General features: G+C 69.4%; 95 protein-coding genes, 3 rRNA genes, 10 pseudogenes and 1 riboswitch (2 of these 109 only partly in view). Of the genes and pseudogenes, 44 read left to right on the forward strand and 64 right to left on the reverse strand.

The genetic code is table 11. The annotated features are described in order from the left end of the window. A pseudogene (locus H4687_RS07950) lies at positions 1-591 on the reverse strand (helix-turn-helix domain-containing protein) (its annotated part extends 285 nt beyond the left edge of the window); the annotation flags it as partial. A gap of 455 nt (positions 592-1046) precedes the next feature. Between H4687_RS07950 and H4687_RS07955 the strand changes: the two are divergent. Then, complete coding sequence (locus H4687_RS07955) at positions 1047-2237, forward strand: IS110 family RNA-guided transposase (RefSeq protein WP_006378715.1); 1191 nt, start codon at positions 1047-1049, stop codon at positions 2235-2237. A gap of 48 nt (positions 2238-2285) precedes the next feature. Here H4687_RS07955 and H4687_RS07960 read toward each other — a convergent pair whose 3' ends face one another. Then, positions 2286-2723 (reverse strand): VOC family protein, encoded by a 438-nt coding sequence (locus H4687_RS07960; protein ID WP_010361140.1) that lies wholly within the window; start codon positions 2721-2723, stop codon positions 2286-2288. A 384-nt stretch (positions 2724-3107) separates the two neighbouring features. Beyond that, complete coding sequence (locus H4687_RS46290) at positions 3108-3422, reverse strand: hypothetical protein (protein ID WP_223786220.1); 315 nt, start codon at positions 3420-3422, stop codon at positions 3108-3110. Positions 3423-4032: 610 nt separating this feature from the next. Here H4687_RS46290 and H4687_RS07970 point away from each other — a divergent pair. Continuing rightward, positions 4033-5270: pseudogene (locus H4687_RS07970) on the forward strand (IS256 family transposase). 224 nt (positions 5271-5494) lie between these two features. Here H4687_RS07970 and H4687_RS07975 read toward each other — a convergent pair. Then, positions 5495-6265 (reverse strand): recombinase family protein, encoded by a 771-nt coding sequence (locus H4687_RS07975; protein ID WP_006379225.1) that lies wholly within the window; start codon positions 6263-6265, stop codon positions 5495-5497. A 134-nt stretch (positions 6266-6399) separates the two neighbouring features. Further along, positions 6400-6738, reverse strand: a pseudogene (locus tag H4687_RS48680) (zinc finger domain-containing protein); the annotation flags it as partial. Positions 6739-6808: 70 nt separating this feature from the next. Between H4687_RS48680 and H4687_RS07980 the strand changes: the two are divergent. From H4687_RS07980 to H4687_RS08000, 5 genes are all read left to right on the forward strand, one after another. After that, positions 6809-7624: an oxidoreductase gene (locus H4687_RS07980; protein WP_010358267.1), complete on the forward strand. Its 816-nt coding sequence runs from the start codon at positions 6809-6811 to the stop codon at positions 7622-7624. Positions 7625-7700: 76 nt separating this feature from the next. Continuing rightward, on the forward strand, positions 7701-8612 hold the full coding sequence (locus tag H4687_RS07985) for an alpha/beta hydrolase fold domain-containing protein (protein WP_006378832.1): 912 nt from the start codon (positions 7701-7703) through the stop codon (positions 8610-8612). A gap of 74 nt (positions 8613-8686) precedes the next feature. After that, a complete protein-coding gene (locus H4687_RS07990) occupies positions 8687-9700 on the forward strand; it encodes an NADP-dependent oxidoreductase (RefSeq protein WP_006378619.1) in 1014 nt (337 codons plus the stop codon). Between the two features lie 137 nt (positions 9701-9837). After that, on the forward strand, positions 9838-10428 hold the full coding sequence (locus H4687_RS07995) for a TetR/AcrR family transcriptional regulator (RefSeq protein ID WP_006378871.1): 591 nt from the start codon (positions 9838-9840) through the stop codon (positions 10426-10428). Positions 10429-10610: 182 nt separating this feature from the next. Continuing rightward, the gene (locus tag H4687_RS08000) at positions 10611-10760 is read left to right on the forward strand and encodes a hypothetical protein (protein ID WP_162138053.1); all 150 of its coding nucleotides are present in this window, start codon (positions 10611-10613) and stop codon (positions 10758-10760) included. A gap of 8 nt (positions 10761-10768) precedes the next feature. On the opposite strand, the gene H4687_RS08005 is transcribed toward H4687_RS08000, so the two are convergent. The 6 genes from H4687_RS08005 to H4687_RS08035 form a co-directional block, all read right to left on the reverse strand. After that, positions 10769-11464 carry a Tn3 family transposase gene (locus H4687_RS08005; protein WP_006378841.1) on the reverse strand — a complete coding sequence of 232 codons (696 nt, stop codon included), beginning with the start codon at positions 11462-11464 and terminating at the stop codon, positions 10769-10771. A 373-nt stretch (positions 11465-11837) separates the two neighbouring features. Then, a complete protein-coding gene (locus tag H4687_RS08015) occupies positions 11838-14348 on the reverse strand; it encodes an ABC transporter permease (protein ID WP_006378563.1) in 2511 nt (836 codons plus the stop codon). A gap of 80 nt (positions 14349-14428) precedes the next feature. After that, positions 14429-15208, reverse strand: coding sequence for an ABC transporter ATP-binding protein (locus tag H4687_RS08020; protein WP_006378852.1), 780 nt, complete (start codon positions 15206-15208; stop codon positions 14429-14431). Positions 15209-16507: 1299 nt separating this feature from the next. Continuing rightward, positions 16508-18799, reverse strand: coding sequence for a DUF6351 family protein (locus H4687_RS08025; protein WP_223786219.1), 2292 nt, complete (start codon positions 18797-18799; stop codon positions 16508-16510). Between the two features lie 102 nt (positions 18800-18901). After that, a complete protein-coding gene (locus tag H4687_RS08030; protein ID WP_010358260.1) occupies positions 18902-19909 on the reverse strand; it encodes a Gfo/Idh/MocA family protein in 1008 nt (335 codons plus the stop codon). 456 nt (positions 19910-20365) lie between these two features. Beyond that, a complete protein-coding gene (locus H4687_RS08035; RefSeq protein ID WP_010358259.1) occupies positions 20366-21655 on the reverse strand; it encodes a glycoside hydrolase family 1 protein in 1290 nt (429 codons plus the stop codon). A gap of 339 nt (positions 21656-21994) precedes the next feature. On the opposite strand from H4687_RS08035, the gene H4687_RS08040 reads away from it, so the two are divergent. Beyond that, positions 21995-23002, forward strand: coding sequence for a LacI family DNA-binding transcriptional regulator (locus H4687_RS08040; RefSeq protein ID WP_006379104.1), 1008 nt, complete (start codon positions 21995-21997; stop codon positions 23000-23002). 252 nt (positions 23003-23254) lie between these two features. On the opposite strand, the gene H4687_RS08045 is transcribed toward H4687_RS08040, so the two are convergent. After that, entirely contained in the window at positions 23255-23686 is a 432-nt protein-coding gene (locus H4687_RS08045; RefSeq protein WP_006379224.1) for a TetR/AcrR family transcriptional regulator, read from the reverse strand. Between the two features lie 154 nt (positions 23687-23840). On the opposite strand from H4687_RS08045, the gene H4687_RS08050 reads away from it, so the two are divergent. Then, complete coding sequence (locus H4687_RS08050) at positions 23841-24122, forward strand: metal-sensitive transcriptional regulator (RefSeq protein WP_010358257.1); 282 nt, start codon at positions 23841-23843, stop codon at positions 24120-24122. Between the two features lie 112 nt (positions 24123-24234). Here the strand turns inward: H4687_RS08050 and H4687_RS08055 are convergent, their stop codons facing one another. From H4687_RS08055 to H4687_RS08070, 4 genes are all read right to left on the reverse strand, one after another. Continuing rightward, a complete protein-coding gene (locus H4687_RS08055) occupies positions 24235-24810 on the reverse strand; it encodes a rhodanese-like domain-containing protein (RefSeq protein WP_010358256.1) in 576 nt (191 codons plus the stop codon). Positions 24811-24946: 136 nt separating this feature from the next. Continuing rightward, on the reverse strand, positions 24947-25690 hold the full coding sequence (locus H4687_RS08060) for a sulfite exporter TauE/SafE family protein (protein WP_006378575.1): 744 nt from the start codon (positions 25688-25690) through the stop codon (positions 24947-24949). Further along, on the reverse strand, positions 25687-26052 hold the full coding sequence (locus tag H4687_RS08065; RefSeq protein WP_046914347.1) for a rhodanese-like domain-containing protein: 366 nt from the start codon (positions 26050-26052) through the stop codon (positions 25687-25689). Before H4687_RS08065 ends, H4687_RS08060 begins: the two co-directional genes overlap by 4 nt. Positions 26053-26087: 35 nt before the next feature. After that, entirely contained in the window at positions 26088-27452 is a 1365-nt protein-coding gene (locus H4687_RS08070; RefSeq protein ID WP_006378722.1) for an MBL fold metallo-hydrolase, read from the reverse strand. Positions 27453-27648: 196 nt separating this feature from the next. Between H4687_RS08070 and H4687_RS08075 the strand changes: the two are divergent. Next, positions 27649-28037: pseudogene (locus tag H4687_RS08075) on the forward strand (DUF302 domain-containing protein); the annotation flags it as partial. Positions 28038-28089: 52 nt separating this feature from the next. Here the strand turns inward: H4687_RS08075 and H4687_RS08080 are convergent. The 5 genes and pseudogenes from H4687_RS08080 to H4687_RS08100 form a co-directional block, all read right to left on the reverse strand. Continuing rightward, positions 28090-28365 (reverse strand): annotated as a pseudogene (locus tag H4687_RS08080) (4-hydroxy-2-oxovalerate aldolase); the annotation flags it as partial. Then, positions 28362-28814: pseudogene (locus H4687_RS08085) on the reverse strand (acetaldehyde dehydrogenase (acetylating)); the annotation flags it as partial. The pseudogenes H4687_RS08085 and H4687_RS08080, both read right to left, overlap by 4 nt. Before the next feature lie 243 nt (positions 28815-29057). Beyond that, positions 29058-29696: pseudogene (locus H4687_RS08090) on the reverse strand (LutC/YkgG family protein). Then, positions 29693-30285 (reverse strand): annotated as a pseudogene (locus H4687_RS08095) (lactate utilisation protein LutB domain-containing protein); the annotation flags it as partial. The pseudogenes H4687_RS08095 and H4687_RS08090, both read right to left, overlap by 4 nt. Positions 30286-30465: 180 nt before the next feature. After that, the gene (locus tag H4687_RS08100) at positions 30466-32736 is read right to left on the reverse strand and encodes an MMPL family transporter (RefSeq protein ID WP_006379207.1); all 2271 of its coding nucleotides are present in this window, start codon (positions 32734-32736) and stop codon (positions 30466-30468) included. Positions 32737-32978: 242 nt separating this feature from the next. On the opposite strand from H4687_RS08100, the gene H4687_RS08105 reads away from it, so the two are divergent. From H4687_RS08105 to H4687_RS08115, 3 genes are all read left to right on the forward strand, one after another. Continuing rightward, positions 32979-33707, forward strand: a complete 729-nt coding sequence (locus tag H4687_RS08105) for a response regulator transcription factor (protein WP_006378898.1) — start codon at positions 32979-32981, stop codon at positions 33705-33707. Next, entirely contained in the window at positions 33701-34804 is a 1104-nt protein-coding gene (locus H4687_RS08110; protein ID WP_010358252.1) for a sensor histidine kinase, read from the forward strand. The genes H4687_RS08105 and H4687_RS08110 overlap by 7 nt, the downstream gene beginning before the upstream one ends. A gap of 266 nt (positions 34805-35070) precedes the next feature. Then, positions 35071-35280 carry a hypothetical protein gene (locus H4687_RS08115; protein ID WP_143673346.1) on the forward strand — a complete coding sequence of 70 codons (210 nt, stop codon included), beginning with the start codon at positions 35071-35073 and terminating at the stop codon, positions 35278-35280. A gap of 1682 nt (positions 35281-36962) precedes the next feature. Here the strand turns inward: H4687_RS08115 and H4687_RS48445 are convergent. The 4 genes and pseudogenes from H4687_RS48445 to H4687_RS08135 form a co-directional block, all read right to left on the reverse strand. Beyond that, positions 36963-37205, reverse strand: a pseudogene (locus tag H4687_RS48445) (ArsR family transcriptional regulator); the annotation flags it as partial. Between the two features lie 6 nt (positions 37206-37211). Then, on the reverse strand, positions 37212-38072 hold the full coding sequence (locus tag H4687_RS08125; RefSeq protein ID WP_006378819.1) for a restriction system modified-DNA reader domain-containing protein: 861 nt from the start codon (positions 38070-38072) through the stop codon (positions 37212-37214). A 109-nt stretch (positions 38073-38181) separates the two neighbouring features. Further along, positions 38182-39765, reverse strand: a complete 1584-nt coding sequence (locus H4687_RS08130) for an ATP-binding protein (RefSeq protein WP_225966632.1) — start codon at positions 39763-39765, stop codon at positions 38182-38184. A 234-nt stretch (positions 39766-39999) separates the two neighbouring features. Then, a complete protein-coding gene (locus tag H4687_RS08135) occupies positions 40000-40425 on the reverse strand; it encodes a hypothetical protein (RefSeq protein WP_143673463.1) in 426 nt (141 codons plus the stop codon). A gap of 63 nt (positions 40426-40488) precedes the next feature. Here H4687_RS08135 and H4687_RS08140 point away from each other — a divergent pair. The 3 genes and pseudogenes from H4687_RS08140 to H4687_RS08150 form a co-directional block, all read left to right on the forward strand. Next, positions 40489-40629, forward strand: a pseudogene (locus H4687_RS08140) (undecaprenyl-diphosphatase); the annotation flags it as partial. Between the two features lie 135 nt (positions 40630-40764). Continuing rightward, positions 40765-40944: a hypothetical protein gene (locus H4687_RS08145; RefSeq protein WP_005475560.1), complete on the forward strand. Its 180-nt coding sequence runs from the start codon at positions 40765-40767 to the stop codon at positions 40942-40944. A 64-nt stretch (positions 40945-41008) separates the two neighbouring features. Next, positions 41009-41554, forward strand: coding sequence for a chloramphenicol phosphotransferase CPT family protein (locus H4687_RS08150; protein WP_046914348.1), 546 nt, complete (start codon positions 41009-41011; stop codon positions 41552-41554). 251 nt (positions 41555-41805) lie between these two features. Here H4687_RS08150 and H4687_RS08155 read toward each other — a convergent pair whose 3' ends face one another. Then, positions 41806-42546: an SDR family NAD(P)-dependent oxidoreductase gene (locus tag H4687_RS08155; RefSeq protein WP_046919543.1), complete on the reverse strand. Its 741-nt coding sequence runs from the start codon at positions 42544-42546 to the stop codon at positions 41806-41808. 248 nt (positions 42547-42794) lie between these two features. On the opposite strand from H4687_RS08155, the gene H4687_RS08160 reads away from it, so the two are divergent. The 3 genes from H4687_RS08160 to H4687_RS08170 all read left to right on the forward strand — a co-directional run bounded on the left by H4687_RS08160 (position 42795) and on the right by H4687_RS08170 (position 46118). Further along, the gene (locus H4687_RS08160; RefSeq protein ID WP_050398797.1) at positions 42795-43763 is read left to right on the forward strand and encodes an expansin EXLX1 family cellulose-binding protein; all 969 of its coding nucleotides are present in this window, start codon (positions 42795-42797) and stop codon (positions 43761-43763) included. 132 nt (positions 43764-43895) lie between these two features. Then, complete coding sequence (locus H4687_RS08165) at positions 43896-45155, forward strand: serine hydrolase domain-containing protein (RefSeq protein ID WP_046915668.1); 1260 nt, start codon at positions 43896-43898, stop codon at positions 45153-45155. Between the two features lie 129 nt (positions 45156-45284). After that, complete coding sequence (locus H4687_RS08170) at positions 45285-46118, forward strand: DUF6585 family protein (RefSeq protein WP_046915669.1); 834 nt, start codon at positions 45285-45287, stop codon at positions 46116-46118. A 60-nt stretch (positions 46119-46178) separates the two neighbouring features. Here the strand turns inward: H4687_RS08170 and H4687_RS08175 are convergent, their stop codons facing one another. Beyond that, a complete protein-coding gene (locus H4687_RS08175) occupies positions 46179-46793 on the reverse strand; it encodes a DUF4291 domain-containing protein (protein ID WP_046915670.1) in 615 nt (204 codons plus the stop codon). A 265-nt stretch (positions 46794-47058) separates the two neighbouring features. On the opposite strand from H4687_RS08175, the gene H4687_RS08180 reads away from it, so the two are divergent. Then, entirely contained in the window at positions 47059-47553 is a 495-nt protein-coding gene (locus H4687_RS08180; RefSeq protein ID WP_046915671.1) for a nuclear transport factor 2 family protein, read from the forward strand. Between the two features lie 193 nt (positions 47554-47746). Further along, on the forward strand, positions 47747-49321 hold the full coding sequence (gene lnt, locus H4687_RS08185; protein WP_046915672.1) for an apolipoprotein N-acyltransferase: 1575 nt from the start codon (positions 47747-47749) through the stop codon (positions 49319-49321). On the opposite strand, the gene H4687_RS08190 is transcribed toward lnt, so the two are convergent. Continuing rightward, positions 49267-50175, reverse strand: coding sequence for a Gfo/Idh/MocA family protein (locus tag H4687_RS08190; protein WP_046915673.1), 909 nt, complete (start codon positions 50173-50175; stop codon positions 49267-49269). The genes lnt and H4687_RS08190 overlap by 55 nt on opposite strands. Before the next feature lie 73 nt (positions 50176-50248). Between H4687_RS08190 and H4687_RS08195 the strand changes: the two genes are divergently transcribed. Together H4687_RS08195 and H4687_RS08200 are read left to right on the forward strand one after the other, a co-directional pair. Further along, positions 50249-50761: a DinB family protein gene (locus tag H4687_RS08195; protein ID WP_046915674.1), complete on the forward strand. Its 513-nt coding sequence runs from the start codon at positions 50249-50251 to the stop codon at positions 50759-50761. Positions 50762-50925: 164 nt separating this feature from the next. After that, positions 50926-51438, forward strand: coding sequence for a hypothetical protein (locus H4687_RS08200; RefSeq protein WP_050398793.1), 513 nt, complete (start codon positions 50926-50928; stop codon positions 51436-51438). Positions 51439-51468: 30 nt separating this feature from the next. Here H4687_RS08200 and H4687_RS08205 read toward each other — a convergent pair whose 3' ends face one another. The 7 genes from H4687_RS08205 to H4687_RS08235 all read right to left on the reverse strand — a co-directional run bounded on the left by H4687_RS08205 (position 51469) and on the right by H4687_RS08235 (position 57669). Beyond that, entirely contained in the window at positions 51469-52050 is a 582-nt protein-coding gene (locus tag H4687_RS08205; RefSeq protein ID WP_050398794.1) for a hypothetical protein, read from the reverse strand. Positions 52051-52209: 159 nt separating this feature from the next. After that, a complete protein-coding gene (locus H4687_RS08210) occupies positions 52210-52893 on the reverse strand; it encodes a uracil-DNA glycosylase (RefSeq protein ID WP_046918160.1) in 684 nt (227 codons plus the stop codon). A gap of 132 nt (positions 52894-53025) precedes the next feature. Beyond that, positions 53026-54606: an ABC transporter substrate-binding protein gene (locus H4687_RS08215; protein ID WP_046918170.1), complete on the reverse strand. Its 1581-nt coding sequence runs from the start codon at positions 54604-54606 to the stop codon at positions 53026-53028. Positions 54607-54793: 187 nt separating this feature from the next. After that, positions 54794-55561, reverse strand: coding sequence for an SDR family oxidoreductase (locus H4687_RS08220; protein WP_046918161.1), 768 nt, complete (start codon positions 55559-55561; stop codon positions 54794-54796). 12 nt (positions 55562-55573) lie between these two features. After that, positions 55574-56335 carry a 3-oxoacyl-ACP reductase FabG gene (gene fabG, locus H4687_RS08225; protein ID WP_046918162.1) on the reverse strand — a complete coding sequence of 254 codons (762 nt, stop codon included), beginning with the start codon at positions 56333-56335 and terminating at the stop codon, positions 55574-55576. 171 nt (positions 56336-56506) lie between these two features. Continuing rightward, positions 56507-56917, reverse strand: coding sequence for a DUF3037 domain-containing protein (locus H4687_RS08230; RefSeq protein ID WP_046918163.1), 411 nt, complete (start codon positions 56915-56917; stop codon positions 56507-56509). After that, on the reverse strand, positions 56914-57669 hold the full coding sequence (locus H4687_RS08235; protein WP_046918164.1) for a HipA family kinase: 756 nt from the start codon (positions 57667-57669) through the stop codon (positions 56914-56916). Before H4687_RS08235 ends, H4687_RS08230 begins: the two co-directional genes overlap by 4 nt. A gap of 200 nt (positions 57670-57869) precedes the next feature. Here H4687_RS08235 and H4687_RS08240 point away from each other — a divergent pair, with 200 nt between their 5' ends. Then, positions 57870-58373, forward strand: a complete 504-nt coding sequence (locus H4687_RS08240) for a Rieske (2Fe-2S) protein (RefSeq protein WP_046918165.1) — start codon at positions 57870-57872, stop codon at positions 58371-58373. On the opposite strand, the gene H4687_RS08245 is transcribed toward H4687_RS08240, so the two are convergent. Beyond that, complete coding sequence (locus tag H4687_RS08245; protein WP_046918166.1) at positions 58360-59064, reverse strand: cysteine hydrolase; 705 nt, start codon at positions 59062-59064, stop codon at positions 58360-58362. The two genes, H4687_RS08240 and H4687_RS08245, sit on opposite strands and share 14 nt — an antisense overlap. A gap of 108 nt (positions 59065-59172) precedes the next feature. Between H4687_RS08245 and H4687_RS08250 the strand changes: the two genes are divergently transcribed. Continuing rightward, complete coding sequence (locus H4687_RS08250; RefSeq protein ID WP_020114499.1) at positions 59173-59634, forward strand: pyridoxamine 5'-phosphate oxidase family protein; 462 nt, start codon at positions 59173-59175, stop codon at positions 59632-59634. Between the two features lie 58 nt (positions 59635-59692). Here the strand turns inward: H4687_RS08250 and H4687_RS08255 are convergent, their stop codons facing one another. Further along, positions 59693-60601: a LysR family transcriptional regulator gene (locus tag H4687_RS08255; protein WP_046918167.1), complete on the reverse strand. Its 909-nt coding sequence runs from the start codon at positions 60599-60601 to the stop codon at positions 59693-59695. A 74-nt stretch (positions 60602-60675) separates the two neighbouring features. Here H4687_RS08255 and H4687_RS08260 point away from each other — a divergent pair, with 74 nt between their 5' ends. Further along, entirely contained in the window at positions 60676-61605 is a 930-nt protein-coding gene (locus H4687_RS08260) for a DMT family transporter (protein WP_046918171.1), read from the forward strand. Between the two features lie 15 nt (positions 61606-61620). Here the strand turns inward: H4687_RS08260 and H4687_RS08265 are convergent, their stop codons facing one another. Continuing rightward, positions 61621-62952, reverse strand: a complete 1332-nt coding sequence (locus H4687_RS08265) for an aminotransferase class I/II-fold pyridoxal phosphate-dependent enzyme (protein WP_097250762.1) — start codon at positions 62950-62952, stop codon at positions 61621-61623. A 35-nt stretch (positions 62953-62987) separates the two neighbouring features. Between H4687_RS08265 and H4687_RS08270 the strand changes: the two genes are divergently transcribed. Beyond that, positions 62988-63674 carry a pyridoxamine 5'-phosphate oxidase family protein gene (locus tag H4687_RS08270; protein WP_046918169.1) on the forward strand — a complete coding sequence of 229 codons (687 nt, stop codon included), beginning with the start codon at positions 62988-62990 and terminating at the stop codon, positions 63672-63674. 356 nt (positions 63675-64030) lie between these two features. Here the strand turns inward: H4687_RS08270 and H4687_RS08275 are convergent, their stop codons facing one another. Together H4687_RS08275 and H4687_RS08280 are read right to left on the reverse strand one after the other, a co-directional pair. Beyond that, positions 64031-65041: an EamA family transporter gene (locus H4687_RS08275; RefSeq protein ID WP_050398795.1), complete on the reverse strand. Its 1011-nt coding sequence runs from the start codon at positions 65039-65041 to the stop codon at positions 64031-64033. Positions 65042-65148: 107 nt separating this feature from the next. Next, complete coding sequence (locus H4687_RS08280) at positions 65149-65709, reverse strand: Clp protease N-terminal domain-containing protein (RefSeq protein WP_046917879.1); 561 nt, start codon at positions 65707-65709, stop codon at positions 65149-65151. Between the two features lie 314 nt (positions 65710-66023). Between H4687_RS08280 and H4687_RS08285 the strand changes: the two genes are divergently transcribed. After that, positions 66024-66452 (forward strand): type II toxin-antitoxin system Rv0910 family toxin, encoded by a 429-nt coding sequence (locus H4687_RS08285; protein ID WP_046917878.1) that lies wholly within the window; start codon positions 66024-66026, stop codon positions 66450-66452. Between the two features lie 176 nt (positions 66453-66628). Here H4687_RS08285 and H4687_RS08290 read toward each other — a convergent pair whose 3' ends face one another. Further along, positions 66629-67264, reverse strand: coding sequence for a PadR family transcriptional regulator (locus tag H4687_RS08290; protein ID WP_078907373.1), 636 nt, complete (start codon positions 67262-67264; stop codon positions 66629-66631). Positions 67265-67374: 110 nt separating this feature from the next. Here H4687_RS08290 and H4687_RS08295 point away from each other — a divergent pair, with 110 nt between their 5' ends. The 3 genes from H4687_RS08295 to H4687_RS08305 all read left to right on the forward strand — a co-directional run bounded on the left by H4687_RS08295 (position 67375) and on the right by H4687_RS08305 (position 69780). Then, complete coding sequence (locus H4687_RS08295; RefSeq protein WP_046914412.1) at positions 67375-68025, forward strand: HAD family hydrolase; 651 nt, start codon at positions 67375-67377, stop codon at positions 68023-68025. A 29-nt stretch (positions 68026-68054) separates the two neighbouring features. Next, positions 68055-68834 carry an SDR family NAD(P)-dependent oxidoreductase gene (locus tag H4687_RS08300; RefSeq protein ID WP_046914411.1) on the forward strand — a complete coding sequence of 260 codons (780 nt, stop codon included), beginning with the start codon at positions 68055-68057 and terminating at the stop codon, positions 68832-68834. A gap of 136 nt (positions 68835-68970) precedes the next feature. Beyond that, complete coding sequence (locus tag H4687_RS08305; protein ID WP_046914410.1) at positions 68971-69780, forward strand: PhzF family phenazine biosynthesis protein; 810 nt, start codon at positions 68971-68973, stop codon at positions 69778-69780. An 82-nt stretch (positions 69781-69862) separates the two neighbouring features. Here H4687_RS08305 and H4687_RS08310 read toward each other — a convergent pair whose 3' ends face one another. Together H4687_RS08310 and H4687_RS08315 are read right to left on the reverse strand one after the other, a co-directional pair. Then, positions 69863-70699: a CPBP family intramembrane glutamic endopeptidase gene (locus H4687_RS08310; RefSeq protein ID WP_225967281.1), complete on the reverse strand. Its 837-nt coding sequence runs from the start codon at positions 70697-70699 to the stop codon at positions 69863-69865. Positions 70700-70752: 53 nt separating this feature from the next. After that, entirely contained in the window at positions 70753-72267 is a 1515-nt protein-coding gene (locus H4687_RS08315; protein WP_046915521.1) for a glutamate--cysteine ligase, read from the reverse strand. 568 nt (positions 72268-72835) lie between these two features. On the opposite strand from H4687_RS08315, the gene H4687_RS08320 reads away from it, so the two are divergent. Together H4687_RS08320 and H4687_RS08325 are read left to right on the forward strand one after the other, a co-directional pair. After that, the gene (locus tag H4687_RS08320; RefSeq protein WP_046915520.1) at positions 72836-73420 is read left to right on the forward strand and encodes a hypothetical protein; all 585 of its coding nucleotides are present in this window, start codon (positions 72836-72838) and stop codon (positions 73418-73420) included. A 400-nt stretch (positions 73421-73820) separates the two neighbouring features. Next, positions 73821-74021 (forward strand): DUF5999 family protein, encoded by a 201-nt coding sequence (locus tag H4687_RS08325; RefSeq protein WP_028796697.1) that lies wholly within the window; start codon positions 73821-73823, stop codon positions 74019-74021. Between the two features lie 115 nt (positions 74022-74136). On the opposite strand, the gene gcvP is transcribed toward H4687_RS08325, so the two are convergent. Further along, positions 74137-77022, reverse strand: coding sequence for an aminomethyl-transferring glycine dehydrogenase (gene gcvP / locus H4687_RS08330; RefSeq protein ID WP_046915519.1), 2886 nt, complete (start codon positions 77020-77022; stop codon positions 74137-74139). Between the two features lie 172 nt (positions 77023-77194). After that, positions 77195-77291: riboswitch (glycine riboswitch) on the reverse strand. Between the two features lie 124 nt (positions 77292-77415). Between gcvP and H4687_RS08335 the strand changes: the two genes are divergently transcribed. Then, the gene (locus H4687_RS08335) at positions 77416-77784 is read left to right on the forward strand and encodes a PRC-barrel domain-containing protein (protein ID WP_046915518.1); all 369 of its coding nucleotides are present in this window, start codon (positions 77416-77418) and stop codon (positions 77782-77784) included. Positions 77785-77877: 93 nt separating this feature from the next. Here H4687_RS08335 and H4687_RS08340 read toward each other — a convergent pair whose 3' ends face one another. From H4687_RS08340 to H4687_RS08400, 13 genes are all read right to left on the reverse strand, one after another. Continuing rightward, positions 77878-79230: a DNA polymerase IV gene (locus tag H4687_RS08340; protein WP_046915517.1), complete on the reverse strand. Its 1353-nt coding sequence runs from the start codon at positions 79228-79230 to the stop codon at positions 77878-77880. A gap of 57 nt (positions 79231-79287) precedes the next feature. After that, positions 79288-79971: a MerR family transcriptional regulator gene (locus H4687_RS08345; protein WP_179860180.1), complete on the reverse strand. Its 684-nt coding sequence runs from the start codon at positions 79969-79971 to the stop codon at positions 79288-79290. A 324-nt stretch (positions 79972-80295) separates the two neighbouring features. Then, positions 80296-80769, reverse strand: a complete 474-nt coding sequence (locus tag H4687_RS08350) for a bifunctional nuclease family protein (protein WP_005475662.1) — start codon at positions 80767-80769, stop codon at positions 80296-80298. Positions 80770-80853: 84 nt separating this feature from the next. Continuing rightward, positions 80854-81609 (reverse strand): transcriptional regulator FtsR, encoded by a 756-nt coding sequence (ftsR, locus tag H4687_RS08355; RefSeq protein ID WP_046915515.1) that lies wholly within the window; start codon positions 81607-81609, stop codon positions 80854-80856. 41 nt (positions 81610-81650) lie between these two features. Further along, on the reverse strand, positions 81651-82622 hold the full coding sequence (locus tag H4687_RS08360) for an FHA domain-containing protein (RefSeq protein ID WP_078907371.1): 972 nt from the start codon (positions 82620-82622) through the stop codon (positions 81651-81653). A 61-nt stretch (positions 82623-82683) separates the two neighbouring features. Next, entirely contained in the window at positions 82684-83559 is an 876-nt protein-coding gene (locus H4687_RS08365) for a DUF881 domain-containing protein (protein WP_046915514.1), read from the reverse strand. A gap of 5 nt (positions 83560-83564) precedes the next feature. Then, a complete protein-coding gene (locus H4687_RS08370; protein WP_005475671.1) occupies positions 83565-83897 on the reverse strand; it encodes a small basic family protein in 333 nt (110 codons plus the stop codon). Then, a complete protein-coding gene (locus tag H4687_RS08375; RefSeq protein ID WP_107082343.1) occupies positions 83894-84799 on the reverse strand; it encodes a DUF881 domain-containing protein in 906 nt (301 codons plus the stop codon). The genes H4687_RS08370 and H4687_RS08375 overlap by 4 nt, the downstream gene beginning before the upstream one ends. A gap of 98 nt (positions 84800-84897) precedes the next feature. Beyond that, positions 84898-87393: a mannose-1-phosphate guanyltransferase gene (locus H4687_RS08380; RefSeq protein WP_046915512.1), complete on the reverse strand. Its 2496-nt coding sequence runs from the start codon at positions 87391-87393 to the stop codon at positions 84898-84900. Between the two features lie 117 nt (positions 87394-87510). Beyond that, on the reverse strand, positions 87511-88119 hold the full coding sequence (locus H4687_RS08385) for a CDP-alcohol phosphatidyltransferase family protein (protein ID WP_046915511.1): 609 nt from the start codon (positions 88117-88119) through the stop codon (positions 87511-87513). 109 nt (positions 88120-88228) lie between these two features. Next, positions 88229-88345: ribosomal RNA gene (rrf, locus tag H4687_RS08390) — 5S ribosomal RNA — on the reverse strand. Between the two features lie 89 nt (positions 88346-88434). Next, positions 88435-91558, reverse strand: a 23S ribosomal RNA gene (locus tag H4687_RS08395). A 320-nt stretch (positions 91559-91878) separates the two neighbouring features. Then, positions 91879-93406: ribosomal RNA gene (locus H4687_RS08400) — 16S ribosomal RNA — on the reverse strand. Together the 16S, 23S and 5S rRNA genes form the textbook arrangement of a ribosomal RNA operon. A gap of 525 nt (positions 93407-93931) precedes the next feature. On the opposite strand from H4687_RS08400, the gene H4687_RS08405 reads away from it, so the two are divergent. Together H4687_RS08405 and ptsP are read left to right on the forward strand one after the other, a co-directional pair. Further along, entirely contained in the window at positions 93932-94381 is a 450-nt protein-coding gene (locus H4687_RS08405) for a PTS sugar transporter subunit IIA (protein WP_028796696.1), read from the forward strand. 77 nt (positions 94382-94458) lie between these two features. After that, positions 94459-96129, forward strand: a complete 1671-nt coding sequence (ptsP, locus tag H4687_RS08410) for a phosphoenolpyruvate--protein phosphotransferase (RefSeq protein ID WP_046912844.1) — start codon at positions 94459-94461, stop codon at positions 96127-96129. Positions 96130-96190: 61 nt separating this feature from the next. Here ptsP and H4687_RS08415 read toward each other — a convergent pair whose 3' ends face one another. Together H4687_RS08415 and H4687_RS08420 are read right to left on the reverse strand one after the other, a co-directional pair. Further along, positions 96191-97099, reverse strand: coding sequence for a hypothetical protein (locus H4687_RS08415; RefSeq protein ID WP_046912843.1), 909 nt, complete (start codon positions 97097-97099; stop codon positions 96191-96193). 81 nt (positions 97100-97180) lie between these two features. After that, on the reverse strand, positions 97181-99148 hold the full coding sequence (locus tag H4687_RS08420; protein ID WP_046912842.1) for an acetoacetate--CoA ligase: 1968 nt from the start codon (positions 99146-99148) through the stop codon (positions 97181-97183). A gap of 214 nt (positions 99149-99362) precedes the next feature. On the opposite strand from H4687_RS08420, the gene H4687_RS08425 reads away from it, so the two are divergent. Beyond that, positions 99363-101729, forward strand: coding sequence for a glycoside hydrolase family 31 protein (locus H4687_RS08425; RefSeq protein WP_046912841.1), 2367 nt, complete (start codon positions 99363-99365; stop codon positions 101727-101729). 28 nt (positions 101730-101757) lie between these two features. Here the strand turns inward: H4687_RS08425 and H4687_RS08430 are convergent, their stop codons facing one another. Next, positions 101758-102294 (reverse strand): NUDIX domain-containing protein, encoded by a 537-nt coding sequence (locus tag H4687_RS08430; RefSeq protein ID WP_046912840.1) that lies wholly within the window; start codon positions 102292-102294, stop codon positions 101758-101760. 269 nt (positions 102295-102563) lie between these two features. Here H4687_RS08430 and H4687_RS08435 point away from each other — a divergent pair, with 269 nt between their 5' ends. The 4 genes from H4687_RS08435 (at position 102564) to glpK (ending at position 107073) form a co-directional block, all read left to right on the forward strand. After that, positions 102564-102989, forward strand: coding sequence for a Zn-ribbon domain-containing OB-fold protein (locus H4687_RS08435; protein WP_046912839.1), 426 nt, complete (start codon positions 102564-102566; stop codon positions 102987-102989). Beyond that, entirely contained in the window at positions 102986-104176 is a 1191-nt protein-coding gene (locus H4687_RS08440) for a lipid-transfer protein (RefSeq protein ID WP_046912838.1), read from the forward strand. Before H4687_RS08435 ends, H4687_RS08440 begins: the two co-directional genes overlap by 4 nt. A gap of 391 nt (positions 104177-104567) precedes the next feature. Beyond that, entirely contained in the window at positions 104568-105353 is a 786-nt protein-coding gene (locus tag H4687_RS08445; RefSeq protein ID WP_046912837.1) for an MIP/aquaporin family protein, read from the forward strand. Positions 105354-105552: 199 nt separating this feature from the next. Then, positions 105553-107073 (forward strand): glycerol kinase GlpK, encoded by a 1521-nt coding sequence (gene glpK / locus H4687_RS08450; RefSeq protein ID WP_046912836.1) that lies wholly within the window; start codon positions 105553-105555, stop codon positions 107071-107073. 132 nt (positions 107074-107205) lie between these two features. Here glpK and H4687_RS08455 read toward each other — a convergent pair whose 3' ends face one another. Genes H4687_RS08455 through H4687_RS08470 form a run of 4 tightly spaced genes read right to left on the reverse strand, consistent with a single transcriptional unit; the run spans position 107206 to position 111585 of the window. Continuing rightward, the gene (locus H4687_RS08455; protein ID WP_046912835.1) at positions 107206-107811 is read right to left on the reverse strand and encodes a GTP-binding protein; all 606 of its coding nucleotides are present in this window, start codon (positions 107809-107811) and stop codon (positions 107206-107208) included. Positions 107812-107869: 58 nt separating this feature from the next. Then, positions 107870-108265 (reverse strand): DUF742 domain-containing protein, encoded by a 396-nt coding sequence (locus tag H4687_RS08460; protein WP_005485618.1) that lies wholly within the window; start codon positions 108263-108265, stop codon positions 107870-107872. Between the two features lie 9 nt (positions 108266-108274). Next, entirely contained in the window at positions 108275-108712 is a 438-nt protein-coding gene (locus H4687_RS08465) for a roadblock/LC7 domain-containing protein (protein WP_046912834.1), read from the reverse strand. Continuing rightward, positions 108709-111585 (reverse strand): nitrate- and nitrite sensing domain-containing protein, encoded by a 2877-nt coding sequence (locus H4687_RS08470; protein WP_046912833.1) that lies wholly within the window; start codon positions 111583-111585, stop codon positions 108709-108711. Before H4687_RS08470 ends, H4687_RS08465 begins: the two co-directional genes overlap by 4 nt. Before the next feature lie 418 nt (positions 111586-112003). On the opposite strand from H4687_RS08470, the gene H4687_RS46300 reads away from it, so the two are divergent. The 3 genes from H4687_RS46300 to H4687_RS08485 form a co-directional block, all read left to right on the forward strand. Then, complete coding sequence (locus H4687_RS46300; RefSeq protein WP_078907281.1) at positions 112004-112555, forward strand: hypothetical protein; 552 nt, start codon at positions 112004-112006, stop codon at positions 112553-112555. A 301-nt stretch (positions 112556-112856) separates the two neighbouring features. Further along, positions 112857-114323 (forward strand): aldehyde dehydrogenase family protein, encoded by a 1467-nt coding sequence (locus H4687_RS08480; protein ID WP_050398540.1) that lies wholly within the window; start codon positions 112857-112859, stop codon positions 114321-114323. Between the two features lie 182 nt (positions 114324-114505). Further along, positions 114506-115343 carry the 5' portion of an APC family permease gene (locus H4687_RS08485; protein ID WP_046919910.1) on the forward strand. It continues 755 nt past the right edge of the window, so 838 of the gene's 1593 nt are visible here — the first part of the coding sequence; its start codon is at positions 114506-114508; its stop codon lies beyond the right edge, outside the window.

Genomic DNA, 115343 nt, shown 5'->3' on the forward strand with positions numbered 1-115343 from the left:
GTCGCCCGACAGCCGCGCAGACCAAGCAGCTCGTTCGCATGCCATGGCCACCAGCTCCGGGTGTCCAAGCGCGTGCGCGGCAGTGTGGGCGAACTTGCAGCACACCGCGTAGATGGCATACGCCTCTTCCTGCTCATGGCCCGTGGCGACTTCGGCCAGGGCGCGCGCCTCACGGAACAGGTCGGGGAGCACCTGCACGATCGCCACGTTCGCGGCAGCGTCGCGGAGGCGATGCAGGCGGGTGGTTTCCTGCCACAGCTGACCGGCTGTACGGGGCGTTCCGTCGAAGACGGGAGCGAGGTCGTAGCGGCGCAGCTCGCGCATGATCGCGGCGGCAGACACCTGCCACTGGTTCTCGGCCGGTGCGGTGTTGTTGTACGGACGCCCGATCAGGTCGTTCGGGTGTACATGCAGTTCCGAGGCGAGCAGGTTGAGCAGGCCGACGCGGTCGAGTTCGATGTGGCCGCGTTCCATCTTGGACACCCAACCCTGTGTTTTGCCCAGGGCGGCAGCGAGGTCGGCTTGCGTCATGCCAAGGCGGAGCCGTGCGCGACGTGCGCGACGGCCGATCTCTTCGGCTTCTTCCAGCATCAGCGCGCCCCCCTGGGGGTGAGGCGCCAGCGTTCGAGAGGGCGGCGAGGCATCGTGCTCCATCCATCAGGGCTTGTCCCCTTGACGGTACCGAGGTCGCTGGGCCGAGTGTGGAGTGCCCAGGGCAGGAGGTGACTACTTGTGGTGCCTGGGTCAGTCCAGCCCCGACGAACCGGCGGCTGGCTGCCATGGCTCCAGCCCAGCCTGCCGGGCTGCACTCAACAGTTCCCTACGTTGTCTGCGGGACAGGGCGAGCCCTTCGTATGGTTCTTCCACCCAGGGGCGTCGGGCGTGGCTTTCAAAGTTCTGCCGCTTGGGGCAACCAGCGATTGGCCACCCGACGCCCCACGACGACTCGGCTGCCAATTAGGAATTGCGAATGATCGCTCCGTAGGGAATCGACAGCGAGGTCGTCCGTCGGGAGGCACCGAGCACACCCACCGCACGGAGGCACCATGGCCGCGATCTGGGCCGGCATCGACGCAGGCAAAACCCACCACCACTGCGTCGCGATCAACGAGAGCGGCCACCGGCTGCTGTCCCGGCGCGTCGCCAATGACGAGCCCGAACTCCTAGAACTCCTCACCGACGTCCTAGCCCTTGGCGACGAGGTGACCTGGGGCATCGACCTGGCCGACGGCGGAGCCGCCCTGGCCATCACAGTCCTCTTCAACCACGACCAGCAGGTCCACTACATCTCCGGCCGCGCCATCCACCGCGCCTCCGAGAGCTACCGCGGCGAAGGCAAGACCGACGCCAAGGACGCCGCCGTCATCGCCGACCAGGTCCGCATCCGCCGCGACCTGAACCCCTTACGCACCGGCGACGAGACCGTCACCGACCTCAAGATCCTCACAGGTCGCCGTATAGACCTGGTCGCCGACCGCACCCGCATCGTCAACCGGCTCCGGGCCCAGCTGCCCGGCATCTTCCCCGGCCTGGAACGGGTCCTGGACCTCACCAACAAGGGCCCGCTGACCCTGCTGACCGGCTACCAGACCCCCGCGGCCATCCGCAGACTTGGCGCCAAGCGCCTGGAGACCTGGCTGCGGAACCGCAAGGTCCTCCGAGCCGACCAGCTCGCCGAGGCCGCGGTCGAAGCCGCCGAACGCCAGCACACCAGCCTGCCCGGCGAGAAGCTGACCGCCCAGATGGTGCACACCCTGGCGAAGGAGGTGATGGCCCTCAACGAGCAGGTCGCCGAGCTCGGAAAGCTCATCGAGGCCCGATTTCGCGATCACCGACACTTCGAGGTGATCACCAGCATGCCCGGCCTCGGCATCATCCTCGGTGCCGAGTTCCTGGCCGCCACCGGCGGTGACATGGCCGTCTTCGGAACCCCCGACCGCCTCGCCGCCTTCGGCGGCGTCGCCCCGGTCCCGCGCGACTCCGGCAAGATCAGCGGCAACCTGCGGCGCCCGCAACGCTACAACCGCCGGCTCCAGCGCGTGCTCTACACCTCCGCGCTGATCAGCATTCGGCGGTCCGAGGCATCCCGGCGGTTCTACGACCGCAAACGCGCCGAGGGCAAGCGCCATACCCAGGCCGTCCTTGCCCTCGCACGCCGCCGCGTCAACGTCCTCTGGGCCCTCCTCCGCGACGGACGGCGCTACGAGCCCGCTCCGCCGACAAGGGCTGCCGCATAGGAAGGGACGCGACACGCTGCGCGCGGCCAATTGGCCTGACCGACCCCGTCAGACCAGGCAAAACTCGTTACCTTCCGGGTCTGCCATCACCACGTGATCCGGCCTGCCCTGCAACTCGTCCTCGCGGACCACGGTCGCGCCCGCAGTGGTCAACCGCTGCACCGCCTCGACCACGCGCGGCCAGCGCACCTCCCACGGGGTTTCACGGCCGCCACCAACTTGCACGTCGATATGCAGCCGGTTCTTCGCCACCTTCGGCTCCGGCACCTTCAGGAAGGACAAGGTGGGGCCCACGCCATCCGGATCTGACAGGTACGCCCCGTCATCCCACTCGTCCTCCGGAACCTCATGATGCGAGAACCACTCCTCCCAGCTCCCGAACCCTGCGGGCGCGGGCTTCTCCGCGTAGCCCAACGCCAGCGCCCAGAACGCGGCCAGTTTCCCCGGGTACGCACAGTCGATCGTCAAGCTCCACTTGGTCGCCATGAGCCCTCCCCAGTCGGATGAACGGACTGTACCCCGCACCTCCGACACCTCCTGCCCGCTACCTCAGGCGTGCGCCACGGCTTGACGAACGGCATTAGGAATCGCCGACCGCAGCCCCCGTTTTTTGGGGCCCCGGCCACGTGCTGAGATCCAGGGCTTGCCGTCGGCCCTCACTCGTGTCGTGGTTCTGAGCGCGCCAATCCGGCATGACTCGGTTCGGTGGCAAAAAGACTAAGTTCAATTTCGAAACAATGAAATCCGGAGCTCACCCGAGACACCAGCCGGACTATAGATTTGCCCACCAAGAGCCACGGAAAGCGAAACGACCTGCCAACGGAGTCGGCAGGTCGTCACGAAGGATCGAGCTTCTTTAAGGCCAGTCAGCTACTTTCTCGTTATCCATATAGCAACCGACGACACCTGGTCATTCCACGGCAAATTGGGTATGCCTTGATCGAAATTGAAGCGCTGGGCATTGTTGGAGCTGCTCGCCCTGAACCGTGTTTCGTACTCTCCGAGCGGCACCTGCCCGCCATTGTCTCGATAAAATTGCTGATGAATCGTGACTGTTTCATTCGGGTGATTGGCGCGCGACATCACACTCCCGAGAATGCGAAAGGAGGACATGGTGTCGCTCTGGTCGCGGTACAGTTCATGGAGGTCAATTGTCGATACCGTCGGCCCGTCATCGAAATTCACTGACCATCTGCTACTCGAGCCACTACCTCCCGCACACTGGTAATTCGTGTCGCAATACCCCACAGCAGTGAAGGTGGAATTGGCGAACGCAGCGGAAGGATTTGCGACCACAACGCCCGACGCGGCGAGAATAGTCGCAAGGCTCGTAAGAACGCGACGCTTTGGCGAACTTGATTGAGTCTTTGGCGTCACTCCAGAGGTTCGCATGAGATCTCCAAGAGTGCGAATTTTCAGATTCACTACACGTCCTCTCTGCAGGCGAGGTGTTTTAAAAGGCGCTTTCAGGAAGAAGCATACCGGCCCAAGCACTGGTTGGCCCCCGTTACGTCCGGGGCTTCCGTTCGCGCTCATCTTCGCGCTGTCTCGGCGTGGGCACCTCGACCGAAAGGCCAGAAACCTGCAGACCTTGACCCGCAGTCTGGCCGAATGGCTGAGGCGATTGGCGATCTGAAGTGCTAGCAGTTCGCTCCCGCCGTGGTTGCGTCCATGGAGATGGTGTACGGGTTCGACCTGATCCGGGGGTTTGCTCCGGCGTCGGGATGAGGCCCGCATAGATGAACGGCCACCGGCTGATCTTCGAGGTGTCGAAGCCTCGAAGGAGATCAGCACGATGACCGCATCCGACAGTCTGCCCCTGCACGCCCTCGCCGAAGACAACCTCGCCGCGGCGAGTCCCGATCTGCTGCGCGCGATGGTCAAGACGTTCGCTGACGCGCTCATGTCCGCGGAGGCGGATGCCCTCTGCAATGCTGAATACGGGCAGGTCAGCGAAGAGAGAGTCAACCACCGGAACGGATATCGCCCGCGCGAGTGGGACACGAGGGCCGGCACCGTCGAACTCGCCATCCCCAAGCTCAGGAGCGGGAGTTACTTCCCGCACTGGCTGCTGGAGCGACGTCGCCGGGCCGAGCAGGCCCTCATCTCGGTGGTCGCCACCGCCTACCTGCTGGGCGTGTCCACCCGCCGTGTCGAGAAGCTCGCCGAGTCCCTCGGCGTCACCCAGCTGTCGAAGTCCCAGGTCAGCGCGATGGCGAAGCACCTGGACGAGCAGGTCGCCGCTTCCGCAACCGGCCCCTGGATCAGGGCCCTTACGCGTTCGTCTGGGTGGACGCGCTGACCCAGAAGGTCCGCGAGGGCGGCCGGATCATCAACGTCCACGCCTTGATCGCGGTCGGCGTCAACGCCGACGGGCACCGCGAGATCCTCGGCATCGATGTCGCCACCGCCGAGGACGGCGCCGGCTGGCTGGCCTTCCTGCGCTCGCTGATCGCCCGCGGCCTGTCCGGCGTCCAGCTGGTCATCTCCGACGCGCACGCCGGCCTGATCGACGCCATCGGCGCGGTCCTGCCCGGCGCGAGCTGGCAGCGATGCCGCACTCATTACGCCCGCAACCTGCTCAGCCAGGTCCCGAAATCGGCCCAGCCCTGGGTGGCCACGCTGCTGCGGACCGTCTTCGAACAACCCGACACCGACGCCGTGAAGGCCCAGATGCAGCACGTCCTGGACGCGCTGGAGGCCAAGTTTCCCAAGGCCGCAGCCCACTTGGACACCGCCCAGCACGACCTGCTGGCCTTCACCGCCTTCCCACGCGAGATCTGGCGGCAGATCTGGTCGAACAACCCGCAGGAACGGCTGAACAAGGAGATCCGCCGCCGCACCGACGTGGTCGGCATCTTCCCCGACCGCACCGCCGTCATCCGGCTCGTCGGCGCCGTGCTGGCCGAACAGAACGACGAGTGGACCGAGGCCCGCCGCTACATGGGACTCGACCTGCTGGCCAAAGCCTGCCTCCACCCGATCGAGTCAGAAACCCACGAGACCGACCTGCCCACCGAACTCACCGCATAGCCTCAAAAGGAGATCACCGAGTGGCCGTCAATACACCACTCCAGCGGACGTGACCCCCGCCGTGGTCGCCAGTCAGGGGCATTGCGTGAACGAGATCTGTCTGGGCGCGGCGATGTAGGTCTGGCGTCCGGCTGTCCTGGCGGAAGACGCTGATGGCGAGGTTGCGCAGGGAGGCCATGGCGCGGGGCAGCTTGCCGATTTCTCACACACACCGAGGGACCCTGCTATCCAGGCAGGGCCCCTCGAAGCAGCTCAGTCACCCAATTCGATACCCAAACTGTCCGCGAGTTCGCGGAGGTCTTCAACCGAGATCTGGGGGGCTTTCGCCGCTTGCCGAGATGCCCAACGCTCCAAAATTTCGTCCATGGCGGCTCTGACCTGCACTTTCTCCAAGTGTCTTGACTCAAGTATCTGACGGAAGGCTTGTGTCCCTTGCGCTTGCCGGTGGGGATGAACAGGTCGGGCTGGATCTGCCCGACGGACTCGCCGCCGGCCCGGCGCCGGAGCACGGTGTGCAGCATGTCGTCGGTCATCGCCGGGGGCCGGCCGCCGTGCTTGCCCTTGCGGGCCGCGGTGTCCAGGCCCTCCAACGTGGACTCGCGGATGTTCTCTCGCTCGGTCTCCGCCATCGCCGCGAAGTACGCGAACAGCAGCTTGCCCGGGCCAGTGGGGTCGTAGATGCCGGGCAGGGGTCCGGCGAGCATCTCCAGGACCAGGCCGTGGGCGGTGAGGTGGTCGGTGAGCGCGGTGAGTTCGGCGGCGTCGCGGCCGAGGCGCTTCATCTCGTACACGGTGAAGATGACCCGGCAGTGCGGGGCGTGCGCCTTGACCTCCCGCGCGGTTCGCAGCGCCTTCTCGAACCGGGGCCGGACCCGCACCCGGGTGCTGATCTTCTCGCTGAAGATCTTGCCCCTCGGGATGCCGTGCTTGCTGAGCGCGTCGAGCTGGGAGTTGAGCGTCGAGCATCGCGCGTTAGCCGATGTGGATGTCCGCACTCGGCAGGTCCGGGTCGATCGGCGCCGGTGGCGGGGTGCCGGGCCGCCACGGCCGACCCCGGCCCACGGTCGGCCGGGGTCGGCACCCGCAGCGCCTTCTTCAGCCGGGGCACCTTCGTGAAGCGGCGGGTGTGGTAGGCGGAGGCGACCGCGCCGCCGCGCGAGCGGCACGGGGAACCGGGCTGGGCGACGCACTTCGGACAGGCGTGCTGTTCGGCGTCGTCGGCGTCCGACCGGTCGGTTGAGGAAGGAAGCCGAGGGTCCGTCACGGGCCCGGATCTTCGCACAATGCAAGTCTCAGAAGGAGGCCCGTCCTGCTTCTTAGTGAGAACGGGTTCTGCGAACGAACCCGGGATCGGCGGGGGTCCGGCGGCCCGCGATTGATCTTGCTCGCGCAAAGGACTGTTCATGAGAGAGCTCTGGATGAGACGGGCAGGCCGGAGATGCCGGCGCCTTCGGAGCGGCCTTGCCATCCACTCCGCCCCGCAATAACATTACGACAGTAAGCCATACGATCGAAATTCAATGTGTAAGGAGTCCGTCATGGCGACACAACGGCCGGTAGCACTCGTGACGGGGGCGTCATCGGGGATCGGTAACGCAACCGCTCGGGCCTTCGTCACAGCCGGGTTCGAGGTGATCGGAACCGGACGGAACACCTCGGGGCTCACCCCGCCCGCCGGTGTGGCCTTCCTCGACCTCGACGTGACCAGCGACGAATCCGTCACCGCCGCGGTCCGGGAAGTGATCGAACGGTTCGGACGGATCGACGTCCTGGTCAACAACGCCGGTCTGGGCTCGGCCGGCGCCGCCGAGGAGAGCTCCGTCGCCCAGGCCCAGCGCCTCTTCAACCTCAACTTCTTCGGTCATGTCCGCATGGCGAAGGCCGTTCTGCCGCACATGCGCACCCAGGGCCGTGGACGTATCGTCAACGTCTCGTCCGTCCTCGGCGTCATCCCGCAGCCCTACATGGCCCTCTACGCCGCCGCGAAGCACGCCGTCGAGGGCTACTCCGAGTCCCTGGATCACGAGGTCCGCGAGCACGGCGTCCGCGTCCTGCTCGTCGAGCCCGGCTACACCCGGACCGCCTTCGATGCCAATGCCGCGCAGCCCGACACCCCGCTGCCGCTGTACGCGGAGCGGCGGCGTGTCTTCGACGAAGTGGTCGCCGCGGCGATGAAGACCGGCGACGACCCCGCCGTCGTCGCCAAGGAGATCGTCACGGCAGCCACCGCCTCGAAGCCGAAGCTGCGCTACACCGCCGGACCGCTCGCCTCACGCATCACCACCGCGCGACGCCTCGTCCCCGCCGGGATGTTCGACAAGCAGATCCGCAGGTTCAACCGGATGCCCGGCTGAAACGTCGCACCCGGCCCATCGACCCGCAGCGCGCGCGAGAGGCGCGTTCAGCTCTGACCTGACAAGGAGCATCACCATGGGAATGAGCACGGAAGCGCAGCAGTTCGCGCAGTTCCTCGACAGCGTGCGTGCGAAGGCGTCGACGCCGGGACTCGATCTGGCCGTCGTCCGCGACATCGTCGACACACATGCTTCGGCATCGACCGAGCCGGAAGGCGTCACCTACGCCGACGTGGACGCGGACGGCGTCCCCGCCCTGTGGGTCATCCCCGAGGGCGCCGACCCCGACAAGGCGCTGCTTCACTTCCATTTCGGCGGATCGGTCGCCGCCTCGATCGCATCGGACCGCAAGGCCGCCGGCCACATCGCCAAGGCGGCCGGAATCCGCTCACTCGTCGTGGGCTTCCGCCTGGCGCCCGAGCATCCCCACCCGGCGCAGATCGACGACGCCGAGACCGCCTACCGGTGGCTGCTCGCTCAGGGCTACGCGCCGCGGAACATCGGCAGCACCGGCCACTCCATCGGAGGCACCCTCGCGATCGCGCTGCCCCTGCGCCTGCTCGCCAAGGGCGAGGCAGTCCCCGGCGCGGTCGTCAGCATCTCGCCCTGGACCGACCTCACCATCAGTAACCCGAAGGTGGACGAGAACGAGGAACTCGACAGGATGCTCAGCCGGGGCATCCTCGAGCTGTTCCGAGCGGCTTGGCTGCAGGACCCCGGCGTGGACTTCACCGACCCCGCCATCAGCATCGTGAACGCCGACCTGACCGGCCTGCCGCCCACGGCCCTCCACTACGGCGAGCACGAAACGCTTGCCGGCGATGGCGCCGATTTCGGCCGCCGACTGACCGACTTCAAGATCGTCTCTGAGGTCCGCCCGCTGCCGGAGGGCCAGCACTCGTTCATCCTGGGCGCGGGACGCGTGCCCGAGGTGGACCGGGCGATCGAGCAGATGGGCCAGTGGCTTCGACGGCACCTCGGCCGCTGAGGTGGAAGCTGCCCGGACATGCGCATCGTCCGCCGAGAAGACAACCGAGAAGATCACGCGAAGGGACGGCTGACATGAAGGCGTTCGTCGTCGAGAAGTACGGCAAGGGCGGCCTGCGCGCCGCTGATGTTCCCGAGCCCACCGTCGGGGCCGGCGACGTCCTGGTCCAGGTGAGCGCTGCCAGCATCAACCCGCTGGACAAGATGGTCCGCAACGGGGAGTTCAAACGACTCCTGAAGTACGAGCTTCCGTTCGTGCTCGGCCATGACGTCGCCGGGATCGTGACGCAGGTCGGGCCGACCGTGCGCGGCTTGACGGTCGGCGACGAGGTCTACGCACGTCCCCGCGACCTGCGGGTCGGAGGCTTTGCCGAGTTCATTGCGGTCGACCAGGACGACGTCGCGCCCAAGCCGGCGTCACTCACGCTCCGCGAGGCGGCCGCGGTGCCGCTGGTGGCCCTGGCCGCCTGGCAGATCCTCGTGGAGCGCGCCCACGTGGTGCCGGGCCAGAAAGTGCTCGTCCACGCCGGTGCCGGTGGCCTCGGATCGACGGCCATCCAGCTCGCCAAGCACTTCGGTGCCACGGTGGCCACGACCACGAACTCCCGCGCCGAGGAGATGGTCAGGAGCCTCGGCGCCGACACCGTCGTCGACTACACGAAGGAGGACTTCTCGCAGGTGCTGTCCGGCTACGACCTGGTGCTGGACTCCCTTGGCGGGGCGAACCTCGAGAAGTCGCTGACTGTGCTGAAGCCGGGCGGCCTGGCCATCGGTGTCGCCGGCCCGCCGGACTCCGGGTTCGCCAGGCAACTCGGCGCGCCCTCGTTCATGGGCGTGGCCATGAACGCGCTCAGCCGCAAGGTGCGCAAGCAGGCCAAGGCCCTGGGTGTGCGCTATGAGTTCTTCTTCATGCAGGCCAGCGGCGCCCAGCTCCGTGAACTCGGCGCCCTGTACGACAGCGGACGGCTCCGCCCGGTCATCGACCGGACGTTCCCCTTCGACCGGACGCTCGAGGCGATGGCGTACGTCGAGCAGGGGCGTACCACGGCCGGAAAGGTCGTGATCTCGATGACGCCCGGCGACGACTGAACCAGGCCGGCCGCGCAGAAGGCGTGGCGGTGCTCCAAGACGCCGCCCGCACACCATTAGAGTGCGTTCGTAATCCAATATGATGGCGAGGCCGGCGGAAAGCGGGCGACCCTTCCGGCGCACGAAGGAGCGAGCGCGTGACTCGTTACGGGAAAGAGCACAAGCAGGCGACCAGGCAGCGGATCATCGAGACCGCCGGCCGCCGGTTCAAGCAGGACGGTATCGATGGCTCGGGCATCTCGACGCTGATGGCGGACGCCGGACTGACCAACGGTGCCTTCTACGCCCACTTCGCGTCCAAGGACGACCTCGTGGCCGCCTCGGTCGCGGACCAGCTGCGCACGCAGTACGCCAACGTCATCGACCAGGCGGCCCCCGGCATCGCAGGACTCGAGCAGATCGTGCGGTGGTATCTGTCGCCCCAGCACCGCGACAGCCCCGACGACGGCTGCCCCTCCGCCGCACTCCTCGATGAGATCGGGCGCTGCCCGCAGGAGACCAAGCAGGCGTACACCGACGGGGTGCTCGCCGTCATCGACGGCATCGCCGCCCGCCTGGCGCCCGCCGATCCGCGCTCGGCGCACACGAAGACCCTCAGCGTCTACGCCATGATGGTCGGGACACTGCAGCTCTCCCGCGCCCTGTCTGACCCGCGACTCTCCGACGAACTCCTCGAAGAGGGCATCCGCAACGCCCTCACGCTGCTCAGCGCACAGGAGTCCCGCTGACACGCCGCAGCAGCCTCGCCGAGCCGGCCCGGCGAAGCCGACATCCGAGGCAGCGGGCGCGCGCCCGAGACCGAACGGGCGGGAGAGACTTCGCCGGCTCATCGACACCGCCTGATCGATGAGCGGCCGTCCCCGCTCCGAGCGGTTCCCGGCGTCGACCCGGCTCTCCCCACCGCCCGGCCGTGACCACGGGATTCTGGGTCGAAGCCGCAGCCGACGGCTTCGACCCGGAATCGCTGGCGCTACCGCTGCGCGGCGCTCTCCCCGGCGGGCGCCGACTGCGGTTCGTCCGCTCGCTGGCCCGGGACGACTACAGCCGACTGGAGATCTAGCCGGTTGCTCATGTCCAGCTCGAACCGGCCGTAGGGGTTGACGTGAGTCCAGAACAGCGGGGACAACGCGCGCCGATCGGCATCGCCGAGGCGCTCGACCCCCTTCGGCTCGGCCAGGACCTCTGCAGCAGCAGGGTGTTGACGTGGACAAGGGCAGCCTGCAGCAGGTGCAGGGCGAGCATCGAGATCTCCTGGCTCTCGCGGTCGGCGCCGGTCAGGTCCCCGTCCTTGCCGTAGAACAGGTCGTGGTTGGCGGAGTTCCAGTTCTCCACCACTTGCAGGCCCTCGTGGATCTCCCGCCGTAGTTCGGGGCTGGCCAGGTAGTCGCAGACGAACGCTGTCCGCACAGCGCGGCCGAGCTCCTCGATCGCCCGGTAGGTCGGGTGCTTCGGGCCGCCGCAGGTGAAGCGTCGTAGCACCTGCTCGGCCTCGGCCGTGCCCAGGCGGAGCGCGGTGGTGTATTTGACGATCTGGTCGTACTGCTGGCGGATCAGCTCCCAGTCGATCGTCTTGCTGGACAGCACCGGGGCCAGGTGCGGCCACGTCTCGTCCTCGCCGGCAACCGGCCGGTACAGCCGGGCCGAGCCCACGTTCTTCAACCGGGGCAGCAGGTTGAAGCCGAGCATGTGCGCGAAGGCGAATCCGACGAATGGACGGGCCGGGCGCTTGACGATGCGGTCCTGAGTGGTGTGGTCGACCGCCACGAGCCCGTGCTTGGGGCGGTAGCCGTCCCAGCACTTGAAAGTGGACGTAGCCGGTGACGGGCAGTCCGTCGTCGATCAGCCGGTGCACGACGCGCAGACCTGCTCGGATGTAGTCGATACGCTTACGTGCATCGCGGGATCCCGTCAGCGGGTGCGGGTGCGTCTTCCGCCAGTGAGACGACTTCCGCCTGGCGGTGCAGGGGCGGCAGGGCGAGCGACTGCGTCAGGCGGGGGCTGCGCAGGATGTGTGCAGGAGGAGTCAGTGGACCCACCGAAGACTGACCTGTTGGGCCTGGGGGCCCCGTGCTCGCCACACAACCGTACGGCCGTAGGCACATCGATGTGCCTACGGCCGTACGGCGATTCCCTCCGTCTAGTCGGTCTTGATGGCCATGAGCATGTTCAGTCGGGACGCGTTGCGGGCCGGCCACATGGCGGCCAGGAGTCCGACGAGCGCTGCCAGCAGCAGGAAGAGCGCGAACCGGCCCCACGGCAGCACCAGCGCGTACCCGGGGATGTCCGCCTTTACGATCTCGCAGACGGCCCAGCCCAGGAAGGAACCGACTCCGATGCCGATGACCGCGCCGAAGAGGGAGATGACCACGGCCTCCAGCTGGATCATCCGCGTCACGCCTCGCCGGTCGAGTCCGACGGCTCGCAGCATGCCGACCTCGCGCTGTCGTTCGAAGACTGACATCGCGAGGGTGTTCACCACTCCCAGCACCGCGATGGCCAGGGAGATCGCGAGCAGTGCGTACAAGACGTTGAGCGCAGCATCGTATGTGCCGCTGAACTCGTTGCGGATGGCCTGCTGGTCGTCGATCTTGATCCCCGGGCGCCCGGGGAGGGCGTCAGCGAGCGCCTTCCTGTCCGTGCTGCCGTCCGTCTTGACGTAGATCTTGGAGAGGGACGCCGCGAGGGTCGATTCGATCACGTCCGCGGAGACGACGACAGGGAAGACGACCTCGTTGGACTCGAAGATAGCCCCGACGGTCACCCTGCGCTTCTTGCCGGAGTCCCCGTACACCGCTGGCAGGGTGTCCCCCACCTTCCAACCGTGGGATCGCGCTTCGTCCTCGGCAACGGCGATCTGCCCCTTGGCGAGCGTGCCCTGTGAGCCGGAGACCACCGGAAGGTCGAGTGCCTTGTCGAACTCCGCCGGGGCGATGGCTGTTACATCCTCCTGGATGCCGTCGATCTGCATCCACGACTGCTGCTCTGGCGACACGGCCCTGACGCCGGGGAGCTTGCGCACGGCGGCGACCGCCGAGGTGTCCAGGTCCACAGCAGTGGTCGTGATCATATAGTCGGCCTTGACGATGTCCGTGGTCATCCTGTCCATGGACTGACCGACAGTGACGCCGAGCACGGTCAGAGCACTGACCAGTGTGAGGCCGATGGCCAGTGCGGAGGCGGTGGCGCCGGTACGGCGCGGGTTGCGTACGGCGTTCTGGCCCGCGAGCGTGCCGGAGACACCGAAGCCCCGCCGCAGCAGCGGCCGTACGAGCGCGATCACCGGCCGGGACAGCAACGGGATCAGCACGAGGACACCGATCACCGCGAGGAAGGCACCGAACCCGACGATCATCGCGCCGCGCGAGCCGCCGGTCCCGGCGCCCGCGACGACGACCGCCGCGCCGAGCAGCGTGAGGATGCCGCCGAACACGTTCCGCAGGATCAGGGACCTGATGGTGGAGGGCAGGTGTGCGCTGCTGATCGCCGCGACCGGCGGGATCTTCGCTGCGCGACGGGCCGGCAGCCAGGCGGCCACCATGGTGACCAGCACACCGACGAATGCTGAGACCAGGACAGTCGTCGACGTGACGATCAGCGGCCCGTCCGGGAGCTTCCCTCCGCCGAAATCGACCACTGACTGTGCTATGGCGGCCATGACGGCACCGAGCCCGAGCCCAGCGACCGCACCGGCCGCGCCGACCACCATCGCCTCGATCAGCACGGAACGGGTGACCTGCCTGCGGGAGGCGCCGACCGCACGCAGCAGAGCGAGTTCCCGGGTGCGCTGGGCAGCCAGCATGGTGAAGGTATTGGCGATCAAGAAGACGCTGACGAAGAGCGCGACACCGGCGAAGGCAAGCAGTATCCCACTGAGCAGCGAGGCGTCTCCCTCCGCCAATTTTGCCTCGGCGTCGGCGAGTTGTTGACCGGTCTCGGCCTTCGCGGAGTCCGGAAGTACCTTGCCGATGGCGGCGGCGAGCTTGGTGCTCGAAACGCCGGGGGCGGCGGTGACGGTGACGTTCTCGAAGAAGCCCGGCTGGAGGTAGAGCCGCTGTGCGGACGGTGTGTCGAACAGCACCAGGCTGCCGCCTCCTGCCACCAGCTGGTCCTCGGTGGTGAAGATGCCGGAGAGCTTGTACTTCTTGGCCGGACCCGTCAGAGCGACAGGCACGGTGTCGCCGACATGGTAGCCACCCTTGTCGGCGCTGTCCTTGTCGAGCGCGATCTGCATGGCCTCTGTGGGACCGCCACCCTCGGTGAACGCGTAGAGCGGGTCCTTGCCGTTCTTGCCCGGCGCGTAGTTGGCGCCCGAGTTGAACGCGCCGCCGATGAGTCCGCCGTCTCTGTCGGAGACGTAGGCGAGTCCGTCGACCCGCCCGGCGGCTTCGGCGACCCCGTCCACACGGGCGACCTCTTCGAGCGTCTTCCGACTGATGCCGGGGGAATCGGAGTAGTGGTTGGGGTCCGGGTCGACCTGGACGTCCACGTGGGCGAAACTCTTGGCTTTCTGGCTGCTGGAGGAGTTCGTGTAGGTGTCGGTGAAGATCAGAGTGCCGGAGACGAACGCGACGCCGAGCATGACGGCGAGCACGGTCATCAGCAGTCTGGCCTTGTGCGCGAGGACGTTGCGCAGCGCTGTGCGGAACATGGTGGTGTGATCCCGGTGAAGTGAGGGGAGCTGAGGACGGAGGGGGTGCGTACCGGTTGGTCGGCTCTGCTGCGGGCCGCTCAGCTCGTACGGAACGGGGTCTCGAACGACTTCATGAGGTCGAGGACCCCGTCCGCGGTGGGCTCGTACATCTCGTCGACGATCCGGCCGTCGGCGAGGAAAACGACCCGGTCCGCGTAGGAAGCGGCGACCGGATCATGGGTGACCATGACGACGGTCTGGCCCAGCTCCCGTACCGAGTCACGCAGGAAGCCGAGGACCTCGCCGCCCGAGCGTGAGTCCAGGTTGCCGGTCGGCTCATCCCCAAAGACGATGTCCGGCTTGGAGGCGAGCGCACGGGCGACGGCGACGCGCTGCTGCTGGCCGCCGGAGAGCTGGGCGGGGCGGTGGCTGAGCCGGCCCGACAGACCGACCATCCGAATGACGCTGTCCAGCCACTCCTTGTCCGGTGTCCGGCCCGCGATGTCCATCGGGAGCGTGATGTTCTCCAACGCGGTCAGGGTGGGCAGCAGGTTGAACGCCTGGAAGATGAAGCCGACCTTGTCCCGGCGGAGTTTGGTGAGTTGCCTGTCCGTCAGTGACCCGAGCTCGACATCACCGACGCGGACCGAGCCGGAGGAGAAGCTGTCCAGCCCCGCGACACAGTGCATCAGCGTGGACTTCCCGGACCCCGAAGGCCCCATGATCGCGGTGAACTGGGACTGCCCGAAGCCGACACTGACCTGATCGAGGGCCACCACATTGGTGTCGCCCTGTCCGTAGACCTTGGAGAGCTCAGTGGCGCGGGCGGCGATGGCAGGGGCGGCGGCGCGGGGGCCGGTGGACGGGCTAGTGATCATGGGTAGCACTCCGATCGGGATAGAGACAGCGAGGGGCACGTGCCACGGGCCGTGCAAACGGCCACAAGAGGCCCATGGACGCGAGAGTCCGGGTCCATCCCGCTGGGAACCTCTCTATCGTCCGGTTCCCACAGATCCTGCGGATCAGCTGAATTGCCGACCACCTGAGGCTGATGCGAGAAAGGGTTTCGTCAGCCTCAGGTATGTCGTCGCATCAGCTCCTGGGATGACGCCCAGCGAAACAGCCTGAGAAACTGGCACGCGGTAGGGATGGTGTCCCTGGATTGGCACGGCGTGCATGCCTGCACCCCGGGACGTTAGGGCGCAGGTCAGGTGCCAAACTCACCTCGAGCTCACTGATGCAAGGCAGATCCCCGCACAGGAGACGCGCCAGAGGCTGCGACCTACGCGCGCGGGGTATCAGCCTTTCGGCCGAGGACGCTTGCGACCGCTTCGTTTCCTGGCCGTTCGGCCGAGGTGGGGCGGTTGGGCGGGCAAGCGGGCTCCCTGCCATGTCTACCGCACACCCAACTGCCCTCGTCGTCAGCCTGTGCATTCCCACGGCCCACACCGCAGTGGTCGCCTCTTCGGCCCGGACTCGGTGGATTGGCCGTCATCGCCCTTGATGATGGCAGACCGACCCTTGACTCTATAGGGGATCACCGCGCCTTCTGCTTCGCGCTGGCCGAGCACCTCTATCAGGACCTGTTCGGACCCGGCCAGGCGGAGATCCTGGTCCGGTTGCGTGCCGAGCACGCCGTCTGCTGGCCGCACGGGGTACCGGGGCGGCGGCGAAGCAGGGCTCCTGTGGGCCGAGGGGCGTGGGCTTGTGGTAGCACAGTCCGGTGCCGTGCAGACAGATGACCAGCAGGCGCGGCTGGCGTCGGCCGGTGCGCGTCTCCACCACGGGTTGCAGATGGTTTCCTCGGCGAGGACGGCGGCAGTTCGACCGGGCGCTTGCCGGGGCTACGGAGCCTACTGCGATCCGGGCCGATGTTGCTTGACGGGATGGTGCTGCGCGCGGACGTCCACCGTCTGGGTGGGACGGGGCCATGGCCGGTGCTGCCGAGTCGGCTGCTGAACGGCAAGCAGACCTCCTTCATGGCCAGGCCTCTCAATCTGTTGCCGCGGCCGAGCGCGGGCTCATGGCGATCATCCAGGACACGCGTGGCCGCTTCGTCTCCGAGGGCGAGTAGTACACCGGGTGGGACATCGAGACGTACAGGGTGCTGGGCGCCCACGGTGTAGCGCTTAGCTGGGGATGCGGGACACCGTGGGCACCGGATGAGGGGAAGCCTTTCAGGGTGTAGGGGCGGACTCCGGCGGAGCGCCCAGTGGCTGTCCGCCCGGCCCGCCGGAGAAGGTCAGCCACGGCAGAGAGGGTTGCTGGGCCACGCCTGGCTCGCGGTAGTCGCACACCCCCTCGGGGAAGGCCTTCCGCAGTCGGCCCCATTGGGCGTTGGAGAAGTCGACGGTGTAGTCGTCCCGGTTGAGTTCCTTGAGTTGGCACTTGAGGATGTTGTTGGCCGTCGGGCCCCCGGCCGCAGTCCGGGGCACACCGAAGTAAGGGTAGGTGGCGCGGCAGACGGACATATCGGAGATCTTGCGGTTGCCGATCCAGCACGCGTCGACAGCGTCGGCCGGCTTGTCGCGCACCACCTTGGTCTCGATCGGGTCGTTGGACGTGTCGGCTTCGATGCGGGTCAGCCATCTGTCCATGAGCAGGAACGCCTTCTCGCGGGCATCGCCGTCGGTTTGCACCGGAGGCACACCCGTCCAGATGATCTGATTGTCATGGCCACCGTTGGCCTGGTCGAAGCGGGCACGCATGGCGTAACTGTGGAAGTCGCTGTGGATCTCCCAGTTGCCGGGAGAGCGCAGATCGATGACGGGGACCTTGGCCGCCTCGCGGGGGTAGGTCACCCGACCGGAGCGGTATGCGACTTCCAGCGCCGCAGGGTCGGCTTCACTACGCTCCGGCTGCCACTTCCAGTCGATGTCGAGCCCGCCGACGCTCTCGTTGAGGTCGACGAACTGCTCAGCGGTGATCGTGCCGGACTCGACGGCCTTCAGGCCGTACTGGACACCGGTGTTGTCGTACGGCCGGTTGGCGAAACCGCGTTGGATGCGTTGTTCGACCGGCCCCCATGAACTCGCGGGCCTTCGGCCCCAGACGGCCACGGCGTAGTCCTGAAGAGTGCACCGCTCACCGGCAGGATTTGCCTCGGCGTCGTACACCCACGAGCGATTGGGCTCCAGAGTGGTGTGGCCGGCCAGGAATCCGCCGAGGCAGCCGGCCCCGTTGTCCGGGTCCAACCAGGTCTTGGAGTACTGCCCGTTGCCTGTCGGGTTGTCCCAGAGTGTCCGGCACACCGTCTCGAACGCGTGGCCGGTCACCGCGGTTCTGTGGGTGGTCAACGCCCACAATGGAGACCTGTCGAAGTGGTGGTCGAGTACGTGACAGTCCTCGGCCTCCTGCAGCGTGGACCAGACGTCGGGGAAGCTGCAGGAGGGCAGGATGCCGTCCAACAGACCGGGGTAGTTGGAGGTGATCCAGTGCTGCTGCATGGAACCGCCGGAGCAGCCTTGCCCGATGGTGTAGCGGATCGGGCCGTAGTTCTCGACGAAGTGCTCCTTGAGCATCACCAGCGCTTCGGTGGAGACCACGTCGTTGCAGTTCTGCCCCAGCATGTTCAGGTTGGACACCGCGACGGCGAACCCGCGGGACAGAGCCGTGTCGTTGAGAACGTTCTCCATGGGTGCGTCCTGTGAATGCCGCGGCGTGCAGTCGCCGCCGAACGGCACAAGGAGTTTTCCGTTGAAGCCGCCTTGCGGTGCCCACGGTTGCCACGGCTTGGCCGGGTCGTACAACACCGCGATGTCGTAGATGCCACGGTCCATCACGCCGCGTTCCCGGCGTACGACGTACGCGACCCGCTTGCCCTGGTCCGTCGTTGTGTATGCGAGGTCTGCGGGCGGTCTTTTCGGATCATATGCGGTGAACTGGCCGGTCAGCCAGGACTTGTAGAAGAGCTTGTACTTCGCTGGAGTATTGCACGCGACATCCTGCGGCTTCCCGAGGCCGTTCTCCTCGGTCGCGCACACCCACGGCTGTACCTGTGGCCCGGCGAACAGCGGTCCGCCGATGGGATGGCCGGTGATGGTAAGGCTTGCCGCGCCCCCCTGTGTCCGGGCCGTCATCCTGTTCTCGCCGACCTGGAGGCCGGTGACCAGGCCCAGGAAGCGGCCGTCCGGCCGGACGGCGAAAGCGGATGTCACATCCCGGCCGTCCACGTCCACGCGCACATTCTCTGGTGTTCCCCCGGAAGGCAGGGCCACCTCGACGAGGGCGTCGCCCCCGGACACCAGATCCGCGCGATTCGACAGCACCCTGATCTGAGGCGATTCCCCTGAGGCGGAGTACGCGATTCCAGTCAGCATGAGATCGAAAGCCATGACGAAAACAACCAGCCATCTGGTTCTGGCCCGTGGCGTGAGCCTGCCTGGGGGCCGTTCTGCACTGTGAGCCATCGGCTTCTCCGGCTTCGGTTGAGTAGCGACGCCGCAAGCGGCTCCACGGGTGCGGGCCACATCAGGCGGCGGAGATCCGTACCGATCCCCTCGGACGCGGTTACGGCAGCGGAGTGGCCGTAACCCCGAACGCATCCGTATGGCTGGCTGGTTGCGGGAACGTCAGTGAGTGGTGTAGCTCAGGCCGATCTGGTCGCGCACGGTGTCGAGCGTGCGCATCACCGCCACGGTCTCGTCCAGAGGCATGATCTCGCTCTCCAACTCCCCTGCGCGTAGCCGCTCCTGGACGTGCCGGATCTGGCGGTGCAGGCCGCCGCCCGCCGTGTCGTCGCCGTCGCCCTCGCGGGCGGCGGGCAGACTCAGGCGTTCGGTGGTGCCCCGCGTCTGCACGGTCAGTTCGTCCGGGCAGTGCATCAGGAACGGCAGTTCGATGTGACCTTCGGTGCCGGTGATACGGGCTGTGCAACCGAGGTTCGCCCGCATGGAACTCTGGGCCAGCGCGACCGCCCCACTGTCGTACCCGGAGAGGACAGCGACATGCTCGTCGACGCCGGTCGAGCCGAGTGTGCCGTACGCCGTGACCCGGTCGGGCGTACCCAGCACCATGCTGGCCAGCGATAGGGGATACACACCCAGGTCGAGCAGGGAACCGCCACCCAGCGCGCGATCGAACAGACGGTGTTCGGGGTCCGCCGGGAATTGGAAGCCGAAGTCGGCCTCCAGGGACTGGACTTCACCGATGACGTCCTCGGCGAGCAGTTCTCTGACTTTGACATAGGCCGGCAGGAACCGGCTCCACATCGCCTCCATCAGGAACAGGCCCCGTTCCCTGGACACAGCCACCATTTCAGCGGCCTGCTCCGCGTCCAGCGAGAACGCCTTCTCGCACAACACTGGACGCCCCGCGTTCAGGAACAGCAACGTGTGCTCGTGATGGTGGGAGTGGGGCGATGCGACGTAGACAATGTCGACAGTGTCATCGGCGGCCAGATCTTCGTACGAAGCGTGCCGGTGTCGCGCGGCGATGCCGTGCTTCTCGCCGAACGCGTCGGCCCCTTTCCGACTGCGGGAGCCGACGGCGACCAAGTGGGCGTCAGGCAACCGGCCCAACGCGTCCGCAAAACTGTTTGCTATGACACCAGTGCCGGCGATGCCCCAGCGGAACGACATGAGAACTCCTTGTTGCTGTGATGGTGATCATGGGATGGCGCTGTGGGCACCGGAACCACGAGGTGGGTGCGGCCTACGGCGGCGACGAACCGCCACCTGGCGTCGTTGGCTCTGATCCAAGGCCGACCGGGCGGTTGTCCTGCGGTACGGGGATGGTGGAGCCAGGCCAGGTGCGTTCGCCACAGTCCATGACGTTCATCGAGACGCCTGCTCCGCAGCCGCATGCAAATTAGGTCGCCCGCCTGACGCGCGCAGTGACCTGGACCGTGCGTGGCGCGATCTGGTCGTTCAGCGCCGCCGATATTCGTATGCGACGCTCGCCCTGGGCCAGTTGCGTGCATGTGGTATCGAAGACCTCAAGGCCTGTCGGCGCCGCTTCGAGGGCGGACTCGGCCACGCCACCCAGCGGGCGAACGGCTCATGCCGAGGTAGCCGTACCGTGTCCCAGGCGGCGGCTCATGTTGGCATCCGGTTGATCCGGGCCACGTCGCCATACCAATGTGCCGATGGTTTGACGACCCGCTCCTGAGTGCTGCGGTCGACCGCCACGAGCCCGTACTTGGGGCCGTAGCCGTCCCACCACTCGAAGTTGTCCAGCAGTGACCAGTGGACGTAGCCGGTGATGGGCAGTCCGTCGCCGATCAGCCGGTGCACGACGCGCAGACCTGCTCGAATGTAGTCGATACGCTCGCTGTCGACGTCGGTCGCGACACCGTGCTCGGTGAGGACGATCTCCTTGCCGGGGAAGAGGCCCGCCACTCGCCGGGTCGTGGCCTCGACCGCCTCAGGAGCCCACAGATATCCCATCTGGGTGCGGCGGCCCTCGCCGACGGGTGCTCCTTCCGCAGACACGGCTGCCGCTTGGCGGCGCAGGTACGGCAGGGCGAGCGACTGCGTAAGGCGACGGCTGCGCAGAAGCGCCGCGCTGAGGGGTTTGGTGATGCGGGGGGCGTTGACGTCGAGGCGGGTGTAGGTCTGGACGCCGATGAAGTCGTCGTCGGCGGTCTCGGCGAAGAACCTGTCTTCGTGGAGTTCCCGAGCCCATTCCATCGCTGGGACTCCGCCGGGATTGGCGTGCCAGTCCTGCAGCGCATGGGCCATGCCGACCTTGACGCCGGGTGCGAGTTCACGGATGACCTCTCGGGCATTGCGGTGTGCGGCGATCACTCCTGAGGCTGCGGCGTCGAACGCGTCGAGGTTCCGGACGAAGGGCGGAGTCGGGAAGGTGCCCAGATACCCCCGCGTGATCATGTTGCCGGGCTCGTTGATCGTGCAGATGTAGGGAGCACGGTTCTGTAGATGTTCCATCACGTGCCTGGTGTAGCGCGTGAACCAGGCCGGGAGTTCGGCATTGGTCCAGGCTCCGGCGTGGGTGACCCAGGCCGGCAACGTGAAGTGCTGCAGCGTGATCATCGGTGTGACGCCGTGGGTCAGGCAGGTCTCGACCATGTCGGCGTAGTGTTGGAGCGCCTCGCGGTCGAATTCTCCCTGGCGGGGCTCGACTCGTGCCCACTCCACGGAGAAGCGGTAGGTGTTCAGTCCGAGTTCCGCGAGCAGCGCGATGTCGTCCTTGTAACGGTTGAAGTGGTCGCACGCCATGCCGGAGGGCCCTGCCATGGGCGCCTTGGGCGCTGGGTCGGTCTCCCATTCCCACCAGTCGCTGTTCGCGTTGTTGCCTTCGACCTGATGTGCGGCTGTCGCGGCCCCCCAAAGGAAGCGCTCGGGGAAGATCAACGGTTCGGGCACGATCAGCAGCTCCTGAGGTTCTGAGTTCGTAGGGATCAGGCGCGCGGTCGTCGAGCAGAACGAATCTGCATGTCTGCGGACGACCTCGAACCCCGCACGGGCTGCGTGGGTTCTGCTCCGCCGGAACACGGAGCAGAACCGATCGTGCCCCTTCAGGGGTAAGCCGTGGATTGGCACCGGCCCCTCTCAGGGCCCTTAGGGGGTGGTTGTCGGAGCGGCATGACGAGTCCCCGTGGCCACGGGGACGCCCTACCGACTATTCATTCACTAACGCGCGTTAGTGAGTGCGGGTACAGTACATCAGGCGTGGTACACCCACAAGAGCGGAAGGGGCGATGGATGGCGGGCGAGGCCGCTGCTCGGCCGGAGGGCCGGGTCACCAGTTCCGACGTCGCCCGGGAGGCCGGAGTCTCCAGGGCCACTGTCAGCTTCGTGCTCAACGGCACCAAGGGGCAGACGATCTCCGAGTCGACGCGGCAGCGCGTCCTCGAAGCGGCGGCCCGGCTGCGCTATGCCCCCTCGGCGGAGGCCCGGACGCTCAGCCGCGGCCGGAGTGACGTCGTGCTCCTCTATCAGCCCCCTCAGTTGCCGCTGACCGACCTGGGCACACTGGTCGAGTTTCTCTCGGCGGAGTTCGCGGCCGTCGGGCTCACTGCGGTGATCCATCCGTGGTCCCGCAGGCCCGATGGTGATGTGTGGACCGTCATCACGCCCGTGGCCGTCCTCGCATGGGACCTGCCCGATAATGACGTCGCCGCGATGCGGCGCAATGGCGTACGCGCCGTGGTCTCTCTCACCGCCGAGTCCGACCCCGTCGCGCAGTGGATCTGGGGAGCCCGGGAAAACAGCATCGCCCGGCTGCAGGTCGAGCGACTGCTCAGGGCGGGGCACCGTCGGCTCGGCTACGCCCGCCCGCACGACGAACGCCTGGCCGAGGCGAGCGAGATGCGCCTGAAAGCACTGCAGGGAGCCTGCGCCGAGCACGGTGTGCCGGGCCCGGTGGCTCTGGCTGTTCCCTGCGACGAGGTGGGAGCCGGAGCCGCTGTCGAGGCATGGCGTGGGATGACCCCCGCCGTCACCGGCGTGTGCGCCCACGACGATGTGGCAGCCTTGGCCGTCCTCGCGGGTCTACGCGAGCAAGGACTAGCCGCGCCGTCGGACCTGGCCGTGATCGGCGCGGTCGATTCGCCGGCCGCACGCCTCGCAGCCCCGCCGTTGACGATGGTGGCAGTAGATATGCGGGACACCGCACGACATCTCGTCGAGGCGATCATCAGTCTCCTCGACGGACGGCCCGTCCCTATCGGTCCTGAGGTCACCCGGGTGATCGAGCGTCGCTCAGTCTGATCTCGGATCACGCCCCGCCGCGCCGCAGCAGGCTGGATGCTGTCTCCTCCGACCGCGGTGAGGGCGTAGGATGGCGCTTGCGCGCGCTACTAACGCGCTTTAGTTATTGTGGATGATGAGATCGAGACGGCAATGCCTCGTCGGCGCGAGGACCCGGGCGCGACTGGTTACTGCGGATCCGGCGACACGATGCGACGGTCAGGCGAGGCGCAGTCGTTGAGCCGGTCACCTCGCTGATCGCCACAAACGCCCTCACGGAAATCGTCTCCCTAAAGGCGGCCTAGAGGCGTCCCGGCCCAGGGTGTGTAGCACTGCCCGGCACAGCCTGTCCTCGGCGAACCGAAAGTGGTAGTCGGGGTTGACGGAATAGTCGACGGCGATGGCCCGTACCATCGCCGAGCACAGCAGGGGCCGGTCCAGCAAGGACCGGGTCAGGGCCACCAGCCGATCGCCGACGGTGGCGCCCGGATCGTTCCCAGGGGATTGCCAGCAGTCCTCAACAAAGCCGTCGATATGCGTCTTCCACAGCGCTGCGAACAAGTGCACCTTGGAGGGGAAGTAACGATAGAGCGTGCCGAGTGCCAGGTCGGCGGCCTTGGCGACCTCCTGCATCTGCACTCGTTCGTAGGCCACATCGGCGCCCAGCTCGGCAGCGACTTCCAGAATGCGTTCGCGCCGTGCCACCTCCGTCGATGACGGTCAGCTCGTACGGGCGGGCGTTGGCCTGATCGGCACTGAGGGCGGTGGTGGTGGAGCGACGGGGATTTTCCTTTGCCCGGGTGAGGTTACTCCTTCGGTAAGATACCCAAGGGGGTATCTTACCGAAGGAGTGTGGGTTGTGGAACTGGCGATGGCGGCTGAGGAACTGAAGACGGTGGTCAACCGGCTGCGCCGGGCGCAGGGTCAGATCGCCGGTGTGATCAAGATGATCGAGGAGGGGCGGGACTGCGAGGACGTCGTCACCCAGCTCGCCGCGGCGTCCAGGGCTTTGGACAAGGCCGGTTTCGCGATCATCGCCACGGGGCTGCAGCACTGCCTGACCGATGCGGACATGGCTGCTTCCGGTGACCGGGAGCAGATGCGTACTCGGCTGGAGAAGCTGTTCCTTTCTCTGGCCTGAGCTGTGGTGCCGCGACGCCGGATCACCCGCCCGGTTCGGAGCTGTTGGCCACATGGCCTGGATACGAAAGGGGAGGGATCCGGAGCCAGGTCCCTCCCCTTTGTGGTGTGGTTCAGCGGTTGCGTAGTGCGGCCAGTGTGTTGTCGAGGTCGGCGGCGCGGGGGCGGTTGTGGGGGAGCTTGGCGAGCATGGCGGCCATGCCGCAGGTGTTGGTCAGGGCGGAGTAGACCAGACCGCCCGCGATGCCGGCGGAGATGAGCTGGAAGGCGGGGTGGACGACGAGCCCGAGCAGCAGGCCGAGCAGCACGGTCACTCCTGCGGTGAGCCTCACCTGTCGCTCCATTCCCCAGGTGGCGCGGGAGGCGCCCTGGGGGCGGTGGAGCTCGTGGCCGTCGGCCGCCCAGGCACCGGTGCCTCCTGACAGGGTGGCGGTGGTGACGCCGTTCTCTGCGAGGATCTTGCAGGCGTTCTCGGAGCGGGCGCCCGAGGCGCAGACGACCAGGACGTCGCCGCGGTCGGTGGCGTGACGGATGTCGGGCAGCGCGCGCCGGATCTGGTCGAGGGGGATGTTGAGCGCGCCGGGGAGATGACCGCCGGCGTATTCGCCCGGGGTGCGCACGTCGATGATGGTCAGTTCGTGCAGGCGGGTGCGCGCCTCGTCGGTGGCGAGGGCCGTGGGTGTGGTCATGGCAGATGTCATCCTTGTGTGTCGGAGTGTGCTGAGCTTGATCTGGCGGGAGCCGGACTGAGGGCGGTCCTGAGATGCGCGGTGGGGCTGGAGAAGCTCTCCTGGTCCTGGTCTGAGCCGGTCGCGGCCCTCGTGTTCAGACGATCACGTCAACGAGCATGAAGGCCGCCACTGCCAGCAGTACGCCGGCGAAAACTCTCTGAAGAGTGGTGCCGGAGATCTTCGTCGCGAGGCGTTTGCCGTCCCAGGCTCCGAGGATCGCGGCTCCGGTGAAGGGGCCGATGACCTCCCAGTGGAGCCCGCCACCGGTGCCGGTGCGAGCGGCGAGCGCGGCGAGGGAGTTCACCGTGATGACGAGCAGGCTGGTGCCCACCGCCCGCCGCATGGCCAGTCCCAGGACGCCCACCAGGGCGGGCACGGCGAGGAATCCCCCGCCGACCCCCAGAAAGCCCGTCACGGCGCCGAGTCCGGCACCGGCGCCAGCCGCCCTGCCGGGACGGATCCGGTCCGGCGGCCCGGACGCGGACGGACGCAACATACGCAGAGCCGCCAGCGCGGCGATGACCGCGAACGCCGCCGTCAGCACCGCTTCGGGCAGGCGCCCTGCAACAGCTCCGGCGAGAAAGGCGGGGACGATGCCCGCCGCAGCGAACAACGCCCCTGTCTTCCATGCCACGTTCCCGCCGCGGGCGTGGGCGTACAGGGCGGTGGCGGAGGTGGCGGTGACGATGATCAGGCTGGCGGTGGTGGCGGCGGCCGGGGTGAAGCCGAGCAGATAGATCAGTGCCGGTACGGCAAGGACGCTGCCACCGCCGCCGAGGGCCCCGAGCGCGAGACCGATGACGGCCCCGGCGATGAGGGCGAGAACGAGTACGGTCACGCTATCCGGCCGCTGTTCCCGCGTTCGTCGACGACCGGGTGCCCGGCGGCGGCCCACGCGTTCATACCGCCCTCGACGTCCACCACCTGCGCTCCGCGGTCGGTGAGGAGCTTCGCGGCCTGCTGGGAGCGGTGTCCACTGCGGCAGATCACCACCAGCGGACGGCCCTGCGCCTCGGCGGGCAGGATGGTGCCGGCGACCAGGTTCGTCAGCGGTACGTGGATGGCGCCCGGGGCGTGGCCCGAGTTCCATTCGGGCTTCTCGCGGACGTCCAGCAGGACGGCGTCAGGCCGGTCGCCGCTGGTACGGCTGTGTGCCTCGTCGACCGTGACACGGGGCCCGTTTCGGCGAAAGAGGAACATCACACGCTTCCTTCCTTGCGGGAGATCGGCCGAACTCAGGCGGAGGCCAGGGGCAGCCCGGCATCCGCCGCGGCGTCGAAGGCGTCGTCGACGGCGACCACCTTGCGGCCGGCGGCATCGAGGAGGGAGGCGGCGATCGCCGCGCGCATCCCGCCGGCGCAGTGCACCCACACCGTCCCGTCCGGCACCTCGCCGATACGGCCGTGCAGCTCGTGGATCGGGATGTGGACCGAGCCGTCGATGTAGCCGCCTACGCGCTCCGAGTCCCGGCGCACATCCAGGACGACCACCTCGTCGCCGCGCTCGCGCACCTGGGCAAGGTCGGCGAAGCGGGCACGCGGGAAAGAAGCGAGCCTCTCGCCCTCATGGACCCAGCCGGCCGGGTCGCCGGTGGCGGCGGCGGCCGGGCGGTCGATGCCTACCCGCGCGAGTTCCCGCTGCGCGGCGCTGATCTGCTCCGGGGTGTCGGCGAGCAGGGTGACGGGCTTGCCCCAGGGGATCAGCCAGGCCAGGTAGGTGGCGAGCTTGCCCTCGCCCTCGAAGTTGAACGAGCCGGCCACGTGCCCCTCGGCGAAGGCCATGCGGCTGCGCAGGTCCACCACCCACTCACCGGCGGCCAGCCGGGAGGAGATTTCGCCTGCATCCGCACGCCTCGGCGGGGTGAGGTCGACGGGGGCGGGGCCGGCGGCGTTGGCCGGGCCCATGTGCGCGTAGTAGGCGGGCACGTCCTCCAGCCCGGCGAGCATCCGCTGAACGAAGGTGTCCACGTCCAGGGTGAGCGCGTCGTTGCTGGTGCGTTCCTTGCCGATCGTGGTCGCGTCCCCCTCGGCCTGGGCGGAGGAGCAGAAGCTGCCGAACCCGTGGGTGGGCAGCACCGGCACCTCGTCGTCCAGCTCGGCGGTCAGGCGGTGGGCGGAGGCGTGCTGGGCCCGGGCCAGCTGCTCCGTCAGCCGAGGCTCCACCAGGTCAGGGCGGCCCACCGTACCGATCAGCAGCGATCCGCCGGTGAACGCCGCCACGCCGCGCCCGTCCTGCTCCAGGACGTAGGAGGTGTGGTGCGGGGTGTGCCCGGGCGTGGCGATCGCACGCAGGACCAGACCCGCGTCCACGTCCACGGTGTCGCCATCGGCGACCGGGGTGCGGGCGAAGGACACGTGCGCCGCGGCCGGCACCAGATAGGAGGCGCCGGTGACGCGGGCCAACTCCAGGCCACCGGTGACGTAGTCGTTGTGCACGTGGGTCTCCGCCACGTACGCGATGCGCACCCCGCGCCTGGCGGCGGCGGCGATCACCTGGTCGATGTCGCGCGGCGGATCGATAACCACCGCGGCAGCGGCCCCGCCGGCCAGGTAGCTGCGGTTGCCCAGACCCTCGAACTCAAGAGTGTCGACGAAGAACACGACTGCGGCTCCTCCACAAGAACGGTGTACCCCGGGGGGTATTCGGCACCTACCCTAACAGGGGTACCCCGGGGGGTATTCCTGTGGTCCTGGACGTCCCCCATATCTCCGGGTGCGGCATTGCGTCCGCTGCGCCGGGTACCCGGCGGGGTATCAAGGAACCGGGTTTTCCGCCTCACCGAAGGAGCAGCGCACCGTGTCCTACGACCGCACCGTCCGACTGGCCGTCACCGACTTCGACGCCGCCACCGCCGCCGTCCGCCAGGCCTTGGCCGACCAGGGGTTCGGCATCCTCACCGAGATCGACGTCCAGGCCACGCTGAAGGCCAAGCTCGGCCACGACATGGAGAACTACCTAATCCTGGGCGCCTGCAACCCGCCGCTCGCCCACCACGCCCTGGAGGCCTACCGCTCCATCGGCCTGCTCCTGCCCTGCAACGTCGTCGTCCGCCGCGACGGCGACCACACGCTCGTCCAGGCCCTCGACCCGGACACCATGGTCACCTCACCGGCCTGGACGCCCTCAAGCCCGTCGCCGACGAAGCCACCGCCCGACTCGACGCCGCGCTCAGCGCCCTGGCCGCCACCTGCCCTCTCCCCGGTTCGGCATCTGGCCGACCCCGGCACGCGGTGCGCGGATCGTGCCCACGCCTGGCAGCAGGAGAGTGGTGAGCCGGGCCCGTTTCAGTACGGAGGCCGCGGTCTCGATCCACTCCCAGTCGGTGTGCGAGCCGGGCCCGTAGTTGACCGAACTGCCCGCCAGACCGTCGCCGTGTGCGATCTCGATCGCGTCCACGCCGGCCTCGTCGAGCGCTGTCACGATGCGGGCGACATCGACAGGGCTGATGCGGTGGCGAACGGCGTGCATGCCGTCCCGGAGGGTGACGTCCTGGACGTAGATCTGCGTGGTCATCGGCTGTCCGCCTTCGCTGCGGCGATCCGCTCGGCGACTTGGAGTCCCGCCGCGGTCATGATGTCGAGGTTGCCTGCGTAGGCGGGCAGATAGTGTGCGGCGCCCTCGACCTCCAGGAACACCGACACCTGATGGGTGGGGCGCCGGGTGCCGGCTTCGAGCAGGGTGTCCAGTGGCTGGTCGCCGGGGATCTCGGTGATCTGCGTCTGCTGTTTGAGCCGATACCCCGGGACGTAGGCCGCCACGTCGGCCACCATCTTCTCGATGCTCTGCCGGATATCGGACCAGGCGGCCGGGTCGGGGGCGTCGACCAGGACGAAGACCGTGTCACGCATGATCAGCGGCGGCTCGGCGGGGTTCAGGACGATGATCGCCTTGCCGCGCTGTGCGCCGCCGACCTTCTCGATCGCTCCGGCGGTCGTCGTGGTCTCGGATCGCACGAAGGCGCGGCCTGCTCGCGACTTTGGGTGAGCGAGCCGTGGCGGAGGCACGGCTGATGTTCCCGCATCAGCCTCCAAGCGCACGAGTCCGGCTGGACGCCCTCGGACCGAGCCTGGCGGACGAACTGGCACGGATGCACAGAAGGGCTCCGTTCCGCGGCAGCACGGCTCTCAGATCGTCGTTCTCCACGGACCTCAGACGATCCTGCTTTCCTACCGCAGGAGGTGAGCAGAGCCCGATGCGAGCATTTCCTACTCGCCATTCCTGTTCACCGGGATCACTTCCAGGGTGCGCGAACCGTGCACCCCCTCGACCCGGTCCAGCCCGACGTCGCTGGTCGCTGAAGAACCGGAGATCCACGTCAACGGACTTACCGGTTCGAGGCGTTCGAGGCCCTGCGGCACCGCGGAGACGACCTGGTCCGGGACCCGTACGACGCAGATGCGCTGGTCGGGCATGAGCGTGATGCGGCGGCGGCCCTGGCCGGGGGAGCCGTCGAGGACGACGGTGCCGGACTCGGCGACGGCCACCGCGCACGCCGTCACCACACTGTCGATCCGGTCCAGCTCGTGCGGGGTGCTCGGCCCGGTCCGGGACCTGCTCGGCGTCGGCGTCCGCGAGCCAGGACTGCTCCAGCCCCGACGGCACCAGGACCGTCTGGAACCCCGCGCCGCCGGCATCCCGGCGAGCGTCGCGGGCAGGTCCGCTGCGGTGCAGTGGTGCACGATCGCCCGGTAGTCGGCGAGGTTCTCGGCCAGGAGGTCCGCCGTCTCCTCGACGCCGCGGTCCCCGTGCTCCCGCAGATACGTCCGCTCGATCGGAGCGTCCTCGCCCGAGACATCGGACAGCGCGCGCCGCACCCGGCCCAGGATCCGCTCCCTGCTGCTCACTTCGAGCCCCCCTTCTCCGAGCGGCCGCCGTCGGTCCGCGGCCACCAGTCGCGGAACGGCTCCACGGGTAGGGCCGGAAGATCCCGGGTACCGCTCCAGGCCTGCCCGGCCCCGGAAGCGAACGCGGATGCAGCCGCCGGGTGCGCGAGGTCGGCCGCTGTCCGGTGCGCAGGACACCGGGGCGGGCGAACGCCCAGCGGGCCGCCCGCATCGCCGCCCGCTCGGCCGCGTGCCCCTTGGCGGGCTTGAGCACCACCTTGTTGCCCTCGCGGACCACCAGCCCGCCCTGAACGACCCGTTCCCGCAGATGCACCAGCACCTCGGGGATGTCGATGGCGACCGGGCAGACCTTGTAGCAGGCCCCGCACAGCGAGGAGGCGTACGGCAGCGGGGCGTCGATCTCGCTTTCCGTGCCGCGCAGTTGGGGGCTGAGGATCGCACCGATCGGGCCCGGTTAGACCGAGCCGCAGGCGTGGCCGGAAGCGTGGCCGCAGGCCCACTCGTAGACCGGGCAGACGTTGAGACAGGCCGAGCAGCAGATGCAGTGCAGGGCCTGGCGGCCGACCTCGTCGGCGACGGAATCGGAGCGAAGCGGCCGACTTCGAAGAATCGGCACGCTCAACAGGAACCGGGTCCAACGCCCGCGCGGATCACCCCCTGCAGGAGACAGGCATACTCGAATCCCGAACGTTGATAGTTTTCTGATGTGGACCACTTCCAGATCGGCGTGCGGTCAACTCCTGGCGCCGCCCACACGCCGATGGGCTCCTCAGTACCGTCGTGCACCCGCGCCGCTCACCGGGGCTGCCGCCCGGTCGGCGTCGCGCGGCTGCCGTGCCGCCCGATCCCATCCCGCCGGCCCGGACGCCTGCGTCAGCCTGCTCGTCAGTCGCTCCCCCTCGATGTCCATGTCCGGCAGCGCTCGGTGCAGGAACCGGGGCAGCCACCATGCCTTACGGCCCAGGACCGCCATCACGGCGGGGACAAGCGTCATCCGGACAACGAACGCGTCCAGGAGCACGCCGACGCCGAGCGCAAAGCCCATGCCTTTGATGACCTGCATGTCGGCGAAGACGAACGACCCGAACACCGCGATCATGATCAGCGCGGCAGCGATCACGACCTTCGCGCCGTGCCCGAATCCGCGGACCATCGCCTCGACCGGCGGCAGCCCATGGGCGTACTCCTCCCGCATCCGGGAGACGAGAAAGACCTCGTAGTCCATAGCGAGGCCGAAGAGGATGCCCACCAGCAGCATCGGCAGGAAACTCAGGACCGGGCCGGTGGTCTTGATGCCGAGCAGGTCGGAGAGCCAGCCCCACTGGAACACCGCCACCAGCGCGCCCAGCGAAGCACCGAGGGACAGCAGGAACCCCAGGGCCGCCTTGAGCGGGACGGCGAGGGCGCGGAACACCACGACGAGGAGGAGGAGCGCCAGGCCCATCACCAGCAGGCAGTACACGGGCAGGGCGGAGGAGAGCTTGTTCGCCACGTCGATGTTGACGGCGGTGGTGCCGGTGACATTGATCTCGGTGCCGCTGTTCTTCTCCACGGCGCCTCGGGCGTTCCGTATCTCTGCCAGGACCCGCTTGGTCGTCTCGGTCTCCGGGCCACCGGTGGATGTGACGCTGAGCAGTGCCGCATGACCGGACTCGGCACGGACCGCGGGGGTCACGGAGGCCACCCCAGGCAGGTCCCGCACCACACCGGCCATGCGCTCGGCGGCCGGGACGACCTCCGTCCTTTCACCCTGTACCAGCACGACCAGCGTGCCGCTGTAGCCGGGGCCGAATCCGTCGTCCACGAGCTTCTGTGCCCTGCCCGCGGAGGTGTCGGGATCCTGCGTGCCGCCGAGCCCCAGTCGGAGATCCGCCGCAGGGACAGCGAGGACGCCCAGGCCCACCAGAGAGACGAGCAAGACGCTCCACCGGCGGCGGGCCACCATGGCCGCCCAACGCTGCCCTGCGGGCTGACGTGCCGAGACGGGGGCGCGCTCGACGGAACGACGCAGGACGGGGACCGTGCTGGTGGCGATGTTCCGTCCCATCAGGCCGAGTACGGCCGGCAGCAGTGTGACGGCGATCGACACGGAGACGACGACCGTCGCCGCAGCACCCAGTCCCATGACGGTAAGGAACGGGATGTTCACCACGGAGAGCGCGGCCAGTGCGATGACGACGGTCGCGCCGGCGAAGACGACCGCTCCACCGGCCGTCCCGGTCGCCAGGCCGGCCGACTCCTCTGGTTCCATGCCCGCCCTGACCTGGGTCTGGTGCCTGGAGACGATGAACAGGGCGTAGTCGATGCCCACGGCCAGGCCCAGCATCACGGCGAGGATCACCGAGGTGCTGTCCATCGTGACGACGCTGGTCAGACTCAGCAGGCCGAGCACACCCACGGCAACCCCGACGAGCGCGGTCGCGACGGGAATGACCGCGGCACGCAGGGAGCGGAAGACGAAGACCAGAATGCCCAGGGCGATGAGCACGCCCACGGCTTCCCCGGGGCCCATCACCTTGACCTCGACCTTGGAGAAGGCGTCTCCGCCGATCTCCCCGGTCAGCCCCTCGCGACGTGCCTCGGCCACGAGTCGCTCGACGCCGTTGGTGGTCGCCTCGGAAAGGGTGCCGGTCTTGTCGGTGGTGAAGGTCAGTGCGGCGATGCCCGTCCGGCCGTCGGCCGAGACCGTCCCCGACGACGCGGAGGGTGCGGTGACCGACCTGACGCCCAGAACATCCGCCGCCTCATCGACCGTTCGCCGTACGATGCGGGCCACGTCGCCGGTCGTGAGGGTCTCACCGCGTGGGGCCCGAAAGACGATCCTTCCGGTGAGGTGGGACTGGTCGCTGGGGAACTCTGCCTGCACGACGTCGAGCGTGCGCTGGGCCTCGGTACCCGGGATGGTCGTCGAGGTGGTGAACGGCTTCATCAGGCCGAGGGCCGCCAGGACCGCGACGAGCAGCAGTACGGACCAAGCGCCGATGACGGACCATTTCCGCCGGTAGGCGAAACGGCCCAGGCGGTACAGCAGGGTGGACACGCGAAGACTCCCGATGGCCGGGGAATGGGAAATGAGCAGTGCCCCGACCGGTGGAGGACGCCAGTCGCCGAGGCCTGCCTTATCCACCGTAGGAACGCCTCCGGGCCACACTCCGCGAAACGGCCCTTCGGGACCGCTGTTCACACACAACTCCCATGGAACGCGCCACGCGGGTCGGAGACGATCAATTGAGCACCGAAGGCGGGCAGGGTCCCGCGGCACTGAGGAAAGGGTTGACGCGCATGCCCGACGAGAACGCCGCAGCCGTGGCGGAGTCCGAGCCACCGCTCGGGCGATTGCTCGTCGTCGACGACGAGCCGGCGATCCTGGACACCGTCGGCCGTTTCCTGCGGTTCATCGGCTACGAGGTCCGGACGGCCGCCACGGTGAAGGAAGCCCTTGCCGAGGCCCGCGACCACCTTCCCGAGCTCATCCTGCTGGACATCATGCTCCCGGACGGCGACGGCATCGAGGTCATGCGGCGGTTGCGCGCCGACGGCCTCCCGCACGCGGTTGTCTTCCTCACCGCACGTGACACACGTAAGGACCTGGTCAAGGCACTCGCAGCGGGTGGTGACGACTACGTCACCAAACCGTTCGGTCTCGACGAGGTGGCCGCCCGGATCGGTGCTGTGCTGCGCCGCACCCGCAGACCCGAGCACGAGAGCTCCGTCCTGCGGGTCGCCGACCTCGAACTCGACCCGGCCACCCACTCCGTACGCCGCGGCGGCACTGCGATCGGTCTCTCCCCGACCGAGTTCCGGCTGCTGCGCTACCTGATGCTGCACAGCGGTCGGATCGTGCCCCGGGCCCAACTCCTCGAACACGTCTGGTCGTACGACTTCAACGGCGACGACACCGTGGTCGCCACGTATATCAGCTACCTGCGCCGCAAACTCGACGCGCTCGGTCCACCCTTGATCCACACCCAGCGGGGCATCGGCTACGCCATCCGGGAGCCGGGATGCTGAAGCGGTTGCGCCGGTCGCCGCTTCGCGCGCGCCTGAGCATGGTCGTCACGGTGCTGTGCGCCGGCGCCATGGCAGCCACGGCACTCAGCTGGATTCTCAGCGGCGATCCGGCCGTGATCGTGCTCGTGGAACTGGCAGGGCTGACCGGTGTGGCCCTGGTGAGCACTACTGTCGTACGGCGGGAACTGCGCCCGCTGGAGCGGGCTGCGGACACGGCCGACACCATCGCCGCCGGCGACTTCGCCCAGCGGTTGACCGTAGCCGCCTCAGCACCCACCACGGAGGTCGGACGCCTCGCGGACGCCTTGAACGGGATGCTCGACCAGATCCAGGCCGCGCTCACCGCCCGCGAGCAGTCCGAGGAGCGGATGCGTCAGTTCGTGGCGGACGCCTCGCACGAACTGCGCACGCCGCTCCAATCCCTGCGCGGCTACGCCGAGTTGTACCAGAGCGGGGCGCTGCCGGACCGGGCCGCGGTGAACGAGGCGGTGGAGCGGATGCTCTCCGAGATCCATCGCATGACACGGCTGGTCGAGTCGCTCCTCGGGCTTGCCCGGTTCGACGAGCAGGACGAGGCAAGTCTTGAGCCGGTTGACCTGAGCGGGCTCGTACGCGACTGCTGCCGCGACGCCAGGGCAGTGGAGCCGTCACGGCCGACCGGGGCGTACATCGAGCCCGACGTGACAGTCAGCGGGGACGAGGCCCAGTTGCGGAGCCTGCTCAGCAATCTGCTCGGCAACGTCCGTATGCACACGGCACCGGATGTTCCCTGTCGGGTCACTCTGAGCACGTCGGGCGACGAGGTGATGCTACGGGTGGAGGACTTCGGCCCGGGTATCCCCCATGAGTCGCTCACCCACGTCTTCGACCGGTTCTATCGCGCCGACAAGGGCCGCAGCCGTGTCGACGGAGGCAGCGGGCTGGGACTGGCTATCGTGGCGGCGATCACGGACCTGCACCACGGCAGGATCCGTCTGGACAGCGTCCCCGGCCGTGGCACGCGGGTGGACGTCCTTCTGCCCGCGTCCCGCACCGGGTCGGTATCGGTCGATCGGGACACACTGCCGCGCTCGTCGGCAGATCGCGCTGAATGCTGACTTCGGCGGCCTGTCCCGGGGGCCCGCTCGTGACGAGCGGGCAGACCCGTCTGTCGGACACGGCCGTCCAAGGCCGCGAACTTCTTCTCCAGGTCAGCGAGGAAGCTGTCGCCACCGGGCAGCATCCCGGCGATGGCCCGGACCGTAGTGCCTGTGGAGCCCCTGAGCCGCCCTCGATGAAGGCGGCGGCCTCCGGGACGTATGCGGTCATCAGTTCCTTGAAGGCACGGGCCGCCTCTTCGCGGTCCAGCAGGTCGTCCATGCTCATGTCCACCGACAGGGGCGTTCGTTCGGCGGGGTCGGCGTCGAACGGAACCGTCCAGGTGTGGCGGCCCGAGCCCACCTCGACGCCGTCGCTGTCGCCGGGCAGGACAACCTCGGCGGCGGTGTTCGACGAGACGAGGGCCGTGACCGTCAGTTCGTGGTTGCCCTTCATCGTGGCAGAGTCCCGCGCCATGGACACGAACTACTGCTGAGCCACCGGCAATTCGCCCACGAGCTGTACCAGGTCGAGCACCGGGTGCTCAGGTTACTCGACGGGTTGCGTTGGTGACCCCGCGCTGGGCCGGATCCGAGAGGGCGGCAACCGCACTGTCGGCCTGGCCTTTCGTCGTACGCGGAAAGACCGCCCGAGATGTCGTCACTGGCGCCAGTCAGGATGCCATTCACCTCGTACCGCGAGGTGAATTCCGTCGACCGGCCCTGCTCGGCCGCCTCCACAGTGCCCCAGGTGTGTCGCCCCCTGAAGCGGGCTTCCAAGACTGCCCCGTTCGCCGCGGGCGCACGGGCGTCTGTCACGCGCGGCAGTGCCGATCTGGACACAGAAGATGTGAACTCCCCCAACTACCTTGCCATGAGCCGGACGTACATGAGCGTCACTCAAGGGTCCTCGCGGATCCATGAACTCTCCGAGGTACCAAGAGCTCCAGTTCGGCATTGGTGCCCGCGAGCCGACCGAGACTGCGCTGATATCGGCGCCAAGGAATGGCAGTTGTGGGGGTGTACCGGATAGCGCGAGAGCACCGGCTGCCGCGCGAGGCGGCGGGGCCTGTGCCACATGGCCCGACCACCGCGCGGCTCCTGGACGGCCCCTGACACGCCCGGCAGGTCGGTCTCGGCCAGGAACCATCAATCCCGGGCCGGCACGCATCAGCCGTCCCGCCTGAAGACATTTCCGCAGGCCGTGATCACGAAAGGCGACCGCCACCAGCAGCGAAGAATCCGCTGGCCAGCCCCCCGCCCCTGGCAGACGACCACCGCCACTCAGTGCCCCGTCAGCGGCTCATCGGCCCTACTGCTCGCCGCGCCACCCCCAGCCGCAAGGCGAATCAGTACACGACCTCGCACCACCCTGACCAGCGGCAATACGCTCCACAACCGAAAACGGTGCGGATTCGACCCGGATTCGCCCCGAGGGCCCCAGACTCCAAAACGAACAGTAGTTGACCTGCAGTGATGCTGATTCTTGCCGCTGTACCGAGCATCCACCGACAGAGGAGTCTCACAATTGAAACTAAGTGGACATTTTTGGGCGATTAGCGCCACGTAGCGAGTAGTCGCACCCGCCGGCGCCACCTCCGGCTCCCCCGAGCGCGAACCGAACAGCAGCACCACCCGGCGCTCCACTCTGGCGACTAGGGGGCTGACAGAACAGGGCTCTGACCAGCCCCTTTACGGAAGTCCTTCCGCCTGACAGAAGACGTCTTGCCGAGCCGATGCAAGCCTCACAACCCTGTTTCCAACCACGGCACGCGGGGCGACGGAGCCCCGCCGACAGAGACGGGAACTGCCATGCCGCACATCACCGCTTTTGCTGGAAACCAGTGGTTCTTGGCGGGAGCGATCAACGAGACGCTCTCGCAGTGATCACTTCCAGGGCCTGCCGCAGGGCGCCCCACCGGTGATCGAGTTCAGCCCGAGCTGGTCGACAAGAAGACACCTCGTACATGTACTTGTGAACCTGTCCGGCGCCTGGATGTCCACTACAGACCGATGCCGGACCACCTTCATCGCCCGGAATGACCGCATCTGCCGCATGTCGGTGGGACGGGAACGACAATACGCGAACCCGAATTCGACCCGGATTCGACCCCAAGTGTTTGTTTATCAATTAAACATAGCCTCTGACCTGCGGAAATACGGGGCGGCAGACGAGTCAGGCTATACGCCGGGTACTGGCCGGGGCGTCCAGCGCCACCAGCAGCCGGGCTCGGGCCCGGCCGACCAGAGCGGTCAGCGCGTCCGGTTGAGGGACGGTCTTTTGTTCGCCCCGCAGGGCGGCGGTGCCGCGGGCAGGGTAGATCAAGGTCCTGGGCCAGGGGTCTTCCAGGTGGGCGGCGATATTCCCGACGAAGACCGAAGGGATCAGCAGGAGACCGTCGCCGGCGAGGCGGACAGTTCCGCCCTGTCACACCGGTGCGGGTGGCGGGAAGTGCGTGGCGCGGAACTCGGCGAGGGTCTGCTCCACACCGGCGATGGTCAGACGCCAGAAATCCCAGCCGTCGATCTTGTTGCTGCCGGTCGCGGCCCTGGCGGCGGTGGTCGGGGTGCGCCAGGGGCGGCCCAGGACGTTGATCTGGCCCTCGTGGTTCAGGACCGCCTGGTGGACCTTCTTCTCGTGCCGGCCCGTGAAGGTGATGCCGGCCTTCAGGTCGTCCGGGTCCAGATGTTCCAGCAGGTCTTGCAGGTCGACTCGGGAGCGTTCCGGGTCGACGGTGGGTGTGGGCGTCGTTGCGGCCGGCGTGGGCGCGGCAGCGGGCCGGTCGCAGGCGCGCTGCAGGGCCAGGGCCATGGCGGCTGCTGAGCTGTATGGCGCCTTGGGCCCCACCTTGTCGTCGATCAGCTGCTGGATGGCGGGATCGTCCCCGTAGCGGGCGAGTACGGTGACCGCCCGCATGAGGCGGCTGCGGAGCGGGACGAGGTGGGAGTCGTTGAGCGCGAGGATCCGTATGGTTTCGTCGGCGCGGCACAGGCCGCGTTTCGCTTCGGCCTGCGAGTAGGGGGTGCTGCTGCGCCGGGCGTAGCCGGCGCTGTCGAAGCCGAGCAGGTCGGGGTCGCTGTGGTGGGCTGGGAGCAGCGGCTGTTCGCGGTCCAGGTCATCGGCTGATGCGCGGGCGCGGGTACCGCCTATGACCGGGAACTGGCTGCCCTTGGCGCGGCCTTCCCGGACACCGTTGTAGCGGGCTCCGCCGCTGTTGCAGTGTCTGCAGGCGATGCCGTAGTTCGACACGTCGCAGGCCAGCCACCAGTGACCCGGGTGGCCGGGCACGTCGCGTACTGGGCACCGAAGATCTCGGCTCCCGCACCGAACCCGTGCTGCTCCGGGAACACGGCCACGGGAGGAAGATCCGGGGGCGCTCCTGGCTGACTCCCGGCCGTCAGGCGCGCAGCAGGGTGACGGTGCGCCCGGAGGGCGTGGTCTGCTGCGAGAAGGCGGTGCGCTCGTGGACCGTGGCTGCTTGCGGGCGGGTGTCGAAGACGACGAGGGTGCCCGTGGACAGCTCCATGCGGTCCAGGTAGTCGTCCAACTGTGCCAGCCCCTCGGCGAGTGGGTCGGTGCGGCCCTGGCGCCACACCTTCAGCTCCAGCGCCTCGCGCTGCACCGCCCGCGAACGGTCGGCAGCGGTGTAGGGCTGGCGGATCAGCAGGTCCACGCGCCGCCGGCCGATCCCGTACTCCCGGTCGATGAAACCCGCCCCGTTCACGATCCGGTGCAGGTAGGCCATCATCACCAGCTGTGCCGCGGCCTCCGGGTAGGTCGAGGCGGTGGCCAGGATCTCGCCGTTCTCCCGCCAGAACTCGGCAAAGGAGCACAGCAGCTTGTCCATGTCGATCCGGCCGTCCGGCAGCCGGAAGCTGCTCGGGGCGGCGACGACCTGGCCCTCCGTGTTGTTCCCCAGGACCCGGACAATGACCTCCTGGTAGATCGGATTGGCCACCCGCACCGGCGCGTCCGGAGCGACCAACCCCAGGTCGCGCACGTACGCCAGATCGTCGTCGTACGTGTCCGTCGGCAGGAGCAGCTCGCCCGCGATCACCGGCTGGATCACCCGCCGTACCCGGTCCTCGCCCAACCTGGCGGCCAGCGAGTCCAGATGCGTCGCACGCGCCAGGATCAGCCGCTCCTTCGCCTCCTCCATGTGCTCGGCCGTGATCGGCGTGTCCGACGGCACTCCCATCTCCTCGACGACCTCCCGGGCCAGCGCGTTGACCAGCCACGGCTGTCCCTGGGTAAAGCCGAAGGCACACTCCAGCGCATCCACCGTGAAATCCTGGCCCGTCTGCGTGGTGTGCTGCCCGTACAGCTCGGCGACCTCGGCCTCGGTGAAGTCGCCCAACCGCAGCGACGCCACCTTGATGTTGAACGGACTCGACGTACCAAGGCGCCCCGGATCCCCGCCCGAGGCCGCCTTGTAGTCACGCACATCCCGCAGCCCGCACAGCACTACCGCATGCGGGAAGCCGCCACGGCTGACGGTGAAGCCATCGCGCAACTGGCGCAGCACACTGCGCAGGCTCTGCCCCCGCAGCGCGTCGATCTCGTCGAAGAACAGCACCAGCGGACGCGGACAGCTCCGCACCCACTCAGCCAGCCCCCGCGTGAGCCGGGACCCGGGCACCGCGTCGGGCCAGGATGCGGGGGGCGCGAGCTCATCAGGAAGCCCAGCGGACTCCGCGGACCGCCGAATCGCCTCCAGCACCAGCAGCTCGGCCTGGCCGTAGTCCTCCCCGGCCACCTCCCCGCTCTCGCACGAGAAGTGCAGCGCCGCGTACCGGCCCGATGCCGTCAGTTCCCGGGCCATCGCCGCCAGCACCGTCGTCTTCCCGGTCTGCCGTGGCGCGTGCACCACGAAGTACTGGCCCTGCTCGATGTACCCGCGGGCCCTGGGCAGCCGCTCCTGGGCCGGCACCATGTAGTGACGCGTGGGGACGCACGGCCCGGCCGTATTGAAGTAGCGCATACCGCGCACGCTAGCCGACGGCACCGACAACCTGAGGCGACCGTGCACCCGACCACCGGCTACACCGCCCCGTACGGGCACGAGTGCCAGAGCAGCGGTGCCCCGGTGCGGGGATCACCCGGCGGGCAGACGCAGAAACGCGGCCAGCGCCCGCCGGAGTGCGGTGACCGCTGGAGCGCCTCCGGCGACCGCCAGGGCATGCAGGTCACTGCCGCACAGATCTTCGCTTGCCGATCAGCTCATCCGGGGCACGTTGTCGTCCTCATCGTCCCAGTCGGTCTCATGCATCCTGCCCTTGCCGAAAATCTCATCCGGGCTGTTGAGCGACCGGGGCACGCACTGCGGCCAGGGCCTTGTCGGACAGTTTGGCCGCGGGTCAGGGGCCAGTTCCCCGCAACCGCGTACGCCGGAAAGCGGCTGTACCTGCTTCGTCACGGCGGCAAGGAGTGGCTGGACGAAGATCGACACAGTCGCATCGCCGTGGAGAAGCGCATGGGCCGCGAGGTCGCCGGCGTGGATGGTCTCTACTCGCACGTTGCCCTGGCCATGGAGCAGGAGATTGCAGGTTCGCTGCAAACCGGAGACTGCAGGTTCGCTGCACACCAGGTGGCTGCGTTTCGTGGCCAGCGAAGGAGAGCACTGGAAGGTGCCGTCTCCCACTGCTCTCACATTCGATCTTGAAAGTGGTGGAAAACCGCAGGTCAAGTCGGGTGGAGCAAAGTCGTCATAAACTTGTGTATGAAGTTCATCTCCACCAAGAGCTTCATGCCGTTCGTCTGGTACCGCATCGCGCTCGGCATCGTGATCGTCGTCCTGGTGTCGATGGGCGTGCTGAGCCCGCACGCGGGCGAGTCGGCGGGCTGAGGCGGGCCGAGGCGGGCTGATCCGCGCCGGCATGATCGGACCGTTCCGCCCCAACTCCCTTCCGTGACCAACCACATACGACATCCGTAGCCGCCCCGTAGCGCACTGTCAGTCGGGGCGCCTACTCTTGTCGACATGTCCCCCGATCCCCTTGTCCGTGGTTCCGTGCGGTCCGCCGACGACCTGAACGACCGGATCCGAGCGCTGTGGCGGCGCGCCGGCGGGTCGCTGTCGGCCCAGGAGCGGGCGGAGTACGAGCTGTTGGTCGCGGAGTGGGCCGCGGCGATACGCGCGGACGTCGTCGAAGCCGCGTGAACCCGCACGGCGAGCCCCGGCCGACGCCGCCGGGGCCGGCGAGCCGGAGGGCGGCACCGGCGGCCTGATCATCTTCCTGAACGGCACGTCCAGTTCGGGCAAGTCGAGCATCGCGGCGGAACTGCTCCGCGTCCTCGACGAACCGTCCTTCCACATCCCGGTCGACGCGTTCCACGCCATGCGGACCGGACGGGAGATACCCCCCGAACGGCTCGCCGGCGTGCTGCACGACACCTGGCGGGGCTACCACCGCGCGATCGCCGGCATGGCCGCCGCGGGCAACCTGGTCGTCATGGACCACGTCCTGAGCGCGGAATGGCGCCTGCGGGACTGCCTCGACCTCTTCGTGCCGCAGGACGTGGTGTTCGTCGGGGTGCACTGTCCCCGCGCCGAACTGGAACGCCGCGAGCGGCAGCGGGGCGACCGGCCCCCGGGACTGGCCGCGCGGCAGCTGGCCCAGGTCCACGCGCACGGCCTCTACGACGTCGAGTGCGACACGAGCCGGGCGGATCCGCCACAATGCGCGGCCCGCATCAAGGACTTCCTGTCCGCCAGACCGACACCGACCGCGTTCCAACGCCTACGCGACGAACAGGACGCCGCCGGCTGACCGGACCCCGGACCAGGGGCGCGGGGAACTGCGCGAGCAACCACCCACAACCGGCAGTCGACCGACAACCCAACCCGCACGGCCCGCATCAGCGGCCACCCGCCGGACGGACACTTCCCGACATGCCATGCCACACCAGGGGCGCGGGGAACTGCGCGAGCAACCACCCACAACCGGCAGTCGACCGACAACCCGGGCCTACCCCCACGACCCGCTGGCCGACCGCGGCCCCACCCCACCCCCGCGCCGCGTCAGCGACCGCCCGACACCCGCAGCACCGCACCCGTGGTGTACGACGCCTCCGGGGACATGAGCCAGGCGATGGCCGAGGCGATCTCGTCGGCGCGGCCGGGGCGCCGCAGCGGTACGGACGCGGCGATACGGTCGGCGCGCTCCGGGTCCCCCATCCGCGCGTGGATCTCCGTGTCGATCACCCCGGGCGCCACCGCGTTGACCCGGATCCCGTCCGGCCCGAGTTCCTTCGCGAGCCCCGTCGTCAGCGCGTCGACCGCGGCCTTGGTCGCCGCGTAGTGGACGTACTCGCCGGGGCTGCCCAGCGTGGCCGCCGCCGAGGACACGTTCACGATGACGCCGCCCCCCGCGGCCGCCATCACCTTGGCCGCCCGCCGCGAACACAGCAGCACGCCGAGGAGGTTGACCTCGACCACCCGCCGCAGCACCTCCGTGTCGGTGTCCGCCAGCCTCCCGAACGGGCCGGTCACCCCGGCGTTGTTGACCAGCCCCGTCACCGGTCCGATCCGGTCGGCCGCCGTCTCGAACAGGCGGTCCACGTCGGCCTCCACCGAGGTGTCCGCCCTGACCGTGACACAGCGCGCCCCGTTCGCCCGCGCCCCCGTCGCGATCCACTCGGCGGCCGCCCCGTCGTGCACATAGCCCACGACCACGTCGTGCCCGTCCGCCGCGAGCCGCAGGCAGGTCGCGGCGCCGATCCCCCGGCTCCCACCCGTGACCACCGTGACCGGTCGTGACATCCCAACCCCCCTGAAGCGAACGTGGTCCACGCGGTCGCGCGGCCACCGAAGACCCGGCGATCGATCATCCTACGATCGCCGCCCGCGCGGTGGCTCACACCGAGGGCAACCATTCCGGCCCCGGCGGCAACCCAGGAGTGGAAGGCTCCTCCACACGAGCCCCACACACATCACACTTTCCCCCGAATCACACCATTCCGGACCCACTCCCTCTCCCCGAACCACGCACGGAACCGAAGGATTTGAACGTGGCAGCCCGTTCCCATCGCTCCTCCCCCCGGCCCAAGCGGCGCACCGCCCTCATATCCGTCGCCGCTGTCGCGGCCGCCGGACTCGCCGCGTCGCTCGTCATCGCCTTCGGCCCCGACCGCGGAAGCGACACCGAGGCCGCCGAGAAAGTCGGCGCAGCACCCGTCGCCACCGCCTCCGAGGCGACCGCCCCCTCTTCCGAGGCACCGAAGCGGAAGCCCTCCGCCACGCCCTCGAAGTCCCCGTCCCCGTCGCCCTCGAAGTCCGGACCCACCCGGTCGGCGACTCCGACCACCGAGCCCACCCCGCGGTCACCCGCAGCCACCCGGCAGGGCGGATCCGCCTCGGGACAGCTGGCCGGGCGGATCCGCCCCGGGGTCGAGTACCAGGGGATCGCGACCTTCTACGACTCCGACGGCAGCGGAGCCTGCTCGTACGACCCCAGTGACGACGTCATGACGGCGGCGATGAACACGACCGACTACGAGGTCTCCAAGGCCTGCGGGGCCTACGTCCGCGTCCGCGCGGCAGGCGGCGCAGCCATCACCGTCCGGATCACCAACGAGTGCCCGGCGCCCTGCAAACCAGGCCAACTCGACCTCAGCGCACAGGCCTTCGCCAAGCTGGCCACCCCCTCCCAGGGCCAGATCCCGATCACCTGGAGTCTGGTCAGCCCGGACACCTCCGAGCGGATCTCGATCCGGTACAAGACGGGTTCCAGCCAGTACTGGTGCGCCATCCAGGTGATCGGTCACCGCAACCCGGTGGCCCGGCTGGAGGTCCGCGCCGGCGGGGCCTGGACCCGACTGCCCCGCACCGAGTACAACTACTTCCTCTCCGAGCAGGGCGGCGGGTGCGGTGGCGCGCTCAGGATCACCGACATCTACGGGGAGCAGCTGACCGTCGACGGGCCGGCGGTACGGCCGAACATCGTGCAGCCCACCGGGGTGCAGTTCACCGCGCGCTGACCCCACCGTCCTTCTCCCGCGCCGCGAACGGCTCGCGGGGCCGATCGGCCGGACAGCGCAAGCTCGCGCGCGAGCGACCGTGGTCCGGCCGATCCTGAGGGTGCCCTGCCCGCCGATCCTCCCGGGACCCTCATGTCACTCACCCCTGCTTGCCGCCCGCACAGCCGTACGCGCACCCGTACCCGAACCCGTACGGGTCCTCGCTCCCGCCGCGGTCTGCGCCTGTCCCTCGTCGCTCTGCTCGGCGCGTCCTGCCTGGGTGGCCTGCTCCTGGCCCCCGCGGCGGGCGCCGCCGGCGACACCCTCCCGGGGCACGGCTCCGGCGGGAGCGAGCAGACCCTGCAACAGCAGCTCGACGAACTGGTCGGCGCTCCCGGAGGGCCGCCAGGTGTGATCGTCGTACTGCAACGGGACCGTACGTCACGCGTCCTGCGCGCCGGGGTCGCCGATCTGGAGACCGGCCGTCCGATCGAGCCCACCGACCACATGCGGATCGCCAGTACGGCGAAGGCGTTCAGCGGAGCCGTGGCACTGAGCCTGGTGCAGCGGGGCGCGCTCGGCCTCGACAGCACCATCGGCCGCACCCTGCCCCGGCTGCCGCGCGCCTGGCGGTCGGTCACGTTGCGGCAGTTGCTGAACCACACCAGTGGCCTGCCGGACTACACCGAGGACCCGGAGTTCCTGGAACTGCTCCTCGCGGACCCGCGCCGTACCTTCGACCCGCGCCGGCTGCTGGACTTCGTCGCGGACGAACCGCTGCGCTTTCGCCCCGGCTCCCGGTACCGGTACTCCAACTCCGACAACATCGCCGTCGCCCTGATGGCGGAGGCGGTGACCCGCCGGCCGTACGAGGAGCTGCTGAGCCGACTCGTGTACCGGCCGCTCGGCCTGACCGACACCAGCCTGCCGCTGGGTTACGAGATGCCGGAGCCGTACATGCACGGCTACGCCGTCGAGCCGCCCGCGCCGCCGGAGGACGTCAGTGAAGCGCTGAGCGCGTCCGGTGTCTGGGCCTCGGGCGGGATCGTCTCCACCCCGCGTGACCTGACCCGGTTCATCCGCGGCTACGCCGCCGGGGAGCTGACGTCGAGATCCGTTCTGCGCGAGCAGCGCCGCTGGATCGAGGGGGCGTCCGAACCGGCCGGCCCGGGCCGCAACAGAGCGGGACTCGCCCTCTTCCGATACGACACCCGCTGCGGGGTGGTGCTGGGTCACACCGGGAACTTCCCCGGCTACACCCAGCTGATCGCCGCGACCCCCGACGGCCGCAGATCCCTCACCTTCTCGCTCACCACCCAGGTGAACAGGACACTCGACCCCGGACTCCTGGAGCGGCTCCGCGCGGTCGAGGAGAACGCGGTCTGCGAACTGCTCGGCCGAAGAGGCGACTGACCCTCCCGACAGAGCCGAGACGTCTACCGCTTTTCAGCCAGGCGCCGTAGCATCCCGAGGATGTTCGCATCGTCAACTCGACTTGCACACAAGCCTGTTGAGGGCGAGTGACGCGTGGGGGGAGTTGCGATGGTGGCCCGGAACCTCTGGGACGAGATCCCGTCGACAGTGCCGGCTGCGGCGGCGGAGCGACAGCTCGGGGACGGACGATACGCCTTCCGCGCACGGACGAGTGCGGTGTCCTGGTGGGGGTTCTTCATGCTCCTCCTGGTCACCGCGTTCTGCGTGATGATGGTCTTCGTCATCAGCGGGGAGAGCGAGTGGACCAACGCGATCCTCTTCATCGTCCTCGGCGGATGCACCTTCCTCGGGGCGATCGCCGTTTCGCTGGCCGCACTGTTCAGACCCGTCACCTGGTGTGCCGTGTTCGCGCAGGGGGTGGTCTACCAGTACGGTTCGCGGCCACCTATCGCCTGCTCCTGGGACGAGATCACCGGATGCCAGCGCCATGCGACGCAGCACGAACGCAACGGGGTCACCGTGTCGACCACGCACTCCGTGTACGTCCAGACGCCGGCCGGCAACTTCATGGTGTCGGGCGACACACCCGAGGCGCAGCACCTGGGCACCCTCGTCTCGGACGGCTGGCTCGCGGTACAGAGCCAGGGCGCGGAGGAGGACGCGAGGGCGCGACTGGCCGAACTCGGCACGCTGTTGGAGACCGGGGGACGGGCGGCGTTCGGCCCCTTCACGGTGAGCCTGGCCGGGCTGGAGCACGCCGGCCGGGTCCTGCCCTGGGAGAAGATCAGCGAAGTCGATCTGATGGGGTCGACCATCCACGTCCTGGTCACCGGTGAGCGCAAACCGGCGGCGCGGGAACCGGTCTCCGACGTGGCGGACAGCGTCCTGTTCCTCACCGTCGCGGACGCCCTGCGGCGATCGGCGCGGCAACCGGCGCAGTGAGCGGTCCCCCGCCACGCACAACCGCCGCCCGTCAGAACCACGCTCGCTCCGCGGATCCCGTCACCGCAGATGACCCAGCGCATCCTCCGCCACCGGATACGGCCGCTCCACCGGCAACAACGCGGCCGCCCGGTCCGGTTCCCCCGCACGCACATGACCGTGCACCTCCCGGGCGAGCGGCGTCACGTCCTCGATCCCGACGATCCACTCGTCCGCGTACCTCACCGCCGCCTCGCCCGTCAGCCCCAGCTGGAGGGACCGGTGCGGCAGCGGGTTGAGGTGCAGATCCCGCTCCGGGTCCCACTGCACCCGCGCCGACGACCGCCTCAACCGGCGCTTCCACTCCGCCTGATCGCCGTGCAACTCGGGCACGTAGTGCGAGAGACAGGAGTGCCGCAGCACCCATGCGAACCCCTCACGGGTGATCTCCACGGCCAACACGGTCTCCTGCCCCTCCTTGGTGCCCCAGCCGCAGCGGTACATCATCCACAGGAAGGAGGGCTTGATCCAGGTCATCCGGTCCCGCTTCCACTCGGCCGGAAAACGACCGTGGCGTGCCGCCGGGCCGCCGATCCGCGGGCTGTACGCCTGGTAGACGGTGACCGTGTCGGCGGTGTGCCGGGCACGGATACGGAACTTGGGCTCGCTCTCCGCGAGGTGGTCACTTTCCTTCATGCGACCAGGCTCGATCACGGTCGCGTCCGGGGCCACCGAATATCGACGGCCCGGAGCCGTGCCGTACTCGGCGCCTCGCCGTACGGCAGTGAGTCCCGCCGTACGGCCGCGAGTCCCCCCGTCCGGCCATGAACCGTGCCGTACGGCCATGCACCGTGCCGTACGGCTCCTCCCGCTTCCGCCGCCCGTCCCCGATCCCTGACATATCCCCCATTCGCGCGCACGCCCCTTGGCGTGGCGCGTCTCCTGCCCCAACACTGAGCCGATGACGCAGCGCGTGGAACTCGCGACCGTGATGGACCGACTCGCCGTCGACGGCCTGATCACCGAGTACGCGGTGGCGGTGGACGACGGCGACTGGACGGCCTATCGGGAACTGTTCGCACCGGAGGGACGCGCGGACTACCGCTCGGCCGGCGGGATCGAGGGCGACGCCGCGCAGGTGGCCGGGTGGCTGGCCCGGAGCATGGAGCTCTTCCCGATGCGGCAGCATCTGATCGTCAACCGCCGGGTGCGCTTCGGGTATCTGGAGCAGGACACCGGCGACACCGCCCAGATCCAGGCGGACTACATCAACCCGATGCGTTTCGCCGGAGGCGACGGCGGCTCCACCGCGCCCGACTTCGTGTGCGGTGGCCGCTACGCGTTCACCGTGACCCGCACCCCCGACGGCTGGCGCCTGCGCGAGGTCCTCGTCCAGGAGAAATGGCGCCGCGCCCCGGAGGGCCTCACCCCCGCCCAGCGGCCTTCCCCGGCCTGAGCGCACCCCGGCCCGACCAGCGGCGGGGCGGGGCCGAAGCTCCGCCACTCGGCCCAACCGCCTTGCCCTCCCCGGCCGCCCGACCATCGCACCCGTACCGAGCGCACCACCCCGCCCCGCCCACGCCCCCTGTCGGAGATCGTCCCCGGCGCGCACACTGGAGGGACGCTCAGTGGCGGGAGGGAGGCACTGTATGAGGACGCCGGACTGGGTCGCCTCCCCGTGGCGGCGGCGGTCGGCCGTCGTCGTGGCGGGTGCTCTGCCCGTGCTCGCCTTCCCGGCGCCGGGCCTGTGGTGGGCGGCCTACGCGGCGCTGGTGCCGTGGATCCTGCTGATCCGCACGGCCCCGACCGGGCGCCGGGCGGCGTACGACGGCTGGCTCGGCGGCTTCGCGTTCATGCTCGCGATGCACCACTGGCTGCTGCCGAACCTCCACGTCTTCACCTTCCTCATCGCCGGCCTGCTCGGCGCGTTATGGGCGCCCTGGGCATGGCTGACGCGCCGGTTCCTGGCCGGTACGCCCTCGCCGGGGCGGGTCGCCGCCGCGCTGCTGGTCGTGCCGTCGGGCTGGCTGATGATCGAACTCGTCCGGTCCTGGCAGGGCCTGGGCGGGCCGTGGGGCCTGCTGGGGTCCAGTCAGTGGCAGGCGGAGCCGGCGCTGCGGCTGGCCTCGGTCGGCGGGGTCTGGCTGCTCAGCTTCCTGGTCGTGACCGTCAACGTCGCGGTGGCCGTACTGGTCGCGGTGCGCGCCTCCCGGGCGCCGGCGCTCGCCGGGCTCGTCTCCGCGGCCGTCGCGACGTCGGCGGTGTGGCTGTGGTCGCCGCGACCCGACGTGCGGGGCGATGTGCGCGTCGCCGTCGTCCAGCCCGGTGTGACCGACGGCCCCGACGCCCGGTTCGCCCGTGAGGAGGCGCTCACCCGGCGGCTCGCCGGGCAGGACGTAGACCTGATCGTGTGGGGCGAGAGCAGTGTCGGTCACGACCTGGCCGACCGCCCGGATCTGTCCGACCGGATCGCCGCGCTGGCCCGTGCCACGGACACCGACATCCTCGTGAACGTCGACGCCCGCCGCTCCGACCGCCCCGGCATCTACAAGAGTTCGGTGCTCGTCGGCCCTGACGGCCCCACCGGCGACCGGTACGACAAGATGCGTCTCGTGCCCTTCGGTGAGTACATCCCGATGCGCTCACTGCTCGGCTGGGCCACCTCGGTCGGCGAGGCGGCCGGCGAGGACCGCCGCCGCGGCACCGAGCAGGTCGTGTTCGACGCTGGGAAGGGGCTGCGGATCGGCCCCATGGTCTGCTTCGAGTCCGCGTTCCCGGACATGAGCCGCCATCTCGCCCGGGACGGCGCCCAGTTGCTGCTCGCGCAGTCGGCGACCTCGTCGTTCCAGCAGAGCTGGGCGCCCGAACAGCACGCCTCGCTGGCCGCGCTGCGGGCCGCCGAGACCGGCCGCCCCATGGTCCACGCGACGCTCACCGGCGTCTCGGCGGTGTACGGCCCGGACGGCGCGCGGGTGGGCGGGTGGCTGGGCACGGACGAGAGCCGGGCGGCGGTGTACGAGGTGCCGCTGGCCGACGGTACGACGCCGTACGTCCGCTTCGGCGACTGGCCGGTCCACGCGGCGCTGCTGGTCCTGGTCGTGTGGGGCGTCTTCGAGGGCGTACGGGCCATGCGGCTGAGGCGGGGGACGGGGCCTCGGCCGCCAGTGAATCAGGCGGCGGACCGGTCCTCGACCGCCCGTACCACCCGCTCGCACAGTTCATGAGTCGCCAGCGCGTCCCGGGCGCTGAGCACCCTGCCCGCGCTCACGGCGTCGAGGAAGGCGAGGACGGCCTGCTCGACGCCGCGCTGCCGGGCCACGGGCACCCAGTCGCCGCGCCGCCGCACGGACGGCTGCCCCTTGTGGTCGACGACCTCGGCGAGGTTCAGCACCTGCCGCTTGGTGTCCTGCCCGGAGACTTCGAGGATCTCCTCCGCCGAACCACTGAGCCGGTTCATCACGCCCAGTGCGGTGAACCCGGCCCCGGAGAGCTGCAGCACCACGTGGTGCAGCAGCCCGCCCTCGGTGCGGGCACGCACGGTCACGTCCTCGATCTCCCCCGGCACCAGGAACCGCAAGGTGTCGACGACATGGATGAAGTCGTCCAGGATCATCAGACGCGGCAGTTCGGGCAGACCGATGCGGTTCTTCTGCATGATGATCAACTCGCGCGGATGGTCGGCACATTGGGCGTACCCGGGCGCGTACCGCCGGTTGAAGCCCACGGCGAGCCCCACGTTCCGCTCCTCCGCGAGCCGCACGAGCCGTTCGGAGGCGGCGAGTTCGTACGCGAGCGGCTTGTCGACGTACGTCGGCACACCCGCCTCGATCAGCCGCTCCACGATCTCGGGGTGGACCGCGGTCGGCGCGTGCACGAAGGCCGCGTCCAGGCCCTGGGCGAGCAGCGCGTCGAGATCGGTGTGCCGCCGGCCCTCCGGGACGCGCAGGACGTCGGCGACTCGGGTGAGTGTGGCGGGCGTCCGCGTCTGCAGATGGAGTTCGAGCCCCGGTTGGGTGCCGAGCACCGGCAGATACGCCTTCTGCGCGATGTCGCCGAGCCCGATGCAGCCGACCTTCACTGGGGTCTCCCGTCCTCGGTGTGCCGTCCTCTTGCCTCGTCGGCAGCATACGGGGACTGCCAGGATGTCCGGCATGACCATCCAGCGCACCGAACCCTCCCTCACCGCCGACGAACGGACCATGCTCGAAGGCTGGCTCGACTACCACCGCGAGACTCTGGCGATCAAGTGCGCGGGCCTGGACGACGCCCGGTTGCGAACCGCCTCGGTTCCGCCCTCGGAGCTGTCCCTGCTGGGGCTCGTACGGCACATGGCCGAGGTCGAACGCATCTGGTTCCGCAAGGTGCTCGTGGACGACGACCAGGGACCCCTCTACTTCAGCGAGGAGGACCCGGACGGGGAGTTCCATCTGACGGAGGAGGACACCTGGGAGGAGGCCCACGGCACCTGGCAGGCGGAGATCGCGGTCGCCCGTCGCAACGCGGAGGGCTTCGCCCTGACCGATGTCGCCAAGGCCGTGCACCGTCGGACGGGCCAGGCACCCAGCCTGCGGTGGATCTACACCCACATGATCGAGGAGTACGCCCGCCACAACGGCCACGCCGACCTGCTCCGAGAGCGCCTCGACGGGACCACCGGATACTGAGCGAACCCTGACGCCGGGCGCCGGCCGGGGCGGGTGTGCGGGCCGGTCGCACGGATGCCGGGCGAGGCACATCACGTCGTCGTCGGTCCCCGGCGTCACCCGTGTGGGGGCATCATCCGCTTGATCCTTCCCCAAGGCGGCCCGGAAGCAGCAGAGTTGCGCGCGTGCATCGACCGACCACCACCGCAACCGCAACGCTCCTGGTCACCGTGGCCGTCTCGGCCCTCACCGGCTGTGTGACCGCGCAACACCCGCCCTCGCCGCAGGCGCCGGCCCTGCCGTCCGGGCCGTCCGAGCCCCGCCCGGACGGCACCGGCGCGACGCGGATCGTGGAGGCGCCGGCGCGGGAGGCGCTGGCGCTGATCGGCCCGCCCCGGGATTCCCCACCGAGCCCGTCCGAGGCACCGGAGCCCGCCGCGCCTGCCCCCGCCACCCCCACGCCCACGACCGACGCGCCGCCTCCCGCGCCACCACCCCGGGAGAGGCGCCAGGCTCCCCCCGAGCGGTACGGACCGCCCCCCGGGTCCCGGCCTCAGGTCGAGATCCCGCCGCTCCCCGAGAACCTCCCGACCGGGCCGCCCGGGAACTCCGACGTGTGCGCACTCGGCCACAAGTACGGCGGCTGGGGAAGGGACACGCCCCAGGCGGCCATCTGCAAGGACGTCTACGGCCGTTGAGGCGCCCTCGACGGGAGCACCCTCCTGGCGTCAGGGCCGCTGTCTCGGCGGCCCCGGCGTGTCCCCTCCACCGGGGCCCGCCTCGTCGAGCCGGGTCTCCAGCCGGCCCAGGGCGGTGCGGACGCCGTCGCCGTGACCGCCGTCCTCCAGCGCGGCCAGCGCGGCCCGGGCCAGCCGCAGATGGCTGCGGGCCGCGTCGGGGCGGCCCAGTCTGGCGTAGTCGGCGGCGAGGTTGAGGTGGAGCGAGGGGTAGAAGGCGCGCACCGCGAGTTCGTCGTGGTGCTCCCGGGGGCGGCCCGCGGAGTGGTCCGCTTGGTGGTGCGCAGGGTGGTCGGTGGCGTGCTCCGCCGAGCGGCCGTCGGACAGCTCGTCGGCCGCCGACAGCGCCCTGAGGTCCCAGGCCAGCTCGGTGTCCGGATCGTCCTGGGTGTCGGCCATGTAGTGCGCCAGCGTGCAGCGGTGGAGCGGGGTGCCGTCCTCGCCGATCTCCGCCCAGAGCTGGAGCAGACGGTGCCGGGCCTCCTCGCGGTCACCCCCGTGGTGCAGCATGACGGCCTGCCCGATCCGGGTCATCAGGGCGTCCGGTGCCACCTGCTCCTGTCGCTCCACCACCGCGTCCTCCGCACTCGTCGCCCCCTGTCCCGCCTGTCCCTCCCGACGCTAACGGCAGGCACCGGCAAACCCGGTCAGGCAGCCCCGTACGGCCGCGGGGGCGCCCCGGCGGCCGTACGGCGGACAGCCGGACAGGCGGGTGAGGGCGGGCGAGCCGCGTCAGCCGATGTCGGGGATCGTCCAGTCGATCGGCTCGTGGCCCTGCCGGGCGACGGCCTCGTTGATCTGCGTGAACGGCTGCGAGCCGAAGAACTTCTTGGCCGACAGCGGCGAGGGGTGGGCGCCCTTCACCACCACGTGGCGCTCCTCGTCGATCAGCGGCAGCTTCTTCTGCGCGTAGTTGCCCCAGAGCACGAAGACCGCCGGGTCGGGCCGGTCGGCGACGGCGCGGATCACGGCGTCGGTGAACCTCTCCCAGCCCTTGCCCTTGTGCGAGTTGGCCTCGCCGGAGCGGACCGTGAGCACCGCGTTGAGCAGCAGCACGCCCTGCTGGGCCCAGGGCAGCAGATAGCCGTTGTCCGGGATGGGGGTGCCCAGTTCGGCCTGCATCTCCTTGTAGATGTTCCGCAGGGAGGGCGGGGTCTTCACCCCGGGCCGCACGGAGAAGCACAGGCCGTGGCCCTGGCCCTCGCCGTGGTACGGGTCCTGGCCGAGGACGAGGACCTTCACGCTCTCGTACGGCGTGGCGTCGAGTGCGGCGAAGACCTCCTCACGGGGAGGGTAGACGGGACCCCTGGCGCGCTCCTCCTCGACGAACTCGGTGAGTTCCTTGAAGTAGGGCTGCTGCAGCTCGTCCCCCAGGACCCCGCGCCAGGACTCGGGCAGCATGGCGATGTCGGTCACGTCAACGTCCTCCGGTGTGCGCTCACTTCACGGCCGCGCAGCACGCGGCCATGGGCAGCCGCGCGAGGCGCGGCCGCCGTCAGAGCACAGAACCTACAGGCGCCCACTGACAACGGGACCCGGCACCCGGAATTACCAGCTGGTCTTCCAGGACAGCTGCCACATGGCCATCATCGTCGCGGGGTCGATGACGTTCTCCAGGCCGGCGATCTCCTCGTTCGCGGCCGTGTACGCCTTGCCCTGCCACAGCGGGATCAGGCGGGCGTCGTCCACGAGGATCTGCTGGGCCTCCTCGAACTCCTTGGAGACGGCCCCGCGGTCGCTCTCGGCACGCGACTCGGGGAGCAGCTTGTCCGTGATCTCGGGGGACTTGTACGGGGTGCCGAGCGCGTTCTGCTCGCCCACGAAGGGGGCGATGAAGTTGTCGGCGTCGTTGAAGTCGGGGTTCCAGCCACGCCCGAAGATGGGGTACTCGCCCTTCTGGTAGCCCTCGGAGTAGGTCTTCCAGGGCCGGCTCTTGAGCGTGACCGAGAACAGGCCTGACGCCTCCAGCTGCCGCTTCAGCTCCTCGAAGGCGGGCTTGGTCTGGGAGCCGTACCGGTCCGAGGTGTACCAGAGCGTGAGAGGAACCGTTTCGGTGATGCCCGCCTCGGTGAGGATGGACTTCGCCTTGGTCGCGCTGGGGTTGCCGTAGTCGTCGAAGAAGCCCGTCGTGTGGCCCACCAGGCCCCTGGGGATCATGGAGTACAGCGGCTCGACGGTGTCCTTGTAGATGTTGTGGGCGAGTGCCGGCCGGTCGAGGACCTGGGCGATCGCCTTGCGGACCGCGGGGTTCTTCGCCCACGGGTCCTTGGGGTTGAACACCAGGTAGCTGATCTCGGTGGTGGGGCTCTCCACGATCTGGAGGTTCTCGCTGTCGTGGTTGGCCTGGATGTCCACGATGTCCGAGGCGCCGAGACCCCGGTAGATGACCGAGATCTTCTTGTCCTTGAGTGCCTTGACCATCTGGTCCGACTGCTGGAAGTACTCGATGGTCACAGCGGAGTTCTTGCGGTCCGCGAGGCCCTTGTAGTTCTCGTTGCCGACCAGCTCGGCCTTCTTGCCGTCCTCGTAGGAGTCGAGGTCGTAGGGGCCTGAGCCGGTGATCTCGGTGCCCTCACGGAGCTTGTCCGCGGGATACTCCGCCGGGTCCACGATCGACATGGCGGGCGTGGTGAGCACGAGCGGGAAGGTCGCGTCGGGCTGGCTGAGGTGGAAGACGACCTCGCGGTCGCCCTTGACCTGCACCCGGGAGAGCGTGGTCAGCAGGCCCGCGGGACCACCGTTGACGTTGATCTTCTTGATCCGGTCGAACGAGTACTTGACGGCCTTCGCGTCCAGCGTGTGCCCGTTGGAGAACTTCAGGCCCTCGCGCAGTGTGCAGCTGTACACGGTGCTGGAGCTGTCCGTGAACTCGCAGGCCTCGGCGGCGTCCGGCTCGGGCTCGGACCCGCCGGGCGCGTAGCCGAGCAGGGGCTGGAAGACGTTGCGCATCAGCTCCCAGGAGCTGTCCCAGGCCGCGGCCGGGTCCAGGGTGCTCGGCGTGCTGGTGGTCCCCACCACGATGGGGTCCGCGTCGTCCGAGGCGTCCGAGGAGAACACACCACACCCGGTCACCATGGATATGGACGCGATCACCGCGAGTGGCGGCAAGTATCGGTTCCGGTTGAACACGCGCATGCTCCTCGAAATGCCGTACCAAGAGTGGGCGAACGATACCGCAGGCCCTGCGAGCGGCCACCGCTCGGTCGGCAAAGCCCTTGATCAGTCCGCTGTGACGGCGCTGTCGAGCCCCCGTGGGGGATGCGGACGGGCGCCGGAGACGTTCGGTGAAGCGTGCTCCGGCGCCCGCCGTACTCTGTCAGGCCATCCCGGCGTTGAGGAAGATGCCGCCGTCGACCACGAGGGTCTGGCCGGTGATCCAGTCGGACTGCTCAGAGGTGAGGAACGCGGCGGCGCCACCGATGTCGGAGGGCACGCCGAGCCGGGCCAGCGGGTAGGCCGCCGCCGCCTCGGCCTCCCGGCCCTCGTACAGGGCCTGGGCGAACTTGGTCTTCACCACGGCGGGCGCGATCGCGTTGACCCGCACCCTGGGCGCGTACTCGTGCGCCAGCTGGAGGGTCAGGTTGATCATGGCGGCCTTGCTGATGCCGTAGGCGCCGATGAACGGCGACGCGGAGACACCGGCGACGGAGGCGATGTTGACGATCGCGCCGCCGTTGTCCTTCTGCCAGGCGTGCCAGGTCCGCTGGGCGAAGCCGAGGGCCGAGACGACGTTGGTCTCGAACACCTTGCGGGCCACGTTCAGGTCGAGATCGGCGATCGGCCCGAAGACCGGGTTGGTGCCGGCGTTGTTGACCAGGAAGTCGACGCGGCCGAAGGCCTCCATCGTGCGTTCGACGGCGAGTGCCTGGTGGGCCTCGTCGTGGGCCTTGCCCGCCACACCGATGACGCGGTCGGCGCCGAGCTGCTCGACGGCCTTCTTGAGCGAGTCCTCGTCGCGGCCCGTGATGCAGACCCGGTCGCCGCGCGCGACGAGGGCCTCGGCGATGCCGTGGCCGATACCGCGGCTGGCGCCGGTGATGAGGGCGACCTTGCCCGAGGGCTCGGGGAGTTCCACCGAAGTCATGTTCCCGATCCCTTAGTTGAGCGGTCCGCCGGCCACGTACAGCACCTGGCCGGAGACGAATCCGGCGTCCTCGCCGGTGAAGTAGGCGATGGCGCCGGCGATGTCCTCGGGCCGGCCCACGCGCTGGACGGGGATCTGCGTGGCGGCCGCCGCCTGGAACTCCTCGAAGCCCATGCCCACCCGGGCGGCGGTGGCGGCGGTCATGTCGGTGACGATGAAGCCGGGCGCGACGGCGTTGGCGGTGACGCCGAACTTGCCGAGCTCGATGGCGAGGGTCTTGGTGAAGCCCTGCAGACCGGCCTTGGCGGCGGAGTAGTTGGCCTGGCCCCGGTTGCCCAGCGCGGACGACGAGGACAGGTTGACGATCCGGCCGAACTTGGCCTCGACCATGTACTTCTGCACGGCCTTGGCCATCAGGAAGGCGCCCCGCAGGTGCACGTTCATGACCGTGTCCCAGTCGGACGCGCCCATCTTGAACAGCAGGTTGTCGCGGAGCACGCCCGCGTTGTTCACCAGGATCGTCGGGGCGCCCAGCTCCTCGGCGATCCGGGTGACGGCGGCCTCGACCTGGGCCTCGTCGGAGACGTCGCAGCCGACCGCGAGCGCCTTGCCGCCGGCGGCGGTGATCTTCTCGACGGTGTCCTTGCACGCGGCCTCGTCGAGGTCGATCACCGCGACGGCACGGCCTTCGGCGGCCAGTCGTACGGCGGTCGCGGCACCGATGCCGCGCGCGCCACCGGTGACCACGGCGACACGCTGCTCAGTGGTGGACATTGCTGGTTCTCCTCGCCCTTGGGATGCGGCTCCTGCGGCGCCCCCTCTTGGTGAGCGACCGCTTAGTACCTTCAGCACACGTGACGCTAGAAGTCCTGGCACCCGGTGTCAACGTTCCCCCAGGTGTGATCCCTTACGTCGGCCCCCGCCGGGCTCCACGCGCACCGGCCGTCACCGCACCAGCAGGGCGAGCAGCCGCTCCGCCTCCGCCGCCGGATCGGCGGTGAGCCCAGTGTGCACCGGTCCCGCCCGGACCACCGTGGAACGGGGCGCGACGAGCCACCGGAACCTCCGTCCGGCGTCGTCCCGGGCGGCCTGCCCGGCCGTCTCTCCCCCGGCGCACACCTGCTCCACCGCGCGCAGCGCGGCGCGTACGCCCTCCACGTCCGCCCCCGGATCCAGGGCGAGGAGCTTGGTCTCGTCGAGATGCGTGCGGGCCGCCACGAGGGCCCGGGAGCGGCTGTACACGAGAACGCCCGCGTTGAAGCACTCCCCGCGCTCGATCCTGGGCACGACCCGCAGCAGCGCGTACTCGTAGACGTCCTGCCCGGTCGCCCCGGTGGCCAGGAAGCGGTCGCTCACTTGATCCCCTCGATGCGTTCGTGAATGTCGGCGGCGCGGGCGAGCAGCGGTTCCGCGTACGCCCGCCGGAGCGCGTCCGGCGTCTCGAAGCCGGGCTCGTCGGCCAGCCAGACGTCCGGGATCTCGGCGGTCACCTCGGCGAGCAGGTCCTCGGTGACCAGGGGCGCGAGGTCGGCGGCGGCCGCGGCGACATCGGGGGCGAAGCGCGCGAGGGCGTGGTCGGCGGCGTCGTACGGCTTGGCCGCGGAGGCACGGGCGCCCGGCCAGTGGTGGTGCCAGATCATGGTGGCGCCGTGGTCGATCAGCCACAGGTCGCCGTGGCGCGTCAGCAGGTTCGGATTGCGCCAGGAGCGGTCGACGTTGTTGATCAGCGCGTCGAACCAGACGACCCGCCCGGCCTCCTCGGGACCGACCTCGAAGGCGAGCGGGTCGAAGCCGATGGCGCGGGCCAGGAAGTCCATGCCCAGGTTGGTGCCGCCGCTGGACTTGATCAGCTCCTGCACCTGCTCGTCGGGCTCGCCGAGCCCCAGGACGGGGTCGAGGTCCAGGGTGACGAGGCCAGGCACGCGCAGACCGAGCCGCCGGGCCAGCTCACCGCAGACGACCTCCGCCACGAGCGTCTTGCGGCCCTGCCCCGCTCCGGTGAACTTCAGGACGTACGTGCCGCGGTCGTCGGCCTCGACCAGACCCGGCAGCGAACCGCCTTCCCGCAGCGGCGTGATGTACCGGGTCACGCTGACTTCCTTGAGCATCGCCCCAGGTTACCGGCGTACCGCTGACACCCGGAGTCACCCCGTCCGCCGCACCGCGGACCGACAGCTTCCGGACAGCTGTTTTTGACGCTCTCGTGATCCCGGACAGGTCAGGATGTGCACCCTGTCTGAACGTTCAAGCACGACCCCGCCGTATCCATGGGCGAAAGTGCAAAGCCATCTCGGAAGGAACCGCCTGCATGTCCAGCGAAACGATCAAACCCGCTTCGATCCCGGGCCGTCGTACCGTCATGGCGGCGGCCGGCGTGGCAGGACTCGCCGTCGCGCTGACCGCGTGCGGATCGGAGGACACCCCGTCGACCTCCACCTCCGACTCGCCCGGTGCCGGGGCGGGAGCCGGGGGCGACTCCACCGCCGACGCGAGCGGCGGCGCGGGCGGCAAAGGCGGCGCGGGCGGCACGGAGATCGCCAAGACCTCGGACATACCCGAGGGCGGTGGCAAGATCTTCGAGAGCGAGGGCGTCGTCGTCACCCAGCCGAAGGCGGGCACCTTCAAGGCGTTCTCCTCGGTGTGCACCCACTCGGGCTGTGCCGTGAAGACGATCGCCGACGGCGTGATCAACTGCCCCTGCCACAACAGCAACTTCTCGATCGAGGACGGCAGCGTCAAGAGCGGCCCGGCCCCGAAGCCGCTGCCGGCCAAGGAGGTCAGCGTCTCGGGCGATTCGATCACGCTGGCCTGACCTTCGTCAGGCACGCCGACACCTCGTCCGTGGTCGCGACCGTGGCGACCAGCGCGAGGGTGTGGCGGATCATCGCGGGGGTGTAGTCGGCAGGCACCCCCGCGATGGCGTCCCCGGGCACGACGACGCGGTAGCCGCGGTTCACCGCGTCGAACACCGCGTTCGGTACGGCCACGTTGGCCGAGACACCGGTGACGATCAGCGTGCGGCACCCCAGGTTGCGCAGCAGCGCGTCCACGTCGGTGCCCGCCAGCGGGGACAGCCCGTGCAGCCGCCGTACGACCAGATCCTCCTCGGCGACCTCGACGGGCGGCGCGACGCGTACGGCATCGGTGCCCGCCAACTGCCGTACGGGCAGCCGCTGCGCCGCGCGGAACAGGCGGGCGTTGTGGTTGGCACCCCGCCCGTCCGGCCGGCGCTCGGCGACGGCGTGCATGACCTGCACCCCGCTCAGGTGGGCCGCGTCGACCAGCCTGGCCACATTGGCCAGCGCCCCCGACGAGCGTGCCTCGTCGGCGAGTTCGGGCAGCGCGCTGTCGGGTCCGACGACACCGCGCTGGCACTCGACGGTGAGCAGGACGGTGGTCGAGGGATCGAGCAGCCCTTCCAGTTCCCGCTGCCTCTTCGACCCACTCGCGTTCGACCCACGCGCGTCACTCGTTTCACTCGCCTCACTCGCGTACGACGGCATGACGTCCCCCTTGTCGCAGGCGATCGGGCGGGCGAGCGTAACGCCCCTTGCACATGGACGGAAGACGTCCGATCCTCTTCTGACGTCACGTCAGCGGAGGGGATGTCGATGACCGCCACGCAGCGCCGGGGCCGGAAGATCATGATGGAGCCCGCCGAACTGGACGAGTTCCTCGGCGCGCAGCGCACCTGCCGGGTCGCGACGGTCTCGTCCGACGGCGCCCCGCACATCAGCCCGCTCTGGTACGTCTGGGACGGCACGTCGCTGTGGCTCTACTCGATCACCCGCAGCAGACGGTGGTCCGCGCTGCGCCGTGATCCGCGCGTCGCCGTCGTGGTCGACGCGGGCGAGGAGTACGGCGAACTGCGCGGCGCCGAGCTGTCCGGCACCGTCGAGTTCGTCGGCGAGGCACCGCGCACGGGCGAGCCGGTCCCCGAACTCGTCGAGGTGGAGCGGCGGTTCGCCCGCAAGAACTTCGGCATCGACGAGATGCCGCACGACGGCCGGCACGCCTGGCTGCGCCTGACACCGGACGCGATCGCGTCCTGGGACTTCCGCAAACTGGGGTAGCCGCTGATCTCCGCCGCGCCCGCGCCGCCCGCTCCGCGCCCGCCGGAGCGGCAATACGTCAGGTCGAGCCGCGGGCCGCCCCCGCCGCCCGCAGCGCCTCGACCGCCGCCCTGATCGACGGCCGCCGGTCGGCGTCCGCGCGCCACACCGCGTAGACGCTGCGGTGGACCCGGGGGCGCACCGGCACCGTCCGCATGCCGGCCGGCATCGGGTCGCGGCCGAGCCGGGGCGCGATACAGACACCCAACCCGGCGGCGACCAGGGCGAGTTGGGTGTGGTGCTCACCGGCCCGGTGGGCGATCTGGGGCTCGATGCCGTTGGCGCGCAGCGTGTAGAGCAGCCATTCGTGGCAGAACTCGCCCTCGGGCCAGGCGACCCACGGCTCCTCCGCCAGCTCCCGCAGGTCGATCTCGTCCCGCCCGGCGAGCGGGTGGTCCTCGGGCAGCGCCACCTCCACCGGATCGTCGAGGATCGCGGCCCGGGCGAGCCCCTCGGGCACCGGCAGCGGCTTGTTGTACCAGTCGAGGACGACGGCCAGGTCGGCGTCGCCCCGGATCACCGCACTGATGGCGAGTTCGGGTTCCGTCTCCCGCGAGCGCACTCGCAGCGCCGGATGGTCCTCCCGCAGCGCGCGGAAGACGGCCGGGAACAGCCCCCGGACGGCCGTGGGGAACGCGGCCATCCGCAGTTCGCCGACGACCTGGCCGCGCTGCGCCTCCAGGTCCGACTGCGCCAGCTCGACCTGCGACAGGATGCGCGCGGCATGCTCGGCGAGCAGCCGCCCCGCGTCGGTGAGGCGCACGCCCCGCCCGTTCTTGGCGAGGAGCCGCTGTCCGACCTCCCGCTCCAGCTTGGCCATCTGCTGGGAGACGGCCGAGGTCGTCACATGCAGCCCCTCGGCCGCCCCGCTCACCGAACCGTGCCGGGCGAGCGCGTCGAGGGTGCGCAGGCGCTCCAGATTCAACATATAAGAGATGCTACGAGATTCAGCTCATGAATTCTCGCTTGTGCTACAAGATTGTCGGCAGCATCGTTGAGGGCATGACCACCGCCGCGCCCACCCGAACGCCCGCCGCCCTCTCCGCACGCACCCACGCCGCCCTCGACTGGCGCCTGCGCTTCGCCTTCCTCTCCCTCGTCTGGGGCTTCAGCTTTCTCCTGATCAAGGTGGGCACGCAGGCGTACGCGCCGTTCCAGGTGACGTTCGGGCGGCTGCTGTTCGGCACGCTGGTGCTCGCGGCGGCGATGGCCGTGAAGCGGGAGCGGCTGCCGCGCGGCGTCCGCACCTGGGGGCATCTCACCGTGGCGGCCCTGCTCCTCAACGCGCTGCCGTTCTCCCTCTTCGCCTACGCGGAGCTGACCATCCCCTCCACCCTGGCGGGCATCTGCAACGCGACCTCGCCGCTGTGGGGCATGGCGCTCTCGCTGGTCGCGCTCTCGGAGGACCGCCCGACCCGGGTGCGGGTCGCCGGTCTCGGCCTCGGCTTCCTCGGCGTGCTCACCGTGCTCGGCGCCTGGCAGGGCTTCAGCGGCCTGGACGCCAGGGGCACCACGATGGCCCTGCTGGCCTCCCTCAGCTATCCGATCGGCTGGATCTACGTCCGCCGCACCCTGGCCGGCACCAGCACGTCGCACCTGTCCCTCACCGGCGCCCAACTCCTGCTGGCCACCGCCCAACTGGCCTTCGTCACCCCGCTGTTCACGACCCTGCCGAGCCGTTTCCCGGTCCTCCCCCTGCTGGCGGTCGTCGCGCTGGGCGCCCTCGGCACGGGCGTCGCCATGCTCCTGCAGTACGGCCTCGTCTCCGAGGTCGGCCCGACGACCGCCCAGATGGTCACCTACTTCATCCCGGTCATCGCCACGGCCGCCGGGGTGGCGATCCTCGGCGAGTCCCTGGCCTGGTCGACCCCGGTCGGCGCGGCGATCGTCCTGGCGGGAGCGGCCCTGACACAGGTGAGGCCGCGCACCTGAACCTGCGCGGCGCCCTCACACGTATCCGCCGCCGGAGCCCGGCCCGACCGCCGAGGCCACCGCCTCCGCCACCCTCCCGATCTCCTGCTCGGTGAGGGTGGAGACCGTGATCCGGATCCCCTGCGGGGCGTTCATCCGGAAGCGGGCGCCGGGCGCGACCGCCCACCCGGCGTGGAGCAGCCGGGCGACCGCGCCGGTCTCGTCCGGGACCCGGACCCAGACGTTCATCCCGCTGACCCCGTGCGCCTCGATCCCGCGCAGGGCGAGGGCGCCGATCAGCGCGTCCCGCCGCCTCCCGTACGCCGCCGCCACGGCCGTGGCGTCCACCGCGCCGCCGGACCACAGCCGTACGACGGCGCGCTGCACCAGACGGCTCACCCAGCCCGGCCCCAGCCGTTGCCGGCCCCGGACCCGGTCGACCGTGACGGCGTCACCGGTGAGCACCGCGAGCCGCAGGTCGGGGCCGTACGCCTTGGCGACCGACCGCACGAAGGCCCAGCTGCGGGTGGTCCCGGCCAGTGGATGGAGGGCCTGGTCGACGATCCGGTGACCGTGGTCGTCCTCGATGAGCAGGGTCTCGGGATGCTCCCCGAGCACGGACCGCAGGGCACGCGCGCGTGCGGCGCTCACGGCCGCGCCGGTGGGGTTCTGCGCCCGGTCGGTGACGATCAGGGCCCTCGCCCCGGCCTCCAGCGCCGCGCGGACGTCGTCGGGGAGCGGCCCCTCGTCGTCGACGCCGACCGGCACGACCCGCAGTCCGAGCGCCGGCACGAGGTCGAGCACGCTGCCCCACCCGGGGTCCTCGACGGCGACGGCGTCCCCGGGCCTGAGATGGGCGGCCAGGATGCGTTCGATGGCGTCGAGCGAACCGGAGGTGACGGTGACCGGCCCGTCCGGCACCCCGTCGGCGTCCAGTTCGGCGCGCGCGATCCGCGCCAGCTCGGGCTCCACCGACCCCGACCCGTACAGCACCGGCTCTCGGTCGCCCTGCTCGGCGGCCGCCGCGAACGCCTCGGCCAGACGCGGCAGCAAGGTGGTGTCGGGATTGCCGTCGGCGAGGTCACGCACGCCCTCCGGTACCTCCACCCGGATGTACTCGCGCCCCGTCGTCGCCGGCCGGGGCCGCACGCGGCTCCCTCGCCGCCCGGCGGTCTCGATGACCCCCCGCTCACGCAGCGTGCGGTAGGCGGCGGCGACGGTGTTCGGGTTCACCCCGAGTCGTTCCGCCAACTCACGCATGGGCGGCAGCAGTTGGCCGGGCATCAGCTCGCCCGCCCCGACCGCCCGCTCGACGCTCGCCGCGATATCCGCCGCGCGCCGCCCAGTGACCATGTATTCTCCTAGCACAAACCAAACTATGCACTAGTGCAATGGAGAGCGCAATGACGGGGACATCACAGCCGACGACATCGCCGGCCGCCGCCTACGACGTCACCGACCGCACCGTCCCCACCCGGGGCGCGCAGAAGGCGTCGTACGACAAGGACCTGGTGCACGCGATACTCGACGAGGGGTACGTCTGCCATCTCGGCTTCGTCCGCGACGGCGCCCCGGTGGTACTGCCCACGCTGTACGGCCGGGTCGGCGAGACGCTCTACGTGCACGGTTCGACGGGTTCACGCCCGCTGCGGATGACGGGCCAGGCCGACCCGGGTCTCCCGGTGTGCCTGACGGTGACGCACGTGGACGGGCTGGTCCTGGCCCGTTCCGCCTTCCACCACTCGATCAACTACCGCTCGGTCGTGGTGCACGGCACCGCCCACCAGGTCACCGACCCGCAGGAGCGGCGGATCGCCCTGGACGCGCTCGTCGACCACGTCGTACCGGGCCGCTCGCGGGACTCCCGGCCCGCCAACGCGAAGGAGTTCGCGGCCACCGCCGTGATCCGCCTCGACCTGAACGAGGTCTCGGCCAAGACCCGCACCGGCGGCGTCAACGAGGAGCCCGAGGACCTCACCCTCCCCCACTGGGCCGGCGTCGTCCCCCTCCGCAAGGGCTACGACACCCCGATCCCGGACGCCGACCTGCTGCCCGACACCGAACTCCCGGCCTACCTCAAGACCCTCTAGCCCACGCCGCAGGACCCGGGCCCCTCAACGGCGAGGAGCCCACCCGGCCTCCACCCCGGCACGCGCCCCTCCGGGGCGCGGGGAACTGCGCGACGCCCCCAGACGCAGACGCCCGACCCCGGCCAAAAGCTCGGGGTCAGCCCTGACCACCATCCCCGACAAGCGCCCTCCAGGGGCGCGGGGAACTCCGCGACCAGCCCCTCACAACCCGCACACGCAGCCCCCTCCCCCGACCGAAACGCGGGCTCACCCCTCCCCACCGGCCCGCCACGAACACCCTCAGAGGCGCGGGGAACTGCGCGAACACCCCCCACAACCCGCACCCGACAGCCGACCCGAGTCCCCGACGCGCCACATCACCGGCCACCCCCCACCGACAGCTCAGCCTCGACCCCCGCCTCACCGGAGACCTCCGACCGCCCCGGCGCCCCCTCCCCCACCGCAGACCGCTGCGCGACGAACGCCCCGGCCAGCACCACCACGCCGCCCACGATCTGCGGCGCCCACAGATGCTCACCCAGGAGCACCCACGCGAGCACGGTCGCCACCACCGCCTCCAGGCACCCCAGAACCCCGGCCACCTGCGGCGACAGCCGGCGCACGGCCACCACCCCGGTCACATAGGCGACCACCGTGGCGATCAGCACCACCCACCCGAGCAGCAGCCACGCCGGTACGGCCGTGCCGTCCATCCACGCGTCGCCCCCGAGCACCGCCCACTCCATCCCCCACGGCCGTGCCACCACCGTGAGCACGGCCGCGCCCACCAGCAGCCCGTAGGCGATCACCCCGAGCGGATCCGGCGCTTCCGCCCCCGCGTCGCCGCCCTGGTCGGACATCACGAAGTACCCGGCCTGACAGCAGGCGGCCCCGAGCGCGAGCAGCAGGCCCAGAGGGTCGAAGCTCAGCCCCGACCAGATCTCGACGACACAGGCGAGGCCGCCGACCGCGAGGACGACACCGACCGCGGCGGCCCGCGTCACGGGCCGGCGCTGCACGAGCCGCACCCACCCGAGGACGATGGCCGGCCCGAGGTACTCCACGAGGAGCGCGACGCCGACGGGGATACGGGAGATCGAGGCGAAGTAGAAGGCCTGCACACCGGCCACGGCGAACAGCCCGAAACCGACGAGCAGCGCGGGCCGCCGACGCACCAGATCCCGATGGCGCACCGCCCACGGAAGCATCACCAGCGCGGCGCCGACGACCCGCAGCCACACCACGTGCAGCGGGTCGAGCCCCGCCTCGATGAGCGGCTTGGCCGCCGTGCCCGATCCACCGAAGGCGAGCGCGGACCCCAGCGCGAGCACCAGCCCGACGCCGCGCACGCGTTGCCCCTGACTCCGCTGAGACGTATGCACCGGCACATGATGTCAGCCGGCGACAGGAGCGTCATCCCCAATGACACCTGTCTCACCGGCTGGACGACGGCCGGGCCCACCTCGACGGCGGGCCCACCCCACGGCGTCACGCCTCAACAACCCCCGTCCCCGCTCACCACCCGCCCCTCGACACGGCCTTCGCCCACTTCGGCGAGCCGCCGCGCCACCACGTCCCGGTCGACTCCGACCTTGGCGAGCACCTCCACGGCCCGCGAACCGGTCGCCGCGACGAGCACCGCGAGCAGATCGACGCTGCGGGCCGCCCCCGCGCCCCGCAGCACGGCACGGTCGTACGCCTGCGTCATCGCCCGGGCCGCCACGGGTGACCACCCGGGCCTGCCCGGCACCCCCGCGACGACGCCGGTGTCCTCTACACCGATCTGCCAGCGCAGCCCGTACCCGATGCTGCGCTGCACGAGGTAGCCGAGCAGCCGGGCGACCTGCGGACCGTCGAAGACAGCGCGGACCTCCGGGTCGGACTCCACGAGGGAGTGCAGCAGATGAGCGGTGTCGATCTGCCGGTCGTCGTCGCGAAGGGCCCGTCTGCGCGCACCGGCGACCACCGAGGCCAGCTCATCCGTGAGCCCGCCCTCGGTCTCCAGGTGGTCCGGACCATGGTCGGCGGCCGACTGCCGGGGAATACGGGGTAGCACGCCTCCCACCCCATCAGTCCCGGCGCCTCCGGGTCATCCACGAAAGGAAGCATCTTCGCCTCCGGCACAGGTTGCGTAGGGAGGAGCCGTTTCTCCTCCCTACGGATGAGATCCGCCCGCACCACCTCAGGGGCGCGCGCGGCCTCGGCCCGCGCCCGGTACGCCACCGCGTCGCACCGGCACCCGCCCCTCACCGCAGGGAGGCGGGTGCCGGCCGGTGGCACTCCGATTCCTGACGGTTCATCAGTATTGAATGTTCCGGGCCCCGAGGCTACGTTCCGCGACACCACCGTCCGAGACGAAGGGGTTGTCGCATGGCCGATGTCAGCGCGGAGGCACGCATCGAGGCGCCAGCCGAGCAGGTCTGGGCCCGGCTCGTCGACTGGTCCGCGTACGGCGAGTGGAACACCACCCACACCGGCTTCCCCAAGGGCGGCCCGCAGACCCTCGCGGTGGGCGGCACCTTCCAGGAGAACCTGAAGCTCATGGGCTTCCCGGCAGAGGTCGAGTGGACCATCGCCGAACTGGAACCCGCCCGCACCCTGGCCATCCGCGGCAAGGGCCCCATGGCCGTGGACCTCGCCACCCGCTACACCCTCACCCCCGACGGCGACGCCACCACGGTCCGCATCGACGGCGAGTTCACCGGCGCCGCCGTCTCCCTGATGGCGGGCAAGCTCAGGGACTCCGCCACGGCCGCGCTCGACGAATCCCTGCGCAAGCTGGGCGCCCTCGTGAGCTGACCCCGCGCCCGCCCCTCACCACCCCCGCCCCCACACACCCCCACCCCCCCACTGGGCCCACCCCACCCACCTCGGGCCCACGCGTCCACACATCCACCCACCCCAAGCACACGAAAGCGCCCCGCGAAGATCTCTCTCCACGGGGCGCTCCCGCACCGGTCACCCGCGCACTGCCGTCAGTCCTCGTCGGCGAGGATCAGATACAGCTTCTTGCGGGCTTCGTTGATCACCGTCAGCGCCTTGTCGCGCTGGTCCTTGTCGCCGGTCTTCCAGACCTGGCCGAACGCCTCCATCAGACCGAAGCCGGCCTGCCGGATCTCGCTCAGCGCCTCCCAGTCGACCCCGCGCGAGGCCTCTTCCCAAGGAGCCTCGGGCCCCTCGTCGGCCGCGGTGCGACCGGCCTCGGTGAGCGAGAACAGCTTCTTGCCGCCCTCGGTCGCACTGGCGATCAGCCCCTCGTCCTCCAGCAGCTGGAGGGTGGGGTACACCGAGCCGGGGCTGGGCTTCCACGCCCCGCCACTGCGCTCGGCGATCTCCTGGATCATCTCGTAGCCGTGCATGGGCCTGTCCTTGAGGAGGGCCAGGATCGACGCGCGTACGTCGCCCCGCCGTGCCCTCCCCCGGGGTCCGCCCCGGCCGCGCCCACCCCAGGGGCCCCCACCGAAGGGTCCGAACGGTCCGGGGCCACCATGGCCCGGCCCGAAGGGCCCGAAGGCGGCGCGCAGCGCCTCGGCGTCACCTCGGCCGCGGGGGTGCTCCCCGCCACGTCCATGTCCACGCTCGAATCCGAAGTCCTGTCCACGGGAACGCATCACCATCACTCCATTCCATCGTTGATCTGTCGCGATGCCTCAACGATATATCGGGACCTGTCGCCTGACAACCCCCGTTTCGAGAAGGTCTCCGTGATCTACTGCCGCGCATGCCTTTGTTGCTGCTCGACCTGGACAACACCCTGATCGACCGCGACGCGGCCTTCCGCGCCGCCGCGGCCGCCTTCCTCTCCGCCCACGGCCTGCCCGACACCGACCTGCCCTGGGTGGCGGCCGTCGACGCCGGCGGCTACACCCCTCGCCCGGAGGTGGCCTCCGCCCTCACCGACCGCTACGCGGGCGCGGTGCCGCCCGACGCCGTCAGCACCCTGCTCGACACCGGCGCCGCCGACCGCGTGGTCCTGACGCCCGCCACCCGCGAGGCGCTCGACGCAGCGCGGGCCGACGGCTGGACCTGCGTGATCGTCACCAACGGCCGGACCGCCCAGCAGGAGACGAAGATCCGCCGCACCGGCCTCGACCGTCTCGTGCGGGGCTGGGTCGTCTCCGAAGCCGTCGGCCGCAAGAAGCCCGAGCCGGAGATCTTCCACGCCGCTGCCGCCACCGCCGGGCTCCCGCTGTCCGGCGCCTGGGTCATCGGCGACGCGCCCCACGCCGACATCGCGGGCGCCGACGCCCTCGGCCTGCGCAGCGTCTGGGTGGCGCACGGCCGGGCCTGGAACGAGGGCGCCTACCGGCCCACCCACATCGCGGCCGGCATCGTCTCCGCGATCCACCACGTCATGAGCACCAGGGACTGATCCGCCGACCGGTCCTCTAGGGTGCGGAAATGATCTCCGACAGCTATCTCTCCGCACTGTTCTCGCTGGACGGCAGGGTCGCCGTGGTGACGGGCGGCAGTTCCGGCATCGGCAAGGCCATCAGTACGGCTCTCGCCCGGGCCGGCGCGAGCGTGGTGATCGTCGCGCGCAAGGAGGCCGAGCTGCGGGCCACGGCCGGCGAGCTGACGGCGGACGGCTGCCGGGCGGCCTGGGTGAGCGGCGACCTGAGCATCCGGGCCGGTGTGCGCGCGGCGGCCGAGCGGGCGGTCGAGGCGTTCGGGGAGCCCGACATCCTCGTCAACAGCGCCGGCGTCAACCTACGGCCGCCACTGAGCGAACTGGGCGAGGACGTGTGGGACACCACCATGGCCCTGAACCTGGACGCGCCCTTCCTGCTGGGCCAGCGCTTCGGCCCCGGCATGGCCGCGCGGGGCTACGGCCGCATCCTCCACATCACTTCCCAGCAGGCGCACCGGGCGTTCGTGCGCAGCGGCGCCTACGGCGTCTCCAAGGGTGCGCTGGAGTCGCTGGCCCGCTCACAGGCCGAGGAGTGGTCGCCCCACGGCGTCACCTGCAACACCCTGGTCCCCGGTTTCGTCCCGACCCCGCTCAACACCCGGCTGTCGTCCGACCCGGAGCAGGTGGCCGCCCTCGCCGCACGCACCCTGGCCGGGCGCAACGGCCTGGCCGACGACTTCGCCGGTGCCGCCGTCTTCCTGGCCGGCCGCTCCGCCGGCTACATCACCGGCCAGTCGATCTTCGTCGACGGCGGTTTCTCGGTCCACTAGCGCGAGCGCGCCACCACCCTGCGGGCCGCATCGACGTCCCTGCCCCCGGAAATGCGCCCGAACGACCCTCGAAAACGAGTCCACCACCCCTGAATTGGCCTTGGCCCGCCGCTCCACCGACCTCTAGCGTCGTCCCATGCGCATTCGTATCGTGGACGCCTTCACCGACCGCCCCTTCTCCGGCAACCCCGCAGGAGTCCTCCTCCTCGACGCCTTCCCGGACGAGATCTGGCTGCAGAACGTGGCCAGAGAGGTCAACCACGCCGAGACCGCGTTCGCCCACCGCCTCCCGGCGGGCGGCGAGGCCGACTGGGCGCTGCGCTGGTTCACGCCGGTCGCCGAGGTGGCGTTGTGCGGCCACGCCACCCTGGCCACGGCACACGTCCTGAGCAGCACGAACACCCACCAGGGTCCGGTACGGTTCGCCACTCGCAGCGGCGTTCTCACGGCCACACCCCGGCCGGACGGCTCGCTCACCCTCGACTTCCCGACCGCGCCCCTCACCCCGGTGGCCGTCCCGGACGGCGTCGCCGAGGCGCTGGGCGCCGAACCGCTGAGCGCCGTCGACACCGGCCCGAACGTGGGCGACCTCCTGGTGGAGCTGGCCGACGAGAAGACTGTCCTGGGTCTCGCCCCCGACCTCCGGTCCCTCGGCCGCTACTCCGAGCGCGGCATCATCGCCACGGCCCCTGCCGCCGACCCGGCGGCCGGCCACGACTACGTCTCGCGCTGCTTCTTCCCCAACCTCGGCATCGACGAGGACCCGGTCACCGGCAGCGCCCACACCGCGCTCGCCCCCTTCTGGTCCGCACGCCTGGGCAGCCCGGACCTCACCGGCCTGCAGGCCTCTCCCCGCTCCGGCCGGGTCCGCACCGAACTCCGCGGCGACCGCACCCTGCTCTCCGGCCGCGCGGTCACGGTCGTCGACGGCGAACTCCTCGCCTGACGAGCCCCGATCCGCCGACCGCACGGCCCGCCCCGCACGCCCCGCCCCGACGGCCCGACGGCCCGCCCCGCACGGCCACCCTTCACGCGGTCGGCAGCCAGCCCACCTTCCCCGCCAGCAGCGCGTACCCGACGAACGCCCCGATGTCGAGCAGCGAGTGGGCCACCACGAGCGGCCCCACGCGCCCCCACCGCCGGTACAGGTGGACGAAGACCACGCCCATCACCATGTTGCCGACGAACCCGCCGATGCCCTGGTAGAGGTGGTACGACCCGCGCAGCACCGAGCTGGCGGCGAGCGCGCTCCCCGGCGACCAGCCCAGCTGCTGGAGCCGGCGCAGCAGATACCCGACCACGATGACCTCTTCGAGGACGGCGTTCTGGATCGCGGAGAGGATCAGCACGGGGTACTTCCACCACACCTCGGGCAGCGCCTCCGGCACCACCGTGAGGTTGAACCCGAGGCCGCGGGCCGCCAGGTAGAAGGCGATGCCCGTGCTGCCGATCACCGCGGCGACGGCCGCGCCCCGGCCGAGGTCGGGCCACGGCTTCGTACGGTCGAACCCGAGGGTGCGCAGTCCCGCGCCCTCGCGCAGCAGGAAGTGCGCGACCAGGGCGACGGGCACCAGGGCGGTGGTGATGCCGAAGAGCTGCCACGCGAGGTCGAGCCAGGGCCGGCCCGGTGCGGCCGAGGCGTTCATGGTGGCCGCCTGGTCCTTCAGCCCGCCCGGCCTGGTGACCGATCCGATGAAGCTGATCAGCGCGGACACCCCGCTCGCGCCGAGCGAGACCCCGAGCACGAGCAGTGTCTCGTCCCGAAGAATCCGCCGGCCCGGCCGCTCCCCCGGCACCGCGCCCTCCGCCGCCTCCGCCTGCCCCTGCACCGCGCCTCCAGTTGTCCGGCCCCGCCGAGGGTCCATCATCACCCGCGGCGGTCCGGGACTTTCCGGCGGCTGCCCTCGAAGGCGGCTCCTCAGCCCAGCGGCACCGGCTCCGGCAGCCCGACCGGCCAGCTGTGGACGGGCTCCCCGGAGTGCATCAGCTCGCCGTACCGCCGCGTGGTGGCGGCCAGCGCCGCATCCCGTCCGAGCCCCTTGGCCAGCGCCCGGTGGAACGTTTCCACCTGCCAGGACGCGCCGTTGACCCGCCGTCGGCAGCGCTCCTCGATCACACCGAGATAGAAGTCCCGGTCGACCGGCTCGACCCCCCACGCGTCCAGCCCCACCTCGGCGAGCGGCAACAGCTCGTCCCGTACGAGGTTCACGGCGTCCACCGGCCCCACTCCGCCGTAGCGCCCGCGCGGCCACTGCAGCCGTGCGTCGATGCCGTGCCGGCACGCCTCGTCGAAGTTGGCGGCGGCCGCCTCGAACGGCAGCCGCGTCCACACGGGCCGTGACTCCTCGGCGAGCGCGCGGACGACCCCGTAGTAGAAGGCCGCGTTGGCGATCACGTCCGTGATGGTCGGCCCGGCGGGCAGCACGCGGTTCTCGACCCGCAGGTGCGGGACCCCGTCGGCGATGCCGTAGACGGGGCGGTTCCAGCGGTAGATCGTGCCGTTGTGCAGGGTGAGTTCGGCGAGGGAGGGAATGCCGCCCGCGTCGAGGACACCGATCGGATCCTCGTCGTCGCAGATGGGCAGCAGGGCCGGGAAGAAGCGCAGGTTCTCCTCGAAGAGTTCGTACGCCGAGGAGATCCACCGCTCACCGAACCAGGTGCGTGGCCGTACGCCCTGGGCCTGGAGTTCGGGCGGGCGGGTGTCGGTGGACTGCTGGAACAGGGGCGGCCGCGACTCCCGCCACAGCTCGTGCCCGAACAGGAACGGCGAGTTGGCCCCGATGGCGACCTGCGCGGCGGCGACCGCCTGGGCGGCGTTCCACACGTCGGCGAACCGGCCCGGGGTCACCTGCAGGTGCAGCTGCACGGAGGTGCAGGCGGCTTCCGGCGCGATGGACTTCGAGGTGCAGACGAGCCGCTCCACCCCGTCGATGTCCAGGGTGAAGTCCTCACCGCGGGCGGCGACGATCTGGTCGTTCAGCAGGGTGTAGCGGTCGCCCGCGGAGAGGTTCGAGGAAACCAGGTCGTCACGGCCCAGCGTGGGCAGAATGCCGATCATCACGATCCCCGCACCCACCTCGATCGCTTTGCGGTCGGCGTAGGCGAGGGACGTGCGCAGCTCCTCGGAAAGCTGGTCGAATACCCTGCCGTCCAGCCGATGTGGAGCTATGTTGACTTCCAGATTGAACATGGCGAGTTCTGTTTGGAAATCTCGACTCGCAATCCGTTCGAGTACTTGCGCATTCATCATTCTCGGCTGACCGTCGCCGTCGACCAGGTTCAGCTCGATCTCCACACCCATGAGGTTCCTGGGGCGGTCGAACCGCTTCTCCTCCAACAGCCGCGCCAGCCCCGTCAGACACTGCCGGAGCTTGTCGCGGTACTGCTGGCGATCGGAGAGGCCAAACGACCCCGCCACGACCTTCTCCCCCATCGAAGTGTCCCTCCTCGGATGGGCAGGCCGATGCCTCGGCCACTGGTGTCCCGGGTCCACGGTTCATGATGCCCAGGCAGAGCCAGCGGTAACGTCCCGAGCGGGACCTGCACACGCTAGGCTGAGCGCGGTCACCTCCGACCCTATTTCGTCGGCATGCTTCTGGCACATTCAGCGGGCAAGAAAGAGTACGCGCTTTCTGCGGCTCCCTTTCGTGAAAAGCGCCGACGACAACAGGCCGTCCGTTACGCGACGGTAATGCGAGGTCACCGCCACACTCCCCCCGCAAATAGGGGTGACACCCATGTTCCGGCGACCTGATACCGCCTTGCCCTTCATATCCGGAGCGGCTAGACGAAACCTTGCGTGAACACGTGTCGTATAAACTTCGCAAACGAGGCTGAGAGTCGGCACTCGCGGTCCTCGGTCCTGCCGTCAGGCCACACGCGGCGGACCCCACCCACGCACCCGGACCCGGGCATCCGTCTCCCCGATCCCCGAGAGCTGACAGCGCCGTCCGCCCCCGCCCTCGCGCCACCGTGCCTGTCGAATGGAGAGGCGACCCACCATGCCGCTGCATGTCCCCCCGGCTCCCGCGCCCGCCCTGCGCACCGTCCTCACCGCACTCGGTTCTCCCACCGCCGTCCACGAGGCGCGAACTCCCGCCCTGAAGAACGCCCAGGGGCCCGCCACGCCCGAACTCCCGCTGCCCGTCCACGTACTCGACCGGATCACCCCGCAGGGCACGGGCATCGCCCGGCTCACGGGATGGCGGTTCCTGATCCGCTGCGGCGACCGTGCCGTGGCCGCCGCCGAGACCCGGCTGACCCCGGACGGCTGGGCGTTCTCCCACTTCTTCGAAGGCCCGTACATCACCTCGACCGAGCGCGCCCTGCGCCAGGCCGACGTCATGCAGCAGCCCTACCAGCCACGCCTGCTGTCGGTGCCCGAGCTGTACATGCTCATGCTCTGGCTGCACGCCGACCCCACCGCCGACGGCGCCACCGGCGACCCGGCCCCGGCCGACCTGCTGGTCCCACTGGCGCCCGCACCGCCCGGTATCGCCGCCCACCGGCCTCACCGGGTCACCGATCTCCTCCCGGTGCTGACCACCCGGTTGACGCCCGCCCCCCTGCTGGGATCACCCGCCTGAAATCCGCATCGCCTCGCCATTCGCACCCCTCGCGCCCCGCCACCGATATTCGGTGACGGGGCGCTTGTTTGCGACTACGCGGAATTACCGCTCCTTCGGGCACCAAAACGCTCGTACGAGCTATTCCCAGCTCTCCCCCGTAGTCGGACTAGCCCCATCCGACCATGGCGTACCACCCGAAAGGACAGTGCGAGAGGGATGAACCATCAGAGCGGGCCTGGCGTCATCAACCTGTGAAGAAGTCGTGCTGCGAAAAGCCTGCGGATTGACGCCCGTGGGGCAACACTGGGACCGGACCGATTTATCACAACGGGGGGCGGCCATGAACGGGGCTTCACGCCGCGGGACAGACAAAACAGCCATCTCAGACCACACGACCGACCGAAAGATCCCAACAACCATGTGCCAGCACCAGCCACTGTGCCCGACTGCCGAATCCGCCGACCGGGAAGGCGCCCGACTCGTGGCGCACCACCCGGAGCAGGGATGGAGCCTGCTCTGCAACGGCGTTCTGCTCTTCGAGGACACCGGTGAGCTCCTGCCGGACGGCCAGATCATCGCGCCGCACCGCCCGATGGGCACCGTGATGACCGCCGCCTGAGCCGCACTCACGTGCGCGCAGGGCGAGCGCCCCGCACAGAGCGCCCGCCCGGACAGAAGAGGGGCCGGCCGGAGAAGCACTCTCCGAACCGGCCCCGACGCGTATCCGCGTCCGACTACTCTTCGTAGGCGTCCAGCGGCGGGCAGGAGCAGACCAGGTTCCGGTCACCGAACGCCTGGTCGATCCGGCGCACCGGCGGCCAGTACTTGTCCGCGCGCGAGACCCCGGCCGGGAAGACCGCCTCCTCGCGCGTGTAGGCGTGCTTCCACTCCCCGCCGAGCGCGCCCGCGGTGTGCGGCGCGTTCCGCAGCGGGTTGTCGTCCGCGGGCCACTCGCCCGAGCCGACCTTCTCGATCTCCGCGCGGATCGCGATCATGGCTTCGCAGAACCGGTCCAGCTCACCGAGGTCCTCCGACTCCGTCGGCTCGATCATCAGCGTCCCGGCCACCGGGAACGACATCGTCGGCGCGTGGAAGCCGTAGTCGATCAGCCGCTTGGCGATGTCGTCGACGCTCACCCCGGTCGACTTGGCCAGCGGCCGCAGGTCGATGATGCACTCGTGCGCCACGAGCCCGCCCGGACCGGTGTAGAGCACCGGGTAGTGCGGCTCCAGCCGCTTGGCGATGTAGTTGGCGCTGAGCACCGCCACCTGCGTGGCCCGCTTCAGCCCCTCACCGCCCATGAGCCGGACGTACGCCCACGAGATCGGCAGGATGCCCGCCGAACCCCACGGCGCCGCCGAGATCGGGCCGACGCCCGTCTCCGGGCCGGCCGCGGGCTGCAGCGGGTGGTTCGGCAGATACGGCGCCAGGTGCTCGCGCACCGCCACCGGGCCGACGCCCGGCCCACCGCCGCCGTGCGGGATGCAGAACGTCTTGTGCAGGTTCAGGTGCGAGACGTCACCGCCGAAGTGGCCCGGCTTGGCCAGACCCACCAGCGCGTTGAGGTTGGCGCCGTCGACGTACACCTGGCCGCCCGCGTCGTGCACCTGCGCGCAGATGTCGGCCACGTGCTCCTCGAACACCCCGTGCGTCGACGGGTACGTGATCATCAGCACGGACAGTTCGTCGCGGTACTGCTCGATCTTCGCCCGCAGGTCCTCGACGTCGATCTCGCCGTCGTCGGCGGTCTTCACGACGACGACCTTCATGCCGGCCATGACGGCGCTCGCCGCGTTGGTGCCGTGCGCGGAGGACGGGATGAGGCACACCGTCCGCTGCTCGTCACCGTTCGCGCGGTGGTACCCGCGCACGGCCAGCAGCCCCGCCAGCTCCCCCTGCGAGCCGGCGTTCGGCTGCAGCGACACCTTGTCGTACCCGGTGGCCTCCGCGAGCTGCTCCTCCAGTTCACGGATGAGCGTGAGATAGCCCTGCGCCTGCTCGGCGGGCGCGAACGGGTGCAGCTGCCCGAACTCGGGCCACGTCACCGGCTCCATCTCGGTGGTGGCGTTGAGCTTCATCGTGCAGGAGCCGAGCGGGATCATGCCCCGGTCCAGCGCGTAGTCCCGGTCCGCGAGCCGGCGCAGGTAGCGCAGCATCGCGGTCTCGGAGCGGTGGTCGTGGAACACCGGGTGCGTCAGGTAGTCGTCCGACCGCAGCAGCTCCTCGGGCAGCGTGTCCGCCGCGGCGGCGTCCAGGGCCTCCACGTCGCCCTCCACGCCGAACGCGGTCCAGACGGCGCCCAGCCGGGCCCGCGTGGTGGTCTCGTCGCAGGAGACCGACACCAGGTCGGCGTCCACGAGGTGCAGGTTCACGCCATGTTCCCGGGCGGCGGCCACGACCTCACCGGCCCGGCCCGGCACCCGCACGGTCAGCGTGTCGAAGTACGACCCGTGCACGACCTCGATCGCACCGGCCGTGAGCCCCGCGGCGAGCACGGTGGCGTACCGGTGGGTACGCCGGGCGATGGTCCGCAGCCCCTCAGGTCCGTGGTAGACGGCGTACATGCCGGCCATCACGGCGAGCAGCACCTGCGCCGTGCAGATGTTGCTGGTCGCCTTCTCCCGGCGGATGTGCTGCTCCCGCGTCTGCAGGGCCAGCCGGTACGCCTTGTGCCCGTCGGCGTCCACGGACACCCCGACGAGCCGTCCGGGCAGGCTGCGCGCGAACTTCTCCTGCACGGCCATGTATCCCGCGTGCGGCCCGCCGAAGGCCATCGGCACACCGAAGCGCTGCGTGGTCCCGACGGCGATGTCGGCGCCCAGCTCACCGGGCGAGGTCAGCAGGGTCAGCGCCAGCAGATCGGCGGCGACGGTGACGAGCGCGCCGAGCGCGTGGGCCTGTTCGACGACCGGCTTCAGATCCCGTACGACACCGGAGGCGCCCGGGTACTGCAGCAGCACCCCGTTGATGTCGCGTGAGGCGATGTCGGCCGGGATTCCCTCGCTCAGATCGGCGACGACGACCTCGACACCGGCCGGCTCGGCGCGGGTCCGGATCACGGCGATCGTCTGCGGCAGCGCGTCCGCGTCGACGAGGAAGAGGCCCTTCTTGTTCCTGCCCATGCGCCGCGACAACGCCATGGCTTCGGCGGCGGCGGTGCCCTCGTCGAGCAGTGAGGCCCCGGAGGTGGGCAGCCCCGTCAGCTCGGCGACCACGGTCTGGAAGTTCAGCAGGGCCTCCAGCCGCCCCTGGGAGATCTCGGGCTGGTACGGGGTGTAGGCCGTGTACCAGGCAGGGTTCTCCATGACGTTGCGGAGGATGACGGGCGGCGTGAAGGTCCCGTAGTACCCGAGCCCGATCATCGAGCCCAGCACCTGGTTGCGGTCCGCGAGGGAACGCAGCTCGGCGAGCACCTCGGCCTCGGTACGCGCCCCGGGGAGGTCCAGCGCCTCGGCGTTCTTGATCACGTCCGGGACCGCGGCCGCCGTCAGCTCGTCCAGCGAGCCGTACCCGACGTGCGCGAGCATCTTGGCCCGGGCTTCGGCGTCCGGGCCGATGTGGCGCCGCTCGAAGGGGATTCCCTGTTCGAGCTCGGAAAGCGGAATGCGATGGGCGGTCATTACGGAGGCCTCCTGGTCTGACACGACCTTCGAGGGGCACCACGGCACGGGCGCCCCGACGGCCTCCCCCTCTGTCATCTCAACCTGAGAGCTTCACCGGTCCAGGTGCGGACCGGCTTTCACCGTCGGTGAGAGCGGGAGCCGTGGCACCCGCTCTGCTTTCCAGAGTGACCTCGTCCGTGCGGTACGTGGGCCTGAGAGATTCCGGGGAGGATTTGCTCCTTCGGCGCCTCCGGATGGTGTCCGGAGGACTCTCCCGCACGGGGTCAGCAGCCGCTGCCAGCGTATCAGCGCGGGCAACGCACAGGTCTTCGAGTGGCCGCCGCTCCCGATGTGCCTTTTCGTAGGGGTGAGAGACGATTCGCGACCCCTTGGCGACCACCTGGAGGGCCCGTGCAGACCGACATCGATCCGCGCCATCTGATCGGCCGCAAGGCGTTCGACCGCAAGGGAAGCAAGATCGGCACCGTGGACGAGGTCTACCTGGACGACGCCACCGGCATCCCCGAGTGGGCCGCGATACGCATGGGCCTCTTCGGCCGCGACGCCTTCGTCCCCCTGGAGCCCAGCGAACTGTACGAGGGCACCCTCCGCATCCCCTTCGACCGCGCCCTCATCAAGGACGCCCCCGACTTCGGCGTGGGCCGCCACCTCTCCCCCGAACAGGAACTCCAGCTCTACCACCACTACGGCCTGGACATAGCCCCGCCGCCGCCCCTGGACCACGACTTCGGCGACGTGGCGAAGCGGGACGACACCTGAGCCGATCCCCGCCACCTCCGAAGCGGCAGCCACAGCCGCCACGAAAGCACCGGCCGGCCGACGCGCCCTCGCCCCCCGGCTCTTCCGTGGGCCTCAGCCCAGCACCCCACCCGGCACCAGCGGCAACGGCTCCGCCGGCTCCAGCGCGGCGTCGTCCGTCCTGAACGTCCGCACCCGCCCCGGCCCCACATCGAGCGGCGTCTCGAACCGCACGGTCACCCGTCCGAGCCCGCTCCCCTGCACCCACCCGTGCCCGTACTCGGCGTGCCGCACATCGTGCCCGGCCCTGAAGATCCGCTCCCCGCCCGTGCTCTCCTGCGCCACAGGCACCTCCACGCCGCCTCCGGCCTCCTCCTCGACGAGCTCCGGCTCTCCCGCCGCCTGCGCGAACAGGTCCTCCTGCGTGTAGTCGGCGAGCCCGCTCACCCCGACCCCCAGCAGCCGTACCCCACCCGTCGTGTCCACGGCCTCCAGCAGCCGGGCCGCGGCCTCGCGCACCACCGCGGGATCGTCCGTGGGTCCCCGCAACGTCTCGGACCGGGTCAGCGTCGAGAAGTCGTAGCGCCGCACCTTCAGTACGATCGTCCGGCCCGACAGTCCGGCCTCCCGCAGCCTGCGCACACACCGGTCCGCGAGCCGCTGCACCTCCATCCGGACCCGTACCCGGTCGTGGATGTCCACGTCGTAGGTGTCCTCCACCGACACCGACTTCGTGTCCCGCTCGGCCACCACCGCCCGGTCGTCCCGTGCCAGCGCCATCGCGTACAGCCCGTGTCCGTGAGCCTTGCCGAGGAGTCGTACGACCTCGTCCTCCCCCGCCTCCACGATCTCCTCGACCGTGGTGATCCCGGCCCGCCGCAGATGGTCCCCGGTCGCCGGGCCCACACCCGGCAGGATCCGCACGGACATCGGTCCCAGCAACGCCCGCTCGGTCCCCGGCTCGATCAGCACCAGCCCGTCCGGCTTGGCCTCCTCGGAGGCGATCTTCGCGAGCATCTTGGAAGCCGCGAGCCCGACGGAACCCGTCAGCGCGGTCATGGCCCGTATGTCCGCCCGCAACCGCTCCCCGACGAGCCGCGCCGACGCCTCGTCCGAGGCCGCGCCCCCGGCCTCCAGATCCACGAACGCCTCGTCCAGGCTCAACGGCTCCACCAGGGGCGACAGCGCACGCAACAACCCCATGACCTGATCGCTGATCGCCCGGTAGAAGGTGAAGCGCGGCGTGAGATACGCGGCGTTCGGCGCGAGGCGACGCGCCTGCGCCATCGGCATCGCCGAATGCACCCCGAAGACCCGCGCCTCGTACGAGGCGGTCGCGACCACCCCGCGCGGCCCCAGCCCGCCGACGACAACGGCTTTCCCCCGCAGACTCGGCTTCGACGCCTGCTCCGCCGAGGCGTAGAAGGCATCCATGTCGAGATGCAGGATCGTGGGCGCGGTTCTCACCTCTCCGATGCTGCCCTACGCCACTGACAACGCCCCACCCTGAGCCCGGGGCGCCCCTCAGACCGCCCGGTTGCGCCGCCGTGCCAGCTCGTCCGCCGGATTGTGGCCCACGAGCGTCTCCCCCGTGTCGACCCGCTCCCCGTGCAGCTGCGAGAGAGCGCTTTCGACGTCACGCCAGACCACCCCCACGGCGATCCCGAAGACCCCCTGGCCGCCCTGGAGCAGGGCGTGGACCTCGTCGGGCGAACTGCACTCGTAGACCGTCGCACCGTCGCTCATGAGCGTCATCCGCTCCAGATCGCTGAAGCCCCGCTCCCGCAGGTGCTGCACGGCGGTGCGGATGTTCTGCAGGGACACTCCCGTGTCGAGGAACCGTTTCACGATCTTCAGGACGACGACGTCCCGGAAGCTGTAGAGCCGCTGCGTCCCCGAACCCTGGGCGGAGCGCACACTCGGCTCCACCAGGCCCGTGCGGGCCCAGTAGTCGAGCTGGCGGTAGGTGATGCCGGCGGCCGCGCACGCGGTGGGACCGCGGTAGCCGACCTGCTCGTGCGGCTCGGGCGCCGCCTCCACGCTGTCCTGCACGGCCGTGGGCCGCTGCGGGACGTGACCGGCCGCGCTGCCCTGATGGGGGTCCCCCCAGCCCGGGCGCGGCCGAGAGCCTGGGGGAGGGTACGGGCCGCCGTCCCCCAGCCTGCGTCCGGGGGCACCCCCAGCCGTACCGTCGCCGCTGCTTCTCACGCCGACCTCCGTCCTTGACCTGCCTCATCGACGGTAGGCAGCCGCCCGGGGTGCGTCAATGACCATCGCACTCGCCACGCCGAGTGATAATCACCCTGAGAGTGGTTTCCCGTGCCCTTCCGCGGGGAAAGGCTAGCCGAATGCGCTCCGATCGGATTGTCCGACGACGCACCGCTCCCGGGCCGGTAACGCCCCGGGCGGCGTCCGCCACGCACAGGGTCCGCGCCCGCGGGGCCGTCGAAGCGGAATCCCGACCCGGGGACCCGGCGCCGCCGACGAGGGGCGGTCAAGGCCTGTCGGCCCGGTACGACCGCCTGCCCGGCCTCACTGGCTGTTCGTTCCGAAGTCCTCGGGCGAGATCTGGTCGAGGAATTCGCGGAACTTCTCCACCTCGTCCTCCTGCTCGTCCGGGATCGCGATGCCCGCGTCGTCGAGCACCCCGTCACTGCCGAAGATCGGCGTCCCGGTACGCAACGCCAGCGCTATGGCGTCGGAGGGCCGGGCACTCACCTCGACCCCACTGGCGAACACCAGCTCCGCGTAGAAGACGCCCTCACGCAGGTCGGTGATGCGCACTTCCGTGAGCTCCTGGCCGACGGCCTCCAGCACGTCCTTGAACAGGTCGTGGGTCAGCGGTCGTGCGGGGGCCATGCCCTGCTGGGCGAAAGCGATCGCCGTCGCCTCCCCCGGCCCGATCCAGATGGGGAGGTAGCGGTCGCCTCCCACTTCGCGCAGGAGCACGATCGGTTGGTTGGAGGGCATTTCCACCCGGACACCTACGACATCGAGCTCGTTCACACAGCAACCCTAGGCCGTGCTCGGGATGTTTGGGTAGTCGGGCTCGGATCGACCGACCGATCCGCCACAGGCGAACACCGCCCCTCAGCGCGGCCGCACACCCAGCGCGCTGCGCACGAGAGCGGCGTGCAGCTTCACCGTCAGCCCCGCCAGCTCCCGTGCCCGATCCTCCGCATGCACTCTGGTCTGCGGGTTACGGTGGCGCCGCAGGGGCGCGACCACCTGATCGACCAGTCCCGCCTCACGGTCCGCGGCGGCCCGCATCACCCTGAGGTGCCGAGGCTCGATACCGAATCGCCCCAGTTCGACCACAAGCGTGGCGACGGTAAGAACCTCGGCGTCGTACGACCCGTCCGACAGCGGGGCCACCAGCCCGTACGACTCCCACTCGGCCAGCTGCTCCTCGTCGATCCCGGCGCCCGCGAGGAACTCACCCCGCCCGATCCGGGCTGCCGCCGGCTCCTCGGGGTCACCGAGGAGCTCGCTCAGGCGCTCGCCGTCGCCGAGGTCACGCTGACGCCCCACGGACGGCAGACGGACGCCCTCGCCGCGCTCCAGGGCCTCCAGATACTCACGGATCACCTTGAGCGGCAGATAGTGGTCCCGCTGCATCCTGAGGACGTGTCCGAGCCGCTCGACGTCCTCGGCACCGAACTTGCGATACCCCGAGGGGGTCCGCCGCGGCTCGATGAGCCCCTCGGACTCCAGGAAACGGATCTTGGAGATGGTTACCTCGGGGAACTCCTCACGCAGCACGTTCAGCACGGTGCCGATGCTCATGAGGTCACTGTCCGCGGCGGTGGTGCCGTGATCGGCACCACCGCTCGTTGTTCGAAGCATGGACCTTCCCTGGGGTACCCCGGATCCGGTCCGGGGGAGGGTCAGTAGCCCCGCTGGCTCGCGTAGAAGACCAGCCGGTACTTGCCGATCTGCACCTCGTCGCCGTTGTGCAGGGCGACCTGGTCGATCCGCTCACGGTTGACGTACGTCCCGTTGAGGCTGCCCACGTCGGCGACCGTGAACGAGCCGTCCTGGCCTCGGCGGAACTCCACGTGGCGACGCGACACGGTCACGTCGTCGAGGAAGATGTCGCTCTGCGGGTGACGGCCCGCCGTGGTGAGATCACCGTCCAGCAGGAAGCGGCTGCCCGCGTTCGGCCCACGGCGAACGACCAGGAGCGCCGAGCCGAGCGGAAGCGCGTCGACGGCGGCCTGGGCCTCGGGAGAGAGCGCCGGCAGCTGGGTCTGGCCGGTGACCTCGGAGTCGTAGGCCTCCAGACCGGAGATGGAGATGGTCGAGGTCGTCTCGGACGGACGCTCGGCGGTCGCCCCGGCCCGCAGCGGAGCACCGCAGTTCGAGCAGAAGCGGCTGTTCTCCGCGTTGCGGTTACCGCACCTCGTACACACCAGGGCCGACATCGACGGATCCTCCTGCCGCGGCTGCCCCGCCGGGGCATGGGACGCATACGGGTCTGAGCTGAACCCTCCACCCGTACCTGAGGTTGACGGTTCCCCGAAACCTATGCGGCCCGACTGCGCAGGGTCAACAGACGGCGCGCCCTGACCTCCGGAAATGTCACTTCCCGGGCCGGCGACCTGGTCCCGGAACATGGGGCGCTCGCCACCCTGGCCCTCCGCTTCCGAAGGCTGCACGCGATGGCGTGAGGTCGCGTTGTCGCTGCCCTCTCGCGCGCTCTTGCCGAACAACTTCGCAAACAACTTCACGGGCGATTCCCCTTGACCGAAACAGACCCGCCCGTGGGGCAGGACGAACCCTGACTGAACACACCGGCCGACCCGGACAACCTCACAACGTCCGTATCCACCAGACAGTTTCCACCACGCACCACCCAATCGGTGCGCCGACCCCCCGCAACCTCATGCCCTCGCCGGACGGGCCCCATGCACCTGCGGTTCACTGGGAGGACGACCGAGCGTAGTCAGGCCGCTTCGCCGCTCGCAAGGCGTCCACAACGATCTTCTCCGCCCGCCGCACGGTCACGGTGGCCTGCTCCTTCTCCAGTGTCTGCACCACGCCTCCGGGGATGTTCAGTGCGGGCTCCAGGTCCTTCGGGTTGCCGATGACCTTGAAACGAAAGGGCTGGGTGATCTTGTTCCCGTCGACACTGACTCCCGCACCGGAATCGGTCAGAGAAGTGCTGGCCACGACCCGTACGCCGTTCACCTGGATCGCCTCGGCGCCGGCCGCGCGCAGCTCCTGGATCGCGTCGAGCAACATGTCCGCCTCGACCGTCCCCTTCGTGTCGTCGATCGTCAGTGTGATGCCGGGTCCCTGCGCCGCTACCGTGCCCGCCAGAATGCCGAGTTGCCGCTCCTTCTCGACCGTCTGCTTGCGTGCCTCCTCGGCCTGGTCCGAGCTGTTCTCCAACTCGGTGCGCTGATCCTCCAGACCCTGCTTCTCCTCCTCCAGACGCTGCGTACGGTCATCCAGTTCATCGAGGATGCGTACGAGATCTTCCTGACGGGCGCCGCGCAGCGCGCTGTCGTCGTTGTTGGAGGCCACCTGGATGGCCAGTCCGAAGCCGAGGCCGAACAGCAGGACCGCGACGATGAGTTGGGCGCGGGTGAAGCGCGGCGGCCACAGCCCCTGGGCCAGACGCTGCCGCCCCGTCTGCTTGTTCTCTTCCCCCCGAGGAGCCTCACCGGGCTCCTGAGCGGCCGTGGAGGGCACCTCCTGGGGCAGTTCCCGGCGCAGCCGGGTCGTCGGCGCGTCGTCCTCTCCCCGGCCCGGCGTCGGCTCGGACCCCGGCGTCTCGTCCCGCTCGTTCATCGGCCTCACGCCCGGAAGACGTGCCGGCGGATCGCCGCGGCGTTGGAGAAGATGCGGATACCGAGGACGACCACGACGCCCGTGGAGAGCTGGGCACCGACACCCAGCTTGTCGCCGAGGAAGACGATCAGGGCGGCCACCACCACGTTCGACAGGAACGACACCACGAAGACCTTGTCGTCGAAGATGCCGTCCAGCATCGCCCGCAGCCCACCGAAGACGGCGTCGAGCGCCGCCACCACGGCGATGGGGAGGTACGGCTCGACGACCACCGGTACCTCGGGCCGGACCAACAGTCCGGCCACGACTCCGAGGACGAGGCCCAGTACGGCGATCACGATGTGCCCTTCTCTGTGCTCGGTTGTGCTGTTCGTACGATCACGCTCGGCGCGGCCGGCACCTTGAGGTCACCCTCCACGGAGATGCTCGTCCTGATGCCGAAGTTCTCCTGGAGGGCGTGCAGATACAGCCCGTCGGGGCTGTTCTGGAACTTGGTGCTCAACCGCTGCCCGTCCCCCACCGCGAGGACCGTGTAGGGCGGTGCCAGCGGCTTGTTGTCGACCAGTATCGCGTCGCCGGCGGCCCTGATCGCCGACAGCGCGGTGAGCCGCTGTCCGTTGATCGAGACCGCCTCGGCACCCGAGGCCCACAGGCCGTTCACCACACGCTGCATGTCGCGGTCGCGCACCCGCCCGGTGTCCGAGAACCCGGACGTCTCACGCGGGTCGCCGTCACCGCCCTGCGCGGCGCCCTTGGAGTCGTTGACGACGAGCCGTACCCCGGGGCCGTGCACCTCGACGGCGCCCGACAGGATCCCCACCAGGTCGTTCCCGCCACTGCCGCCGTCGGCCTTCAGCGCCTTGCGCTGCCGCGCGCCCACGTCGTCACGGAGCGCGTCCACGGAGTCCTCCAGCTCGTCCGCGGCCGTCGTCTCCTGCTGGATGCGGTCGATCAGCTCCTCGCGCTCCTTGGCGACCACGGGAGCGCTTATCCGCGCCTGCGCCGCACCCACCGTCACCACCAGGGCGGCCAGCACCAGCCCGACCGCGAGCCCCAGCCTGGCCCGCACGGTCTTGGGCATGCCCTCGGTGCCCGCGGCCTTTCTGCGGGCGGCGGCCTCGGCGTATCCGTCGTCGAGGCTGTGATCCATGACGTTGTTGAGCAGCGACATGGAGGCGTCCGGACGCGACGGGCGCGTGGGTGTGCTCCGAACGGGGGGCTGCTGCGGCATGCCGCACATCGTCGCACGTCGCGACCACTACCTCCGAACGGCCCCACCGGCGTGCCGGACAGGCCCCGTTGGGGGCACTTGTCCGGCACGCACGCGTGCGGGGCGGTTCAGCGTCCGGCGCTGTCCACGACCGCCGACCACTCGTCGAGCAGGGCCTGCGCGGAGGCGTCGTCGGGTCCCTCGGCCCACAGATGGGTGACCGCCTCGGCCGGGTCCGGCAGCACCATCACCCACCGACCGTCCGTCTCCACGACCCGCACCCCGTCGGTCGTGTCGACAAAGCGATCACCGGCCGCCTCCACGACCCGCCGCATCACCAGGCCCTTGACGGCCCACGGCGTGGCGAGATCCCGCTTGAGGACATGCGCCTTCGGAATCCGCGCGTCGATCTGGCTGAGCGTGAGCTGGGTCCGGGCCACGAGCCCGATGAGCCGCACGAAGGCCGCCGTGCCGTCGAAGACACTGCTGAACTCCGGCACGATGAACCCACCGCGCCCGTCACCGCCGAAGATGGTCGTCTCCTCCCCGCCGACCCGCGTGAGGTCGTCCGGCGAGGTCGTCGTCCACTCGACCTGCGTGCCGTGGTACGCCGCGACCTGCTCGCCGATCCTGGTGGTGGTCACGGGCAGCGCCACCCGGCCGCTCCGCCGCTCCGCGGCCACCAGGTCGAGCATGACCAGCAGGGCCCGGTCGTCCTCGACGATCCGTCCCTTCTCGTCGACGAGCGACAACCGTTCACCGACGGGGTCGAACCGCACACCGAACGCCGCCCGCGAGGACGCCACGATTTCGCCGAGCCGCACCAGCCCGGAGCGCCGCATGTCACCGGTCTCCGTCGGCCTCGACTCGTCCAGACCGGGGTTGATCGTCAACGAGTCGACACCGAGCTTGCCGAGCAGGCTCGGCAGCACGAGACCCGCGCTGCCGTTGGACGCGTCCACGACGACCTTGAGCCCCGACTCGGCGATGCCGGTCGTGTCGACGTTCCGCAGCAGCGAGCCGGTGTACGAGTCGAACACGCTGGCCGGGAAGTGCAGGTCCCCGATCTCCCCGGGGAACGCGCGCCGGTACTCCTGCCGCGCGAACACCCGGTCCAGCTTCCGCTGACTGCCCTGCGAGAGGTCGGCGCCCCGCCCGTCGAAGAACATGATGTCGACCGAGTCCGGGACCCCCGGCGTCGTCCGGATCATGATCCCGCCGGCACTGCCCCGCGCGGTCTGCTGCCGCGCCACCGGCAGCGGTACGTTCTCCAGGTCCCGTACGTCGATGGCGCTGGCCTGCAGCGCCGAGATGACCGCCCGCTTCAGTGCACGGGCGCCCCGGGAGTGGTCCCGGGCCGTGGTGACCGTGGAGCCCTTCTTGAGCGTCGTGGCGTACGCTCCGGCGAGCCTGACGGCCAGTTCCGGGGTGATCTCCACATTCAGGATGCCGGAGACGCCACGGGCGCCGAACAGGTGCGCCTGTCCCCGGGACTCCCAGATCACCGAGGTGTTGACGAAAGCGCCGGCCTCGATCGTCTTGAACGGGTAGACCCGCACATTCCCCTGGATGATCGATTCTTCGCCGACAAGGCACTCGTCGCCGATCACCGCGCCGTCCTCGATCCGTGCGGCGCGCATGATGTCGGTGTTCTTGCCGACCACGCAGCCACGCAGATTGCTGTGCTGCCCGATGTAGACGTTGTCGTGGACCACGGCCTTGTGCAGGAAGGCGCCGCTCTTCACGACGACGTTCGAGCCCACGACGGTGTGCTCCCGGATTTCGGCACCGGCTTCGACCTTGGCGTAGTCCCCGACATACAGCGGCCCACGCAGTACGGCGTCAGGGTGCACTTCGGCGCCCTCGGCGATCCACACTCCCGGTGACAGTTCGAAGCCGTCGATCTCGACGTCGACCTTGCCTTCGAGCACGTCGGCCTGAGCCTTGACGTAGCTCTCGTGCGTACCGACGTCCTCCCAGTAGCCCTCGGCGACATAGCCGTAGACCGGCTTGCCCTCCTTCATCAGCTGCGGGAAGACATCGCCGGACCAGTCGACGGGAACATCGGCCTCGACATAGTCGAAGACTTCGGGCTCCATCACATAGATGCCCGTGTTCACCGTGTCCGAGAAGACCTGACCCCAGGTCGGCTTCTCCAGGAACCGCTCGACCTTGCCTTCCTCGTCGACGATGGTGATACCGAATTCCAGGGGATTCGGCACCCGCGTCAGGCAGACGGTGACCAGCGCACCCTTTTCCTTGTGGAAATTGATGAGCTCGGTGAGGTCGAAGTCCGTGAGGGCATCGCCGGAGATGACGAGGAACGCGTCGTCCTTCAGCGCCTCCTCGGCGTTCTTCACGCTCCCGGCGGTACCGAGTGGCTTCTCCTCATTGGCATAGGTGAGCTCCATCCCGAGCTCCTCGCCATCACCGAAGTAGTTCTTGACCAGTGACGCGAGGAACTGGACTGTAACGACGGTCTCATTGAGCCCATGCCTTTTGAGCAGCCTCAGCACGTGCTCCATGATCGGGCGGTTCACCACGGGCAGGAGCGGCTTGGGCATGCTCGAGGTCATGGGGCGAAGGCGTGTGCCTTCACCTCCGGCCATCACGACGGCCTTCATGTCGGAAGCGTCCTCCTTGAAGAGACGAGGGTCTAGCCGACTTCACCCGTCCGGAGTGTCCCGCACTTTTTCAAAGCGGGCCATCGAGCCATCTACGGCCGCCCCCGTCGGGCGGGCTCAATCGGCCATGGCGTCCGCACTGACGAGTCGGCGGACCTGAACCACGTAGAGGATCCCTGCCCACCAATAGAGCGTTGTACCCCATCCGGCGAACGCCCATCCGAAAATAGCAGCGAGTGACGAGATCCATCCACTTCCGTCACTGAGCAGGAGCAACGGGAAGGCGTACATCAAGTTGAAGGTAGCCGCCTTGCCGAGGAAGTTCACCTGCGGCGGCGGATAGCCGTGCCGTCTGAGGATGCCCACCATCACCAGCAGGACCAGCTCACGCAAGAGAAGTGCAGCGGTCAACCAGAATGGCAGAATCTCGCGCCAGGTGAGTCCCACGAGGGTTGACAGAATGTACAGCCTGTCAGCCGCGGGATCGAGGAGCCGGCCCAGGCTGCTGATCTGGTTCCAGCGCCGCGCCAGCATGCCGTCCAGATAGTCACTGACGCCGCTGAGAGCGATCACCAGGAAGGCCCAGCCGTCGACCTTGGGGCCGCCGAACTCGGGCCAGAGAATCAACCACAGGAAGACGGGCACACCAACGAGCCGCGCCATGCTGAGAATGTTCGGGATGGTGAGGACCCGGTCCGTCTGGACCCGGGTCTCCTGTACCTCCACCCGGGGGCCTCCTGTGGGAAATGAGCCAACGATGCCCCCTGACCCTACCTCAACGCAAAAAAGCTCTGGCTCCTGGGCGGTGTGCCCAAGAGCCAGAGCTATAAAAGGAGTTCGGCGGCGTCCTACTCTCCCACAGGGTCCCCCCTGCAGTACCATCGGCGCTGTAAGGCTTAGCTTCCGGGTTCGGAATGTAACCGGGCGTTTCCCTCACGCTATGACCACCGAAACACTATGAAACACTCAACCGCACCACACCGTGACCATGGCATGGGGTTGTTCGTGGTTTCAGAACCAACACAGTGGACGCGAGCAACTGAGGACAAGCCCTCGGCCTATTAGTACCAGTCAACTCCACCCGTTACCAGGCTTCCATATCTGGCCTATCAACCCAGTCGTCTACTGGGAGCCTTACCCCATCAAGTGGGTGGGAATACTCATCTCGAAGCAGGCTTCCCGCTTAGATGCTTTCAGCGGTTATCCCTCCCGAACGTAGCCAACCAGCCATGCCCTTGGCAGAACAACTGGCACACCAGAGGTTCGTCCGTCCCGGTCCTCTCGTACTAGGGACAGCCCTTCTCAATATTCCTGCGCGCGCAGCGGATAGGGACCGAACTGTCTCACGACGTTCTAAACCCAGCTCGCGTACCGCTTTAATGGGCGAACAGCCCAACCCTTGGGACCGACTCCAGCCCCAGGATGCGACGAGCCGACATCGAGGTGCCAAACCATCCCGTCGATATGGACTCTTGGGGAAGATCAGCCTGTTATCCCCGGGGTACCTTTTATCCGTTGAGCGACGGCGCTTCCACAAGCCACCGCCGGATCACTAGTCCCGACTTTCGTCCCTGCTCGACCCGTCGGTCTCACAGTCAAGCTCCCTTGTGCACTTACACTCACCACCTGATTGCCAACCAGGCTGAGGGAACCTTTGGGCGCCTCCGTTACTCTTTAGGAGGCAACCGCCCCAGTTAAACTACCCATCAGACACTGTCCCTGATCCGGATCACGGACCCAGGTTAGACATCCAGCACGACCAGACTGGTATTTCAACGACGACTCCACCCGAACTGGCGTCCGAGCTTCACAGTCTCCCAGCTATCCTACACAAGCCGAACCGAACACCAATATCAAACTGTAGTAAAGGTCCCGGGGTCTTTCCGTCCTGCTGCGCGAAACGAGCATCTTTACTCGTAGTGCAATTTCACCGGGCCTATGGTTGAGACAGTCGAGAAGTCGTTACGCCATTCGTGCAGGTCGGAACTTACCCGACAAGGAATTTCGCTACCTTAGGATGGTTATAGTTACCACCGCCGTTTACTGGCGCTTAAGTTCTCAGCTTCGCCACACCGAAATGTGACTAACCGGTCCCCTTAACGTTCCAGCACCGGGCAGGCGTCAGTCCGTATACATCGCCTTACGGCTTCGCACGGACCTGTGTTTTTAGTAAACAGTCGCTTCTCGCTGGTCTCTGCGGCCACCCCCAGCTCAAGCAGCAAGTGCTATCACCGGTGATGGCCCCCCTTCTCCCGAAGTTACGGGGGCATTTTGCCGAGTTCCTTAACCATAGTTCACCCGAACGCCTCGGTATTCTCTACCTGACCACCTGAGTCGGTTTAGGGTACGGGCCGCCATGAAACTCGCTAGAGGCTTTTCTCGACAGCATAGGATCATCCACTTCACCACAATCGGCTCGGCATCAGGTCTCAGACTATGTGCCAGGCGGATTTACCTACCTGACGTCCTACACCCTTACCCCGGGACAACCACCGCCCGGGATGGACTACCTTCCTGCGTCACCCCATCACTCACCTACTACAAGTCTGGTCCGTCGGCTCCACCACTTTCCTTTCCCCGAAGGGTCCGGAACGGCTTCACGGACTTAGCATCGCCTGGTTCAGTGTTTGACGCTTCACAGCGGGTACCGGAATATCAACCGGTTATCCATCGACTACGCCTGTCGGCCTCGCCTTAGGTCCCGACTTACCCTGGGCAGATCAGCTTGACCCAGGAACCCTTGGTCAATCGGCGCAAACGTTTCTCACGTTTGTATCGCTACTCATGCCTGCATTCTCACTCGTGAACCGTCCACAACTCGCTTCCGCGGCTGCTTCACCCGGCACACGACGCTCCCCTACCCATCCCAGCAGGCGTTGGCCCTCAATGCTGGAATGACACGACTTCGGCGGTACGCTTGAGCCCCGCTACATTGTCGGCGCGGAATCACTAGACCAGTGAGCTATTACGCACTCTTTCAAGGGTGGCTGCTTCTAAGCCAACCTCCTGGTTGTCTCTGCGACTCCACATCCTTTCCCACTTAGCGTACGCTTAGGGGCCTTAGTCGATGCTCTGGGCTGTTTCCCTCTCGACCATGGAGCTTATCCCCCACAGTCTCACTGCCGTGCTCTCACTTACCGGCATTCGGAGTTTGGCTAAGGTCAGTAACCCGGTAGGGCCCATCGCCTATCCAGTGCTCTACCTCCGGCAAGAAACACACGACGCTGCACCTAAATGCATTTCGGGGAGAACCAGCTATCACGGAGTTTGATTGGCCTTTCACCCCTAACCACAGGTCATCCCCCAGGTTTTCAACCCTGGTGGGTTCGGTCCTCCACGAAGTCTTACCTCCGCTTCAACCTGCCCATGGCTAGATCACTCCGCTTCGGGTCTTGAGCGTGCTACTGAAACGCCCTGTTCGGACTCGCTTTCGCTACGGCTACCCCACTCGGGTTAACCTCGCAACACACCGCAAACTCGCAGGCTCATTCTTCAAAAGGCACGCAGTCACGACGCACCAAGTAAACTTGATGCGCGACGCTCCCACGGCTTGTAGGCACACGGTTTCAGGTACTATTTCACTCCGCTCCCGCGGTACTTTTCACCATTCCCTCACGGTACTATCCGCTATCGGTCACCAGGGAATATTTAGGCTTAGCGGGTGGTCCCGCCAGATTCACACGGGATTTCTCGGGCCCCGTGCTACTTGGGTGTCTCTCAAACGAGCCGTCAATGTTTCAGCTACGGGGGTCTTACCCTCTACGCCGGACCTTTCGCATGTCCTTCGCCTACATCAACGGTTTCTGACTCGCCTCACAGCCGGCAGACTGTGAAAGAGAGATCCCACAACCCCGTATACGCAACCCCTGCCGGGTCTCACACGCATACGGTTTGGCCTCATCCGGTTTCGCTCGCCACTACTCCCGGAATCACGGTTGTTTTCTCTTCCTGCGGGTACTGAGATGTTTCACTTCCCCGCGTTCCCTCCACTTGCCCTATGTGTTCAGGCAAGGGTGACAGCCCATGACGACTGCCGGGTTTCCCCATTCGGAAACCCCCGGATCAAAGCCTGGTTGACGACTCCCCGGGGACTATCGTGGCCTCCCACGTCCTTCATCGGTTCCTGGTGCCAAGGCATCCACCGTGCGCCCTTAAAAACTTGGCCACAGATGCTCGCGTCCACTGTGCAGTTCTCAAACAACGACCAACCACCCATCACCCCCGGTAACCACCGGAGTTCACTGGGGCCGGCACTGAAGGCAACCGTGAGACACGGCCATACCCTCAGACACCCAACAGCGTGCCCGGCATCCCTCACCACTCCGATCAGCTTTCCACGCCCCCGAAAGGACAGTACTCACAGCCTGAGATGACTCAAGACGCCGAATAATCAACGTTCCACCCATGAGCTAACCAGCATCAGACGTTCGCTGATGATCTGGCCTCTGACCTCACCCCGAAGGGATCGGTAGAAGTGCTCCTTAGAAAGGAGGTGATCCAGCCGCACCTTCCGGTACGGCTACCTTGTTACGACTTCGTCCCAATCGCCAGTCCCACCTTCGACAGCTCCCTCCCCGTAAGGGGTTGGGCCACCGGCTTCGGGTGTTACCGACTTTCGTGACGTGACGGGCGGTGTGTACAAGGCCCGGGAACGTATTCACCGCAGCAATGCTGATCTGCGATTACTAGCAACTCCGACTTCATGGGGTCGAGTTGCAGACCCCAATCCGAACTGAGACAGGCTTTTTGAGATTCGCTCCGCCTCACGGCTTCGCAGCTCATTGTACCTGCCATTGTAGCACGTGTGCAGCCCAAGACATAAGGGGCATGATGACTTGACGTCGTCCCCACCTTCCTCCGAGTTGACCCCGGCAGTCTCCTGTGAGTCCCCATCACCCCGAAGGGCATGCTGGCAACACAGAACAAGGGTTGCGCTCGTTGCGGGACTTAACCCAACATCTCACGACACGAGCTGACGACAGCCATGCACCACCTGTCACCCGACCACAAGGGGGGCACCATCTCTGATGCTTTCCGGGCGATGTCAAGCCTTGGTAAGGTTCTTCGCGTTGCGTCGAATTAAGCCACATGCTCCGCTGCTTGTGCGGGCCCCCGTCAATTCCTTTGAGTTTTAGCCTTGCGGCCGTACTCCCCAGGCGGGGAACTTAATGCGTTAGCTGCGGCACCGACGACGTGGAATGTCGCCAACACCTAGTTCCCACCGTTTACGGCGTGGACTACCAGGGTATCTAATCCTGTTCGCTCCCCACGCTTTCGCTCCTCAGCGTCAGTAATGGCCCAGAGATCCGCCTTCGCCACCGGTGTTCCTCCTGATATCTGCGCATTTCACCGCTACACCAGGAATTCCGATCTCCCCTACCACACTCTAGTCTGCCCGTATCGAATGCAGACCCGGGGTTAAGCCCCGGGCTTTCACATCCGACGCGACAGACCGCCTACGAGCTCTTTACGCCCAATAATTCCGGACAACGCTCGCGCCCTACGTATTACCGCGGCTGCTGGCACGTAGTTAGCCGGCGCTTCTTCTGCAGGTACCGTCACTTTCGCTTCTTCCCTGCTGAAAGAGGTTTACAACCCGAAGGCCGTCATCCCTCACGCGGCGTCGCTGCATCAGGCTTTCGCCCATTGTGCAATATTCCCCACTGCTGCCTCCCGTAGGAGTCTGGGCCGTGTCTCAGTCCCAGTGTGGCCGGTCGCCCTCTCAGGCCGGCTACCCGTCGTCGCCTTGGTGAGCCGTTACCTCACCAACAAGCTGATAGGCCGCGGGCTCATCCTTCACCGCCGGAGCTTTCCACCACCCACAGATGCCTGTAGTGGTTGTATCCGGTATTAGACCCCGTTTCCAGGGCTTGTCCCAGAGTGAAGGGCAGATTGCCCACGTGTTACTCACCCGTTCGCCACTAATCCCCACCGAAGTGGTTCATCGTTCGACTTGCATGTGTTAAGCACGCCGCCAGCGTTCGTCCTGAGCCAGGATCAAACTCTCCGTGAATGTGTACCCGTAATCGGGTGCAAACCACGAGAGCGGAACAGCCAGGCGGAATAAGCCCAGCCGTTCACAGCGTCCTCGCTGTGTTTGTTTCAAAGGAACCTCGACCACCGGAACACTGCCCGGCGGACGGGGTATCAACATATCTGGCGTTGATTTTTGGCACGCTGTTGAGTTCTCAAGGAACGGACGCTTCCTTTGTACTCACCCAAGAACTTCTTCTCGGGCTTTCCTCCGGGCGCTTCCCTTCGGTGTTCCAAACTCTATCAGCGTTTTCCCGGCCTCTTGACCACCGTCCCGCAGACATGCGGAAGGTGACCCCGAGTTAGGATCTGAACGAGTTTGGTACTGCCGGGCACCGACACCATGTGTCGCTCACCCCCAGGCAGGAGTACGACTGTACATGCGGCCCCGAAGGAGGGGCAAATCTCGCGGAGGGGTGGTCTAGACCTCTTGTGCGAAGCTATCGTGCGGAACGGGTCGTTCATGCGACCTACGCTGCTGATCACTCCAGCTGGGAGGCTTCCCATGACCACCGTGACGTCCCCTCTTGTAGGACGCGCCATCGGATTGGCCGCCGTACCGGACCCCGTGTTCTCGGGCGAGATGGTCGGTCCCGGCACGGCGATCGACCCCGTGCGCGAGGCCGGGGAGGCTCTCGCCCCCGTGGAGGGAGTCATCGTCTCGCTGCACCCGCACGCGTTCGTCGTGGTCGACGGTGAGGGTCACGGAGTGCTGACCCATCTCGGTATCGACACCGTCCAGCTCAACGGTGAGGGCTTCGAGCTGCTCGTCAAGAAGGGCGACACGGTTCGGCGGGGCCAGGCCGTGGTGCGCTGGAACCCCGCCGCCGTCGAGGCCGCGGGCAAGTCCCCGATCTGCCCCGTCGTGGCGCTGGAGGCGACCGCCGACTCCCTCTCCGACCTCCGCGAGGACGGCGAAGTCAAGTCCGGCGACACGCTCTTCGGCTGGCGGTGACGTCAGGGCCGTACCGGGCCATGAGTTCCACAACCACCGCGGTGGCGGGGCCCGCCGCACTATCGGAGACAGGTGAGATGGAGACAACGCTGCGAGGCGTCGGTGTGAGCCACGGTGTGGCCATCGGCGAGGTTCGGCACATGGGAACGGCGGTGCTGGAGCCGCCCGCCAAACAGATCCGGCCCGAGGACGCGGAGCGCGAACAGGGGCGTGCCCGTAAGGCCGTGGACGCGGTGGCCGCCGATCTGACGGCGCGGGGCAACCTCGCCGGCGGCGAGGCCCAAGCCGTACTGGAGGCCCAGGCGCTGATGGCCCAGGACCCCGAGCTGATGGCGGACGTGGAACGACGTGTCGCCGTGGGGAGCACGGCGGAGCGGGCTGTCTACGACGCCTTCGCCGCGTACCGTGCGCTGCTGGCGTCGGCCGGCGAGTACCTCGCGGGTCGCGTCGCCGACCTCGACGATGTGCGGAACCGTATCGTCGCCCGACTGCTCGGGGTGCCGATGCCGGGGGTGCCGGACAGCGACGAGCCGTACGTCCTCATCGCCCGTGACCTGGCGCCCGCGGACACCGCATTGCTCGACCCGACACTCGTGCTCGGTTTCGTCACCGAGGAGGGCGGGCCGACCAGTCACAGCGCGATTCTGGCGCGGGCGCTCGGCGTACCGGCGGTGGTCGCGCTGCCGGGGGCCGGGGAGCTTGCCGAGGGCACGGTGATCGCGGTGGACGGCAGCACCGGTGAGATCTTCGTGAATCCCGGTGCGGAGAAGAAGGCGGAACTGGAGGCCGCCGCCGCTGCGCGGAAGGCCGCGCTGGCGGCGTCGAGCGGGCCGGGGGCGACCTCCGACGGGCACAGGGTTCCGCTGCTGGCCAATGTGGGCGGTCCCGCGGACGTGGCGGCGGCCGTGGAGGCCGGGGCCGAGGGCGTAGGGCTGTTCCGTACCGAGTTCCTCTTCCTGGACGACAGCAGGACGGCGCCCTCGGAGGCGAAGCAGATCGAGGCGTACCGGAAGGTGCTGGAGGCCTTCCCCGAGGGGCGCGTGGTCGTACGGGTGCTCGACGCCGGCGCGGACAAGCCGCTGGAGTTCCTGACCCCTGCCGACGAGCCGAACCCGGCGCTCGGTGTGCGCGGGCTACGGACGCTGCTCGACCACCCCGAGGTGCTGCGGACGCAGCTGACGGCGCTCGCCAGGGCCGCCGAAGGCCTGCCGGTCCACTTGGAGGTCATGGCGCCGATGGTCGCGGACCGAACCGATGCCAGGGCGTTCGCCGACGCGTGTCGTGAGGCGGGGTTGCTGGCCAAGTTCGGTGCCATGGTGGAGATTCCGTCCGCCGCGTTGCGGGCGCGGTCGATCCTGCGGGAGGTCGAGTTCCTCTCACTGGGGACCAACGACCTCGCGCAGTACACGTTCGCGGCGGACCGGCAGGTGGGCGCGGTGTCCCGGCTGCAGGACCCGTGGCAGCCGGCGCTGCTCGACCTGGTCGCGCTGTCCGCGGAGGCGGCCAGGGCCGAGGGCAAGAGCTGCGGTGTCTGTGGCGAGGCGGCTTCGGATCCGCTGCTCGCGTGTGTGCTGACCGGTCTGGGGGTCACCTCTCTGTCCATGGGCGCGGCGTCGATCCCGTATGTGCGGGGGACGCTGGCGAAGTACACGCTGGCGCAGTGCGAGCGTGCCGCGGCTGCCGCGCGGGCGGCGGACACGGCCGAGGAGGCTCGCGGCGCGGCGCGGGCGGTGCTGTCGGGCGAGTAGCCGCGGCGATCGGTCGGTGCCGAGGGGCGCTCCACCTGCGGGTGGGGCGCCCCTCGCCCGTTCAGTGGGTGTGTCCGTCCCTGGCCGGGCCTCCCCCGCCGGCGTCGTCCCCGAGGTCGGGTGGGGCGCAGTAGTCGACTCCGGACTCCGGGGAGACCAGGTCTCCGGATTCCACGTCGGTGCAGTAGGCGTCGAAGACCTCTCCCGCGGTGAGGGGCTGGAGGCCCTCGCCGCGCAGGCGCCAGCCGTAGACGCGGTCGGTCGTGCCCGGGGCGGTGGTGCGCATGACGAGTCCGCCGGGGCTTCGGGTGGCGATGCCGAGGGCCAGGACGGTGGCGAACTCCAGGGCTTCCGACTCGTCGAGCCGGGTGGGGCCTTCGTCGTTGCGGTCGGCGTGGAGGACGGCGGCCAGTGCCTGGGGCTGGGCCGAGACGCTGCACACGAGGTGGCGTTCGCCGGGGGCTGCGGTGTCGAGGATGCGCCTGAGCAGGTGCGTGGCGCGGGCGAAGGCGGCGCGTCCGATGTCCTCGCCGCAGGAGGCGCAGTCGCCGATCTGGGCGAGGAGTGTGGTGGCGTACTCCCAGGTGGCGAGGCGGACGGCTTCGTCGATGAGGTCGGGGACGAGCTCGGCGAGGGGTTGTCCCTCGTACGGGACGGCGGCGCCGGTGGCCGCGAGTTCGGCGGTGAAGCGGGTGCGGCTGTCGGGGGTGTCGGGTTCGAGGCCGGTGTCGGCGCAGAACGCGGCGTACTCCTCCGGGTCGAAGAGGGCGACGGTGGTGTGGTTGCCCTGCGCGGCGAGGGTCCGAAGCAGGGTTTCCACCTGGCGGAGGTAGGTCGGGTGGTCGTCGAAGGCGAAGCTGCGGTAGCGCCGCATCGCGGTGAAGTCGTGCTCGTCGGCGAGCAGGCCGATGGTGCCCGCGATCTCGCGGCGCAGGACTCGGCGCATGCTCGGGTGGCTGGTGTGTGTCATGGCTTCCCCCTGTGCGAGTCGTCGATCAATGCTCACTCACAGTAATCGTCGGCACTGACAACGAGGCTCGCGTGAGGGTGGTCAGGCTCGTTCGCGGGCCAGGTCCTCGTAGAAGCGCAGGAGTTCGAGGTTGTCGATGGAGCCGGCGTTGACCGCCTTCTCCAAGGGGGTGCCCTGGAGGAGCCGTTTGACGGGGACCTCGATGCGTTTGCCGGTGAGGGTGTGCGGGACTCCGGGGACTTCGATGACCTCGTCGGGGACGTGGCGGGGTGAGAGGTGTTCGCGGATGGTCCGCTTGATGCGGCCGAGGAGGGCTTCGTCGAGGGTCGCGCCGGGGGCGAGGTGGACGAAGAGGGGCATCCAGTAGCCGCCGTCGGGCTGTTCGATGCCGATGACGAGGGACTCCTTGATCTCGGGGAGTCGTTCCACCGCTTCGTAGATGTCGGCCGAGCCCATGCGGACGCCCTGGCGGTTGAGGGTGGAGTCGGAGCGGCCGTGGATGACGACGGAGCCTCGGGAGGTGAGGGTGATCCAGTCGCCGTGGCGCCAGACGCCGGGGTAGGTGTCGAAGTAGCTGTCGTGGTAGCGGGTGCCGTCGGGGTCGTTCCAGAAGTGGATCGGCATGGACGGCATGGGGTTGGTGACGACGAGTTCGCCGACCTCGTCGACGAGGGGTTTGCCGCTGGGGTCCCAGGACTGGAGGTCGGTGCCGAGGCCGGGGGCCTGGAGTTCGCCGATGTGGACCGGGAGCGTGGGGACGGCTCCGGCGAAGCAGGAGCAGACGTCGGTGCCGCCGCTGACGGAGGCGATCCAGAGGTCTTCGCGGACCTCGTCGTGGAGCCAGCGGAAGCCGTCGGGCGGGAGCGGGGAGCCGGTGGTGCCGACGCACTGGACGCGGGAGAGGTCGTAGTCGCGGCCCGGGTGGATGCCGGCCTTGCGGCAGGCCATGACGTAGGCGGCGGAGGTGCCGAAGAGGGTGGCGCCGGTGCGTTCGGCGACGCTCCACTGGGCGCCGGTGTCGGGGTGGCCGGGGCTGCCGTCGTACAGGACGACCGTGGTGCCGGTGAGGAGGCCGGAGACGAGGAAGTTCCACATCATCCAGCCGGTGGAGGTGTACCAGAAGAAACGGTCCTCGGGGCCGAGGTCGCAGTGCAGGCCGAGCTGTTTGAGGTGTTCGACCAGGATGCCGCCCTGCGACTGGACGATGGCTTTGGGGAGGCCGGTGGTGCCGGAGGAGTAGAGCACCCACAACGGGTGGTCGAACGGGACCTGTTCGAAGACCGGCGGGACGTCGGCGGAGGTCAGGGCGGACCATTCCAGGGAGCCCTCGGGGGCCTGCGTGCCGAGGACGGGGATGTGGACGACGGCGCGCAGGGTGGGCAGTTCGCGGCGGAGTTCAGCGACGATGTCGCGGCGGTCGTGTTCCTTGCCGCCGTAGCGGTAGCCGTCGACGGTGAACAGGACGACGGGTTCGACCTGCTGGAAGCGGTCGAGGACGCTGCGGGCGCCGAAGTCCGGGGCGCAGGAGGTCCACACGCCGCCGACGGCGGCCGTGGCGAGGAGGGCGACGACGGCCTCGGGGATGTTCGGGAGGTAGCCGCTGACGCGGTCTCCGGGGCGTACGCCGAGGGCGCGGAGTTCGGCGGCGAGGGAGCCGACCTGGCGGCGCAGCTCGGTCCAGGTCACGGGGCGGGGTTCATGGGTCTCGTCGACGTGGAGCAGGGCCGGTTCGTCGGCGCGGGTGTCGGCGGCGCGCAGGGCGTGTTCGGCGTAGTTGAGGGTGGCTCCGGGGAACCACGCGGCGCCGGGCATGGCGTGGTCGCCGAGCACGCGCGTGTAGGGGGTGGAGAACCGTACGTCGAACCACTCGGTGACGGCTTTCCAGAACGTCTCGAGTCCGTCGACGGACCAGCGGTGCAGGGCCGCGTATCCGCCCTCGGCGGGGGCTCCGTGGTGTTGGGCCGCCCAGGATTGGAACGCGGTGATCCGGGCCTCGGCGACGCGCTCCGCGTCGGGCTGCCAGAGCGGCGAGGGGTTCGCTGAGGTCATGGGGCGGCTCCCGGGGCTGTGCGCGTGGTGTGCGGCGGGCGCGTACGGGCAGGGGTGTGCGCGTGACGCGGCTGACACGGACGATGCCATGTGATCGACTTCCGCACCAGGGTGAGCCGCGGATCGACGGCTGCGTGAACATGTGCTGCCATCACGGGTGAACGGTAGTTGAACGGCTCACACGAATCGGCCGGGCGGTGGCAGGGTGAGCAGCATGGACGGTCGTGACCTGGTGCGTTCGGTGAAGGCGATCGGTTCGGCGGGGGTGGCTCAGGGGCTGCGGACCGTGCGGGCCGCGTGGCGCAGGAGGCGTGTCGACGCCGCCGCGTTGCCGGCGCGGGGCGCCGAGCGGGCCCGGGTGCCCGGGGCGGTGGTGGGTGTGGAGCCGGGCCCGGGCGGCGGGGTCGTCCGGTTCGGCCGGTCGGCGTTGCGGGTCACCGTCGATGTGAACGGAGCGGTGTTCTGGGGGTGGGACGGGGCCGGGCCCGAGCCGTCGTACGCGCTCGCGGGCCGGTGCCCGGAGCCCGATCCGCGGGCCGTTCTGGAGCCGGACAAGGACGGCGGCTGGCGGGTCGTGGCCGAGCGGGTGACGGTCGTGGTGTCGCGGCTCGGTGCCGTGGAGGTGCGTACGCCCGGTGGAGTGACGTTGCGGCGTGATCTGCCACCCCGGTGGTGGGAGCCGGTCGGCGGGGGCGAGGGGCGCTGGGTGCAGCGTTCCGAGGTGGCGGCGGACGCGCGGTTCTTCGGGCTGGGGGGCCGGGCGGCCGGGCCGCGGTTGCGTGGCGGAACGTATCGGCTGTGGAACACCGACCCCGGCCGCCCGTTCGCGCCCGCTGACGATCCGCTGTATCTGACGATGCCGGTGCAGATGGTGGTGGCCGACGCGGGCACGCATCTGGTGTTCCACGACACCACGTGGGACGGCACGGTGACGTTGCGGGAGGGCGCGGAGGGGGCCGGGTCCGGGCACGACCGGGCCGGGACGTCCGAGGTGCGGATGGACGGCGGTCCGCTGCGCTGCTGGGTGGTCGTGGGCACACCCGCGCGCGTGCTGCATGCCTGGGCCGCCCTGACCGGCGCTCCGGCGCTGCCGCCCGCGTGGGCGTTGGGACACCATCACGCGCGCCGGGGTTTCGGGAGCGAGCAGGAGGTGCGGCGGATCGTCGCGGGCTACCGGGAGCACGGTCTGCCGCTGGACGCGGTCCATCTGGACATCGACCACCACGACGCCAACCAGGGGTTCACGGTGGATGCGGAGAACTTTCCGAAGCTGCCGGATCTCGCCGACGAGCTGCGGCGGGACGGGATCCGGCTGGTGTCGATCGTCGACGCGGCGGTCGGGGCGCGGCCCGGCGACGCGGTGTACGACAGCGGGACGGCCGAGGACGTCTTCGTGCGGGATGCCGCCGGGCAGGTCGTGGAGGGTCTCGCGTGGCCGGGAAGATCGGTCTTCCCGGATTTCACGAGCCCGCGCACGCGCGCGTGGTGGGGCGGTCTCTACGAGGAGCGGCTGGCGCAGGGCTTCGCCGGGTTCTGGCACGACATGAACGAGCCGACGTCGTTCACGGCGTTCGGCGAGAACACGCTGCCCCGGTCCGTCCGGCACGACCTGGAGGGCAGGGGCGGCGATCATCGACAGGCGCACAACGTGTACGCGCTGTGCATGGCCCGTGCCGCGTACGAGGGGCTGCGCCGGCTGGTGCCCGAGGAGCGGCCGTTCGTCTTCTCGCGGTCCGGGTGGGCCGGCCTCCAGCGCTACGGGGGGACCTGGTCGGGGGGCGTGGCGACGGGCTGGCCCGGGCTGCGGGCGTCGCTGTCGCTGGTGCTGGGGCTCGGTCTGTGCGGGGTGCCGTACTCGGGTCCGGACGTGGGCGGGTTCGACGGGAGGCCGTCGCCGGAGTTGTATCTGCGGTGGTTCCAGCTCGGGGCGTATCTGCCGCTGTTCCGTACGCATGCGGGTCTGCGGGCGGGGCGCCGGGAGCCGTGGGAGTTCGGGGAGGGGGTCGTCGGGCACGCGCGCGTGGCGCTCGTCGAGCGACGGCGGTTGCTGCCGTACTTCATGACGCTGGCCCATCTGGCGCGTCGTACGGGGGCGCCCTATGTGCGTCCGCTGTGGTGGGGGGCGCCCGAGGACCGGGCGTTGCGTGACTGCGAGGACGCGTTCCTGCTGGGTGACGGGCTGCTGGTGGCGCCGGTGCTGGATTCGGGTGTGGAGCGGCGTGCGGTGCGGCTGCCGCGGGGGCGCTGGTACGACACGGTGACGGAACGGGCGTACGAAGGGCCGGGGCAGGTGCTGCTCGACGCGCCTGTGTCACGTATCCCGGTACTCGCGCGCGCGGGTGCCGTGCTGCCGGTCCGGGGCGCCGACGGCGGCCTGGAGCTGGAGGTGTGGGCACCCGCGCGCGGGCGGACGGGGGGCGGGCTCGTGGTGCCGGACGCGGGCGACGGCTGGGACGAGCCGGAGGTCGAGCGGTACACGGCGCGCTGGGAGGGGCCGCGTGTGGTGGTGGAGCGGGACGGGGACGAGGGCCCGGCCGAGCCCGCGTATCCCGTGCGGGTACGCGGGCTCGGCCGGGAGTGAGCCGGCTCGGCTCGACGACGGGTTCGACTCAGATGTAGCGGCCGTCGAAGAACGCCTTGACGGCCAGGGTGTGCAGGGGGAAGGCGAGTTCGGTGGGCCTGCGCAACAGGTGCCAGCCCTCCGTCTCGTCCGTCGCGACGGGCGGCGGCAGGGCTGCCGCCGGACGCTCCGGGAGGAGCCCGAACAGCAGCAGATGGCCGTCGGGTGAGCTCATGGCGTCGGCGAGGCGTACGTCGCGGTCGGCCGCGCAGATGCCCGTTTCCTCCTTGAGTTCACGGACGACGGCGTGCCGCCAGTCCTCCCGGTGGTCGATGAAGCCGCCGGGAAGGGCGATGCCCCCGCGCGCGGGGGCGATGGTCCGTGTGATCACCACGAGGGCCGTGCCCTTGGTGTCGTACACGGGCTGGAGAGCCACCGCGACGGGAAGCGGATTGCGGTAGGCCACTGTGTGGCAGGCCGCGCAGGTGCGGGGCCAGCCGGACACGCCCTCTCCGTAGGGCGCTCCGCATCTCGAACAGTGCGAGTCCGGTGCGGAGTTGGCGGGTGGGTGTTGGTTCGGGGACACGCGGCGGACTGTATCCGATCATCTGCTCGTCGTCTCGCCGGGGCGGCTCAATGCGCCACCTCGCCGCACGCGCGGGTCACCCGTGGTACGCGGGAGGGCCGGCCGGAACCACCCCCGTGGGCCCCGGCCGACCCTCCCGATACTGCGACGCCGACCGGGGCTCGTCGGTTCTCCCGCGACCTGCCCAATTCGAGATGCCCGTGGAAGAATTCTGACGGACCATCAGATCTTCTCGCCAGGGAGGGATTTTGTCGCGAATTCGCACACCTGTGGTCACCGGATGGTTCACCGGGGAGGGCGAGGGGTTCCGGCTGCTCGCCACGCGCTGTTCGGCGTGCGCCTCGGTGTTCTTCCCCCGTGAGGACATCCGCTGCCGCAACCCGCACTGTCCCGGCGGCGATCTGGGCGAGGTCCCGTTGTCGCGCCGGGGCCGTGTGTGGTCGTACACCGACGGCCGGTACCGGCCTCCGTCACCCTACGTGTCCGATCCGGAACTTCCCTGGGAACCGTACGCGTTGATCGCTGTGGAACTGGCCGACGAGCGCCTCGTGGTGCTGGGACAGGCCGTTCCCGGGGTCACCGTCGCCGATCTGGCGGTGGGCATGGAGGTGGAGGTCGTCCCCGGTGTGCTGCACGAGGACGCGGAGACGACCTGGACGACCTGGCACTGGAGGCCGGCGGGGGTGGGGGCGTGACGGGCGAGGTGGCGGTGCTGGGCGCGGGCATGCACCCGTGGGGCAAGTGGGGGCGGAGTTTCGTCGAGTACGGGACGGCGGCGGCACGCGCGGCGCTGACGGACGCGGCGGTCGACTGGCGGGACGTCGGCTCGATCGTCGGCGCGGACACGGTACGCGGCGGCTATCCGGGCTATGTGGCGGGGGCGACCTTCGCGAAGGCGCTCGGCTGGCAGGGAGCCCGCGTGACGAGCGTGTACGCGGCGTGCGCGTCCGGGGCCCAGGCGGTCGCCACCGCGCGGGCCCAGATCCTCGCGGGCCTCGCGGACGTGGTGCTCGTCGTGGGCGCGGACTCGGCCCCGAAGGGGTTCTTCCGGCCGGCCGGCGGCGATCGGGCGGACGATCCGGACTGGCTGCGGTTCCGGATCCTCGGGGCGACCAACCCTACGTACTTCGGGCTGTACGCGCGGCGGCGGATGGCGGTGCACGGGGACACGCCGGAGGACTTCGCGCGGGTCAAGGTGAAGAACTCCGCCCTGGGGGCGCTCAATCCGTACGCGCGCTATCGCAAGCGGGTCACCCCCGAGGAGGTCGCGGCCTCCGCCGTGGTGGCCGATCCCCTGCGGCTGCTGGACATCTGCGCGACCTCGGACGGGGGCGCGGCGCTGGTGCTGTCCAGCCTGGAGTTCGCGCGGCGGCACGGTGTGCGTGAGCCGGTGCGGATACGGGCGGTGTCCACGGTGACGCCCCGCTATCCCCATACGGTGCTGGATCTGCCGGACATCGCCACCGACTCGGCGGTCGCGGTGGCCGCGCCGGAGGAGACCTTCCGGGCGTCGATCGCGCGGGCGGCGTACGAGGAGGCGGGTGTCGGGCCCGAGGATCTCTCGTTCGCCGAGGTCTACGACCTGTCCACGGCACTGGAGTTGCAGTGGTACGAGGATCTGGGACTGTGCGGCGAGGGGGAGGCCGCGAAGCTGCTGCGGGACGGTGCGACGGCCCTGGGCGGGCGGACACCCGTGAACGCCAGTGGAGGGCTGGCTTCCTTCGGAGAGGCGGTTCCGGCTCAGGCGATCGCTCAGGTGTGTGAGCTGGTGTGGCAGTTGCGGGGCGAGGCGACCGACCGGCAGGTCGAGGGGGCGAGGGTGGGGATCAGCGCCAATCAGGGGTTGTTCGGGCATGGGTCGGCGGTGGTCGCCGTTCGGTGATCCTCGGGGTGCGTTGGGTGCGCGGGGTGCGCGGTTCTGTCGGGCCGTCAGGGCATGCTCCGGGTCGCGCGCGCTCGGGTGCGCCCCGGAGCCGCTCTCAACCGTTGTCGTCCGTGTTCTTGACGCCCCCTGGGTGCCGGTGAACACTTCCGGGTGTCGGTCGGCATCGCCGCATTCGGGCCTCTTTGCGCACTGCCTGGCACAGCGCCGCTCGGGCCTCGCGCCCGCGCAACAGGCCACTCCCCACGGGCGATTCCGCTGCGACGGCACGCTCGTCACGGACGCCGGGCGGGGCGCGGGTCTGCCTGCCTTCGGCCGAAGTAGCCATGGGAACGCACCCTGCACGGAAGGTCCGGGGTCGATCGCTCCGGGCCGGGGCCAAGGAGCCGCCATGAGCAACGGAGACATATTCGTCGGTGAGGTCATCGGTACGGCGATCCTGATTCTCTTCGGCGCCGGTGTGTGCGCCGCCGTCACCCTCAGGTTCTCGAAGGCGAGGGCGTCGGGCTGGATCGTCATCGCGTTCGGCTGGGGCTTCGCCGTGCTGGCGGGCGCCTACACCGCCGCACCGCTGTCGGGCGGACACCTCAACCCGGCGGTGACGATAGGGATCGCGGTCGACACCGAGGTCTGGGACAAGGTCTGGGTGTATCTGCTCGGCCAGCTGGTCGGCGCGATGCTCGGCGCGGTCCTCGCCTACCTCGTCTATCTCGCTCAGTTCCAGGCGAACGTCCGCAAGGAGGGCACCACGGAGGGCACGGCGCACGAGCCGACGCCGACCCTCGGGATCTTCTCCACCATCCCGGAGATCCGGAATCCGGTCGCCAACCTGATCACCGAGATCATCGCGACGATCGCCCTCGTCCTGCCGATCCTCGCGTTCGGCCGGAACACGGGCATCGGCATCGGTCAGATCCCCGGCGAGGAGGCCGGGATCTACGGCTCCGGCATCTCGGTCCTGCTGGTGTCCTTCCTGGTCGTCGGTATCGGTCTCTCCCTCGGCGGACCCACCGGCTACGCCATCAACCCCGCCCGTGACCTCGGCCCGCGCATCGTGCACACGTTCCTGCCGATCCCCAACAAGGGCACCTCGGACTGGGGTTACGCCTGGATCCCGGTCGTCGGGCCCCTGGTCGGCGGTGCCCTGGCCGGCCTCGTCTACAACGCGGCCTTCTGACGCGACCGACCCAGGACGTGCGGTGACGCAGGACGCGCAGTGACGCAGGACGTGAAGAGACGCACGACGTGAAGGGACGCACGACGTGCACTGACGCACGACGTGGGCCACCGTAAGACGTGAGCCGCCGCAGACGTGAATCGGCGTAGGACGTGAATCGCCGCAAGACGTGAAGAGACGTAAGACGTGAGGGGATGCCATGCCGGACAACGCCCAGAAGTACGTCGCCGCCATCGATCAGGGCACCACTTCGAGCCGCTGCATCATCTTCGACCACGGCGGCGCGATCGTCGCCGTGGACCAGCGTGAGCACCGCCAGATCTTCCCCAAGCCGGGGTGGGTGGAGCACGACGCCACCGAGATCTGGTCGAAGGTGCAGGCGGTGGTCGCCGGGGCGATCGCCAAGGCGGGTCTGCGCGCCGATCAGATCAGCGCGCTCGGGATCACCAACCAGCGGGAGACGACGGTCCTGTGGGACCGCGCGACGGGCAAGCCGGTGCACAACGCGATCGTCTGGCAGGACACGCGTACCTCGGCGCTCTGCAACGAACTCGGCGGCACGGACGGCCAGGACCGGTTCCGCGAGCAGACCGGTCTGCCGCTGGCCAGCTACTTCTCCGGGCCGAAGGCCACCTGGCTCCTGGACAACGTGCCCGGCCTCAGGGGCCGCGCCGAACGCGGCGAGATCGCGTTCGGCACCATCGACTCCTGGCTGATCTGGAACCTGACGGGCGGCACGGACGGCGGCCGGCACGTCACCGACGTCACCAACGCCGGGCGCACCATGCTGATGAACCTGCAGACGCTCCAGTGGGACGCCTCGATCCTCTCCGCGATGAACATCCCGGAAGCGATCCTTCCGGAGATCAGGTCCTCCGCCGAGGTGTACGGCACCGCCGTGGGCCCGCTCGCCGGGGTACCGGTCGCGTCGGCGCTCGGTGACCAGCAGGCGGCGGTGTTCGGCCAGGCCTGCTACGACGTCGGCACGGCGAAGAACACCTACGGCACCGGCAGCTTCCTGCTGCTCAACACCGGGAACCGGCCGGTCGCCTCGAAGAACGGACTGCTCACGACCATGGGGTACAAGATCGGCGACGAGGCGCCGGTGTACTGCCTGGAGGGGTCGATCGCGATCACGGGCGCCCTGGTGCAGTGGTTCCGCGACCAGCTCGGCATCATCCGCAGCGCCGACGAGATCGAGCCCCTGGCGCGGAGCGTCGACGACAACGGCGGGGCGTACATCGTGCCCGCGTTCTCGGGCCTGTTCGCCCCCTACTGGCGCTCCGACGCGCGCGGGGTCGTCACCGGACTGACCCGGTACGTCACGAAGGCGCATCTCGCCCGCGCGGTGCTGGAGGCGACGAGCTGGCAGACGCGTGAGGTCGTGGACGCCATGTTCCAGGACTCGGGGGTGCGCATCACGACGCTCAAGGTCGACGGCGGCATGACCCGGAACAACCTGCTGATGCAGCACCAGGCGGACGTCCTGGACGTGCCGGTGATCCGGCCGCAGGTCTCGGAGACCACGTGCCTGGGCGCCGCGTACGCGGCCGGGCTCGCGACCGGGGTGTGGGACGGCCTCGACGAGCTGAAGTCGCACTGGCGCAAGGACGTCGAGTGGACACCTTCCATGGAGTCCTCCGTGCGGGACCGCGAGTACCACAACTGGCGTAAGGCGGTGGAGAAGAGCCTCGGCTGGCACGAGGACGACGTGCGCTGAGGAGGAGGGCGCCGGGGGACCGGGGCACGCGCGTGTGCGCGCTCGCCCGCGCGGCACGCGGACCGTGGGTCCACGCGCGCGTGTCATGAGGCCACGGCTCGTACCCCGGTCGGCGGGGGTACGGGCCGTGCTTCAGGTGGTGGCCGGCTGGCGGTGGTCCGTCGCGTACCGCATCGCGTGCCGGACGACGGAGACGAGGACGTCCTTGACGGAGTCCCGGCGGCGGGCGTCGCAGAGCACGATCGGCACCTCGGGATCGAGGTCGAGGGCCTGTCGGACGGTCTCGGCGGGGTAACGCGCGGCGTCGTCGAAGCAGTTGACGCCGATCACGAAGGGTATGGAGCGCCGCTCGAAGTAGTCGACGGCGGCGAAGCAGTCCTCCAGACGGCGCGTGTCCACCAGCACCACCGCGCCGAGGGCACCGGAGGCGAGCTCGTCCCAGAGGAACCAGAAGCGGTCCTGGCCGGGGGTGCCGAACAGGTACAGGACCAGGTCCTCGCGGAGGGTGATCCGTCCGAAGTCCATGGCGACGGTGGTGGTGGTCTTGTTCTCCACACCGCTGATGTCGTCGACCGGGCGGCCCGCCTCGGTGAGCACCTCCTCGGTGCGCAGCGGCTTGATCTCGCTGACCGCGCCGACGCAGGTGGTCTTGCCCACGCCGAAACCGCCGGCCACGAGGATCTTGAGCGTGACGGGCTCGACCGGAGGTGTGCCGCGCTCAGAGCGCCCGAGGATCATCGGTCCTTCTCCTGCTGGATGGTTGGCTGTCACGTATCCACTCCGCTCTCCGTGCTGTTCACAGCGCCCGGAGGCCGTTGATCACGTCGCGCAGAATGCTCTCGTCGACCAGCTCGGCGGGCGGGACGGGACGGGTGACGTGGACGAGTTCCTCGTCCACGAGGTCTCCGACGAGGACGCGGACGACCCCGACGGGAAGGTCCAGGTCAGCGGCCAGTTCGGCCACCGACTGGGGGGTGTCACGGCACAGCTCGACGATACGGACGTGTTCAGGGGAGAGGGAGTGGTCCTCTTCCGGGTCGTCGACGTGCGGTTCCGTGACGACCACGGCGATCAGGTCGAGACGGTGCTGGATCGCGTGATTGGTCCGGCCGCGCGTCATCGCGTACGGACGCACCACTGGTCCGGCCTCGTCGTCGAACCAGTGGCTTCTTCCCTGACCGTCTCGGCTCATGCCGTCCCACTACCCGCCCTGGGGCACATCGGCGCGCGGGGCGGAGCCCAGATGCACGCCGACCCGCTTGACCAGGAGGGTCATCTCGTAGGCGACCTGGCCGATGTCGGCGTCGGCGTCGGCGAGGACGGCGAGGCAGCTGCCGTCACCGGCGGCCGTGACGAAGAGGAAGGCCTCGTCGAGTTCCACGACGGTCTGGCGGACGCTGCCCGCCTCGAAGTGGCGGCCGACGCCCTTGGCGAGGCTGTGGAACCCGGAGGAGACGGCGGCCAGGTGCTCGCTGTCCTCCCGGGTGAGGTCGGCGGAGACGCCCGTGGGCAGTCCGTCGCTGGAGAGCACGAGCGCCTTGCGGATGCTGGCGACGCGCTGGACCAGGTCGTCCAGGAGCCAGTTCAGCTCCCCGGACGTGCCGGTCGCGGTGTGCCCTTCGGCCTTCGGTGCGGTCATCGACCGTCCCCCTTAGTCGTTCCTCGTGGTGCCGAGACGTCCTGGGCGTCGTCGCCCTCGGCGTTCTCCTCGCGGCCGCGCCGCCAACCGTGCTGGAGCGAGGCCATACGGCTGCGTACCTCGTCGGCGTCGCGTTCGGTCGGCTCCGGGTACCCCGCGGAACGGGACCTCTCGCGTTCGGCGCGCCGGTCGGGGCCGTCCTTCAACTGCGGTGCCAGGTTGGCCTGTCGGACGCGACGGGGCAGCGGGCTCGGTGCTGATTCTGCCTGGTCGGTCGTCGTGTCCGCACGTGGGGTCGGCTCGCCCGAGCCGTACCGCGAGGTCATCGGGGCCGCGCCGCCCTCAGGGGTCGTACGGCGGCGCTGGGGCAGGGCGGGGCCCTCGTACCCGCCCGGGACCAGGGGGTCGGCGTGGTGTCCACCGGGGAGACCGGCGGGCCCGGGGCGGTCGGCTCCGGGGTGGGCCGGCGGTTCGGCGCGGTCGCCGCGCAGGGCGCTGAGCGGCCTGGTGTCGGCGATCGGGCCGGCGCCCGCCGTACGGCCCTGCTCCGGCTCGTCCTCGGCGTGCCTCGGCCTCGCACCGGCCACCGAACGGCCGTGCGAGCTGACGAGATGCGGGGTCCGGCGCTGGGGCAGCGGTACCGGGCCGAGCGTCGGGTCGGGATCGGTGAGGGGTGCCGGGCGTGCTTCGCCGTCGCGCGTCGGCTGCTGGTGCTCGTCGGCGACACCGGTGAGGGAGTGCCGGGGCCGGAACAGTCCGCCCCGCTCGGCGTCCTCGTCGCCGAGGGCGCCCGGGAAGCCGACCAGGGGCTCCCGGTCGACGGGGGCCTCCAGCTCCACCGGGCCGTCCAGGATGGCGGCGGAGAGGCCCGGGAGCCGGACCGGTACCTGGGAGAGCGCAGCGTTGCGCTCGTCCTCCAGCTCGGCCTCCCGGGTGGGATGGGCGCGGTCGAGGCGGAAGCCGATGCCGTTGGTGTCGGGGACGTCGTCGGTGAGCAGCGCGTCGGGGATGAACAGCACGGCCGTGGTGCCGCCGTACGGGGAGGGCTGGAGGGAGACGCGGACCTTCTGCCGCTGGGCGAGCCGGCTGACCACGAAGAGACCGAGCCGGTCGGTGTCGGAGAGTTCGAAGTCGGGGGTCTCGGCGAGCTTGAGGTTGGCGTCGAGGAGCGCCTCGGCCGACATGCCGAGGCCCCGGTCGTGGATCTCCAGGGTGAAGCCGTTGGCGACGCGCTCACCGAGCACCTGTACGGCGGTGTGCGGGGGCGAGAACACCGTGGCGTTCTCCAGGAGTTCGGCCACGAGGTGGGTGAGGTCGGCGACCGCGGGGCCGGTCACGGCGACCCGGGGCAGCCGGCGCACCTCGATCCGCTCGTAGTCCTCGACCTCGGCGACGGCCGCGCGGACCACGTCCATCAGCTGGATGGGCTTGCGCCACTGCCGGGACGGGGCCGCTCCGGAGAGGATGACCAGGCCCTCGGCGTGGCGGCGCATACGGGTCGTCAGGTGGTCCAGGCGGAACAGGTCGGCCAGTTCGTCGGTGTCCTCGGTCCGGCGTTCCATGGTGTCGAGGAGGGTGAGCTGCTTGTGCAGCAGGACCTGGCTGCGGCGGGCGAGGTTGACGAAGACCTCGGAGATGCCGCTGCGGAGTTCGGACTGCTTGACGGCGGCCTCGACGGCCGCCCGCTGCAGGGTGTTGAGGGCCTGGCTGACCTCGCCTATCTCGTTCCTGTCGTACTCCAGGTGCGGGACCTCGGTCTCCACGTCGACCTGTTCACCCGCGGCGAGCCTGCGCATGACGCTGGGCAGTCGCACCCCGGCGGTCTCGTGGGCCTCCTGGCGGAGCCGGCGCAGGTCGCGGATGAGGACCCGGCCGATGCGCACGGACATGAAGAGGGAGACGAGCAGGGCGAAGAGGCCGAGGACACCGGCGACGGCCGCCTTCAGGATGACGCTGGTGGCCAGTGGGCTGACGCGGTCCTGGTAGCGGTCGCCCGCCTCGACGCTGAGGTCGCGGAGATCGGAGAGGACGGGCTCGACGGCGCTGTCCCAGGTCTTCGCGGTGACCCCGCTCGGCCGGCCGGGGTCGGAGGCGATGACGCCCTGTTCCACCGAACGCAGGGGCGCGGTGTTCGCGTTCCGCCAGTAGCGGTGGAAGCGGTCGCGTTCGGCCGCGGGCAGCTGCGGCAGGCTGATCTCGTAGAGCAGGGTGCGCTGGGCGACGAGGTCGGAGAAGTCGCGGATCTCGTCCTTGGTGATCCGGTTCGCCACGAGCACGGAGCTGAGCAACGCGTCCTCGCGGGAGAGGAGTTCACGGGCCCGGCCGACGTTGATCAGGGCGCGGCCCTGCTTGTCCATCTCCACGCTGTCGAGGGCGGGGAGGTTGGACAGCAGGGTGAAGCAGGGGTCGACGAGGTCGTTGTAGTGGCCGAGGGCCTTGGCCGCGCTGACGGTGCCGCTCTCGACGGTCGTACGCAGCGACGGCAGGCCGTCGAGGGCGTCCAGGATGGCCGTGAGCCGCAGCGAGGTCGACTCGCCCATCTCGTCGCGCAGGTCGGTCTTCTGGGCGTGCTCGCGGAACTCGTCGACGGCCGCGTCCGTGGCGGACCGGCTGCGGTCGAGCGCCTTCAGCGCACCGGAGGCCCGGGGGTCGGCGAGGTAGACGAGGGTTTGGCGGCGCTCCTGCTGGAGCACACGGATGGTGTCCTCGGTCGGGAAGCCGACCTCCTCCACGATGTCCGCCACCCTGAAGAGGTCGCTGGCCTCACGGCCCGTCAGCACCGTGGCGAACGTCCAGACACCGGTCAGCGCCACCAGGGGCACGAGCAGCAGCGCCACGATCTTCCGGCGGATCGATTTCCCGCGAAAGCGCATGGCCTCCCCCAGCTCGACCCCCGCCAGGCCCGGGGGCACACATGTGCGTCAACAAACGGCGTGAGCCTACTACCGACTCACACGTATCTCGAAGCGCCGGAGGCACCTCCTCCGCACCCAAGGCGAACCGGACAGGGGGAGTTGTCCGTCCTTTGGGGGAGATTGCCTCCCTCCGTCAGGCAGTTGAACCCATGGCATCCCGTCGGGGAAGTTGGCCGGTTGGCCGGATTTTTGCGTTCCACGGGAATCTTCGGCGCACGTCGATCGTCTTTCTGTACGGGAATTGGGGGCGGAACGGGCCACAGGCCACGCACGACGCTCCCAGGCGGCGTAAATCAGAGGAAGTCGGGCACCAGTGGGGGGCCGGGTCTCGCGATCCGGATCTGTTGGTCCACCGGCGGTGGGGAGTGACGAGTTGATGGGCACGGCGGAGCGGCGCATGGCGCCCGGGGACGGAGTGGCGACGCCCGAGAGGGCGGAGCGAAGCGCTCGGGAATCGGAGCGCGGCCTCCTGACGGGGGAGAGCATCGCGGTGAAGGTACGGGGGCTCTCCGCCCGTGGCGACGAAGAACGGGTGCATTACAGGCCGTTGTGGATCGAGGAACCGGCGCGCAGGCGGCGGTTGCCCGACCCGGTGCGGACGGCGGCGGTGCGTGCGGTCCTCATCATCGCGGCGACCCTGGTCCAGGCGATGGTGGCGGTTCTGTGCACGCTGGCGGACTCGTGGCCGGCGTTCCCCATGGTGCTGAGCACCTTGGCGAGCGCGATCGCGGCGACCTGGGGCGTGCTCGATGTCTGGGTGACCCGCCAGGTGTGGAACCAGCGCAACGGCGTGATCTCCGCGCCCAGCAGCACGGCGCGCTCGTTGCGCCGTGAGCGGCGGCGGGCCCGCCGCGAGGCACGGACGACGGAGCGCGCACAGGCACGGATACGTCGACGCGGTGGCGCCGGGCAGCTGTCGCACCCGTAGGACGACGCGCAGGACGACGGGGTGGGCCCATGCGAGGCGTGGGCCCACCCCGCATGCTCTCGCGCCCCTGCGCCCCCGCGCCGAAACCTGCGAACGTCCGCGTTCGGCCATGGCGTCGCGAGGGTGCCGGAAGGGTGGTGCGCCGGTCCCACCGGGCCGGTTCCTCGGAAGTCCAGGCTCCTGACCAGGCGTGTCGACTGTCACATTTAACCTTCTCTTGGGCATAGAACGCGGTCTTCCGGTTAGGCGCACAGCCGCGAGGGCGCCCGCCTCACGGCGCTGACCAGGAGGAACGAGAGACATGCCCGAACTTTTCATCGGCGGAGCGTGGCGATCCGCGCTCGACGGACGGACGCGCGAGATCCGCTGTCCCGCCGACGGCAGCCTGGTCGCCGTCGTCGACGAGGCCGGAGCGAAGGACACCGTCGAGGCGATCACGGCCGCACGCCGCGCCTTCGACGAGGGCCCCTGGCCCGGCACATCACCCGCCGACCGCGGTGACCTGCTGCTGCGGGTGGCCGACCTGCTCGTACGCGACAAGGACGCGCTCGCCCGCGCCGAGTCCCTCGACACCGGCAAGAGGCTGGTGGAGAGCGAGTACGACATCGACGACATCGCGAACTGCTTCCGCTACTTCGGGCGCGCGGCCACGGCCGAGACCGGCCGGGTCGTCGACACCGGCCAGGCCGGCGTCGACAGCCGGGTCGTGTACGAGCCGGTCGGTGTGTGCGCGCTGATCACCCCCTGGAACTACCCCCTCCTCCAGACGGCCTGGAAGGTCGCCCCCGCGCTCGCGGCCGGCAACACCTTCGTGCTCAAGCCGAGCGAGCTGACCCCGCACACCGCGATCCACCTGATGCGCCTCCTGGAGGAGGCCGGGGTGCCCGCGGGCGTGGCGAACCTGGTCCTCGGCGCGGGCCCGGAGGCCGGTGCCCCGCTCTCCGAGCACCCGGACGTGGACCTGGTCTCCTTCACCGGCGGACTGCAGACCGGGCGTCGACTCATGGCCAACGCCGCGGCGAGCGTGAAGAAGGTCGCCCTGGAGCTGGGCGGCAAGAACCCGAACATCGTCTTCGCCGACGCCGACTTCGACGCGGCCGTCGACATGGCGCTGACCGCGGTCTTCCTGCACTCGGGGCAGGTGTGCTCGGCGGGTGCCCGCCTCCTGGTGGAGGACTCGCTGCACGACCGGTTCGTCGACGAGGTCGTCCGCCGGGCGAAGGAGATCCGGCTCGGCGGCCCGTTCGACGAGTCGGCGCAGACCGGTCCGCTGATCTCGGCGGCACACCGCTCGAAGGTCGAGGAGTACGTCGCCCGGGGCGTCGCCGAGGGCGCGGTGCTGCGCTGCGGCGGCGAGCGACCGAGCGGCGACGCCTACGACCAGGGCTTCTACTATCTGCCGACCGTCCTGGACGAGTGCACGGGCACGATGTCCGTGGTCCAGGACGAGTCGTTCGGGCCGGTGCTGACGGTGGAACGGTTCAGCACCGAGGACGATGCGGTACGGCTGGCCAACGACACGATCTACGGCCTGGCCGGTGCCGTCTGGACGACCGACGAGGCCAGGGCACAGCGGGTCGCGGCCCGGCTGCGGATCGGCACGGTCTGGATCAACGACTACCACCCGTACGTGCCGCAGGCCGAGTGGGGCGGTTACAAGCAGTCCGGCTTCGGCCGCGAACTCGGGCCCGCGGGGCTCGCCGAGTACCGCGAGGCCAAGCACATCTGGCGCAACACGGCTCCCGCGCCCCAGGGCTGGTTCGCCTAGCTCCGCCCCTTCTCCCACACGGCGCCCTCGCGGCTTCGTACGGCCTCCGACGGCCCCCTCCTCTGCACGCCCGCTCCCCGGGTGCTCCCTCTCCCCCGCATCACGCCCACGCCCTCCCCCGCCCTTCCGGCACCCGCAAGAGCCGCTCCCCCTCCTCCCCAAGGCCCACCAGGAGTCCGCTCATGACGACCATCGAGCAACCCACCGGCCCCAAGAACGCCTCCGACGACACCGAGTTGACCGAGTTCGGCTACAAGCCCGAACTCAAGCGCACGCTCGGCAACTTCCACACCTTCGCCGCCGGGATCAGCTACATCTCGATCCTCACCGGTACCTTCCAGCTGTTCTACTTCGGCTTCGCCAGCGGCGGCCCCGCCTACTGGTGGTCCTGGCCGATGGTGTTCGTCGGCCAGTTCATGGTCGCGCTGTGTTTCGCCGAGCTGGCGGCCCGCTACCCGGTCGCGGGCTCGGTCTACAACTGGTCGAAGAAGATAGGCAATCCGCATCTGGGCTGGCTCGCCGGCTGGATGATGCTGACCGCCTCCGTCGTGTCGATCGCGGCGGTCGCGCTGGCCTACCAGCTGACGCTGCCGCAGATCTCCGACGTGTTCCAGTTCGTCGGGGACGGCACCGGGACGTACGACGTGGCGACCAACGCGGTCATCCTGGCCGCGGTGCTGATCGCGTTCACCACCGCGGTGAACGCCTTCGGCGTGAAGCTGATGGCCCGGATCAACACGGCGGGCGTGTTCATCGAGCTGATCGCCACCGTCGTCCTGATCGTGCTGTTCGCCGTGCACATCACCCGCGGCCCGCAGGTGGTCATGGAGACCAACGGCACCGGCGACGCGTACGGCAACGGGTACCTGGGCGCGTTCCTCGTGGCCTCGCTGGCGTCCGCGTACGTCATGTACGGCTTCGACACGGCCGCCTCGCTCGGCGAGGAGTCCCTGGACCCGACCCGGAACGCGCCGCGCGCCATCATCCGGGCGATCATCGCCTCCTTCCTCCTCGGCGGTC

It is taken from the genome of Streptomyces stelliscabiei (assembly GCF_014873495.1).
GTDB lineage: Bacteria > Actinomycetota > Actinomycetes > Streptomycetales > Streptomycetaceae > Streptomyces > Streptomyces bottropensis.

Coding starts and splice junctions, on each gene's coding strand:
- H4687_RS08460 (WP_005485618.1), bottom strand. CDS start 108,265: ATGAGCCGAGACGGTCAGGGAAGAAGCCACTGGTTCGACGACGAGGCC.
- H4687_RS08295 (WP_046914412.1), top strand. CDS start 67,375: ATGCCTTTGTTGCTGCTCGACCTGGACAACACCCTGATCGACCGCGAC.
- H4687_RS08315 (WP_046915521.1), bottom strand. CDS start 72,267: ATGGGGGAGAAGGTCGTGGCGGGGTCGTTTGGCCTCTCCGATCGCCAG.
- H4687_RS08445 (WP_046912837.1), top strand. CDS start 104,568: ATGAGCAACGGAGACATATTCGTCGGTGAGGTCATCGGTACGGCGATC.
- H4687_RS08115 (WP_143673346.1), top strand. CDS start 35,071: ATGTCCACCGACAGGGGCGTTCGTTCGGCGGGGTCGGCGTCGAACGGA.
- H4687_RS08015 (WP_006378563.1), bottom strand. CDS start 14,348: ATGTTCCGCACAGCGCTGCGCAACGTCCTCGCGCACAAGGCCAGACTG.
- fabG (WP_046918162.1), bottom strand. CDS start 56,335: ATGTCCACCACTGAGCAGCGTGTCGCCGTGGTCACCGGTGGCGCGCGC.
- H4687_RS08235 (WP_046918164.1), bottom strand. CDS start 57,669: ATGCTCAAGGAAGTCAGCGTGACCCGGTACATCACGCCGCTGCGGGAA.
- H4687_RS08415 (WP_046912843.1), bottom strand. CDS start 97,099: ATGACACACACCAGCCACCCGAGCATGCGCCGAGTCCTGCGCCGCGAG.
- H4687_RS07985 (WP_006378832.1), top strand. CDS start 7,701: ATGGGAATGAGCACGGAAGCGCAGCAGTTCGCGCAGTTCCTCGACAGC.
- H4687_RS08300 (WP_046914411.1), top strand. CDS start 68,055: ATGATCTCCGACAGCTATCTCTCCGCACTGTTCTCGCTGGACGGCAGG.
- H4687_RS08305 (WP_046914410.1), top strand. CDS start 68,971: ATGCGCATTCGTATCGTGGACGCCTTCACCGACCGCCCCTTCTCCGGC.
- H4687_RS08270 (WP_046918169.1), top strand. CDS start 62,988: ATGACGGGGACATCACAGCCGACGACATCGCCGGCCGCCGCCTACGAC.
- H4687_RS08465 (WP_046912834.1), bottom strand. CDS start 108,712: ATGACCGCACCGAAGGCCGAAGGGCACACCGCGACCGGCACGTCCGGG.
- H4687_RS08165 (WP_046915668.1), top strand. CDS start 43,896: ATGTCACTCACCCCTGCTTGCCGCCCGCACAGCCGTACGCGCACCCGT.
- gcvP (WP_046915519.1), bottom strand. CDS start 77,022: ATGACCGCCCATCGCATTCCGCTTTCCGAGCTCGAACAGGGAATCCCC.
- H4687_RS08175 (WP_046915670.1), bottom strand. CDS start 46,793: ATGAAGGAAAGTGACCACCTCGCGGAGAGCGAGCCCAAGTTCCGTATC.
- H4687_RS08380 (WP_046915512.1), bottom strand. CDS start 87,393: ATGAAGGCCGTCGTGATGGCCGGAGGTGAAGGCACACGCCTTCGCCCC.
- H4687_RS08425 (WP_046912841.1), top strand. CDS start 99,363: ATGGACGGTCGTGACCTGGTGCGTTCGGTGAAGGCGATCGGTTCGGCG.
- H4687_RS08195 (WP_046915674.1), top strand. CDS start 50,249: ATGACCATCCAGCGCACCGAACCCTCCCTCACCGCCGACGAACGGACC.
- H4687_RS08325 (WP_028796697.1), top strand. CDS start 73,821: ATGTGCCAGCACCAGCCACTGTGCCCGACTGCCGAATCCGCCGACCGG.
- H4687_RS08155 (WP_046919543.1), bottom strand. CDS start 42,546: ATGTCACGACCGGTCACGGTGGTCACGGGTGGGAGCCGGGGGATCGGC.
- H4687_RS08375 (WP_107082343.1), bottom strand. CDS start 84,799: ATGTGCGGCATGCCGCAGCAGCCCCCCGTTCGGAGCACACCCACGCGC.
- H4687_RS08405 (WP_028796696.1), top strand. CDS start 93,932: ATGACCACCGTGACGTCCCCTCTTGTAGGACGCGCCATCGGATTGGCC.
- H4687_RS08260 (WP_046918171.1), top strand. CDS start 60,676: ATGACCACCGCCGCGCCCACCCGAACGCCCGCCGCCCTCTCCGCACGC.
- H4687_RS07960 (WP_010361140.1), bottom strand. CDS start 2,723: ATGGCGACCAAGTGGAGCTTGACGATCGACTGTGCGTACCCGGGGAAA.
- H4687_RS08455 (WP_046912835.1), bottom strand. CDS start 107,811: ATGATCCTCGGGCGCTCTGAGCGCGGCACACCTCCGGTCGAGCCCGTC.
- H4687_RS08255 (WP_046918167.1), bottom strand. CDS start 60,601: ATGTTGAATCTGGAGCGCCTGCGCACCCTCGACGCGCTCGCCCGGCAC.
- H4687_RS08420 (WP_046912842.1), bottom strand. CDS start 99,148: ATGACCTCAGCGAACCCCTCGCCGCTCTGGCAGCCCGACGCGGAGCGC.
- H4687_RS08470 (WP_046912833.1), bottom strand. CDS start 111,585: ATGCGCTTTCGCGGGAAATCGATCCGCCGGAAGATCGTGGCGCTGCTG.
- H4687_RS07990 (WP_006378619.1), top strand. CDS start 8,687: ATGAAGGCGTTCGTCGTCGAGAAGTACGGCAAGGGCGGCCTGCGCGCC.
- ftsR (WP_046915515.1), bottom strand. CDS start 81,609: ATGCTTCGAACAACGAGCGGTGGTGCCGATCACGGCACCACCGCCGCG.
- H4687_RS08055 (WP_010358256.1), bottom strand. CDS start 24,810: ATGACCACACCCACGGCCCTCGCCACCGACGAGGCGCGCACCCGCCTG.
- H4687_RS08130 (WP_225966632.1), bottom strand. CDS start 39,765: ATGCGCTACTTCAATACGGCCGGGCCGTGCGTCCCCACGCGTCACTAC.
- H4687_RS08310 (WP_225967281.1), bottom strand. CDS start 70,699: ATGGACCCTCGGCGGGGCCGGACAACTGGAGGCGCGGTGCAGGGGCAG.
- H4687_RS07980 (WP_010358267.1), top strand. CDS start 6,809: ATGGCGACACAACGGCCGGTAGCACTCGTGACGGGGGCGTCATCGGGG.
- H4687_RS08245 (WP_046918166.1), bottom strand. CDS start 59,064: ATGCCGTCGTACGCGAGTGAGGCGAGTGAAACGAGTGACGCGCGTGGG.
- H4687_RS08290 (WP_078907373.1), bottom strand. CDS start 67,264: ATGCGTTCCCGTGGACAGGACTTCGGATTCGAGCGTGGACATGGACGT.
- H4687_RS08020 (WP_006378852.1), bottom strand. CDS start 15,208: ATGATCACTAGCCCGTCCACCGGCCCCCGCGCCGCCGCCCCTGCCATC.
- H4687_RS08105 (WP_006378898.1), top strand. CDS start 32,979: ATGCCCGACGAGAACGCCGCAGCCGTGGCGGAGTCCGAGCCACCGCTC.
- H4687_RS08320 (WP_046915520.1), top strand. CDS start 72,836: ATGCCGCTGCATGTCCCCCCGGCTCCCGCGCCCGCCCTGCGCACCGTC.
- H4687_RS08040 (WP_006379104.1), top strand. CDS start 21,995: ATGGCGGGCGAGGCCGCTGCTCGGCCGGAGGGCCGGGTCACCAGTTCC.
- H4687_RS08065 (WP_046914347.1), bottom strand. CDS start 26,052: ATGTTCCTCTTTCGCCGAAACGGGCCCCGTGTCACGGTCGACGAGGCA.
- H4687_RS08480 (WP_050398540.1), top strand. CDS start 112,857: ATGCCCGAACTTTTCATCGGCGGAGCGTGGCGATCCGCGCTCGACGGA.
- H4687_RS08170 (WP_046915669.1), top strand. CDS start 45,285: ATGGTGGCCCGGAACCTCTGGGACGAGATCCCGTCGACAGTGCCGGCT.
- H4687_RS08180 (WP_046915671.1), top strand. CDS start 47,059: ATGACGCAGCGCGTGGAACTCGCGACCGTGATGGACCGACTCGCCGTC.
- H4687_RS08110 (WP_010358252.1), top strand. CDS start 33,701: ATGCTGAAGCGGTTGCGCCGGTCGCCGCTTCGCGCGCGCCTGAGCATG.
- glpK (WP_046912836.1), top strand. CDS start 105,553: ATGCCGGACAACGCCCAGAAGTACGTCGCCGCCATCGATCAGGGCACC.
- H4687_RS08030 (WP_010358260.1), bottom strand. CDS start 19,909: ATGTCGTTCCGCTGGGGCATCGCCGGCACTGGTGTCATAGCAAACAGT.
- lnt (WP_046915672.1), top strand. CDS start 47,747: ATGAGGACGCCGGACTGGGTCGCCTCCCCGTGGCGGCGGCGGTCGGCC.
- H4687_RS08250 (WP_020114499.1), top strand. CDS start 59,173: ATGACCGCCACGCAGCGCCGGGGCCGGAAGATCATGATGGAGCCCGCC.
- H4687_RS07955 (WP_006378715.1), top strand. CDS start 1,047: ATGGCCGCGATCTGGGCCGGCATCGACGCAGGCAAAACCCACCACCAC.
- H4687_RS08145 (WP_005475560.1), top strand. CDS start 40,765: ATGTCCCCCGATCCCCTTGTCCGTGGTTCCGTGCGGTCCGCCGACGAC.
- H4687_RS08220 (WP_046918161.1), bottom strand. CDS start 55,561: ATGACTTCGGTGGAACTCCCCGAGCCCTCGGGCAAGGTCGCCCTCATC.
- H4687_RS08285 (WP_046917878.1), top strand. CDS start 66,024: ATGGCCGATGTCAGCGCGGAGGCACGCATCGAGGCGCCAGCCGAGCAG.
- H4687_RS08365 (WP_046915514.1), bottom strand. CDS start 83,559: ATGAACGAGCGGGACGAGACGCCGGGGTCCGAGCCGACGCCGGGCCGG.
- H4687_RS46300 (WP_078907281.1), top strand. CDS start 112,004: ATGGGCACGGCGGAGCGGCGCATGGCGCCCGGGGACGGAGTGGCGACG.
- ptsP (WP_046912844.1), top strand. CDS start 94,459: ATGGAGACAACGCTGCGAGGCGTCGGTGTGAGCCACGGTGTGGCCATC.
- H4687_RS08240 (WP_046918165.1), top strand. CDS start 57,870: ATGTCCAGCGAAACGATCAAACCCGCTTCGATCCCGGGCCGTCGTACC.